The organism is Acinetobacter brisouii CIP 110357, assembly GCF_000488275.1.
In the GTDB taxonomy this organism is placed as follows: domain Bacteria; phylum Pseudomonadota; class Gammaproteobacteria; order Pseudomonadales; family Moraxellaceae; genus Acinetobacter; species Acinetobacter brisouii.
Window position 1 is genome coordinate 173,015 of record NZ_KI530763.1, and the last position, 115,343, is coordinate 288,357.

Annotated in this window: 100 protein-coding genes, 5 tRNA genes and 2 riboswitches (2 of these 107 running past the window's edge); of the genes, 33 read left to right on the plus strand and 72 right to left on the minus strand. The window is 42.9% G+C overall.

What is annotated here, in order from left to right:
- Together P255_RS11660 and P255_RS11665 are read left to right on the plus strand one after the other, a co-directional pair.
- Positions 1-164: the final stretch of an amino acid permease gene (locus P255_RS11660; protein WP_004902479.1), read on the plus strand. 1,210 nt of this gene lie to the left of the window's left edge; the window shows 164 of its 1,374 coding nt (coding positions 1,211-1,374); its start codon lies off the left edge, out of view; the stop codon is at positions 162-164.
- A 130-nt stretch (positions 165-294) separates the two neighbouring features.
- A complete protein-coding gene (locus P255_RS11665; protein ID WP_004902482.1) occupies positions 295-1,254 on the plus strand; it encodes a cation diffusion facilitator family transporter in 960 nt (319 codons plus the stop codon).
- Between the two features lie 66 nt (positions 1,255-1,320).
- Here P255_RS11665 and cysK read toward each other — a convergent pair whose 3' ends face one another.
- From cysK to P255_RS11810, 29 genes are all read right to left on the minus strand, one after another.
- Positions 1,321-2,322: a cysteine synthase A gene (cysK, locus tag P255_RS11670; RefSeq protein ID WP_004902484.1), complete on the minus strand. Its 1,002-nt coding sequence runs from the start codon at positions 2,320-2,322 to the stop codon at positions 1,321-1,323.
- Positions 2,323-2,950: 628 nt separating this feature from the next.
- Positions 2,951-7,144 (minus strand): DNA-directed RNA polymerase subunit beta', encoded by a 4,194-nt coding sequence (gene rpoC, locus P255_RS11675; RefSeq protein ID WP_004902487.1) that lies wholly within the window; start codon positions 7,142-7,144, stop codon positions 2,951-2,953.
- 150 nt (positions 7,145-7,294) lie between these two features.
- A complete protein-coding gene (gene rpoB / locus P255_RS11680; RefSeq protein WP_004902489.1) occupies positions 7,295-11,380 on the minus strand; it encodes a DNA-directed RNA polymerase subunit beta in 4,086 nt (1,361 codons plus the stop codon).
- A gap of 307 nt (positions 11,381-11,687) precedes the next feature.
- Entirely contained in the window at positions 11,688-12,056 is a 369-nt protein-coding gene (gene rplL / locus P255_RS11685; protein ID WP_004902491.1) for a 50S ribosomal protein L7/L12, read from the minus strand.
- Between the two features lie 48 nt (positions 12,057-12,104).
- Positions 12,105-12,611, minus strand: coding sequence for a 50S ribosomal protein L10 (gene rplJ, locus P255_RS11690; RefSeq protein ID WP_004902492.1), 507 nt, complete (start codon positions 12,609-12,611; stop codon positions 12,105-12,107).
- Between the two features lie 304 nt (positions 12,612-12,915).
- Positions 12,916-13,611 carry a 50S ribosomal protein L1 gene (gene rplA, locus P255_RS11695; protein ID WP_004902494.1) on the minus strand — a complete coding sequence of 232 codons (696 nt, stop codon included), beginning with the start codon at positions 13,609-13,611 and terminating at the stop codon, positions 12,916-12,918.
- A gap of 3 nt (positions 13,612-13,614) precedes the next feature.
- The gene (rplK, locus tag P255_RS11700) at positions 13,615-14,043 is read right to left on the minus strand and encodes a 50S ribosomal protein L11 (RefSeq protein WP_004637639.1); all 429 of its coding nucleotides are present in this window, start codon (positions 14,041-14,043) and stop codon (positions 13,615-13,617) included.
- A 110-nt stretch (positions 14,044-14,153) separates the two neighbouring features.
- Entirely contained in the window at positions 14,154-14,687 is a 534-nt protein-coding gene (gene nusG, locus P255_RS11705) for a transcription termination/antitermination protein NusG (RefSeq protein ID WP_004749886.1), read from the minus strand.
- A gap of 6 nt (positions 14,688-14,693) precedes the next feature.
- Positions 14,694-15,134 (minus strand): preprotein translocase subunit SecE, encoded by a 441-nt coding sequence (secE, locus tag P255_RS11710; RefSeq protein WP_004749887.1) that lies wholly within the window; start codon positions 15,132-15,134, stop codon positions 14,694-14,696.
- Positions 15,135-15,214: 80 nt separating this feature from the next.
- Positions 15,215-15,290: transfer RNA gene (locus P255_RS11715), tRNA-Trp, on the minus strand.
- A 50-nt stretch (positions 15,291-15,340) separates the two neighbouring features.
- On the minus strand, positions 15,341-16,531 hold the full coding sequence (gene tuf, locus P255_RS11720) for an elongation factor Tu (RefSeq protein ID WP_004901964.1): 1,191 nt from the start codon (positions 16,529-16,531) through the stop codon (positions 15,341-15,343).
- A 171-nt stretch (positions 16,532-16,702) separates the two neighbouring features.
- A tRNA-Thr gene (locus tag P255_RS11725) sits at positions 16,703-16,777 on the minus strand.
- Positions 16,778-16,789: 12 nt separating this feature from the next.
- A tRNA-Gly gene (locus P255_RS11730) sits at positions 16,790-16,865 on the minus strand.
- 37 nt (positions 16,866-16,902) lie between these two features.
- Positions 16,903-16,986, minus strand: a tRNA-Tyr gene (locus P255_RS11735).
- A 54-nt stretch (positions 16,987-17,040) separates the two neighbouring features.
- Positions 17,041-17,116, minus strand: a tRNA-Thr gene (locus P255_RS11740).
- 98 nt (positions 17,117-17,214) lie between these two features.
- A complete protein-coding gene (gene trpE / locus P255_RS11745) occupies positions 17,215-18,708 on the minus strand; it encodes an anthranilate synthase component I (RefSeq protein ID WP_004902498.1) in 1,494 nt (497 codons plus the stop codon).
- A 129-nt stretch (positions 18,709-18,837) separates the two neighbouring features.
- Complete coding sequence (locus P255_RS11750) at positions 18,838-19,509, minus strand: phosphoglycolate phosphatase (RefSeq protein ID WP_004902499.1); 672 nt, start codon at positions 19,507-19,509, stop codon at positions 18,838-18,840.
- 50 nt (positions 19,510-19,559) lie between these two features.
- Complete coding sequence (locus P255_RS11755) at positions 19,560-20,204, minus strand: FHA domain-containing protein (protein WP_004902501.1); 645 nt, start codon at positions 20,202-20,204, stop codon at positions 19,560-19,562.
- Positions 20,205-20,487: 283 nt separating this feature from the next.
- Positions 20,488-20,922, minus strand: a complete 435-nt coding sequence (locus tag P255_RS11760) for a RidA family protein (protein WP_004902504.1) — start codon at positions 20,920-20,922, stop codon at positions 20,488-20,490.
- 55 nt (positions 20,923-20,977) lie between these two features.
- Positions 20,978-22,477, minus strand: a complete 1,500-nt coding sequence (locus P255_RS11765; protein ID WP_004902506.1) for an efflux transporter outer membrane subunit — start codon at positions 22,475-22,477, stop codon at positions 20,978-20,980.
- Entirely contained in the window at positions 22,477-25,572 is a 3,096-nt protein-coding gene (locus P255_RS11770; RefSeq protein ID WP_004902507.1) for an efflux RND transporter permease subunit, read from the minus strand. The genes P255_RS11765 and P255_RS11770 overlap by 1 nt, the downstream gene beginning before the upstream one ends.
- Positions 25,565-26,740, minus strand: a complete 1,176-nt coding sequence (locus P255_RS11775; protein WP_004902510.1) for an efflux RND transporter periplasmic adaptor subunit — start codon at positions 26,738-26,740, stop codon at positions 25,565-25,567. Before P255_RS11775 ends, P255_RS11770 begins: the two co-directional genes overlap by 8 nt.
- A 526-nt stretch (positions 26,741-27,266) precedes the next feature.
- Positions 27,267-27,590, minus strand: coding sequence for an H-NS histone family protein (locus tag P255_RS11780; RefSeq protein WP_004902511.1), 324 nt, complete (start codon positions 27,588-27,590; stop codon positions 27,267-27,269).
- Positions 27,591-27,792: 202 nt separating this feature from the next.
- Positions 27,793-28,989 (minus strand): heme biosynthesis protein HemY, encoded by a 1,197-nt coding sequence (locus P255_RS11785; protein WP_004902512.1) that lies wholly within the window; start codon positions 28,987-28,989, stop codon positions 27,793-27,795.
- A 9-nt stretch (positions 28,990-28,998) separates the two neighbouring features.
- Positions 28,999-29,829 carry a hypothetical protein gene (locus P255_RS11790; protein WP_004902515.1) on the minus strand — a complete coding sequence of 277 codons (831 nt, stop codon included), beginning with the start codon at positions 29,827-29,829 and terminating at the stop codon, positions 28,999-29,001.
- Positions 29,826-30,590: a uroporphyrinogen-III synthase gene (locus P255_RS11795; RefSeq protein ID WP_004902517.1), complete on the minus strand. Its 765-nt coding sequence runs from the start codon at positions 30,588-30,590 to the stop codon at positions 29,826-29,828. Before P255_RS11795 ends, P255_RS11790 begins: the two co-directional genes overlap by 4 nt.
- Position 30,591: 1 nt before the next feature.
- Complete coding sequence (gene hemC, locus P255_RS11800; RefSeq protein WP_035365508.1) at positions 30,592-31,512, minus strand: hydroxymethylbilane synthase; 921 nt, start codon at positions 31,510-31,512, stop codon at positions 30,592-30,594.
- Between the two features lie 84 nt (positions 31,513-31,596).
- Positions 31,597-32,334 (minus strand): LytR/AlgR family response regulator transcription factor, encoded by a 738-nt coding sequence (locus P255_RS11805; protein ID WP_004902521.1) that lies wholly within the window; start codon positions 32,332-32,334, stop codon positions 31,597-31,599.
- 44 nt (positions 32,335-32,378) lie between these two features.
- Positions 32,379-33,521 (minus strand): sensor histidine kinase, encoded by a 1,143-nt coding sequence (locus P255_RS11810; protein WP_004902523.1) that lies wholly within the window; start codon positions 33,519-33,521, stop codon positions 32,379-32,381.
- Between P255_RS11810 and argH the strand changes: the two genes are divergently transcribed.
- Positions 33,512-34,945: an argininosuccinate lyase gene (argH, locus tag P255_RS11815; protein WP_035365511.1), complete on the plus strand. Its 1,434-nt coding sequence runs from the start codon at positions 33,512-33,514 to the stop codon at positions 34,943-34,945. The genes P255_RS11810 and argH overlap by 10 nt on opposite strands.
- A gap of 13 nt (positions 34,946-34,958) precedes the next feature.
- Positions 34,959-35,231 carry an oxidative damage protection protein gene (locus P255_RS11820; protein WP_004749906.1) on the plus strand — a complete coding sequence of 91 codons (273 nt, stop codon included), beginning with the start codon at positions 34,959-34,961 and terminating at the stop codon, positions 35,229-35,231.
- Between the two features lie 339 nt (positions 35,232-35,570).
- On the opposite strand, the gene phoU is transcribed toward P255_RS11820, so the two are convergent.
- Entirely contained in the window at positions 35,571-36,293 is a 723-nt protein-coding gene (phoU, locus tag P255_RS11825) for a phosphate signaling complex protein PhoU (RefSeq protein WP_004902529.1), read from the minus strand.
- Positions 36,294-36,600: 307 nt separating this feature from the next.
- On the opposite strand from phoU, the gene P255_RS11830 reads away from it, so the two are divergent.
- From P255_RS11830 to gluQRS, 7 genes are all read left to right on the plus strand, one after another.
- Entirely contained in the window at positions 36,601-37,695 is a 1,095-nt protein-coding gene (locus P255_RS11830) for a hypothetical protein (protein ID WP_004902531.1), read from the plus strand.
- Between the two features lie 76 nt (positions 37,696-37,771).
- Positions 37,772-38,647: a DMT family transporter gene (locus tag P255_RS11835; protein WP_004902533.1), complete on the plus strand. Its 876-nt coding sequence runs from the start codon at positions 37,772-37,774 to the stop codon at positions 38,645-38,647.
- 83 nt (positions 38,648-38,730) lie between these two features.
- Positions 38,731-38,851: riboswitch (TPP riboswitch) on the plus strand.
- Positions 38,852-38,944: 93 nt separating this feature from the next.
- Entirely contained in the window at positions 38,945-40,840 is a 1,896-nt protein-coding gene (thiC, locus tag P255_RS11840; protein ID WP_004902535.1) for a phosphomethylpyrimidine synthase ThiC, read from the plus strand.
- A gap of 76 nt (positions 40,841-40,916) precedes the next feature.
- A complete protein-coding gene (locus P255_RS11845; protein WP_035365513.1) occupies positions 40,917-41,525 on the plus strand; it encodes an NUDIX domain-containing protein in 609 nt (202 codons plus the stop codon).
- Positions 41,526-41,550: 25 nt separating this feature from the next.
- Positions 41,551-42,339: a metallophosphoesterase gene (locus P255_RS11850; protein ID WP_004902541.1), complete on the plus strand. Its 789-nt coding sequence runs from the start codon at positions 41,551-41,553 to the stop codon at positions 42,337-42,339.
- A gap of 206 nt (positions 42,340-42,545) precedes the next feature.
- Entirely contained in the window at positions 42,546-43,058 is a 513-nt protein-coding gene (gene dksA / locus P255_RS11855) for an RNA polymerase-binding protein DksA (protein WP_004902543.1), read from the plus strand.
- Positions 43,059-43,061: 3 nt separating this feature from the next.
- Positions 43,062-43,949, plus strand: a complete 888-nt coding sequence (gene gluQRS / locus P255_RS11860; protein ID WP_004902544.1) for a tRNA glutamyl-Q(34) synthetase GluQRS — start codon at positions 43,062-43,064, stop codon at positions 43,947-43,949.
- 28 nt (positions 43,950-43,977) lie between these two features.
- Here the strand turns inward: gluQRS and ftsW are convergent, their stop codons facing one another.
- The 5 genes from ftsW to P255_RS11885 all read right to left on the minus strand — a co-directional run bounded on the left by ftsW (position 43,978) and on the right by P255_RS11885 (position 49,078).
- Positions 43,978-45,171, minus strand: coding sequence for a putative lipid II flippase FtsW (ftsW, locus tag P255_RS11865; protein ID WP_004902546.1), 1,194 nt, complete (start codon positions 45,169-45,171; stop codon positions 43,978-43,980).
- 20 nt (positions 45,172-45,191) lie between these two features.
- Positions 45,192-46,541 carry a UDP-N-acetylmuramoyl-L-alanine--D-glutamate ligase gene (gene murD, locus P255_RS11870; RefSeq protein WP_004902549.1) on the minus strand — a complete coding sequence of 450 codons (1,350 nt, stop codon included), beginning with the start codon at positions 46,539-46,541 and terminating at the stop codon, positions 45,192-45,194.
- A 153-nt stretch (positions 46,542-46,694) separates the two neighbouring features.
- A complete protein-coding gene (locus tag P255_RS11875; RefSeq protein WP_004902550.1) occupies positions 46,695-46,949 on the minus strand; it encodes a DUF6587 family protein in 255 nt (84 codons plus the stop codon).
- Positions 46,950-46,967: 18 nt separating this feature from the next.
- The gene (gene feoB, locus P255_RS11880; RefSeq protein ID WP_004902553.1) at positions 46,968-48,821 is read right to left on the minus strand and encodes a ferrous iron transport protein B; all 1,854 of its coding nucleotides are present in this window, start codon (positions 48,819-48,821) and stop codon (positions 46,968-46,970) included.
- Positions 48,818-49,078, minus strand: a complete 261-nt coding sequence (locus tag P255_RS11885; RefSeq protein WP_004902555.1) for a FeoA family protein — start codon at positions 49,076-49,078, stop codon at positions 48,818-48,820. The genes feoB and P255_RS11885 overlap by 4 nt, the downstream gene beginning before the upstream one ends.
- Before the next feature lie 153 nt (positions 49,079-49,231).
- Between P255_RS11885 and xerD the strand changes: the two genes are divergently transcribed.
- The 4 genes from xerD to thrC all read left to right on the plus strand — a co-directional run bounded on the left by xerD (position 49,232) and on the right by thrC (position 53,675).
- The gene (gene xerD / locus P255_RS11890; RefSeq protein ID WP_004902557.1) at positions 49,232-50,149 is read left to right on the plus strand and encodes a site-specific tyrosine recombinase XerD; all 918 of its coding nucleotides are present in this window, start codon (positions 49,232-49,234) and stop codon (positions 50,147-50,149) included.
- A gap of 114 nt (positions 50,150-50,263) precedes the next feature.
- The gene (locus tag P255_RS11895; protein ID WP_004902558.1) at positions 50,264-51,079 is read left to right on the plus strand and encodes a DsbC family protein; all 816 of its coding nucleotides are present in this window, start codon (positions 50,264-50,266) and stop codon (positions 51,077-51,079) included.
- Positions 51,080-51,177: 98 nt separating this feature from the next.
- On the plus strand, positions 51,178-52,479 hold the full coding sequence (locus P255_RS11900) for a homoserine dehydrogenase (RefSeq protein ID WP_004902561.1): 1,302 nt from the start codon (positions 51,178-51,180) through the stop codon (positions 52,477-52,479).
- A 56-nt stretch (positions 52,480-52,535) separates the two neighbouring features.
- Positions 52,536-53,675 carry a threonine synthase gene (thrC, locus tag P255_RS11905; protein ID WP_004902562.1) on the plus strand — a complete coding sequence of 380 codons (1,140 nt, stop codon included), beginning with the start codon at positions 52,536-52,538 and terminating at the stop codon, positions 53,673-53,675.
- Between the two features lie 212 nt (positions 53,676-53,887).
- Here the strand turns inward: thrC and P255_RS11910 are convergent, their stop codons facing one another.
- Positions 53,888-54,892 (minus strand): D-alanyl-D-alanine carboxypeptidase family protein, encoded by a 1,005-nt coding sequence (locus tag P255_RS11910; RefSeq protein WP_167539624.1) that lies wholly within the window; start codon positions 54,890-54,892, stop codon positions 53,888-53,890.
- Between the two features lie 214 nt (positions 54,893-55,106).
- Here P255_RS11910 and gacA point away from each other — a divergent pair, with 214 nt between their 5' ends.
- From gacA to P255_RS11925, 3 genes are read left to right on the plus strand one after another with little or no spacing between them, the layout of a single operon-like run.
- Entirely contained in the window at positions 55,107-55,742 is a 636-nt protein-coding gene (gene gacA / locus P255_RS11915) for a response regulator transcription factor GacA (RefSeq protein ID WP_004902566.1), read from the plus strand.
- Between the two features lie 13 nt (positions 55,743-55,755).
- Complete coding sequence (locus P255_RS11920; RefSeq protein WP_004902569.1) at positions 55,756-57,330, plus strand: sensor histidine kinase; 1,575 nt, start codon at positions 55,756-55,758, stop codon at positions 57,328-57,330.
- An 18-nt stretch (positions 57,331-57,348) separates the two neighbouring features.
- Positions 57,349-58,806, plus strand: a complete 1,458-nt coding sequence (locus P255_RS11925) for a sigma-54-dependent transcriptional regulator (RefSeq protein ID WP_004902571.1) — start codon at positions 57,349-57,351, stop codon at positions 58,804-58,806.
- A gap of 34 nt (positions 58,807-58,840) precedes the next feature.
- Here the strand turns inward: P255_RS11925 and P255_RS11930 are convergent, their stop codons facing one another.
- The 4 genes from P255_RS11930 to lptF all read right to left on the minus strand — a co-directional run bounded on the left by P255_RS11930 (position 58,841) and on the right by lptF (position 63,871).
- Entirely contained in the window at positions 58,841-60,034 is a 1,194-nt protein-coding gene (locus tag P255_RS11930) for a S41 family peptidase (RefSeq protein ID WP_004902572.1), read from the minus strand.
- A 13-nt stretch (positions 60,035-60,047) separates the two neighbouring features.
- The gene (gene gpmI / locus P255_RS11935) at positions 60,048-61,595 is read right to left on the minus strand and encodes a 2,3-bisphosphoglycerate-independent phosphoglycerate mutase (RefSeq protein ID WP_004902575.1); all 1,548 of its coding nucleotides are present in this window, start codon (positions 61,593-61,595) and stop codon (positions 60,048-60,050) included.
- Between the two features lie 100 nt (positions 61,596-61,695).
- Entirely contained in the window at positions 61,696-62,769 is a 1,074-nt protein-coding gene (gene lptG, locus P255_RS11940; RefSeq protein WP_004902578.1) for an LPS export ABC transporter permease LptG, read from the minus strand.
- Between the two features lie 10 nt (positions 62,770-62,779).
- Positions 62,780-63,871, minus strand: a complete 1,092-nt coding sequence (gene lptF, locus P255_RS11945; protein ID WP_004902579.1) for an LPS export ABC transporter permease LptF — start codon at positions 63,869-63,871, stop codon at positions 62,780-62,782.
- A gap of 156 nt (positions 63,872-64,027) precedes the next feature.
- On the opposite strand from lptF, the gene P255_RS11950 reads away from it, so the two are divergent.
- From P255_RS11950 to P255_RS11960, 3 genes are read left to right on the plus strand one after another with little or no spacing between them, the layout of a single operon-like run.
- Entirely contained in the window at positions 64,028-65,461 is a 1,434-nt protein-coding gene (locus P255_RS11950; protein ID WP_004902582.1) for a leucyl aminopeptidase, read from the plus strand.
- Entirely contained in the window at positions 65,454-65,861 is a 408-nt protein-coding gene (locus P255_RS11955) for a DNA polymerase III subunit chi (protein WP_004902583.1), read from the plus strand. The genes P255_RS11950 and P255_RS11955 overlap by 8 nt, the downstream gene beginning before the upstream one ends.
- A gap of 33 nt (positions 65,862-65,894) precedes the next feature.
- The gene (locus P255_RS11960; protein WP_004902586.1) at positions 65,895-66,515 is read left to right on the plus strand and encodes a hypothetical protein; all 621 of its coding nucleotides are present in this window, start codon (positions 65,895-65,897) and stop codon (positions 66,513-66,515) included.
- Positions 66,516-66,544: 29 nt separating this feature from the next.
- Here P255_RS11960 and P255_RS11965 read toward each other — a convergent pair whose 3' ends face one another.
- The 6 genes from P255_RS11965 to glnK all read right to left on the minus strand — a co-directional run bounded on the left by P255_RS11965 (position 66,545) and on the right by glnK (position 71,995).
- A complete protein-coding gene (locus tag P255_RS11965; RefSeq protein ID WP_004749940.1) occupies positions 66,545-67,204 on the minus strand; it encodes a riboflavin synthase in 660 nt (219 codons plus the stop codon).
- A gap of 21 nt (positions 67,205-67,225) precedes the next feature.
- Positions 67,226-68,518, minus strand: a complete 1,293-nt coding sequence (locus tag P255_RS11970) for a DNA adenine methylase (RefSeq protein WP_004902589.1) — start codon at positions 68,516-68,518, stop codon at positions 67,226-67,228.
- Between the two features lie 2 nt (positions 68,519-68,520).
- Entirely contained in the window at positions 68,521-69,600 is a 1,080-nt protein-coding gene (gene ribD, locus P255_RS11975) for a bifunctional diaminohydroxyphosphoribosylaminopyrimidine deaminase/5-amino-6-(5-phosphoribosylamino)uracil reductase RibD (protein ID WP_035365578.1), read from the minus strand.
- A 6-nt stretch (positions 69,601-69,606) separates the two neighbouring features.
- On the minus strand, positions 69,607-70,065 hold the full coding sequence (nrdR, locus tag P255_RS11980) for a transcriptional regulator NrdR (RefSeq protein ID WP_004902592.1): 459 nt from the start codon (positions 70,063-70,065) through the stop codon (positions 69,607-69,609).
- Positions 70,066-70,188: 123 nt separating this feature from the next.
- Positions 70,189-71,595 carry an ammonium transporter gene (locus P255_RS11985; RefSeq protein WP_004902594.1) on the minus strand — a complete coding sequence of 469 codons (1,407 nt, stop codon included), beginning with the start codon at positions 71,593-71,595 and terminating at the stop codon, positions 70,189-70,191.
- A 61-nt stretch (positions 71,596-71,656) separates the two neighbouring features.
- Positions 71,657-71,995, minus strand: a complete 339-nt coding sequence (glnK, locus tag P255_RS11990) for a P-II family nitrogen regulator (RefSeq protein WP_004749947.1) — start codon at positions 71,993-71,995, stop codon at positions 71,657-71,659.
- Between the two features lie 244 nt (positions 71,996-72,239).
- Between glnK and P255_RS11995 the strand changes: the two genes are divergently transcribed.
- Together P255_RS11995 and P255_RS12000 are read left to right on the plus strand one after the other, a co-directional pair.
- Positions 72,240-72,467, plus strand: coding sequence for an accessory factor UbiK family protein (locus P255_RS11995; RefSeq protein WP_004902597.1), 228 nt, complete (start codon positions 72,240-72,242; stop codon positions 72,465-72,467).
- A gap of 68 nt (positions 72,468-72,535) precedes the next feature.
- Positions 72,536-74,026 carry a YifB family Mg chelatase-like AAA ATPase gene (locus P255_RS12000; RefSeq protein WP_004902600.1) on the plus strand — a complete coding sequence of 497 codons (1,491 nt, stop codon included), beginning with the start codon at positions 72,536-72,538 and terminating at the stop codon, positions 74,024-74,026.
- Positions 74,027-74,086: 60 nt separating this feature from the next.
- Here P255_RS12000 and P255_RS12005 read toward each other — a convergent pair whose 3' ends face one another.
- The gene (locus P255_RS12005; RefSeq protein WP_004902603.1) at positions 74,087-74,866 is read right to left on the minus strand and encodes a TorF family putative porin; all 780 of its coding nucleotides are present in this window, start codon (positions 74,864-74,866) and stop codon (positions 74,087-74,089) included.
- Between the two features lie 498 nt (positions 74,867-75,364).
- Between P255_RS12005 and P255_RS12010 the strand changes: the two genes are divergently transcribed.
- Positions 75,365-76,651, plus strand: a complete 1,287-nt coding sequence (locus P255_RS12010) for an OprD family outer membrane porin (RefSeq protein WP_004902605.1) — start codon at positions 75,365-75,367, stop codon at positions 76,649-76,651.
- 97 nt (positions 76,652-76,748) lie between these two features.
- On the opposite strand, the gene ppa is transcribed toward P255_RS12010, so the two are convergent.
- Positions 76,749-77,276, minus strand: a complete 528-nt coding sequence (gene ppa, locus P255_RS12015) for an inorganic diphosphatase (RefSeq protein WP_004902608.1) — start codon at positions 77,274-77,276, stop codon at positions 76,749-76,751.
- 114 nt (positions 77,277-77,390) lie between these two features.
- A complete protein-coding gene (locus P255_RS12020) occupies positions 77,391-77,789 on the minus strand; it encodes an MAPEG family protein (RefSeq protein WP_004902610.1) in 399 nt (132 codons plus the stop codon).
- A 108-nt stretch (positions 77,790-77,897) separates the two neighbouring features.
- Between P255_RS12020 and P255_RS12025 the strand changes: the two genes are divergently transcribed.
- Positions 77,898-78,284 carry a hypothetical protein gene (locus tag P255_RS12025; RefSeq protein WP_004902613.1) on the plus strand — a complete coding sequence of 129 codons (387 nt, stop codon included), beginning with the start codon at positions 77,898-77,900 and terminating at the stop codon, positions 78,282-78,284.
- Between the two features lie 37 nt (positions 78,285-78,321).
- Here P255_RS12025 and P255_RS12030 read toward each other — a convergent pair whose 3' ends face one another.
- Positions 78,322-80,001, minus strand: coding sequence for a long-chain-fatty-acid--CoA ligase (locus P255_RS12030; RefSeq protein ID WP_004902614.1), 1,680 nt, complete (start codon positions 79,999-80,001; stop codon positions 78,322-78,324).
- Between the two features lie 132 nt (positions 80,002-80,133).
- Complete coding sequence (gene parC / locus P255_RS12035) at positions 80,134-82,359, minus strand: DNA topoisomerase IV subunit A (RefSeq protein WP_004902616.1); 2,226 nt, start codon at positions 82,357-82,359, stop codon at positions 80,134-80,136.
- Positions 82,360-82,633: 274 nt separating this feature from the next.
- Here parC and P255_RS12040 point away from each other — a divergent pair, with 274 nt between their 5' ends.
- Genes P255_RS12040 through P255_RS12050 form a run of 3 tightly spaced genes read left to right on the plus strand, consistent with a single transcriptional unit; the run spans position 82,634 to position 84,345 of the window.
- Positions 82,634-83,299 carry a CsgG/HfaB family protein gene (locus tag P255_RS12040; RefSeq protein ID WP_370664282.1) on the plus strand — a complete coding sequence of 222 codons (666 nt, stop codon included), beginning with the start codon at positions 82,634-82,636 and terminating at the stop codon, positions 83,297-83,299.
- A gap of 18 nt (positions 83,300-83,317) precedes the next feature.
- Entirely contained in the window at positions 83,318-83,671 is a 354-nt protein-coding gene (locus P255_RS12045; RefSeq protein WP_004902618.1) for a DUF4810 domain-containing protein, read from the plus strand.
- An 11-nt stretch (positions 83,672-83,682) separates the two neighbouring features.
- Positions 83,683-84,345, plus strand: a complete 663-nt coding sequence (locus P255_RS12050) for a DUF799 domain-containing protein (protein WP_004902619.1) — start codon at positions 83,683-83,685, stop codon at positions 84,343-84,345.
- 44 nt (positions 84,346-84,389) lie between these two features.
- On the opposite strand, the gene niaP is transcribed toward P255_RS12050, so the two are convergent.
- The 4 genes from niaP to P255_RS12070 are packed head-to-tail and all read right to left on the minus strand — an operon-like array spanning position 84,390 to position 88,548.
- Positions 84,390-85,709 (minus strand): niacin transporter NiaP, encoded by a 1,320-nt coding sequence (gene niaP / locus P255_RS12055; protein ID WP_004902620.1) that lies wholly within the window; start codon positions 85,707-85,709, stop codon positions 84,390-84,392.
- Positions 85,710-85,769: 60 nt separating this feature from the next.
- Positions 85,770-86,411, minus strand: a complete 642-nt coding sequence (locus tag P255_RS12060) for a trimeric intracellular cation channel family protein (RefSeq protein ID WP_004902622.1) — start codon at positions 86,409-86,411, stop codon at positions 85,770-85,772.
- 41 nt (positions 86,412-86,452) lie between these two features.
- Positions 86,453-86,920: a YchJ family protein gene (locus tag P255_RS12065; protein ID WP_004902624.1), complete on the minus strand. Its 468-nt coding sequence runs from the start codon at positions 86,918-86,920 to the stop codon at positions 86,453-86,455.
- Between the two features lie 41 nt (positions 86,921-86,961).
- Positions 86,962-88,548: a TerC family protein gene (locus P255_RS12070; protein WP_004902626.1), complete on the minus strand. Its 1,587-nt coding sequence runs from the start codon at positions 88,546-88,548 to the stop codon at positions 86,962-86,964.
- A gap of 382 nt (positions 88,549-88,930) precedes the next feature.
- Between P255_RS12070 and P255_RS12075 the strand changes: the two genes are divergently transcribed.
- Complete coding sequence (locus P255_RS12075; protein ID WP_004902629.1) at positions 88,931-89,542, plus strand: LOG family protein; 612 nt, start codon at positions 88,931-88,933, stop codon at positions 89,540-89,542.
- Between the two features lie 101 nt (positions 89,543-89,643).
- Here the strand turns inward: P255_RS12075 and P255_RS12080 are convergent, their stop codons facing one another.
- The 4 genes from P255_RS12080 to P255_RS12095 form a co-directional block, all read right to left on the minus strand.
- A complete protein-coding gene (locus P255_RS12080; protein ID WP_004902631.1) occupies positions 89,644-90,576 on the minus strand; it encodes a restriction endonuclease in 933 nt (310 codons plus the stop codon).
- 92 nt (positions 90,577-90,668) lie between these two features.
- A complete protein-coding gene (gene guaA / locus P255_RS12085; protein ID WP_004902633.1) occupies positions 90,669-92,237 on the minus strand; it encodes a glutamine-hydrolyzing GMP synthase in 1,569 nt (522 codons plus the stop codon).
- Between the two features lie 139 nt (positions 92,238-92,376).
- Positions 92,377-94,092, minus strand: a complete 1,716-nt coding sequence (locus tag P255_RS12090; protein ID WP_004902634.1) for a cation acetate symporter — start codon at positions 94,090-94,092, stop codon at positions 92,377-92,379.
- A gap of 10 nt (positions 94,093-94,102) precedes the next feature.
- Positions 94,103-94,459, minus strand: coding sequence for a DUF485 domain-containing protein (locus P255_RS12095; protein ID WP_004749970.1), 357 nt, complete (start codon positions 94,457-94,459; stop codon positions 94,103-94,105).
- A 184-nt stretch (positions 94,460-94,643) separates the two neighbouring features.
- Between P255_RS12095 and P255_RS12100 the strand changes: the two genes are divergently transcribed.
- Positions 94,644-98,132, plus strand: coding sequence for a hybrid sensor histidine kinase/response regulator (locus P255_RS12100; RefSeq protein ID WP_004902636.1), 3,489 nt, complete (start codon positions 94,644-94,646; stop codon positions 98,130-98,132).
- A 59-nt stretch (positions 98,133-98,191) separates the two neighbouring features.
- Here the strand turns inward: P255_RS12100 and P255_RS12105 are convergent, their stop codons facing one another.
- Positions 98,192-98,842, minus strand: a complete 651-nt coding sequence (locus tag P255_RS12105) for a response regulator (protein ID WP_004749972.1) — start codon at positions 98,840-98,842, stop codon at positions 98,192-98,194.
- 361 nt (positions 98,843-99,203) lie between these two features.
- Positions 99,204-101,153, minus strand: coding sequence for an acetate--CoA ligase (gene acs / locus P255_RS12110; RefSeq protein ID WP_004902639.1), 1,950 nt, complete (start codon positions 101,151-101,153; stop codon positions 99,204-99,206).
- Between the two features lie 163 nt (positions 101,154-101,316).
- Here acs and P255_RS12115 point away from each other — a divergent pair, with 163 nt between their 5' ends.
- Both P255_RS12115 and P255_RS12120 read left to right on the plus strand, forming a co-directional pair.
- On the plus strand, positions 101,317-101,898 hold the full coding sequence (locus P255_RS12115; protein ID WP_004902641.1) for a DUF805 domain-containing protein: 582 nt from the start codon (positions 101,317-101,319) through the stop codon (positions 101,896-101,898).
- A gap of 102 nt (positions 101,899-102,000) precedes the next feature.
- Entirely contained in the window at positions 102,001-102,960 is a 960-nt protein-coding gene (locus tag P255_RS12120; RefSeq protein ID WP_370664281.1) for a mechanosensitive ion channel family protein, read from the plus strand.
- Here P255_RS12120 and P255_RS12125 read toward each other — a convergent pair.
- The 3 genes from P255_RS12125 to prfB all read right to left on the minus strand — a co-directional run bounded on the left by P255_RS12125 (position 102,949) and on the right by prfB (position 106,229).
- Entirely contained in the window at positions 102,949-103,653 is a 705-nt protein-coding gene (locus P255_RS12125) for a 16S rRNA (uracil(1498)-N(3))-methyltransferase (RefSeq protein ID WP_004902645.1), read from the minus strand. The two genes, P255_RS12120 and P255_RS12125, sit on opposite strands and share 12 nt — an antisense overlap.
- Positions 103,650-104,957, minus strand: coding sequence for a 3-deoxy-D-manno-octulosonic acid transferase (locus P255_RS12130; protein ID WP_004902649.1), 1,308 nt, complete (start codon positions 104,955-104,957; stop codon positions 103,650-103,652). Before P255_RS12130 ends, P255_RS12125 begins: the two co-directional genes overlap by 4 nt.
- A gap of 131 nt (positions 104,958-105,088) precedes the next feature.
- Positions 105,089-106,229, minus strand: a protein-coding gene (gene prfB, locus P255_RS12135) for a peptide chain release factor 2 (RefSeq protein ID WP_155756909.1) whose coding sequence is annotated in 2 segments (ribosomal slippage) — positions 105,089-106,111 and positions 106,113-106,229 — 1,140 coding nt in all. Because the reading frame shifts where the segments join, the coding sequence is not laid out codon by codon here.
- 323 nt (positions 106,230-106,552) lie between these two features.
- On the opposite strand from prfB, the gene P255_RS12140 reads away from it, so the two are divergent.
- Positions 106,553-107,329, plus strand: coding sequence for a putative porin (locus P255_RS12140; RefSeq protein WP_004902653.1), 777 nt, complete (start codon positions 106,553-106,555; stop codon positions 107,327-107,329).
- A 41-nt stretch (positions 107,330-107,370) separates the two neighbouring features.
- Here the strand turns inward: P255_RS12140 and recJ are convergent, their stop codons facing one another.
- From recJ to P255_RS12180, 8 genes are all read right to left on the minus strand, one after another.
- Complete coding sequence (recJ, locus tag P255_RS12145) at positions 107,371-109,074, minus strand: single-stranded-DNA-specific exonuclease RecJ (RefSeq protein WP_004902654.1); 1,704 nt, start codon at positions 109,072-109,074, stop codon at positions 107,371-107,373.
- Positions 109,075-109,731, minus strand: a complete 657-nt coding sequence (pdxH, locus tag P255_RS12150) for a pyridoxamine 5'-phosphate oxidase (protein WP_035365579.1) — start codon at positions 109,729-109,731, stop codon at positions 109,075-109,077.
- Positions 109,732-109,742: 11 nt separating this feature from the next.
- Entirely contained in the window at positions 109,743-111,071 is a 1,329-nt protein-coding gene (gene glmM / locus P255_RS12155; protein ID WP_004902656.1) for a phosphoglucosamine mutase, read from the minus strand.
- Between the two features lie 138 nt (positions 111,072-111,209).
- Positions 111,210-112,676, minus strand: coding sequence for an IMP dehydrogenase (gene guaB, locus P255_RS12160; RefSeq protein ID WP_004902658.1), 1,467 nt, complete (start codon positions 112,674-112,676; stop codon positions 111,210-111,212).
- A 124-nt stretch (positions 112,677-112,800) separates the two neighbouring features.
- Positions 112,801-113,595: an oxygen-binding di-iron domain-containing protein gene (locus P255_RS12165; RefSeq protein ID WP_004902660.1), complete on the minus strand. Its 795-nt coding sequence runs from the start codon at positions 113,593-113,595 to the stop codon at positions 112,801-112,803.
- Between the two features lie 151 nt (positions 113,596-113,746).
- On the minus strand, positions 113,747-114,331 hold the full coding sequence (locus tag P255_RS12170; protein WP_004902663.1) for a TMEM165/GDT1 family protein: 585 nt from the start codon (positions 114,329-114,331) through the stop codon (positions 113,747-113,749).
- 82 nt (positions 114,332-114,413) lie between these two features.
- Positions 114,414-114,558: riboswitch (yybP-ykoY riboswitch) on the minus strand.
- Positions 114,559-114,760: 202 nt separating this feature from the next.
- On the minus strand, positions 114,761-115,069 hold the full coding sequence (locus P255_RS12175) for a hypothetical protein (protein ID WP_044450407.1): 309 nt from the start codon (positions 115,067-115,069) through the stop codon (positions 114,761-114,763).
- Between the two features lie 143 nt (positions 115,070-115,212).
- Positions 115,213-115,343 carry the 3' portion of a 2-oxo acid dehydrogenase subunit E2 gene (locus P255_RS12180; protein ID WP_004902666.1) on the minus strand. 1,834 nt of this gene lie beyond the right edge of the window, so 131 of the gene's 1,965 nt are visible here — the last part of the coding sequence; the start codon falls outside the window, past its right edge — the gene reads right to left on this strand; its stop codon occupies positions 115,213-115,215.

Genomic DNA, 115,343 nt, shown 5'->3' on the forward strand with positions numbered 1-115,343 from the left:
CAGTTGCTCCAATCATTGCCACAGCATTTATGATTTTTGTGATTGCCATGATTGGGTATTTCCCAGACTCGCGCCCAGCACTATATGTCGGAGCAATTTGGCTTGTGTTCCTGGCAGTTGCGCATAAGTTTTTAGTTAAACCGAAAAACCGATCCAAACTCTAGAACTTATTTTGCATGGTTTGAAAGCCTTGCTGGTATACCCAGCAAGGCTTTTTTTATGATTATCAACTGGGCAAAGCGTACAATATTGATTAATCAAAACCAGATTCCCAGATTATTTTAAGGGCCATCTATGAAAAAAGCCTCCAGTAACCGCCGCGTCATTTATATTGCCTTAGTTGGCAATCTGATTATTGCAGTGGCTAAGTTTATTGCAGCTTTTCTCACTTCGAGTGCTGCCATGCTCAGTGAAGCAGTGCATTCGGTGGTCGATACACTCAATGAAATTTTGTTACTGCACGGTTTAAAAAAATCCCAGCAAGCGCCCGATGAAGAGCATCCGTTTGGTTATGGGCGTGAACTGTATTTCTGGTCATTTATTGTAGCGTTACTGGTTTTTGCACTGGGCGCAGTGGTGTCGATTTATCAGGGCCTTCATCATATTGCTGAACCTGAAGCCATTACTTCACCAATGATTAACTATGTCATTCTTATGATCGCGTTTGTGTGTGAAGGTTTTTCTTGGTTGCTGGCACTCAAGGGTTTTCGCAAATACAAAGGCAATATGGGATATTTTGAAGCCTTTCGCAAAAGCAAAGACCCCACCACTTTTACCGTTTTATTTGAAGATAGCGCGGCATTATTAGGTTTAATGATTGCCTTCTTGGGCGTATTTCTCTCGCATTATTACCATGCACCTGTGCTGGATGGCGTCGCCTCTATCCTGATTGGCTGTATTTTGGCGGTGGTGGCATTTTTTATGGCACGGGAAACCAAAGGTCTACTGATGGGGGAATCAGCTGATCCTGCGCTACCAAAGCATATTTTAGAACTGGTGCAGCAAGATTATGCTGTGCTACATGCCAATGGCGTACTCACCCAACAAATGGGTGCGCATCAGGTGATTGCCTCTCTTAGTTTAGAGTTTAAAGACAACCTGACTTCCGACGAGATTGAAGTTTGTGTTAACCGTCTAGAAATGCACGTCAAACACATGCACCCTGAAATTGTCGGGTTATTTATCAAACCACAAACCAAGCAGGTCTGGCTACAACGCTTGGCAGAACGTCGCCGCAGCGCACAGCAAAATTAAACCTGATAATAAAAAAGACAAGGCATTTACCTTGTCTTTTTACAGTTTCAGTTCGTAGGCTGGCGTTTATTCTTCAGTAAATAAACCTTCAAACAATACCGAAGACAAATAGCGCTCGCCGCTATCTGGCAAAATCACCACAATAGTTTTACCTGCATTTTCAGGACGCGCAGCCAGTTTCGCTGCTGCTGCCAATGCTGCACCACATGAAATACCCACCAAAATACCTTCTTGGGTTGCCGTTTTACGTGCCCATTCCAAAGCTTCTTCACTGGCAATTGGTAAAACTTCATCGACTAAACTCAGGTCTAAGTTTTTAGGAATGAAGTTTGCACCAATCCCCTGAATTTTATGTGGTGCTGGAGTAATATCTTCGCCACGTTGGTGTTGGCTAATGATTGGTGATTCCGCAGGTTCAACCGCAACTGAATATAACGGCTTGTTTTGCACTTGTTCAAAATAACGCGAAATCCCAGTGATTGTGCCGCCAGTTCCAACACCTGACACCAAAATATCGACCTGACCGCCAGTCGCCTGCCAAATTTCAGGGCCTGTTGTGTCTTGGTGGATTTGCGGGTTGGCAGGGTTTTCAAACTGCTGTGGCAGGAAGTACAGCTCAGGCTGTTCAGTAGCAAGGCGTACTGCTTCATCTACCGCACCTTTCATCCCTTTTGCAGGTTCAGTCAGTACCAAGTTTGCACCAAGCGCCTTCAGTACTTTACGACGTTCCAGACTCATGCTGGCAGGCATAGTCAAAGTAATCGGATAACCTTTTGCAGCCGCGACAAATGCCAAAGCAATACCCGTATTACCACTGGTTGGCTCAACAATATGCATGCCTGCTTTCAGCACACCACGTTTTTCAGCATCCGCGACCAATGCTGCACCCACGCGGCATTTCACTGAAAATGCAGGGTTACGGCTTTCAACTTTTGCCAGTACAGTTGCCCCACCTTGAATAATACGGTTAATGCGAACCAGTGGCGTGTTACCAATTGCTTCGGCGTTATTGGCATAAACCGCAATACCTAAATTGGCTGGCGTTGGAAATTGTGCATCTGTTGTCATAAGTCTTCCTGAATAGTTTTTTAAAGGCTATTTCAAGATCATAAACCGTTTTAATTCACAATCTCAAATAATCCAGAATCCTATTTATGAATTTTTATGCTAAACATATTCTTTAAATGGCTAAGCAAAACCTGTTCTGCTTGATTCAGTTCTAAAGGGATTATGTGAGCGTTTTACAATGAAAGTTTTATCTGCGGTTTGTCCCAAATACTGCAATGCACTTTCATGGTGTAATGCCCCAACCGATAAAAAGATTTTTTCCATCGCAGGTAAAACACTTTGATAATCCACATAAACCCGATTTATTTTTGGATCTAGATGAATTTTTTCATCATTCCACTGGGTGATATAAATGGCACGACACTCCTGCTCTTCTTTAAAAGCATAGTGTTTATGTGCATAAAAATCTTCACATTGAGCATCTTGTAAATCTATTTCAGAAGAAAGTTTTCAAATATTTTCCTAGCCTGATCAAATTTATGATTTTCATATAAGTTTATAGCTCGATCAAATTTCTGCGTTGCTTCTTCTAAATTCATTCTTCTAAATTTTCCAATTCATTATTTTCAAAGTATATAAACAAAAAAAGAGCCCCGAAAGGCTCTCTTTTTAGTCAGTCAATTCAAACTTAGAATTGGCTTTCATTTAATGCTTGGCTAAACGCTTGGTCAACATCGCTAAAGTCATTGTGAAGTTCAAACTCAGCAGCTTCAGCTTCTTGACGACGACGTTCCAAGTGATACGCAAGACCAGTACCTGCAGGAATCAAACGACCTACAACTACGTTCTCTTTCAGACCGCGTAAGTCATCTTCTTTACCTGTTACAGCCGCTTCAGTTAACACACGAGTTGTTTCCTGGAACGATGCAGCAGAAATGAACGAGTCAGTAGAAAGCGATGCTTTGGTAATACCCATCAATTGACGCTCAAATTTCGCTGGGAATTTGTTTTGCGCTGCAACTGCTTGGTTTTCTTGTACCATGCGGATGTAATCGACTTGCTCACCTTTGATGAAGCTTGTATCGCCACCATCAGTGATATCAACTTTACGCAACATTTGACGTACGATGACTTCAATGTGCTTATCGTTGATTTTTACACCTTGCAGACGGTAAACGTCCTGAACTTCGTTCACGATGTAGTTCGTCAATGCCACTTCGCCTTTCAAGCGTAAGATGTCATGCGGGTTTTGTGGACCATCAGAAATGGTTTCACCACGGTTCACATGCTCACCTTCGAACACGTTAATGGTACGCCATTTCGGAATAAGCTCTTCGTAAATCTCAGAACCATCATCTGGTGTAATCACTAAACGGTTCTTACCTTTAGTTTCTTTACCGAAGCTTACGATACCAGACACTTCTGCCAAGATCGCGTGTTCTTTCGGCTTACGTGCTTCGAACAAGTCGGCAACACGTGGCAAACCACCGGTAATGTCACGAGTACGTGAAGATTCTTGTGGGACACGACCAATAACGTCACCCACACCAATCGTTTCACCATCGCGTACAGTTACGATTGTGTTTTGCGGCAAGAAGTAGAACTGTTCAGTACCATCAGCCGTATCAAGCACAATCGCAGGACGCATATCTTTACCAGATACAGGACGTGCGGTTACAGGCAAGATTTCAACTGTGGTCATACCTGTTGCATCATCAGTTTTCGATGTTGCAGTTACACCATCCGCAATTTGTGAGAAGCGTACTTTACCAGCAACCTCTGTCACAAGTGGATGTGTATGTGGATCCCAAGTCGCAACGATACCACCAGCTTCAACCACTTCACCATCTTTCAGTACAATGCTTGCACCGTAAGGAAGTTTATAACGCTCGCGTTCACGACCTAAATCATCCGCAATACCGATTTCACCTGAACGTGAAACAGAAACCAAATGACCTTTGGTATGTTGTACAGTTTTCACATTGTGGAAACGTACTGTACCTTTGTTACGCACTTGTACGCTGTTTGCCGCAGAAGTTCGGCTCGCTGCACCACCTACGTGGAACGTACGCATGGTTAACTGTGTACCTGGTTCACCAATTGACTGTGCTGCCATTACACCAACAGACTCACCTGGGTTTACCAAGTGACCACGAGCCAAGTCACGACCATAACAACGTGCACATACACCAAATGTAGATTCACAGTTTACAACTGAACGAACTTTAACTTCGTCGACACCGGCTTCTTCAAGATAAGCTGCAATTTTCTCGTCAATTAAAGTACCACGAGGTAATACAACTTCATCATCAGATGCACGTTTTACGTCTTCTGCAGTTACACGACCCAATACGCGGTCACGTAACGGCTCAATCACGTCACCACCTTGAATGAGTGGAGTCATAACTAGACCACCTGCTGTACCACAGTCAGGCTCGGTGATCACCAAGTCTTGTGCAACGTCTACAAGACGACGTGTCAAGTAACCAGAGTTCGCAGTTTTTAATGCTGTATCCGCCAAACCTTTACGCGCACCGTGGGTTGAAATAAAGTACTGAAGTACTGTCAAACCTTCACGGAAGTTCGCTTTAATTGGCGTTTCAATGATCGAACCGTCCGGTTTCGCCATCAAACCACGCATACCTGCAAGCTGACGAATCTGTGCTGCACTACCACGCGCACCAGAGTCAGACATCATGTAGATACTGTTGAATGATTTCTGTTTCTCGTCTTCACCTTTCTTGTTTTTCACAAGCGTATAAGACAAGTTGTCCATCATCGCTTTAGCAACCTGATCGTTGGTACGCGCCCAGATATCGACCACTTTGTTATAGCGTTCACCCGCAGTTACGAAACCTTGTTCGAACTGTTGTTCGATTTCACGGACTTCAGCTTCTGCTTTGGCAATAATTGCTTGTTTTTGTGGTGGAATAAGCATGTCTTCCATACCCACAGATACACCAGAGCGAGTCGCTTGACGGAAGCCCAAGTACATCAATTGGTCAGCAAAGATAACGGTATCTTTAAGACCTAATTTACGATAGCAAGAGTTGATCAGTTTTGAGATGTTTTTCTTGGTCATCTCAAGGTTGATTGACTCGAAGCTTAGACCTTCAGGTACGATTTCCCAAAGTAAGCAGCGACCTGGTGTTGTATCAACAATAATGGTCTGTTTTTCACGTTCGCCATTTTCGTTAATTACAGTTTGGTGTACACGTGCTTTTACACGAGCGTGCATCGCCACTTGACCTGTTGCAAGCGCACGGTTTACTTCGTGAGTATCAGCAAACACCATGCCTTCACCATTGGCATTTACCGCATCACGTGTGATGTAGTAAAGACCCAAGACCACGTCCTGAGAAGGTACGATAATCGGCTCACCGTTGGCAGGTGACAAGATATTGTTGGTTGACATCATTAACGCACGAGCTTCGAGTTGAGCTTCAAGTGTTAATGGTACATGTACCGCCATTTGGTCACCGTCGAAGTCGGCGTTAAACGCTGTACATACGAGCGGGTGTAGACGGATCGCTTTACCTTCGATCAGGATCGGTTCAAATGCTTGAAGACCCAAACGGTGAAGTGTTGGCGCACGGTTCAACATCACAGGATGCTGACGAATCACTGATGCCAAAACGTCCCAAACTTCCGGAGTTTCGCGTTCAACCATTTTCTTCGCAGCTTTAATGGTTGTTGCCTGACCTGAAGCTTGTAGTTTCGCGAAAATAAACGGCTTGAATAGTTCAAGTGCCATTTTCTTCGGAAGACCACACTGGTGCAAACGTAAAGATGGACCTACGGTAATTACCGAACGGCCAGAATAGTCAACACGTTTACCCAACAAGTTTTGACGGAAACGACCTTGCTTACCTTTGATCATATCAGCCAAAGATTTAAGCGGACGCTTGTTCGAACCTGTAATCGCACGACCACGACGACCGTTGTCTAACAAGGCATCTACAGACTCTTGCAACATACGTTTTTCGTTACGTACGATGATGTCTGGCGCAGCCAAGTCAAGAAGACGTTTCAAACGGTTGTTACGGTTGATCACACGACGATAAAGATCGTTCAAGTCAGAAGTCGCAAAACGACCACCTTCAAGTGGTACAAGCGGACGCAAATCTGGTGGAAGTACAGGAAGTACGTTCATCACCATCCATTCTGGCTTGTTGTTTGACTCTTTGAATGCTTCCATCAATTTCAAGCGCTTAGACGCTTTTTTCAACTTCGTTTCAGAAGTTGTTTGAGGAATTTCTTCACGCAAACGTGTGATTTCAGCTTCAAGGTCGATGTCTTTCAACAAGTCTTGAACTGCTTCTGCACCCATTTTCGCAGTGAATTCATCACCGTGTTCTTCAAGTGCATTGAAGTATTCTTCGTCAGTAAGAAGCTGATATTTCTCGAACGGAGTCATACCAGGATCAGTCACAACGTATGATTCGAAATACAATACACGTTCGATATCACGTAATGTCATATCAAGAAGCAAGCCGATACGGCTTGGTAATGATTTCAAGAACCAGATGTGTGCAACTGGTGATGCAAGCTCGATGTGACCCATACGTTCACGACGAACTTTTGCAGTTGTTACTTCAACGCCACATTTTTCACAAATGACGCCTTTGTATTTCATACGCTTGTATTTACCACACAAGCATTCGTAATCTTTTACTGGACCAAAGATTTTGGCACAGAATAAACCATCACGTTCTGGTTTAAAGGTGCGGTAGTTGATTGTCTCTGGCTTTTTAACTTCACCGTGAGACCATGACTTAATCATTTCTGGTGACGCAAGACCAATACGGATGCGATCAAACTCTACTGGAGCATGACCGTCTGAGTCCGTCTTTTTGCGCATGATATCGAGCAAGTCTTTCAATTTTTTTCTCCGTGTGTTGTGGAGATTTTCACTTCACAACTGGGTCACAAATATTGTTTCTTAACTGATTTAATCCCCCTACTCCCCCTTTGAAAAGGGGAAAAGTCCCTCTTTCTCAAAGAGGGATTTAGGGAGATTTAATGGAGAGTCTTAGTCACCATTTTTCAGTTCAATGTTGATACCTAAAGAACGGATCTCTTTGGTCAATACGTTGAATGATTCAGGCATACCTGGATCCATATAATGGTTGCCATCTACAATGTTCTTATAGATGCGGGTACGACCTTCAACGTCATCCGACTTCACAGTGAGCATTTCTTGAAGTGTGTATGCTGCACCGTATGCTTCAAGTGCCCAGACTTCCATCTCACCGAAACGCTGACCACCGAACTGTGCTTTACCACCAAGCGGCTGTTGCGTTACAAGCGAGTAAGAACCTGTTGAACGCGCATGCATCTTGTCATCAACCAAGTGGTTCAATTTGAGCATGTACATGTAGCCTACAGTGACAGGACGATCAAATTTTTCACCTGTACGACCATCGTACAGCTCCATTTGACCAGTCTTCGAGTAGCCTGCAAGGTCAAGTAACTCTTTGATTTGGCTTTCTTCAGCACCATCAAATACAGGTGTTGCCAAAGGTACACCTTTACGCAAGTTACCTGAAAGTTTCAAGATTTCTTCATCAGTCAATGTATCAAGCTCTTCTTGCTCACCACCGACTTTGTTATAAATCTTGTCAAGGAAATCACGTAGTTCAGCCATTGTGCGTTGCTGTTTAAGCATCTTGTCGATTTGCTCGCCAAGACCTTTTGCAGCCAAACCTAAGTGAGTTTCAAGAATCTGACCCACGTTCATACGTGATGGTACGCCCAGCGGGTTCAATACCACGTCAACAGGAACACCATTGGCATCGTGTGGCATGTCTTCTACAGGCAAGATGTTTGATACAACACCTTTGTTACCGTGACGACCAGCCATTTTATCACCAGGCTGGATACGACGTTTCACTGCCAAGTAAACTTTTACAACTTTCAATACACCAGTTGTAAGTTCGTCACCTGTTGCAAGTTTGCGTTTTTTCTCAGCAAATTTCTCGTCAATTTCAGCGCTCTTCTCTTTCAAGAACACTTGAATTTGACTTAAACGTTCAGCGATTGCTTCATCAGTCGGTTGAATTTCAAGTAGATCAACCAGCTCAAGACCTGATAGAACAGATTCAGCAAGCTTGTCGCCACGTTTGGTTGTACCACCGCCATTAGATTCTTGATCTGTCAACAAGCGAATAATACGTTCACGTGCTGCTTCTTCAAAGATTTTGAATTCTTCTTTCAAATCTTTACGGTAAGCATCAAGTTGTGCTTTTTCAATTGCTTGTGCACGTTCATCTTTCTCTAGACCATCACGAGTAAAGACTTGAACGTCGATGACTGTACCTTTAGTGCCTGACGGAACACGTAAAGAAGAGTCTTTTACGTCAGCCGCTTTTTCACCAAAGATCGCACGAAGCAATTTTTCTTCTGGAGTTAACTGAGTTTCGCCTTTTGGTGTCACTTTACCAACAAGGATGTCCCCTGCTGTTACTTCAGCACCAATGTAAACGATACCAGACTCATCCAGTTTAGACAGTGCAGCTTCACCAACGTTAGGAATATCAGCTGTAATTTCTTCTGCACCCAATTTAGTATCACGTGCTACACATGACAATTCTTGGATATGAATCGAGGTTAAACGGTCTTCTTGAAGTACACGTTCAGAAAGCAAGATCGAGTCTTCGTAGTTGAAGCCGTTCCAAGTCATGAACGCAACACGCATGTTTTGACCAAGTGCCAACTCACCGCCATCGGTAGAAGGACCATCAGCCAATACATCACCACGACCCACTTTATCACCCAAGTTCACAAGAACTTTCTGGTTGATACAGGTATTTTGGTTTGAACGTGTATATTTGATCAAGTTATAGATGTCGACACCAGCTTCACCAGCAATCATCTCATCTTCATTGACACGAATTACAACACGTGAAGCATCAACAAACTCGATTACACCACCACGGTTGGCAATCACACATACACCTGAGTCGCGTGCTACGTTTGCTTCCATACCTGTACCAACAAGTGGCTTGTCAGCAAGCAAAGTCGGAACAGCCTGACGTTGCATGTTTGAACCCATCAATGCACGGTTCGCGTCATCGTGTTCAAGGAATGGAATCAATGATGCTGCAACAGATACAACCTGCTGTGCAGATACATCCATATGCGTCACTTTTTCAGGCGGCATACGTACAGTTTCACCTTGGTGACGAACTGTAACCATCTCATCGATCAAGTTACCTTCAGCATCAACTGCTGAGTCGGCTTGTGCAATAACTGTACCCACTTCTTCAATTGCAGACAGGTATTCAGTTTCTTCAGTGACACGACCATCAACAACTTTACGGTATGGAGTTTCCAAGAAACCAAAGTCATTAGCTTTTGCATACACAGAAAGCGAGTTGATCAAACCGATGTTTGGACCTTCAGGCGTTTCAATCGGACATACACGACCATAGTGTGTATGGTGTACGTCACGCACTTCGAAGCCTGCACGTTCACGAGTCAAACCACCAGGTCCAAGTGCTGATACACGACGTTTGTGTGTAATCTCAGACAACGGGTTGTTTTGATCCATAAACTGAGACAACTGGCTTGAACCAAAGAATTCTTTGATTGCTGCAGCAACAGGTTTAGCATTAATCAAATCTTGTGGAGACAAATTGTCTGTTTCTGCTTGGCTTAAACGCTCTTTCACAGCACGTTCAACACGAACCAAACCAACACGGAATTGGTTTTCGGTCATTTCACCAACAGAACGAACACGACGGTTACCCAAGTGGTCGATATCGTCGACTTCACCTTTACCGTTACGGATTTCGATCAAGATACGCATTACATCAATGATATCGTCATTCGACAAGATACCTTCAACTTCGCGAGATTTCTGATCTGTACCCACTTCGTATGGACGACCCAAACGACGGTTGAACTTCATGCGACCTACAGGTGACAAGTCATAACGTTCTGTAGAGAAGAACAAGTTATGGAACAAGTTTTCTGCTGCTTCTTTGGTTGGTGGCTCGCCTGGGCGCATCACTTTATAAATTTCAACCAATGCTTCATCACGGCTAGATGTTGTATCTGCACGTAAAGAGTCTGCAATGAATGAACCACGGTCAATATCATTGGTAAACAGGATGTTAAATTGCTTAACACCACCTTCAGCCAATTTCACCATAATATCGTGGCTGAGCAAGGTATTTGCAGGAATCACTTCACCATCACGTAAAGTCACGTTTTCTGCAATAATACGCTCATACAAGTATTCATCTGGAACAGGCAGTTTAGTCAGACCTGAAGCTTCCATTTGACGTACATGACGTGCGTTGATACGTTTACCTTGTTCAACAATTACTTTACCTGAGCTGTCTGTAATATCGAACTGTGCCATTTCACCACGCAGGCGATCTGGAACCAATTCAATCTGGTAACTGCCCATATCGACATACACAGGAACTTTTTCATAGAACAAGTTCAGGATTTGTTCATCTGTGTAATTCAACGCACGTAAAATAACTGTTGCCAATAATTTACGACGACGGTCAATACGTACGTAAACCAAATCTTTAATATCAAATTCGAAATCCAACCATGAACCACGGTAAGGAATAATACGAGCAGAATATAAAGTTTTGTTCGCGTGCGTTTTACCTTTGTCACTATCAAAGAACACGCCAGGAGAACGGTGTAACTGAGACACGATAACACGCTCAGTCCCGTTAATCACGAACGTACCGTTTTCGGTCATGAGTGGCATTTCACCCATATAGACTTCTTGTTCACGGACGTCTTTGATTGATTTCGTTTCGCGATCTTTAATGATCAAGCGAATTTTTACACGCATTGGTGCCGCATAAGTTGAGCCACGAAGAATACATTCGCGTACATCAAACTCTGGCTTACCAAGGCTATACTCAACAAATTCTAAAGCAGCATTGCCAGAATAGCTTTCGATTGGAAAAACTGAACGAAATGCGGCCTGAAGACCGATATCTTCTCGATTTTTTGGTGTTTTGCCATCTTGTAAGAATGTTCTGTACGAGTCGACTTGAATCGAAAGCAAGTACGGAACGTCCATCACTTTAGGCAAATTACCAAAATTCTTACGGATCCGTTTTTTTTCGGTATATGAGTATGCCATTTGGAGTCCTCGGAAAGTACAAAACTAAATCCGCCTGCAGTTCGGATTTAGATGGAATTACGCAGGCCGATATGGCCACCACTACTTACAAATGCTGCAATTTAGAGTGGTAATAAAACGCTTAACAATATTTTTTATTGAAAAATATTGGTAAGCGTTTGATATATTGCGTTATTTTATAAAATATTCGTTTTCATTCAATAAGAATAAAAATCGAGCCGATTATTGTAACGCAAAAAGGCTGATGACCCAAGAGCCATCAGCCATTTTTTCGGAGTCAATTAAAAACAATTGACTCCTTTGCAAATTACTTAAGTGTAACTGTAGCACCAGCTTCTTCAAGTTTTTTCTTAAGTTCTTCGCCTTCTTCTTTAGAAACAGCTTCTTTAACAACTGAAGGAGCGCTTTCAACAAGATCTTTAGCTTCTTTAAGACCAAGGCCAGTAGCTTCACGAACTGCTTTAATAACCGCAACTTTGTTAGCACCGAAAGAAGTCAACTCAACGTTGAATTCAGATTGTTCTTCAACAGCAGCAGCAGCGCCAGGAGCAGCAGCAACAGCTACAGCAGCAGCAGATACGTTGAATTTCTCTTCAAAAGCAGAGATAAGTTCAACAAGTTCAAGAACAGTTTTTTCAGCAACTGCGTTTAAAATTTCTTCGTTAGTTAAAGCCATGAGAATAACTCCAAATGGAAATTGAATGGTGTGTAAATAAATTTAAGCTTATGCAGCTTCTGACTCGTTTTTCTCTTTGAGCGCTGTAATGAGGCGACCCAATTTCGAAATAGGAGCTTGAAGAACATTGGCAAGCATAGTAAGCGCTTTTTCTTGGTTCGGAAGATTCGCAATTACGCTAACTTCAGCACCAACATAAACCTTGCCATCAAATGCAGCAGCTTTAAGTTCAAATGCTTTGTTAGTTTTCGCAAATTCTTCGAACAAGCGTGCAGCTGCACCCATGTCATCTTCAGAAGTTGAAAAACCAAGAATTGTTGGACCAACAAGGTTGTCGTTCAAGATATCAAACTGAGTACCTTCGAACGCACGTTTAGCCAAAGTGTTACGAACGATACGCGTATTAACACCTAGCTTACGAGCTTCAACACGTAATTGTGTCAATGCTTCTACAGTTAAACCTTGGTAGTCAGCAACAACAGCAGAAAACGCTTTAGAAGCAACTTCGTTTACTTCTGCAACGATCTGTTTTTTGTCTTCGATAAGAAGAGCCATCGTAAACCTCCTAACGGTGATCTATGTACTTTTACAAGTACACTCCCAATTCGTAAGCTCTTTCGAACTTACACGCGGAGGATGAGTAAATCACACCACCGCGTCTACTCGGACTGATTTTTTAAGAAAAAAGTTCAAAAAACTTTTTTCGCCCGAGGTCTTTGACGCTGATAAATTTACATTTATCAATTCAAAGTCCGCCTGATGAGCAAGCAATAAATTGCTTAAGTGTAAAAGAAAATCAATGACTTGCTATTTACACTTTTCCCTATCAGGGCTTTAAAATTCTTTTCTAAGTTAAAACTTAGTTAGAAACGTTGTTTACATCAACAGTAAGACCAGGACCCATAGTTGAGCTCAAAGTGATCTTTTTGATATAGACACCTTTAGAAGTTGCTGGTTTTAACTTTTTCAAGTCAGCAATCAAAGTTTCAACGTTTTGACGAACAGCTTCAGCAGAGAAACCTACTTGACCAATCGCAGCGTGGATAATACCCGCTTTGTCTACACGGTAACGTGCTTGACCAGATTTTGCATTTTTAACTGCATTTGCAACGTCTGGAGTAACAGTACCGACTTTCGGGTTTGGCATCAAACCACGTGGACCAAGGATCGTACCCAATTTACCTACAACGCGCATTGCGTCTGGAGCAGCAATCACTACATCAAAGTCAAGGTTGCCGCCTTGGATGCTCTCAGCAAGATCATCAAAACCAACAACATCTGCACCAGCAGCTTTAGCTGCTTCTGCATTCGCGCCTTGAGCAAATACTGCAACACGTACAGTTTTACCAGTACCTGCAGGAAGTGTAGTCGCACCACGAACAACCTGATCAGATTTACGAGGGTCAACACCCAAGTTTACCGCAACATCCAAAGACTCTTTGAATTTAGCAGCAGGTAGACTAGAAAGAACTTGTACTGCTTCTTCCAAAGTGTAAACTTTGTTTGCTTCAATAGCAGCAGCAATGGCTTTTTGACGTTTAGTTAACTTTGCCATGTCTTATAGCTCCACTTCCAAGCCCATAGAACGTGCAGAACCAGCGATGGTACGAACACGTGCGTCTAAATCAGCACCAGTTAAGTCTGGTTCTTTAGTAGTCGCAATTTCTTCTAACTGAGCACGAGTCAACTTACCAACTTTAGTTTTGTTAGGTACAGATGAACCCTTTTGGATACCAGCAGCTTTCTTAAGAAGAATAGATGCAGGTGGAGTTTTCATGATAAATGTGAACGACTTGTCGTTGTACACAGTGATCACGACTGGAATTGGCAAACCAACTTCAAGCTTTTGAGTCGCAGCATTGAATTCTTTACAGAATGCCATGATGTTAACACCACGTTGACCCAATGCAGGACCAATTGGTGGAGATGGATTTGCTTTACCAGCTGGAACTTGCAGCTTGATATAGCCGTCAATCTTCTTAGCCATTTTAAATTACCTCTGGGTACAAACGCCGCTAGGCTCCCCAACTATTCTCGCAACACAATTGTTACAATAACAATGCCCGAATAAATCGGGCGTTTTCCAACCAATTCAAATTAAATGGTTTTTTCGACTTGGCGAAATTCCAATTCAACTTGAGTTGGTCGATTAAATACATTAATCGTCAACGTTAAACGTGACTTTTCGTATTGAACTTCTTCCACCACACCTTTAAAGTCTGTGAATGGACCGTCAATAACCAATAATTCTTCACCTGGTTCAAACATCGTCTTGGGACGAGGTGCTTCACCTGTACTACGTACACGAGCAAGAATCGCATCTGCTTCGCGCTGAGTAATCGGTGCAGGTTTTTCTGGTGTACCACCAATAAAGCCCAATACTTTTGGACATTCTTTAACAATGTGCCAAGTATCGTCATTCATTTCCATTTCGACTAACACATAGCCAGGAAAGAATTTACGCTCAGACTTGCGTTTTTTACCGTCCTTCATTTCTACCACTTCTTCGGTAGGAACAAGAACATCACCAAAGCTATCGGCAACAGTACTACGCTGGATTCGGTCTTTGAGTGAGCGCATCACTTGTTTTTCATAACCTGAATAGGCATGAATAATATACCAACGTTTCATAGCTTCTTACCCGATAATCAACTTCACTAACCAGCCCAAAGCGTAGTCAAAACACCACAACACAATTGAAGCGATAACAACAACAAGCACCACTTGCCATGAGGTTGTTACGGTTTCTTGCTTGGTTGGCCAAGTTACTCGACGTAATTCTACGCGTGCGTCCTTCAGTAAATGGATAAACCCTTTACCTTGGTGGGTGGCGTATAATAAACCTAAAGCCACGATGATACAAGCTAAAATTGCACCTATACGCGTCCAAACATTATTGGCTGGTGCCCAGTATGCTGGCAGATACTGATTCACCAAAGTTGCACAAATAAATAAAATAATCGCAACAATCCACAGGACAACATCCAAAGGGGAGCCAGAACGAACAACTTCAGCAGAATTATTTCTTTGAGGGATTGGCGCGTCGCTTAATGCGTCACGCGATTTATCATTCGACATGGGTGTACTCGTCGTAGAATTCGCGACTTATTATAAGACAATTTAGCTCAGTCAGCATCAAGCTTTAACTTTGAAATAAATGGCAGGTTAGGAGGGACTCGAACCCCCAACATTCGGTTTTGGAGACCGACGCTCTACCAATTGAACTACTAACCTACAAAGTAAACCGAGAATCTAAATTCTCGGTTTAAATATCACAACAGATATTATGCAGTTACTTTCGCAACAACACCAGCACCTACAGTACGACCACCTTCACGGATCGCGAAGCGTAAACCAGCGTCCATTGCGATTGGGTGGATCAATTCTACTGACATTTCTACGTTGTCACCAGGCATAACCATTTCAACGCCTTCTTTAAGAGAGATAGCGCCAGTTACGTCAGTTGTACGGAAGTAGAACTGTGGACGGTAACCGTTTAGGAATGGAGTGTGACGACCACCTTCGTCTTTAGAAAGTACGTATACTTCTGCGTCGAATTTAGTGTGTGGCTTGATTGTACCTGGTTTAGCAAGTACTTGACCACGTTGTACGTCTTCACGTTTAGTACCACGTAGAAGAACACCACAGTTCTCGCCCGCACGACCTTCGTCTAGAAGTTTACGGAACATTTCTACGCCAGTTACAGTTGTTTTAACTGTATCTTTAATACCAACGATTTCTACTTCTTCGCCTACTTTAACGATACCAGACTCAACACGGCCTGTTACTACAGTACCACGACCAGAAATTGAGAATACGTCTTCGATTGGCATCAAGAATGCTTTGTCGATAGCACGTTCTGGTTCTGGAATGTAAGAGTCAAGTGCTGCAACTAGGTCAAGAACTGATTGCTCGCCGTAAGGACCAGCTTCACCGTTAAGAGCAGCAAGCGCTGAACCACGGATTACAGGAGTGTCATCACCAGGGAAGTTATAAGCAGAAAGAAGTTCACGAACTTCCATTTCTACCAATTCAAGTAATTCTTCGTCATCTACAAGGTCGCATTTGTTCAAGAATACGATGATGTAAGGTACACCTACCTGACGAGAAAGAAGGATGTGTTCACGAGTTTGTGGCATTGGACCATCAGTCGCTGCACATACAAGGATCGCACCGTCCATCTGAGCAGCACCAGTAATCATGTTTTTAACATAATCGGCGTGTCCTGGGCAGTCAACGTGCGCGTAGTGACGAATTGGAGAATCGTATTCTACGTGTGAAGTATTAATTGTAATACCACGTGCTTTTTCTTCTGGAGCTGAGTCGATTTGCGAGTAATCTTTCGCTTCGCCGCCGTAAGTTTTCGCACAGATCGTTGCGATTGCAGCAGTAAGAGTTGTTTTACCATGGTCAACGTGACCAATTGTGCCCACGTTTACGTGTGGCTTATTACGTTCAAACTTGGCTTTAGCCATGATGATCTTCCTCGTTTACGTCGAAAGCAAGCTACAAGAGGCTACAAAAGACACCGAAGCTACACAACACATCGACATATAGTCTAAAAAAACAGACGCCCAATACTTTAAAAGCAGACTAATAAGCCTGCTTCTTTAAAAATTTGTAGATATTTCTACTAAACTGTAATCTGGAGCTCTTATCGAGATTTGAACTCGAGACCTCTCCCTTACCAAGGGAGTGCTCTACCACTGAGCTATAAGAGCGATAAGCTTCGATGGAGCGGGAGACGAGGTTCGAACTCGCGACATGCAGCTTGGAAGGCTGCCGCTCTACCAACTGAGCTACTCCCGCGTGTTGGTATGTATACCACTTCATTCGAAGTTAAATATGGTGGTGAGAGAAGGATTCGAACCTTCGAAGCTTTCGCGACAGAGTTACAGTCTGTTCCCTTTGACCGCTCGGGAATCTCACCAAATCACACTTATTTCAGTGCTGTTCTTACTCAACCAAACTTCACACTTTTAAATGGTGCCGGCACACGGATTCGAACTGTGGACCTACTGATTACAAGTCAGTTGCTCTACCAACTGAGCTATGCCGGCGTTTCTTAGTGTTTCGTACGTTTCGTATCGGAACGGTGTGCAGTTTAGCAAAACTCAGAAATGATGCAAGCGGTTTTTTAAAAAAAACCGCGAAAAACTCATAAAATCAATCCATTTGATGATAATTCAACCGCTTTGATCACTGCGCGAGCTTTTATTTGGGTTTCATTCCATTCAGATTCAGGATTTGAGTCTGCAACTAGCCCCGCTCCAGCCTGTACATAGACTTTATGATCACGAATAACACAGGTACGAATCGCAATCGACATGTCCATTTCACCATGCCAACCCAAATATCCGACTGCACCACCAAAAATACCGCGTTTTACGGGTTCAACTTCGTCAATAATTTCCATTGCACGGATTTTAGGTGCACCAGATAGTGTTCCCGCTGGGAATGTAGCTTTAAAAACATCCAAAGCATCGACATCATCCCGTACTTCACCTTGTACATTCGAAACAATGTGCATCACATGTGAGTAACGTTCGATTACCATACGGTCAGTCACTTGCACTTTTCCAATTTTAGACACACGCCCAACATCATTGCGCCCTAGATCGATCAGCATGAGATGCTCAGCAATTTCTTTTTCATCAGAAAGCAGGTCTTTTTCCAGTGCCAAGTCTTCTTCTTTTGTTTTACCACGTGGACGCGTACCAGCAAGTGGACGCACAGTGGCGATTCCATTTTCTAAACGGGAAAGAATTTCAGGTGATGAACCCACAATATGGAATGGTTTTTGATCGGTTAAGGTGTGCCCTTGCACCAAAAATAGATAAGGTGATGGGTTGAGATGACGTAATGCACGATACACCTGCAAAGGTTCACCATCGAAGTCTGACACCATACGATGACCAGGCACCACCTGCATCACATCGCCCGCACGGATATACTCTTTGACTTTCTCAACCGATTGTAAAAATTTCTCTTTACCTGTAAGGGATTCAAAATGTGGTGCTGTATGTGGTTTGGCTTCTAGGCTAATTGGTGTATTGAGCTGTTTTTCAATCTCATCAAGTTGCTGCTGTGCTTTGTGGTAGGCATCAGCATCTTGTGTATCTGCATGCACAATAATAAATAAGGTATCTTTCAAGTTATCAAAAACAATCACGGTTTTTGACAGCATCATCCAGATATCGGGCAAGCCAACAGGGTCTTGATTTGGAATATGCTTCAGGCGTGGCTCAATATAACGTACAGCATCATAGCCAAAATAACCGACCAGTCCGCCTGTAAAACTCGGTAACTCAGGTATTTGTTGTTGTGTTGGGACTTTAAACTGAGCCTGGAAGTCACGAATATATTGAAATGGGTCACTACATGACTGTTGAGTAATCTGCCCATCAGGTTGTTGAACTGTGAGCTGACCTTCATTACAAGAAAAGATGGTGGATTCACCCAATCCAATAATTGAGTAACGCGCCCAGTTTTCGCCACCCTCTACTGACTCAAATAAATAAGCTTGTGCATGCTGTTTCAGGCGAGCAAACACCGACAACGGTGTATCCGTATCTGCCAAACGGCGACGGTAAACAGGAATGGTATTAAAACCTTGTTGCTGGAGCTGTTGGAATAATTCAGGAGTCATCATATATGGAATGCCTTTTATTTTAAAAATAGGGTTGATCAGTCAAAACTCGGTTAAGCGCGGTTATGAGCGACGCCATCGAAAAAAGGTGATCATATTCATTCCAAAATTCCTGTACTTATTAAACAAACATTAAACGATTAAGGTTTCGAGAGTATCAATCACTTGCTGCGGTTGGCAAGCAGAAATATCTTCACCATGATTATAGCCATAACTCATTACCACACAGTCAATCCCTGCACGACGTGCAGCCTCGACATCATTGCTTGAGTCACCAATCATGAGCGTCTTTTCAGGTTGTACCTGAAAGAAATCCATAGCATGCAACAGTGGCATCGGATCAGGTTTACGTTTAGGCAAACTATCCCCACCAACAACCAAACTAAAGAAGTTCCCGACTTCAAGTTTATTGAGCAGAATTTTTGCCAGATGCTCAGGTTTGTTGGTCACACACGCCATATTTAACTGCTGTGACTGGCAATACTGTAGAAAAGGCAAAACACCGTCAAACAACTGACTTTCTACACACAGTTCCAGTTCATAGACTGCCAAGTATTTTTCCAATAGCCGCCGATGTTGCTCAGGATCAATCTGTCCCTGTAAATGCATTAGCACCCGATCACAAAGCTTGGATGTCCCCTGCCCAACCCATTCACGGATTTGCGTTTCAGTGACAAGCGGATAGCCGAGCTGTTGCAGGGTCAGATTCATGGCGCGAAACATATCTGCTGCGGTATCGATTAAGGTGCCATCTAAATCAAATAAAATGACATTTCGCTGCTGTAATCGGCTGACCGATGACATGGGTTTCTCCTTTTAAGTATGAGGTTGTGTTGCAACCTCACCACTTCGTCTTATTTAAAGAATACAAATGCCAAAACAACCAAAATAATGATCGCAATGATGGTCATCAACCCAACTGATACATTTTTCTGTTGTTCGACTTCCTGCTCAACACGAGATGCAGGCAGCTCAATAGGTACTGGTGTAGGTTCAGCCTTAGCATGAGGGTCGATACCTTCAGGAATTGGTGCAGGTTTTGGTACAGAGACCTGTTGTGGCATGCCTTCACGGCTGAGTGTCGTTTCTGCTGCGCGCTCTGTTAAGCTTGGCATACCCTGCTCATTCATTTTTTGAGCATGATTATCTGATTCTGTTTGGCTCGCGGCTTTAGGTAATTCAAGATTTTCATCAATGACTAAGTCTGCGTTTTCAGCCAGTAGCGCAAATTTTAAGTTCGCAAATTGAACAATATCACCTTGTGCTAACAGCGTCTCTTGAGCAATACGCAAATCATTCACAAACGTACCATTCGATGAATTTAAATCGGTTAACCACAATTGATCATCACGAACGTTCAATGCTGCATGGCGGCGGGAAATCGCCGAAGATTGCAAAATAAGGTCACAGTCTTGATGACGTCCAACCAGCATATCTTGTTTTACTTCGATTTCCTGACCCTGTAATTCATCAGAAATCGCCTGTAGTGTCCAACTCATATTGATTTCCCATTTTCTCGTTTCATATAGAATAACATGTTTAGCCGATCATGCTGCCCTGTCAGCTCAATGATTCAATTCACTTTATCGTTAAACAGCGCTGTGTGACACGAGCCTATCTAGATGGTTTATTGAGCAATATCCCTAATCTGAATTGCATTTTCAGCGGCCTCATACGAAGTGTGATTCAATTTTTAAATACCTACCAACAAAATCACAAAGATTTAAGTTTTAAAAAAGCCTGCTATTGAGCAGGCTTGTCTATTTATCATCACATTCATTTTTAACGCTTATGCTCAGATTGATGTTTTAAACTCGCAGCCGTTAAACAATTTTCATCTTCAAGGACATGTTGTTCTGCAACTGCTTGAACTTCAATTTCAATTTTATATTCCGAGTCAATCAGTTTCACCCCTAAAGCAGCACGAGCAGGTGGACAGCCTTCTGGCACCCAATCCTCCCAAACCGCATTCATTTGTGCATAATCACCCACAGAAGCTAAATAAATTCGAGCGCAAACGATATCTTTTTTACTGGCGCCCGCATGTGCAAGCAAGCGATCTATAAATTTCAGAACTTCCTTGGTCTGGCCTTCAACATCTAAAATTGTATTTTCAGCCACCTGCCCTGAAATATAGATAAAATTTGCTGAACCTACATGAGCAATGGTCATTTCACTAAATCGTGGACCTATTTCATGCCGTGTAATCGTCACCATTTGAATTCTCCTTATTCTTTATTTCACAATATCTAATTACATGGCACAGATGTTGTCATTTTGTTATTTCTTGATTTTGCTGAGTCGACCACCATCCCCCACCTAAGGCTTGGAATAATGCAGCCGTATCTTGTAAGCGGTTGCCTTGAGCCTGTGCCAATGCCAATTGCATTTGTAAATCATTTTGCTCAAGTGGCAGTAAAGCTATACGGCTAATATCACCTAAACGGTATTGTTTGCGTGCCAAATTTAAACTTTTTGAACTGGCCTGTGTAGCCTGCAAGGCAGTGTTATAGGCATTTTGATCTGACTGGATCGATTGCATCACGTCACCAACATTTTGAAATGCAGCAATAATCGTGCTTTTATACTGTGCTACTGCACCATCATAAGCAGCACGTGCCAGTTTTTCTTTATGTTTTAATGCGCCACCATCAAAAATAGGTTGTGCGACATTCGCCCCAATCGTCCAGAAATTGGATGCCGAGGCAAACAAATTTGCAAGCCGATTAGAAGATGATCCCAGATCTGCATTTAAAGTAATATCTGGCAAGCGATTCGCGACTGCAACACCGATATTGGCGCTCGCAGCATGCAATATGGCTTCAGATAAGCGAATATCAGGACGGCGCTGCAATAAGCTTGAAGGTAATGCTGCTGGCAGTTCATATGGCAACTTAAACTGAGCTAAATTAAACTCGGCAGCCAAACGATCACTCGGGTATTCACCTGCCAAAGCCTTGATTAAATCACGTTGAATTGCCAGTTGCTTTTGTAAAGGAGGCAATGTCGCTTCCACCGCCAATTGCGCCGACTCCTGTGTCATCACATCTGCATCTGACACCTGTCCGAGTACTCTCGCTTTATGCATAATCGAGGTTAATTCGCGTTGTTTTTGAATTGCATTTTGGGTAATTCGAATTTGATCGCGAATAATCGCTTCTTGAATCGCCGCATTGACGACATTGCTAATCAGGGTGAGATAAGTCACTTCTACATTGTAGCGACTTGCATCTGCTTCAGCTTTTAGCATTTCAACCTGACGTCTATTTGCCCCCCATACATCCAGACTATAGGAGGCATTTAATTGTGCCGTATGCAAATTATAAACATAGCTATTTGATGCCAAGGGACTTGCCAATGACTTCGCAACACTTTGTCGAGTTGGGTTAAAGGTTGCAGATACCGAAGGGAAAAATGCCGCCTGCTGGATTTTCACATTTTCCAAAGCCTGATTTAAATTCGCTTGGGCAATTGCCACAGAAGGATTATTTTTCAGGCACTTTTCGATCAGTAAATTCAGCTCTTGTGAATGAAAGGCTTGCCACCATGCTGTAGGAATATCTTGTAAAACATATTTCTGTGCTGTTGAAGAAGCCTGAGATAATGCCAGATTGGGTTGCTCAACGAGCGCCTTAGGCAGATGAACATCGGGACGTTGATAATTGGGGCCGACCGTACAACCCGAGAGGATTGCCAGCAAACTTATGCCGCTCCAGAACGTACCTTTTCTTAAAACATTTACCGACAAAGTATATGGTCTCAAGTTTTTCATTAACGATGACTCCGACGTCCAGGCATATTCCATTTTTTATTTTCAGCAAATCTTTCAATCACATAATAAAATACTGGAACAATAAATAAGGTCAATAAAGTCGATACAATGAGACCACCCACCACAACCGTAGCCAAATTACGCTGAACATCTGTGCCGACTCCTGTTGCCAGTGCGGCTGGGAGCATCCCAATAGAAGCCACCGTAGCCGTCATTAACACAGGACGTAACCGTTCACTTGCTGCGGTAATGATACTTTGATCAAGATCAAGTCCATCCCCGCGCGCACGCCTGAAATTGGCGACCATAATAATCCCGTTCTGGACAGAGACACCGAACAGCGCAATAAAGCCGACTGCACTCGCGACATTTAAGGTATTGCCCGTCACATTCAACGCAATAAGCCCACCTAAAGTCGCCAGTGGCACAACACCTAAAATCAGAAATACCTGACGGAAGCGCCCAAACTGGAAAAATAACAAAGCGCCCATCATGCCGATCACCAAAATCATAATAAACCCTAGACGTTTTTCGGCACGATCTTGGCTTTGGAACTGTCCTGCCCACTCCATATGATATTGACTTGGATCGAGTTTGACTTGAGCATTAATTTTTTGCTGCGCCTCAGTCAAATACGATGTTAAATCGCGACCACGGTTATCAATACGAACGGTAATTTGTCGTTCGCCCTGCTCATGAGAAATCGTGCTTTCACCTGTTTTCAGTGAAATATCGGCCACTTGAGCCAATGGGATTTTTGCACCACTCGCGCTGTTTAATTGCAAAGCACCCAGTTCGGCAGGGCTATTCTTGGCATTCTTAGGGAAACTGACTGTAACGTTATATTGGCGGGCATCAACGTACACAGGAATAATCGGCGTGCTTCCGACACCCGTTTGGATCAGCGCAGAAATATCTGCAATGCTAATCCCGTATCTTGCTGCCGCTTCACGATTCACCTTGATGATAACTTGCGGGATAGGTGGTTCCTGAAATAATGAAGCTGAAGCCGTTCCTCGGATTCCTTTTAAAATATCGACCACTTGATCACCAATACGGCGACCTTCTTTTAAATCTGGCCCATAAATACGTAAAACCAACGGGCTGTGCGCACCACCTACCGCATCATTTACCCCATCAATAATCGGCTGACTAATTCCGATATCATAACCAGGCATCTGGCTAAATTCTTGCCCCAACTTTTTAATAAATTGAGCCTTGGTTTCGCCATTTGGCCACTCACTATAAGGTTTCAGCCCGACTGGCATTTCGATATGTGACGGTGTCCACGGGTCTGTGCCGTCATCACTACGCCCAACCTGACTCACCGCATAAGACACTTCAGGATGCTTGAGTAAAACACGGCGCAGATTTGTGGCCATTTCGCTGGATTTATCTAGCGAAATACCTGTTGGCAACTGTACTTGTAACCACAATGCACCTTCATCCAACTCAGGCAAGAATTCACGTCCTGTACGCGCACCAAGCAACACCACAGCCACTAAAGACAAAATCGTAATGCTATAAACAATCACTGGGCGCAGTAGTAAAGTAGTTAAAACCTTTCTATATTTTTCAGTGAGCCAGATTAAGGGTTTATTTTCAAAAACCTTTCTGGGCTTTTTCAAGGCGACGTAAGCTAGTCCCGGAATCAATGCAATCGCACAGACTAAAGCACCGAGTAATGCGTAGCTCACTGTAATCGCCATCGGTGTAAACAACTTACCTTCAGCGCGTTCAAAGGCAAATAATGGTAAATAGGCAGTAATAATAATCAGTGTTGCAAAGAAAATCGGACGACCCACATAACTCAAAGTTTCCAAGATATCTTGCTCGCCTAAAACCACATCGGGTTCTTCTTCTCGGCGCCTTAAGATGGCCTCCATGACCACAATTGCCCCATCGACAATAATCCCGAAGTCGATTGCCCCAAGCGAAAATAAATTGGCGGGCATATTGGTAAAATTCATGAGAATAAATACCGTCACCAACGCCGCAGGAATAGCAACCGCCGCAATAATGGCACTGCGCGGACTGCCTAAAAACAAGATCAGAACAATCAAGACAAGCCCGACGCCTTCCATCACTGTATGTGTTACTTTATCTACAGTGAGTTTGACCAAGCTATCTCGGTCGATATAAGGCACAATTTTGACACCTTGCGGCGCAAGTTGTTTATTCAGTTGATCAACTTTGGCATGTACACCATCTAAAACGGTTGAAGGGTTTTGATATTTTGTCATCAAAATAATCCCTTCTAGCGTGTCTGGGTTATAGTCTTTACCTACGATTCCCTCACGCTCTTGATGACCAATCACCAGCTTGCCTAAATCTTTTAAATAAATAGGCATGCCATTTTTTTGCGTTACAACAACTAAGGATAAATCTTCAAGAGAATGAACCTGCCCCACACCACGCACGACATAGCTTTGCTCACCTCGGGTAATACGTCCACCGCCTGCATCTGAACTGCTAGAGTTAATTGCTGTGGTGACATCATTAAGAACCACACCATATTGCTGCATTTTTGCAGGGTCTAATTCCATACGGAATTCTTTGGTTAAACCACCAAAGTTATTGACATCGGCAACCCCTGCAACCTGCTTAAATGCAGGCATCACAACCCAGCGCTGGATCTCTGAAAGCTGCATCAAATTTTTATTTTCAGATTCGAGGGTATAACGATAAATTTCGCCGCCTGAACCACTGAGTGGGCCTAAACTGGGTTGAGCTCCAGCTGGTAAGGTGACACTACTTAAACGCTCCATCACCCGTTGACGAGCAAAGTAATCATCTTTACTGTCAAAAACCAGTGTAATCAGGGACAGTGCAAAAGTACTACTGGAACGGATGGTCGTAACGCCTGGCGTACTATATAGACTGCGTTCTAAAGGTGTTGTAATTTGCTGCTCAACATCTTCAGCAGACAGCCCAGGAACTTGTGTAGTAACCTGTACGGTGACGTCATCAAGTTCTGGATACGCTTCTACTTTCATCACTTTCCATGAGTACATGCCATAAATTGCGAGAATAATGGCAATCGCCCAAACCAAGTGACGGCGACGAAAAAATAAGGCAATCAGGCGATTAATCATTGAGTAGCACTCCACCACTAACAATCACGCGATCCGATGGGTTTAAGCCAGAGACAATCTGCACATCAGTATCATTTTCACTGCCCAATTCCACCACTTTTCGTACATAGGTATGCGGCTTTGTTTCTACAAAAACGGTGATTTGTTCATTATTCATCAGCAATGCAGACTGTGGCACAGTAATTTTTTGCGGGTTATTATTTTTAATTTGCACCGTTGCAAACATATTTGGCTTCAATTTCATATTGCTGTTATCAAATAAAATACGAGCCTTGGTGCGGCGGGTGTCGCTATCTAAAACATTACTGATATTCCCAATACGTCCATGAAACACTTGGTTTGGATAGGCTGGGAAAGTCACATCAACCTCTAACCCTGTATGTACCTGATTCAGCTGTGCTTCTGGAATATTTGCAGTTACCCAGACCTGATCAAAATTTGCAATGGTCAAAATCGCATTGGTATTGTCATTGATAAACGAGCCAAGACCTACATTCAAAGCCGTGATATCACCATTGATTGGAGAAACGATCGGTAAAAAGGCTTCTGAGCCTGAAAGTTTTGCACCATGCCCTGCGAGGGTTTTTAAACGTTGCGTTGCACGTTCATATTCATCTTTGGCTTGAATTTGCATACTTTGAGCCGCTTCCAAATCTTTATTGGCATTCGCACCAATCGCATTGACTTCACGCGCACGTTTCAAGCTGGCATTGGCCAAACTCAAACTATCTTTGGCTTTACTCACATCTGCATATGCTTGAGCTAAATCTCCAGAGCTCATCACAGCCAGCACTTGCCCTTTATGCACATGATCGCCAATTTTTACATTGAGCTGAACAATACGACCTGTCAGTGGCGGCTCGATATTGGCAGAAGCCGCCGTATTTGCCTCAACCATTCCCGGGAAGCTGGTCACTTGAGCCGAACCGCCTGAACTCACAGGCATGACTTTGAGATGACTCATTAAAGGTGAATGATTCGGTACAATATATTCATCCCCTTGATGTTTAAACATTTCAGGCGGAGGACTCGGATTTTTAGCTTCAGCAGGTTCATTTTTATGAAATGCCACCATCCAGATGATGCCTATCAGCAAACATCCCCCGAGTGCAATAGCCAACTTTGAACCGACAGATAGTTTTGAAGCGTTATGATTGGTTGAAGGCATAGTCTGGCTACCTTAAATCGTATTGGATTCGTGATTCTTGAAAAATCGACCTGCTTAAAGCGTATGCATCATATAAATTAAAAATTAAACAAAAATTAAAAACAATCTTAAAAAAATAAATTAAATATTTGAAATATATTTAAAAATTAAACCAAATACTCCAGATTATAATTCTCTAAAATGACAAATTAATGATATAAAATTGTAATACTTATGATTATTTTGATCTGATTAAACATAGCCGCATTCTGCCAAACGACTCATGATGATTTATTCAACAATGCTATTCACAAATACGTAGCATTTAGCCCTCAAATCTACTAGATCGTGAATTTAACTCTAACAACTCCACCTTTTTTATTCATGTATTTTCTTCGCTCTATGAACTCAATATAAAGAGAATTGAAACAAGCATGAAAATAACCCAATTGTTAAAATGTAGTCAAACAATAAAACCCTGCAACAGTGCGCATAAAAAAAGCTGAATCTAAAATGAATTCAGCTTTTTTCATCTTATTAATCTGAATTAGATCAAGAAGTCTTCCAAGCTTGCGCCTTTTTCCAACTCAGTCACTAACCAGCGAGGTTGTTTACCACGACCAGTCCAGGTTTCTTCTGGGTTGTTTTTATTACGGTAGCGTGGCTCAACAGTTTTACGCGTTGGGCTTTTACGTTTTTGAGCACCATATTCAAGTAGTTGCTCAATTGTTAAATCAAGACCTGAAGCAATTTCAATCACTTGATTATAAGCATCTTGAATTGCTTGTTCTTTTTTAGAAGCAATTAAAACTTCTGCTTCACGTTGTAAGCGTTTTAGCTCTTCAACAGATAAAGTACTAATGTCTTGCACAGTTTTTCTCCAAATTCAGATCGGAATCTATTTAAAATAAACTTCCATGTCAAATATATTAATCTAATCACGATTATTAAGTATAGAGAAAAGCCAAAGAAATAACTTATTTTTACAACATCAATGGCTTTTTATTTTAAATCATAAAACCTCTAGTTTCATATTTAAAACACCCTAATATTCAAACTTCGAAATTATTCAGCTATAGATTTACTTTTAAAAAGTTTGTATTACTCTCAAACAGTAAATTAAGCTGCTGTACAAGAACTTCATTATCCTTTAACTGGTTTTTAATTCTTAAATAACTCATTAATATATTATCTGGATATAATTCTAATAATTTTTCTGCTTCAGAAAAACGACCAGTTTCCTGATAAACAAACCATCTTGCAAAACTAAATATAGGAATATTTGAGTATTTCGCTTCCCACATATTTAACTGTTGTTCAATTTTCTCATATGCAGGTGTTTGTTTTAACAATTGTTTTTCAAACCATAAATAAAAAACTTCCTGATCAAACAATTCATTCAGTAATGTTTCAGCCAGCACTTCATGCTCAAGACTCATCTCTGGTAAACGCGCTAAAACCTTCAACCACAACACTTTATTTTCACGGGTTGTGTCATGCAGCTTGGTATCCTTAAACTCGTCATAACGCTGCTGTAAATGAGTTAAATCTTCAGGGCTCGCCTGATCAAAAGCAATTAAAAGCTGCTGCAACCAACGGGTTTTATCAGGATCATTGAGCTGCCCAAACTGGCTACTTTGTACATACAGCCACGGAAACTGCACCGCAAACTGCCCCCAAAGCAATGTTAAACGCTGCATATACCCTTGCTGAATATCTTTGAGCCAAGGGGATAATTCATGCTGAGATAAAAATTCCAAATGGGTTAATGCATGATTGGGGTTTTGTTCAGATAAATAAATTTCAATTCGCTGCAATTCTGCCAATTCAAAAGCCATGGCAGGACTATGTTCAAGCATATTTAAGGCTGATTTTACATCTCCCTGTTTCCAGAGAAAAAATGCATGTATTACTTCATTTAATAAATTAGATTGTTTAAAAATCCCTTCAACCATGTCCCTTTTTTCTTGATTGGCATCTAATAACCACAATACCGCCAATTTTTCATAAGGGTGCAAATGTTCAAAATTAAATATTTTCTGTTTTCTTTGTTCAAGTCGGGAAAAATAGCGCTTAAATAACAACCATAATACTTGTCCAATCAGGCTCAGTATGACCAGAAAAATTAATAATACCCAAACATTACTCTGAATTTGCCAATGTCGAAAATAAACATAAACATAACCTGCGCCATATCCATAACTCAGGATACTCACAAGCGCGATTAAAAGCAGCAGCACAAATGTATAAGAATATAAAATCTGTTTCATGCCTGACCTCTAATTCAATATTGCCAGTGCAGTGAGTTTTGGCATCGTCACAGCAGGCAGCTGCTTGGCTTTTTCCAGTAATACACTTAAAGCATGGCGATTAAATGTCGGTGCTTGGCGCAATAATTGATTTACCTCTAACAATGTTTGCTGATATTCATCATATTGACCAGATTCAAGCAATTGTTTTGCGAGTACCAGACGTATTTGCATTTCTTTTAATACCAGCCGTTGATTCATTAATTCAGTTTGTGGCTGGTCTGTTGATTCAACTTTAAACCAGCGATTCCAAAAATGCTTTTGCTGCACAGGCTGATATTGCTGGGCCTGGCTCAATAATAATTGATTTAATTGTTGATCCATTTGGCGAAATATTAAATGTAACTGATCTAGCTGATTTTGATGGTTATCGTGATATTGCTGAATATTTTGTAAATCTTGAGTAATTGCCTGATATAAACTTTGTTGCAGGGCAGGTGATAAATCATAAGCTGCAATCTCCTGATTGAGCTTTTGCAATTGTTGAAATGCATAAACGTCCTGTTGCTGCTGTAAAGCAAACTGTACCAGTTGCAACTGCTGTTTTACCAAAATAATCGGATTAAGCGCATGTACAGCAGCACTTTCACTGCTGGCAACATCGGAAGCAGTAGCCTCATTGGGTGCAAGTTGGCGTTGTAATGCCACTAATTGGTCATTGGCATTGGCATTGGCTTGTTCGCTATGCAAAATCCGCGTTTGTAGCTCTTGTAATTGCTTTGAATTTTGCACCAGATCGTAATTGAGTTTTACCATCCAAGCGACAATCAAGAGACTTAAAGCCACAAATAACTTTCTCATGCTGTGCCTTTTTGTTTTAACAGAAAGTTGCGTATGCTCTCTGGGTCTAAACTTTCAAGCTGCTGCACAGCTGGAATTTGCTGCTGAAGCAACAATTGCGTTAAGCGTTGCCCTAAAGTGAGATACTGACATTTAGATAAAATTTCAGGGGTATTTTGACATAGTTTGACCCAGTTCAACCAACTGGCTTCACTACTTATACAAACAAAGATAGGCTGTGTCATGGTCAGCAAGCGTGGGGATAATTGCTGAAACTGGGTCATGGTCTGTGCGGGGCACTGGCGCTGATAAAGCACAAAATTCAAAATATTGACACCGCGCTGCTGTAAGGCATCCATCATGAACTGTCGTCCACCACGCCCCCGCCAAAACGCCACATGCTGCAGATGCAAATGCTGCAACACAGGAAGTTGCAACATACCTTCAGAATTCTCAATATCTGGAACCGTTGCGGTAATACCATAGCGCTGCAAACTGCGTGCCGTTGCCTGTCCCACAGCAATCCACTGCACCTGATTCAAAGCTGACAGTTCGATTTGGCTGGCCTGTAAATACCGCATCCCCACATCAACTGCCGTAGGGCTGACCACCACAATCACCTGAGCGTGCAGCAATTGCTGATAGAGTGCGGCAAGCTCTGCGGAATAGGGCATTGCCTTTAATTCCAGTAAAGGCAGCTCTATCACGTCAATCTGGTCATGCTCTAAGATTTGTGTCAGGGCTTGCGCACGCTCGATTGGGCGAGTATTTAGCAGAAGCATTTTAGTGGTGCAGTGCCTTGAGTAATTCACCTGCACCTTGAGCCAGCAATTGCTGTGCTAATTGCACACCCAACTGCTCAGCTTGCTCCACAGTCCCTTCAAGGGTGGCTTTGAGCAGAACAGTACCATCCACACTACCAACACGGCCTTCAATATGCAGATGCTCGCCATCCAAGGTAGCAAAACCTGCGATTGGCACTTGGCATCCACCTTCCAAATACGCATTAAATGCCCGTTCAGCACGTACACAATATTGGGTTTCAGCATGTGCCAAAGGTGCAATCAAATCCAGAACTGCCTGATCCTGATCACGACATTCCAAGCCCAACGCCCCTTGTCCAACCGCAGGTAAACTCATGTCTGAGGCAACATGATGACGAATACGCTGCTCCAAGCCCAAACGCTTTAATCCTGCACTGGCTAAAATAATCGCATCGTACTGACCTTCATCGAGTTTTCCAAGACGAGTACCCACATTGCCGCGGAGATCTTTAATCACCAAATCAGGACGTTGCTGCAAAATCTGGCACTTACGGCGCAGACTGGAAGTCCCCACCACTGCACCTTGTGGCAATTCATCAAAATGGGTGTAATGATTGGAAACAAAAGCATCGAACGGGTTTTCACGCTCACAAATCACCGCCAGCGTTAAGCCTTCAGGCAGTTGCATTGGAACATCTTTCATGGAATGAACGGCAAGATCGGCACGCCCATCGAGCAAGGCACTTTCTAGTTCTTTGACAAATAGACCTTTTCCACCAATTTTTGCTAATGGCGTATCAAGGATTTTGTCCCCTTGAGTGACAAAAGTCACCAATTCTACGGTTAACTGAGGATGAAGCTGCTCAAGGCGACTTTTTATATGCTCGGCTTGCCAGAGTGCAAGAGGGCTTTGGCGAGTCGCAATTTTCAAAATATTCATAATGGATGAAGCCTGAGCATCGAGATGATGCACTAAACTTAACCTGATCTAATAAAAATGCAAGTCCCCAGCCCAAAAAACTGTTTAGAGTTGCTGTATCGACTCGCGAAGCTGAGGCAAATGTCGTCGGCTAATCACCAACCGCTCAGCGATATCGCGTAACCGCACCTGATACTGTCCAGAACAAATACTTTCAATTCCATCTAAAAATTTGATGGATACCAAGGCATTGCGATGAATTCGAATAAACTGGTCAGCAAATTCCAGTTCCAGATCTTTTAATGTTTCATCAATCAAAACACTGCCCTTTTGATGGCGAATGGTGACATATTTCTGATCTGCCAGAAAATAATACACCTGTTCAATCGGAATAAGTTCGACTCCCCGATGGGACTTTGCGGTAATGTGCTGACGCTGTTTTTGGGACATTTGACTGGATGATTGTTGAAACTGGCTGACTTGCGCTTGATTGGGTTTACAAACCTGATCCAGCACTTCACGCAATTCATTTTTGGCAATCGGTTTGAGTAAATAAGCTTGCGCCTGTGACTGAAATGCCTGTAAAGCATGCTGATCATACGCTGTACAGAAAATGATGGCGGGCTTGATCTCAAGGTGTGCCAATTGACGGGCGCAACTTAATCCATCCATTTCAGGCATTTGAATATCGAGCAATACCACATCAGGTTCATACTCAAGAACCAAATCGTAGACTTGCCCACCATGTTCAGCAGTTGCCACTACCTGATGCCCCAAATCGCTGACTAAACGCACCAATCGCTCAACAGCTAACGGCTCATCATCACAAATTAAAATATCCATACGCGCTTTATATTCCCCGATCTGCTTTGTATGTCATCCGTTTGTTATTGATACGGATAGGTTAAGATTGTGGTAAAGATGCCCTGCCCTGCAAAACATTGAATATAGGCAGCATCGCCATAATAGGCACGTAGCCGTTGTTTAACATTTTCTAATGCAATGCCATTGCCTTGGCGTTGCCCTTGTTGTTCTTGTAAATATGGATTAGTAATCACAATATTGACTTGTCGGTTGAGAATCTCCACCAATAAACTGATCTTACACGGACTGCTTATTTTTTCAACACCATGAAAAATACTATTTTCAAGTAAAGGTTGCAAACTCAGGACTGGAATTTGAATATATTGGAGTGATTGAATGTCGGGTAAGCGCCAATCCATCTGCAAACGATCCCGCAGGCGAATCTGTTCAATCGCAATATATTGTCGGCAAATCTGTAGTTCTTCTGCCAAGCTAACCAGTTTGAGTTCCTGCAAACTCACCCGAAATAAACGTGATAGATTAATCAGCATCTCTTCTGCTTTATCGGGGTCAACTGCAATCAAGCTGACCACACTGTTTAAGCTATTAAACAAGAAATGCGGCTGAATCCGCGCCTGCATAGCCTGAATCCGTGCCTGCAATTCGCTGTGTTGCTGCTTGATCCACTGATCGCGGATGTACAAATAACGTAGAGAAAATGCCCCCATAAGTACGCCATAGCTGAGATGTAAGCCTGCATGATCAAATAACTGTTGCCAATCGCCAAGCTGTCGCCAGCCAAAATGCACCATCAACAGCAATGCATTTAAGAAAATCGTGGTCAGCAGTACTGTCCCCTGCAACAAAATAAATGCTAACGTGAATACAACAACATGATTTAAATGAGTGAGTTTCGGCTGTATTTTCTGAATCACAACAATAAAAACCAGAATCACCCAATAAATGTAGAGCAAATATTGCAGCACATGCCCCCAGTTCATGGCTTGCCATGTCCCTGCTTCTGCCAGCATTAACACCACCGCCAAAATGCTACTGGCTGCAAATAATTCGATTAAGTGTTGCCAACGCCCTATTTTCGTAAAAAAATAGGCTGACTGATTGTTCAGCGCATCGCTACTCTGGGCTGAATGATGATCTTGAGCATCGGCAAGTTGCTGAGCTTTTGTTATACTGCTTTTTATTTTACTGAGCCGCCATGACCACATCTTCTCATTCCTCTAATACTCCGCAAACCAATGAAACTTCAGGTATGTGGGGAGGTCGCTTTACCGAAGCTACTGATGCTTTTGTTGCTGAATTTACTGCATCTGTACAATTTGACCAACGTTTTTATCAACAAGATATCGCAGGTTCAATTGCACATGCCACCATGCTTGCCAAAGTCGGTGTTCTGACTGAAGCTGAACGTGATGATATTATTCAAGGCTTGACTGAAATTCGTCAGGAAATTGAAGCAGGTACGTTCGAATGGCGTATTGATCTTGAAGATGTTCATATGAACATCGAATCACGTCTGACCAACCGCATCGGCATTACAGGTAAAAAACTGCATACAGGTCGTAGCCGTAATGACCAAGTTGCAACTGACATCCGTTTATATGTACGTGACGAGATTGACGACATTCTCAAACTACTCGAACGCTTACAAAAAGGAATTTTGGGTTTAGCTGCCAAAAATACTGCCACTATTATGCCAGGCTTCACCCATTTACAAACTGCACAGCCTGTGACTTTTGGTCATCATCTGATGGCATGGTTTGAAATGCTGGTGCGTGACAGCGAACGTCTGATCGACTGCCGTAAGCGTGTTAACCGTATGCCACTTGGTTCTGCTGCACTTGCAGGCACAACTTACCCAATTGACCGTGCTTATACAGCCGAGTTGTTAGGTTTTGAAGCCGTTAGCGAAAACTCACTCGATGCAGTTTCTGACCGTGATTTCGGTATTGAATTCAATGCCGCTGCGTCTTTAATTATGATGCACTTGTCACGTATGTCTGAAGAAATGATTTTGTGGACATCGGCACAGTTCAAGTTTGTGAACATTCCTGACCGCTTCTGCACAGGGTCATCAATCATGCCACAAAAGAAAAACCCAGACGTTCCTGAGTTAATTCGTGGTAAAACAGGTCGCGTGTATGGTGACCTCATGAGCCTGTTAACCCTCATGAAAGGTCAACCGTTAGCTTATAATAAAGACAACCAAGAAGACAAAGAGCCATTGTTTGATGCGATTGATACCGTTCGTGGTTCACTCATGGCATTTGCCGACATGATTCCTGCACTGGTTCCAAACATCGAAGTGATGCGTGAAGCTGCACTACGTGGTTTCTCAACCGCAACGGACTTGGCGGATTATTTGGTGAAAAAAGGCGTGGCATTCCGTGACGCGCATGAAATTGTGGGTAAAGCAGTTGCTCTTGGCGTACAGGAATCGAAAGATTTGTCTGAACTCAGCCTTGAACAATTACAACAGTTCTCTGACCTGATCAGTGAAGATGTATTTGAAAAAGCATTAACCCTTGAGGCTTCTGTCAGCGCGCGTAACCACATCGGTGGTACTGCCCCTGTACAGGTTGCTGCAGCAATTGAGCGTGCGCATGCACGTTTAGCTAAACTTTACGCTTAAGGATCAATAAGATATGACTCGACAAGTCTTTTGCCGTAAATATCAGACCGAGATGGAAGGCTTGGACTTTGCACCATTTCCTGGTGCCAAAGGACAAGAACTGTTTGAAACAGTCTCGAAACAGGCATGGCAAGAATGGTTAAAACACCAAACCACTCTGATCAATGAAAAACGCTTAAATGTGTTTGAAGCAGAGGCGAAAAAGTTTCTGGAAGAACAGCGTGAAAAATTCTTGAGTAATGATGAAAGCGTAGAGAAAGCGGAAGGCTGGACTGCTGAGAAATAATGATTTTTTCTGTTGATAAAATCTAGCTTGGTATAAAACCGACTGTAAAAAAGCAACGGCTCATCCGTTGCTTTTTTTATTTCAACAAAACTTACATGCCGCTTACAAACAGGCATACAAAATAACAAGACCTCACAGGACTACACATGATTATTGCTTAGGCTCTGGTTATAATTGCCTCATTAAGACAGAGTTTGTTCTTGATTAATCCGACCGATACTCCTTTTATAAATCCCAGATCACCCCCAACTCTGGGATTTTTTTTGTCTTGAATTTGAATCATTCATAAAAAAAGGGCGAAATTACTTCGCCCTTTCAAAAATATAAGTGTCAGCTACATTAGCGACTGTGTACCCGTTGTTCAATTTCATCTACGCTGGTGTGACGAACATCTAGACCTTTAACAATATAAATCACCTGTTCAGCAATATTACGCGCATGGTCCCCTACCCGTTCCAAAGAACGTAGTACCCAGAGAACATTCAATACACGCGAAATATAGCGTGGATCTTCAATCATATACGTCATGAGCGTGCGTGTTGCAGACTGGTATTCACGGTCAATATCGACATCGGCACGCAGTACTTCTAAAGCTTGATCGGCATCAAGGCGTGCAAAAGCATCCAGTGCCTCATGGATCATGACACGGACTTGGTTACCAATATGACGGGTTTCCATAAAGCCACGTGGTGAACCACCTTCTTCACATAAAGTTTGTGCAATATTGGCAATTTTTAAGGCTTCATCCCCAATACGCTCCATATCCGTATTGGCTTTGCTCATCGCAATAACCATACGCAAATCAATTGCGGCAGGGTGACGACGCGCCAAAATCAAGGTTAAGCCTTCATCAATTTCCAGCTCAAGGCGATTTACATTTTTTTCTTGGTACTGAACATCAAGTGACATATTTACGTCAGTATCGAGCAGTGCATGAATAGCATTGGTCACTTGCTGTTCGACTATCCCTCCCATTGCCATAAATTTAGCATTCACTTCTTGTAAATCTTCATTAAATTGTGAAGAAATATGATGTGCTAAGACTGGATTTTTTAGGGTCAAGAGAGATCTCCAAAATCGAGAAATGAATTTTTTTATTTAAACATAATTCACATGACGGTTTGATGACAAAACCAACAATTTAATACGGTGGTGATTTTTTGATTTTCAATATCTTATTCTTGAAATTCTCAAAAATCATGGAATTTTACAGAGTATGGACATATTTCGTTTTTCTTTGACACTTCACTAAATTTGTTAACCAAAATTTGCAACATTACAACAGCTTTCTTTGCATGCTTACTTTAAAAATATCATCCATAAATTCGCAATGTTAGCAATTGACGATTTAAATTTTTGAGGTTGATTTATGCCAGTTAAACTAGGGCGTTCCATGCTAATGCTCGTACTCTTGATAGCAGGCTGCCATCAACCTCCCAATGAACAACATCAGGAAGAATCTCAACGACACGGAATACAAAAAACCGTCATTTCTTTGTGTAGCTTGCTGAGTCAGCAAATGCAGAACATCACCAATACCAGCTCAGTGCAAGATCTGCGGTATGTTAATCAACGATTGGAGCAATGTTTACCGCAGCTTTCAATGAGTGAGCGCCAACAGTTACTCTATGCATCAACGAGTATGTATCAGCGCTTTCTCGCCAGCGACCGCACGACAGAGCAACAGCGTGCTTTTGATCAATACGCGATGAGTGACAATACATACAACACCAGTTATTTATCTGAGTTTTCACCACGCGACCGCTATTTACTACAGCATCAGGGCAATGCAGCCTATTATGAGGTGTATGATTCTGGCGATACGGGAATTATGTATCGCCGTCAGCCCAAATATTTGCTGCATATTTTTGCGCCTTACCTCCCCAAAGCCGAGCAGATTTTTATTGAAACACTGGCAGCACAAAATGAATTTCCAGTCTTGTCTGGCAATGGTTTTAATATCTCATGGGCTGAAATTTCCAAACGCGCATTATTTTGGCAAAACTATGCCCAGACCTACCCTGACAGCACTTTGATTGATGATGCGCAACGCCTGAAATTCAGATACACCCAGTTTCTCTTTCACGGGGTAAGTAATATGCCCGTGTCTAGCAATTATGTCGGTGAGGACAGTATCTATCCAGAAGCGCTCGAAGAAATTAAGTATTTAGCGGCGAAAGATCGCTCTGAGCTAGGACAACAGGCAAAAAAATTCCTGCATTTTATTCAAATTTCCCCAAAAAACCGAGATGAGAGTATTCCGATTGAACTCAGCCCAAGTGAGCAGCGTTCACAGCGAAGTGAGACAATCAAAGCCATAAAACAGCTCGATCATTACATGGGGCTGTATGATCCGCTGGCGTTAGACAGCACCCATATTAATCGGGATTGTTTAAGTGATTCTATTTGTATTACCCATGCAGGTAAGGTGGCAAACAGCCTTGTGAGTAAACAGCAATTTTAAGACGATTGCCGTAAAAACAGCCTATTCATGCTATCTTAGGCGATTATTCTGGCTTTATTTTCTCACTATCCAAACCATGACTTCTAGCTCCTCCGATATATTGAAAGCAATTGGCTTTTTGATTATTTCTGCCTTTTTATTTTCGATTATGGGAGTTTGTATTCGCTATGCCTCACATACTGTAGACAACGCGACTATTGTGTTTTTCCGCAATTTTATCGGGTTATTTATTTTCATCCCGATGCTTTTACAAAAAGGGCCACAGTTTTTTAAAACTACAAAATTGTGGATGCATTTGTGGCGTAGCATTGTCGGATTATCTGCAATGTATGGCTTTTTCTACGCGATTGCCCATCTTAAGCTTTCCAATGCCATGGTGTTTACCTATTCTTCCCCGATTTTTATTCCCTTGATTGCATGGTTATTTTTAAAAGAACGCATTACCAAACCCATGCTGGTAGCGGCACTGATTGGTTTAACAGGCGTCCTGTGTGTTGCCAAACCCGACTCAGGTATGTTTAACAGTATTTCACTGATTGGACTAATCGCCAGTTTTCTGGCAGCGATGGCTTTTGTCACAGTACGGGCACTGACCAATACTGAACCTGCGGAGCGGATTGTGTTTTATTTTTGCGCTTTTGGTTCGCTGGTGTCTGCCATTCCAATGTTTTGGCTGATTCGCCCTTATCACTGGCATGAACTGGCATTTTTAATTAGTGCAGGTTTATTGGCCAATATCAGTCAGATTTTTATGTCCAAAGCCTACAGCTTGGCACCTGCGGGGCAAATTGGGCCTGTCAACTACATGGCGATTATTTTTGCAGGCGTTTGGGGATATATCTTTTGGCAAGAATTGCCTGACTCTGTCAGCTTAATTGGTTTTACCCTGATTTTTGCTTCAATTTTACTGTGCAATCCTGCGCTACTTGCCAAATTAAAACCTAAAAAATAATGATAAATCTGTCTGTTAACAATCAGAGCCTCGTAAAAATCTTGCAGGGTCTTTTTTCTACATAAAAACATGCTAAGCTGTTGCCATGCTTGACGGAGCGCGAGTAATCCCTCGCTGAGATTGTGTAAATGTCCGCATTTAAACACAAGTACCGTTGAACCTGATCAGGTTAAAACCTGCGTAGGAATCAAGCCATCTAAAAACTACAGCCTGAGATTTATCCTTTCTAACCTGATAAATCCGCCACGTTTTTTGGTCGTGCTTGATTCGTTGATGTCATTCATAAGGATCATGACCATGAACCAATTAACGAATCCGTCCCCTGCTGATATTTCAGCACAACATGAACAAGATGCAAAAGATCTGACCCGTATTTTGCCTGCATCACGTAAAGTCTATGTTCAAGGCTCTCGCCCAGACATTCAAGTTCCCTTCCGTGAAATCTCACTGACTGAAACACCTACAGGTTTGGGCGGTGAACATAATCCACCTGTCATGGTTTATGATACTTCAGGCGTTTATACTGACCCGAATACACAAATTGACCTCAATCAGGGTTTGCCATCCGTTCGTGGCACTTGGATTGAAGAACGTGCCGATACCGATGTACTCGGCACCTTAACCTCGAAGTTCGGTCAAGAACGCCTCAAAGACATCCGTACCGCAGAAATCCGTTTCGCGCATATTCAAAACCCGCGCCGTGCCAAGGCAGGCAAAAACGTTACGCAAATGCATTACGCCAAGCAAGGCATCATCACGCCTGAAATGGAATATATCGCAATTCGTGAAAACCAGCGTCAGCGTGAAGATGTCGATATGCGCCAGCACGCAGGGCAAAACTTTGGCGCGCAAAACCTGAAAGAAATCACCCCTGAATTTGTACGTCAGGAAGTGGCTGCGGGACGTGCGATTATCCCTGCTAACATTAACCACCCTGAACTTGAGCCAATGATTATCGGGCGCAATTTCTTGGTGAAAATCAATGCCAATATTGGTAACTCGGCGCTTGGTTCTTCGATTGATGAAGAAGTAGCAAAAATGACCTGGGCAACCCGTTGGGGCGCTGACACCATCATGGACTTGTCGACAGGTAAAAATATTCACGAAACCCGTGAATGGATTATCCGTAACTCGCCAGTGCCAATCGGAACTGTACCAATTTACCAAGCACTAGAAAAAGTCGATGGCGTTGCTGAAGACCTGACTTGGGAAATCTTTAAAGACACACTGATCGAACAGGCAGAACAAGGTGTGGATTACTTCACCATTCATGCAGGTGTATTGCTGCGTTATGTACCAATGACGGCAAACCGCCTCACAGGCATCGTGTCACGTGGTGGTTCGATCATGGCGCAGTGGTGTCTGGCACATCATGAAGAAAACTTCCTTTATACGCACTTCGATGAAATCTGTGAAATCATGAAAGCCTATGACGTATCATTCAGCTTAGGTGATGGTTTACGTCCAGGCTGTATTCAGGATGCCAATGATGAAGCACAATTTAGCGAACTAAAAACATTGGGTGAGTTGACTCATCGTGCTTGGGAACATGATGTTCAGGTGATGATCGAAGGTCCAGGTCACGTGCCAATGCACATGATTAAAGAGAACATGGACTTGCAGCTTGAAGTCTGTAAAGAAGCGCCATTCTATACACTTGGGCCGCTAACGACTGATATCGCACCGGGTTATGACCACATCACTTCAGCGATTGGTGCAGCCATGATTGGTTGGTACGGTACAGCGATGCTGTGCTATGTGACCCCGAAAGAACACTTGGGTCTGCCAAACAAGAAAGATGTGAAAGATGGCATTATTACCTACAAGATCGCTGCTCATGCTGCTGACCTTGCCAAAGGACATCCGGGTGCACAAGTCCGTGACAATGCGCTGTCAAAAGCGCGTTTTGAGTTCCGTTGGGATGATCAGTTCAACTTAAGTCTGGACCCAGATACGGCGCGTAGCATGCATGATGAAACCTTGCCGAAAGAAGCGCATAAATCAGCACACTTCTGCTCAATGTGCGGTCCTAAATTCTGCTCGATGAAAATCACGCAAAATGTAAGGGATTATGCAGAAAATCAAAAAAATGCAAATCAGGCAGATATTCAAAATCAAGAAGTTGAACAAGGTTTACAAAGCATGAAGGAAACCTACCAGCAGACAGGGCAAAAGTTATACCACAAGGTCTAATTTTCCAATAAAAAAGAGTTGCCTTAATTCATAGCTCAGTTAGGATGAAATGAAATATTTCATCCTAATTTTGCTTATGAATATCGTTGAGCATGCAAGCTATAACAAACAAGATGTTGAAGTGACTTCGCGCGAAACATTATTTAAAGGTTTCTTGCAAGTTGAAAAAGTCAGCTTACGTCATCGCCTATTTAAAAACATAGGCTATACCTCTGTTTTACAACGTGAATTAATTCACAGACCAGAAGCAGCAGGTGTACTCATTTACAATGATCAGCAACAACGCTTTGCCCTGATTGAGCAATTCCGTGTTGGCGCACTCGATGATCAGCAATCACCATGGCAACTGGAAATTATTGCAGGCGTCCTCGATGGGGATGAATCACCAGAAACCTGTATTTGCCGTGAAAGCCTAGAAGAGTCAGGTTGTCAGCTTGACCAACTCCAGCATTTATTCAGTTTTTACCCATCCGCAGGCGCATGTTCCGAGTTATTTCATCTGTATGCTGCACAAGCAGACTTGCCTGAACAGGGTGGAATTTTTGGGGTCGCCGACGAAGGCGAAAATATTCAATTACATCTTTTTGATTATGCTGACCTGTCCCGATTGCTGACGAGTGGACGACTTGCCAATGCGCCTGTAATTATGGCGTTGCAATGGTTACAGCAACATCTTCAAAAATAAATGGCACTCAAGTGTGATAGATGCGATGACACAACAGGCTCAAACTATTATTCAAATTAGCGATACCCACTTGATGGAGCATGCAGGTGCGACATTTGTGGAAATGTGTCCAGAACATAACTTTCATGGAATTATGCAACATATTGTTGCCACACATCCCCAGATTCAAGCCATTGTACACACGGGAGATGTCGCGCAAGACGCAACACCAGCAACGTATGCCCGCTATATGCAATATATGCAGAGCTTAGGCATTCCATTTTATCAGACACCTGGCAATCATGATGATCTGCGCTATTTTCCGTATTCACAACCTGCGCCCATCACAGTGATCGATTTGATGCCGTGGACGATCATTTTATTGACAACGACAGTCACGGGAAAAATTGATGGACATATTGATCAAGATCAATTAGATCAATTAGATCAATTGTTACAGCAATTGAATGACCGTTTTGTGCTGATTGGCTGTCATCATCATCCACTGCATATGCAATCAACCTGGATCGATCATCACCGTCTTAAAAATAGTGCTGACCTGTGCTCTGTACTTCGCAAATTTGCTCAAGTTAAAGCTGTGATTCACGGACATGTCCACCAAGAATTTTCACAGATTCAAGACAATATCGAATTTTTAGCTGTTCCATCGACCTGTGTTCAGTTTGAACCCCAAAGCCATGATTTCGCTCTAGGACATAGCGATGCACCCGGTTATCGTGTATTGGATTTGTATAATGATGGACGTATCGACAGCAGGGTTTATCGTGTCAATCACCTCATTCCAAAAATAAATAATGAGATTTCAGGTTATTAACTTTTCATTTGGTGCAATTTCGATTAAGTTAACCGTCTTGAAAAAGGATCGCTTGGGTAGAATTTAAGACTATTCAAGTATGCAAAAAGTCTTTATGATGACGACCCCTTGAGCATGAATTCACTTGAGGGTGAAATAACAAAAAACTTGCATATCACCATAGCGATTACGTCGATCTCGATGTATATGATGAGGAATGCCCTATTATGGCGAATGACAACCTAAACCAAGTCTTAGATGACCAAACAGATGCACCGAAACGTGCACGTAAGACCAAGCCTAAGGCTTCTGAAGGCAGCTCAACAGCAAGCTTATTCGGTATCGCTCCTTATGAACCGAAGAAAAATGAAGAGTATATGTCTGAAGGTCAGCTTAAGCACTTCCGTCAAATTCTTGAAGCTTGGAAAGCCGAGCTTATGTCTGAGGTTGATCGTACACTCAACACCATGCAAGACGAATCAACTGCATTGCCAGATGTAAATGACCGTGCAACCCAAGAAGAAGAGTTTGCCATTGAACTGCGTACCCGTGACCGTGAACGCAAACTGATTCGTAAGATTGAACAATCTCTTACTGCAATCAAAGATGAAGACTATGGCTTCTGTGAAACTTGTGGTATTGAAATTGGTTTACGCCGCCTAGAAGCTCGTCCAACAGCGACTTTATGTATCGACTGCAAGACTTTGGCAGAAATCAAAGAGAAGCAAAACAACGGTTAAACCATGAGTGAATTGCAGTCCATGCAGTCTGCTTACGTGGGTCGGTTTGCGCCATCGCCAACTGGCCCGTTACATTTTGGTTCACTACTCACTGCTGTTGCCAGCTATTGCGATGCAAAATCCCAAAATGGTACATGGCTGGTTCGGATTGAAGACACCGACATTCCCCGCATTTATCCTGGCAGTGAAACGCATATTCTGCAGTGCCTAGATGCCTTTGCCTTTGAACCTGATGCCGACATTATTTTTCAAAAAGACCGCCTCGATCTATATCAAGACGTGCTCAATCAACTCCAGCAACAAGATCTTGTCTACGCCTGTCAGTGCACCCGTAAAATGCTCGGCTCCAATGCCATTTATGCAGGGACTTGCCGCAAACTCAAATTACCATTTGACCATCAGGCCATTCGGGTCAAAGTCAGTGATCAACTCATCTGTTTTGATGATCGCCTGCAAGGTCAGCATTGTTCCAATCTCGCTCATGAGCTTGGTGATTTTGTCTTGAAACGCCGCGATGGCATTATTAACTATCAACTGGCTGTCGTGGTCGATGACTATTTACAAGGCATGACCCATGTCGTGCGTGGCGCAGACCTGCTGGATAATACTGAACGGCAAATCTGGCTGGGGCAGTTACTCGGCTATCCACGCCTCAGCTATATGCATTTGCCTCTTGCCATGAATGCTCAGGGGCAAAAACTCTCCAAGCAAAATCTGGCACAGGCACTTGACCCGACACAAGCACCACAGCTATTACAACAAGCGATTGCCGCCTTACATCAGTTGCCTGTTGAACTCGATTGCCCTGCCCGTATGCTGGCACAGGCAGTCGCGCAGTGGGATGTCTCGCGAATTCCGCGAACCACGCAACTTGCACAGATTTATCAATAAAAAACCACGCGATTGCGTGGTTTTGTGTTTAGAAGTTAGAGACTTCCTCATTGGGGTTGGTTTGTCTGGTCGATGAGTCAATTTTCAGTACAAAAGCAATCATCACCGCACACATCATCAGCGATGTCCCGCCATAACTAATAAATGGCAAGGTCAAACCTTTGGTTGGCAACATTCCCATGTTCATGCCTGCATTCACCAGAATCTGCATCAGGAAGATCATACTAATCCCGTAGGACAGATAACCTGCGCGCAAGTAGTTATTTTTTAAAGCACGCTGCCCAATCCGCACACAACATGCCAGCATCAGGAACTCAAGCCCTAACACTGTGGTAATGCCTATAAAACCAAACTCTTCACCCAAGATCGCCAGCATGAAGTCGGTATGTGCTTCGGGTAAATAGGACATTTTTTGCATACTGTGCCCTAGCCCGACACCAAACCATTCACCACGTCCAAAGGCCATCAAGGCATTTGACAGCTGATAACCTGAACCCAGTGGGTCTGCCCACGGGTTACTGAAAGACACCAGACGTTCATAACGATACGGTTCAAACACAATCAGGAACACTAAGGCGATCAGGATCGCGCCAATATAAAACAGGAACTGGATAATCGGAGCACCTGCCAAAAAGAACACCCCAAACATCATCATCACAATAACGACAGTTGCCCCAAGGTCAGGTTCAGCCAAAATCAAGCCAACCGTAATCGACATAATTCCACCTAACCGCACCAAGCCCATCCAGCTATTACGGACTTCATGGGCACGGCGCACCACATAATCTGCGGTAAAGATCGCCATCATCAATTTGGCAACTTCCGTTGGTTGCAAGGTAAAACCTGCAATACGAATCCAGCGTGTTGAACCATTGACCTCGGTTCCCACACCAAGTGCGACGACTAACAGACCAATCGTAACTAACCAGAACAAAAAGGTATTTTTAAACCAGTAATCCAGCGGAAATTTGGATGTGACAAATGCCGCGATGGCAGCAATCACAATCGAAATGGCATGCCGTTCCAGAAAATAAAATGGATCATGCTGCTTGGCATCGGCATAAGGCATGGATGCCGATCCCACCATCACCGTCCCGATCACCAGCAAACTGACCACACAGAAAATCAAAATATTACGTGCGGTGATTTCGCTCGGCAGTTTCGGGGCAATGCGAGTATAGAGACTTTGCAGTTTGCTCATACCTTGAGTAATTACAGCCATACGTGCTCCCTGATTCTTGCTTATGCAGACAAGGCTTGTACACAAGCCACAAACTGATGTCCTCGGTCAGCATAACCTTTGAACATGTCAAAACTTGCACAAGCAGGCGACAACAACACGACATCATGCGCTTGGGTGTGCTGTTGGCATAACGCAACTGCCTGCTGCAAACTATCGGCATGTAGCAATTTGGTTGTACCTGCGATTGCCTGCTCAATGATCGGAGCATCCTCACCAATCAACACGGCAACCTTGACATATTTTTGTAGCGACTCACGTAAGGCTTTGAAATCTTGCCCTTTGCCCTGACCACCCAAAATCACAGCTACTTTGCCTTGCTGCGCTTCAATTGCTGCACCCAAACCATCAATTGCCGCTAAAGTTGCACCAATGTTGGTTCCTTTAGAGTCATTGTAATAACGCACATCTTGTACAGTTGCCACGTATTCACAGCGATGTTCCAGACCTTTAAACTGCTTTAAAGTTTCCAGCATAGAATCCATTGGTAAACCAATCGCTTCACCGAGAGCCAGACATGCCAAAGCATTGGCAACATTGTGCGTTCCCTGAATATACATGTCGGAACTTTTCAACAAACGCTCACGTCCACGCGCCAGCCAAATTGTGCCATCCAGATCTTTTAAAATACCGTACTGCTGAATGTCAGGAGCATTTAAACCGAAGCTCTGCATCGGTGTGGTGTCAGGAACTAAAGGGCGGGTTAAATTATCATCGCGGTTAAACACCACTTTTTTCACACCTTGGAAAATGCGGTGTTTGGCTTGATGGTAACCCCACATATCGCCATGACGGTCAAGGTGGTCTTCACTCATGTTGAGCACCACCGCAACTTCGGCATTGAGATGCGAGGTAGTTTCAAGTTGAAAACTGGATAATTCCAAAACTAGCAATTCAGGATCATCTTTGAGCAAGTCCAGTGCTGGGCGCCCCAAGTTACCGCCTACAGCCACTTTTTTGCCTGCATCTTTTGCCATTAAGCCAACCAAAGTAGTGACGGTACTTTTGGCATTGGAACCTGTAATTGCCACAATCGGTGCATCGGTTGCACGGCGCAATAACTGCACATCACCCACAACAGGAATGCCTTGGGCAATCGCTTGCTGAATTTCAGGCAGTTGTGGCGCAAGTCCTGGACTTAAAATAATTTCTTCGGCTTGCAGGAGCAAATCAACATCCAGTTTACCAAAACTGGTCTGCACATGACTTGGAATCTGATCATGTCCAGGCGGTGTCGCACGCGAATCGGTCACCGCAACCTGATAACCCTGTTCCACCAAAAAATTGACAGCTGAAACACCAGAAATACCAAGCCCTGCAACGACTTTCAATCCACCGCGTTGTATTAACATATTTGCCCCATCGCATTTATTTTTAAACTTGGCAAATGTTAGCACTTTGCTTTTTGGAAAGCTTTTCCTGATCGTGGCTTATCGCATTTTTTTTGTATATTCACGTAAAAAAACCGCCAGTATTTGGCGGTTTTAAAGATCGGTTCAATGTGGTTATTTCCACTTCACCGCTTGGACTGTGACTTTATTTTTACTCTGCGCAGAACTGTCGGCACTACAACCACAGCCTCCCGAACAGCCTGCTGACATTGTCGGGCGTAGCCATTTTGCCAAAGTCATCCAGCCGCGCTGCTCACAACCACGTGCCAGAGCAGAAAACACACTATATGCCGATTGAGGGAAAATCTTTTTAAAGGTATAAATGGCACTCCAAAGCACCAATACCGCAATAATCAGATAACTCACCATACTCACCTCCGCTTGCATTTAGCCCAGATAGTGGGACGCAATTTGATAGGTTAAAAATGCTGCAAAATAAGCCAATGCAAATAGATAGCCTGTCATCCACGCCACCATTTTCCATGACCCTGTTTCACGGCGTACCGTTGCCAATGTCGATAAACAATGTGGTGCATAGATGTACCACACCAAAAGTGACAAACCTGTTGCCAGACTCCAGCCACTACCAGGCGCACTGATTAAATGACTTAAACCCTGCGCCATCGCATCATCGTTGGCAGCAGACAATGCATAGACTGTTCCAAGAGATGCCACCATCACTTCACGGGCAGCCATCCCAGGAATGAGGGCAATACAGATTTGCCAGTTAAAGCCAACTGGTGCAAAGAATGGCTGCATGAAATGCCCAATATACCCTGCAAAACTGTAATTAATTGGCGATAAAGCGGCATGTTCTGGTGCTTGTGGAAAACTACACAAAAACCAAAGCAAAATAGATAAGGCGAAAATAATCCCACCCACCCGCTTCAAGAAAATCTTGGTGCGGTCGAGCAAGCCAATCCCGATACTCTTCATATTCGGAAAGCGATAGCTTGGCAATTCCATCAGCAAAGCGTATTGGGATTTGTCTTTCTGGAAAAACTTCAGCACAAATGCCACGATTAACGCACTGATAATGCCTGCCATATACAACGCAAACAGCACTAGCCCCTGCAAATTGAAAATGCCCCACACCATTTTGCTGGGAATAAAGGCCGAGATCAGCAAGGCATACACGGGCAAGCGTGCCGAACAGGTCATGAGCGGTGCAACAAAAATTGTGGTTAAACGGTCACGCGGATCCTGAATGGTTCGGGTCGCCATAATCCCAGGCACGGCACAGGCAAAACTCGACAATAACGGAATAAATGCACGCCCACTTAAGCCTGCTTTATACATGAGTTTATCCAGCAAAAATGCTGCGCGTGGCAAGTAGCCCGTTTCTTCCAGAAGCAAAATAAAGAAGAATAAAATCAAAATCTGTGGCAAAAAGACTACAACACCGCCCGCACCCGCAATCACGCCATCAACCACCAAGCTATGTAACAGTGGTTGCGTCACTAAGGTGCCCATCTCGGTACCCAACCAAGTGAATGCTTTGGTAATGGCTTCCTGAAAAGGCGCTGCCCAAGTAAAGACCGCCTGAAACACCACAAACATCAGCAGGGTTAGAACCACAAACCCCAATACAGGATGTAAAAAAATGCTGTCTAAGAATTCGGTACGTTTATCTTCATGATCTGAAAAGACCACAACATCTGCCAAAATCTGTGCAACTTTCTGATGTTGGTCGCCCACCAAACCGTTCATTTCGGTCTGTGGCAAAGCAAATTTTTTCTGACTCAAAGCATCAATCAGATTGACAACCCCTGACGAGGTTTTAGCAACAGTTTCAACAACAGGAATACCAAGGCGTTCAGACAGTTTCTGCGAGTTAATCTGAATACCACGGCGACGTGCCTCGTCCATCATGTTCAAAACCAGCAGCACAGGTCGTCCAAGCTCAATGACTTCTAAAACCAAACCCAAATGCAAACGTAAGTTAGTGGCATCAACCACACACAAAAATGCATCCTGTTGGCTTTCATCTTTGATTTTGCCAAGACAGACATCACGAGTCACCGCTTCATCAGGGCTAGTCGCCTCGAGACTATAAGTCCCAGGCAAATCCAGTACCCGCACCTGATTGCCAGAAGGTAGCTGAAAAAAGCCGATTTTGCGTTCAACTGTGACACCTGCATAGTTACCGACTTTTTGGCGGGTTCCCGTCAGTTGGTTAAAAACTGAGGTTTTACCACAGTTTGGATTACCGACCAGAGCAACACGTAAAGTTTCGCTCATGTTACAGCTCCCTGTGCGGAAATTTCAATTTTCTGAGCTTCTGCTTTTCGCAAGGCAAAACGAGTAAAGCCAATCTGAATCAGCAGTGGATCACCACCAAAGATCCCTTTGGCAACAACTTTCACAGGTGTCCCTGGAATAAAGCCCAAGGTTTCCAATCGACTTGCTATTAAATCCGCCTTGCCATCATCAACAGTTTGACGGTTGACTTTGGTAATGACAGCGGTTTGTTTTACCTTTAAATCTGATAACCGCACAGCGTTCTACTCACAGACATTTGATTTATTATAAACATAAATGAGAATAATTTACATACACTACTTGCATCTGGCTTAGCTTTACAATTCGACTTTTACGGAAATTTATTCTAGAGTGAAACAGCATTTTCGATCCTCATATATATCCGCTAGATGATAAACAAAAAACCTCGTATTCCAACGGCGATTAATATTCCAAAAAATTTAGAATTTTTATTGGGTTACAGAGACTATCTCGTTGCTCAAACCGTCAGTCCGCACACACGAAATGCTTATTTGTCTGACTTGATCCAGTGTAGCCAGTATATGGAAAAACCGTTATTAGACTGGTCAAGCGAAGATATTACCGATGTATTGATCGCGTTAACACAACAAGGGAAAAGCCCACGCTCGATTGCCCGCCTTTTGTCTGCACTACGTTCTTTTTTCAAGTTTTTACGAGAACAGCAACTACGCACCGACAATCCGCTAAGTACCCATAAAACCCCAAAACTTGGGCGTGCCCTGCCTCAAGATTTATCTGAAAGCCAAGTAGATGCCCTGATTCAAGCACCCAATACCGAAACTGCGCTCGGTTTACGGGATAGAACCATGTTAGAAGTACTCTATGCTTGCGGCTTACGAGTTTCAGAGCTCATCACGCTGCGCCTAGAATTACTCAATCTTAAGCAAGGCTATGTACGAATTGTCGGAAAAGGCAATAAAGAGCGTCTGGTTCCATTGGGGCAAATTGCCTGTGAATGGCTAGAACGCTATCTCAGTGAATCACGTTCACAACTGTTAAAATCAAGCAGCGACTATGTGTTTTTAACCCAGCAAGGTGGCATTATGAGTCGACAAAATTTTTGGTATGCAATCAAACGCTATGCCCTACAAGCGGGCATCGAGTTTGAAATTTCCCCTCACACTTTACGACATGCTTTTGCGACACATTTACTCAATCACGGTGCCGACCTGCGCGTAGTACAAATGCTCTTGGGGCATAGTGATCTGTCCACCACGCAAATTTATACCCATGTCGCACAAATCCGCATGCAGCAACTACATCAGCAATACCACCCTCGCGCCTAACCTCGCGCTGTGTTATCGAAGAATTACACAGAATAATGAAAATTCACGAAGCACCACACATTTTTTGTTATGCTAACGGTGTTTTCTTTTTATTGACCAGTCAAAGGGTTATTTATGTCCTTGCACCGTTCCAAAATTTTCCTGGCATGTACACTTGCCGCTGCTGGTATGCTTAGTGCGTGCTCTAAAGATAAAAATACTGAACAAAAAACTGACTCTCTGACTGCAACGGCACCTGCAACAGGACAAGCTTCGCCAATTTTAGAACATAATGCCAAACAACGCTTGATCAATACTTTGCAAGAAAGTTTAAAAAAAGCAAACATCAACGTTAAAATTATTGATATTAAAACCACTGAAATTCCCAATATTTACTGGGTCAACCTAGATGGCATGCCATCAGTTTATGCTACGGCTGACGGTAAATACCTGATTCAGGGTGATGTGCTGCGTTTAGGTGACACGAAACTAAAAAATGTCAGCCAAGACTTACAGGCAGCTGAAAACAAAAAACTGTTTGCTGCGCTCAATCCAAAAGATTTAATCGTTTACCCTGCTCAAGGCGCAACAAAACATATTGTCTATGTGTTTACCGATGCCAACTGCCCATACTGCCATAAACTGCACGAACATTTGCCTGAGATCAATGCCAAGGGCATTGAAGTCCGCTATATTGCCTGGCCACGTGGCGAGCAGTTCTTCCCGACTATGGAAGCCATTTGGTGTAACAACGACCGTAAAGCAGCCTTTAATGCAGTAGTGCAAGGTCAGCAAATTCCCGCAGTACAGTGTAATAGCCCTGTAAAAGCCCAATATCAGCTCGGCATTAAAATTGGGGTCAACGGTACACCTGCAATTTACTCGCAAGATGGTTTATACCTTGGCGGCTACCTCAGCCCTGAAGAACTAGAGCAACATTTGGAAAAATAATCTGAAATAAGGTGAAGATATTGTGATCTCCACCCTAGAGTCTGTGCATTTTTTTAGCTATGATCAATCTCAATCGCAATAAATACTTGGAGTGTGACGTGAAACCAGTTCGCCTGGCTATATTAGGTCTTGGTACCGTAGGTGGTGGTGCCCTTAAATTATTACAAGAAAACGCCGCTGAAATTAAACGTCGCACAGGTCGAGAAATTCAAATTACCTACGTTGGTACCCGCCGCCCTCGTCCAGACCTCAATCTGGAAGGGATTAAACAAAGCGCTGACTTGTTCGAAATCGTTCGTCAACCCGATGTCGATGTTGTGGTTGAAGTCATGGGCGGTATTCATCCTGCTTATGAAATCATCAATGAAGCGATTAAACATGGCAAACATGTCGTCACTGCCAACAAAGCGTTACTGGCTGAACATGGCAATGAACTGTTTAAAGCGGCTGAAGATCACAAAGTTCAGATTGCTTATGAAGCTGCGGTTGCGGGTGGAATTCCAATTATTAAAGTCATTCGTGAAGGTTTGGCTGCCAATAAAATTGATTGGTTAGCAGGTATCATTAATGGTACAGGTAACTTCATTCTGACTGAAATGCGTGACAAAGGTCGTGCCTTTGCTGATGTATTAAAAGAAGCACAAGAGCTTGGTTATGCAGAAGCTGATCCAACTTTTGACGTTGAAGGCATTGATGCTGCGCACAAACTCACCATTTTAGCCTCTTGTGCATTTGGTATGCCTTTACAGTTTAGTAAAGTTTATACTGAAGGCATCAGCAAAATTACTGCGCAAGATGTGAAATACGCTGAAGAACTTGGCTTTCGTATCAAACACTTGGGAATCGCCCGCCGTACTGACAAAGGCATTGAACTGCGTGTTCACCCAACCTTGATTCCGTCTGAAGAACTGATTGCCAATGTCAACGGCGTAAAAAATGCCGTTCTCGTTCAAGCGAATGCTGTCGGCCCAACGCTTTATTACGGTGCAGGTGCAGGTGCAGGCCCAACTGCTTCAGCAGTAGTTGCCGACATTGTAGATATCGTGCGTGACATCTCTTATACCGAAGATGGTGCGGGCACAATTCCACAACTGGCTTTTGAAGCATTGACTGATACACCAATCTTGAGCCGCGAAGAAATGACTACAGGTTATTATATTCGCCTCAATGCTGAAGACCAAACGGGTGTGCTTGCTGATGTGACAACTATTCTCAGCCGTGCAGGGATTAGTATTGATGCCATCATGCAACAGTCCCGTTTAAAAGATCTTATTCCTATTGTGATTCTGACCGATCCGATCGTGGAATCCAAAATGGATGAAGCGCTTGCTCAAATTCAAGCGCTTCCTGCCATTCATGGCGAAATTGTGCGAATTCGTTTAGAATCGCTGGATAACTAATCAGGTCGAGGGGAACACTCCCCTCTTCATGCTTCTTCTTTCATTGGAACATCATCATGTCGAATGCCAATCGTTATACTGGTCTTGTAGATCGTTATCGTGATCGTTTACCTGTATCTGCAACTACACGTGCAATTTCTTTAGGTGAAGGTAACACCCCTCTCATTAAACTGGAGAATATTCCACGTATTATTGGCAAAGATGTTGAAATCTATGTGAAATATGAAGGCCTTAACCCAACAGGTTCATTTAAAGACCGTGGTATGACCATGGCCGTAACCAAAGCGGTTGAAGCGGGTTCAAAAGCGATTATCTGTGCGTCTACTGGTAACACTTCTGCTGCTGCAGCAGCTTATGCAGCACGTGCGGGCATTAAAGCTTTCGTTTTAATTCCAGAAGGCAAAATTGCCATGGGTAAAATGGCGCAAGCCATGATGTACGGTGCGATCACCATGCAAATCCGTGGTAACTTCGATGATGGTATGCGCCTTGTAAAAGAAGTTGCCGACCAAGCTCCTGTGACGATTGTAAATTCAATCAACCCTTACCGTTTACAAGGTCAAAAAACCATTGCCTACGAAATCGTAGAAGCTTTGGGTCGTGCACCAGATTATCACTGCTTGCCTGTTGGTAATGCAGGGAACATCACTGCACACTGGATGGGTTATACCGAAGCGGTTGCCAATCAGCCTGCTGACCAGTTTGAAGCTGTGATTTATGATGCTGAAACGGATCAATTTACAGGACCAAAACCTGAAGGCTTACCAACAATGGTCGGTTATCAGGCGGCGGGTGCTGCACCTTTCCTTCGTGGTGCGCCTGTTGCTAACCCTGAAACTGTTGCAACAGCAATCCGTATTGGTAATCCGCAAAGCTGGAACCATGCTAAAGCTGTAGTACGCGACTCTAAAGGCTGGTTCGACGAGCTACAAGATGCTGAAATCCTAGAAGCACAGCGTTTGCTTTCGATGTATGAAGGTGTCTTTGTTGAGCCTGCTTCAGCAGCGTCTATTGGCGGTGCTATCCGTGACATTAAAGCGGGTAAAATTGCTGAGGGTTCTGTGATCGTATGTACAGTGACAGGTAATGGTTTGAAAGACCCAGATACAGCAATCAAGCAATGTGCTGATGCTGTCATGTTGTCAATTGATGCCACCATGAGCCAAGTGAAAGATTCTATTCTTTCTAACATGTAAGTATTTCGCTTAAGTATAAAAAAACCAGTTGTTTGCAACTGGTTTTTTTATTTTCATCTTCTAGCATAGATGATCGAATAAAAGCCTAAAAGTATTTAGTTTTTAGACATTTTCCAGTTCAACTAACCATCTGTAAAATACCAACACACCCGATTTGTTAGACATAAAAAAAGCCTTTCATCTTAGAAAAGCTTTTTTTGAAAATCATTAGATTAGATCTGTTTTGGTAACTGATTCACCCAGCTCAACAAATTCGTTGCATCACTATTGCGTGACTGTGTTGTTGGTTCACCCAATAAGACCACAACAGTTGGGCGCGAATTAACAGTTGCATGCATAACCACACAACGTCCCGCTTCATTAATATAACCTGTTTTAGACAGATTAATATTCCAACCACCATTACGTACCAAAGCATTGGTATTATTTGATTTCAATACGCGATAACCTAAATCGAAATCATAATGCGGCGTTGATGAAAACTGACGAATTACGCCATAACGTGAAGCTTCTGCCACTAAAATGCCCAGATCACGTGCCGATGATACATTACGAGCATCTAAACCTGTTGATTCATAATAATGGGTCGAACTCATACCAAGCTGACGTGCTTTGGCATTCATTGCTGAAACAAAAGCAGGTTTTCCTCCCGGATAAGTACGTGCCAACGCTGCCGCTGCTGGGTTTTCTGACTTCATTAAAGCCACCAGCAAAACTTCTGCACGGTTCATCTTGTCACCAGGCTTTAAAGTAGAACTGGCGTGTTTTGGACCTTCAAAATCACTTTGCTGTAAGGTAATCTGCTCAGACATATTTAAATGCGCATCGGCAGTAACTACAGCTGTCATCAATTTAGTAATCGATGCGATCGGGCGTGACGCATTACTATTTTTACTATAGAGTACTTCACCAGTATGAGCATCCATAACCAGTGCCGAACCTGCTGACACAGCTGGGCTGCTAGTCGCAAAGCGAGTATCCGTGACATGCGGCGCACGGAATGTAGTGGTAGTGACACCTCTGCGTACAGAAGTTTCAGCATTATTTCGGTCTTGGCTCAGGAGCTGTTTTGCTTCATCGGTTGACCAGTTTAGTTTTGCTTGGGAAGCTGCCCCCGAGCCACTGTTCACGATGAGTTCAGCAAAACTATTGGCACTCAACCCTATTAGCATCGACATGCTTACAGCACGTACTAAAGATTTTTTTAAACTTTTCATCATATTACACTCAACTCAGGGGTGGTAAGATACATTTGTGTATAACCACAAAAATGCCTTACATTTACACAATAGACTCGCTCTTTTAAAGTTCAGTAATTGTGCATAACTTTTAGATTATATTTTAAGATAGCATTGCTAATTTTGTCGTTTCATTGCAAGCTTAATTTGCTTTATGTAACAAAAAAATCATTTAGATTGGGAGGTGTTGCTCGTGATTTCGGTTTTAGTTGTGGATGATCATGAATTAGTACGCACAGGGATTTGTCGTATGCTGGCAGACCATGCGGATGTTGAAGTCATTGGTCAAGCCGAATCAGGAGAAGAAGCCTTGACTCTCGCACGCCAGCATCACCCAAATGTGGTGTTACTCGATGTCAATATGCCTGGTATCGGTGGTGTAGAAACAACACGACGCTTATTGCAAATTGCACCTGAAACTAAAGTTATCGCTGTGAGCGGCTTGGCTGAAGAGCCTTATCCGTCTTTATTGCTCAAGGCGGGTGCGAAGGGTTATATCACCAAAGGTGCACCGATTCAGGAAATGCTTCGTGCCATCAACAAGGTGATGCAAGGTGGTAAATACTTTAGTGCTGACATTGCTGAACAGTTGGCAAGTTCGTATTTATCTGAAACGCAAAAATCTCCTTTTGACCAACTCTCCGAGCGTGAAATGCAAGTCGCCATGATGGTGGTCAACTGCCATAGCGCGCAAGCCATTGCAGATAAGTTATTTGTGAGCGTAAAAACCGTCAATACCTACCGCTACCGTATTTTTGAGAAACTGGACATTGACAGTGATGTGAAGTTGACCCATCTGGCAATTCGTTATGGTTTAATCAAACCTTAATCAGGTTCGGTATATGCATACGGCACTTCTGAGCTCCAATCCCAGTACATTATATCGCCTTGGGGTGTGGTACGGTGTTTATCGACTGATTATCTCCTTTAGCCTGATTATCATTTTTTTCTTAACTTTTCAACAATTTAAAAGCGACTATCAACATCTCGGGGTGTATCTGTTCACCCTGTTGGCTTATTCATTTTTAGGCACTTTACAGTTACTTGCACTGAAACTTTTTCCGATTGCACTACCTAGACAGCTGCTCTTGATCAGCCTGATCGATGTAGGATGTTTTTCTAGCCTGACTTTTGCAATGGGTGGCCCAACCTTACATATTGGCTTACTGTTTGTTATTACCATTTTCGTTACTAATCTACTCCTTAGCCGAAGTCAGGCATTCAGTATTACGCTACTTTCAGTGATCGCTGTACTCTACCTGCAACTTTTTGGTAGCTGGTTCATGACCTCTGACCTGAGTAAAATCGGGAATAGTACATTACTTGCCTTCTTATTTTTTGTGGTCTATTTGACTGGGCAATTTGCAGTACAACGTTTTCGGTTATTGGAAAACATCAGCATTTCACAGTCATTAGAATTATTACAACTACAAAATATTAATCGCTATATCCTCGAACAAATTGATATGGGTTATCTTGCCATTGATGAAAAAATGCAAGTGGTGCTGAGTAACCCTGCGGCTTATACGCTGCTTGGTATTCCAGCACTGATGGTTTTTCGCTCTGCTCCTTTACAAGAAATTCAGCCTGATTTGTATCAATATTTACAGCTAAACTCCGCCAAACAAGGCGAACGCTTTATTTTTGAAACAATGCAATCTCGCTATAGTAGCATTCATATTCGGGTACAAAAGCTGGAACTGCCACAGCAGACCCTAACCCTGTTTGTGATGCAGGACGCACAGAAAATCAACCAGCAAGTCCAACAACTTAAACTGGCTGCGCTTGGACAACTTTCTGCAAGTATTGCCCATGAAATTCGTAACCCGCTTGCCAGTATTGTACAAGCCAATAACCTGCTGATTGATGCAGATAGCGAGCAACACTCCATGCTGATCAATATGATCCAGAAACAAGCTCAACGTATTGATCATATTATTCAGTCAACCCTGAATATGGCGCATAATCAGGCGACATTGCCGATTGATATCCAGCTCAAACAATTTTTACCGCAACTGGTGCTTGAAGATCTATATGAAGTTCATCATAAAATTATGATTGAAGTTCGAGATGCTGTACTCATTTCATTTGACGAAGCACAACTTCGCCAAGTGCTCATTAACCTGATTCGTAACGCATTGCGTCACACTGCGCCAGAAAAACCTCAGATCTATGTGTATGCCTATCAACAAGATGGTTATGCTTTTATTGATGTGGTTGATTTTGGAGAAGGAATTACTGCAGACAAAGTACACAATCTATTTCACCCATTTTTTACTACACAAATTGATGGAACAGGTTTAGGGTTATACCTTTCACGTAGTTTTTGTGAAGCAAATCAGGCAAAATTAAGTTATGTCAAATTACAAGACGGTACTTGTTTCCGCATTGAATGCCCTGCCATTCAAATACAATAAATAAGTCATTGGAGCATTATGACAACCCAGCAACCCCGCGTGCTTCTGGTCGATGATGAAAAAGATTTATGCATGCTCATGCACATGAGTCTAAAGCGTATCGGGATTCAAGCCGAAGCAGCCTATAACATTACACAAGCCAAACAACAGTTAAAGGCTCAACACTTTGATGCCTGCTTAACCGATTTAAACCTCCCGGATGGTGATGGTATCCAACTGGTACGACATGTCACCGAATATTACCCAAATACACCCATTGCGGTGATTACGGCATATGGCAATATGGAAATTGCAATTGCAGCACTCAAAGCAGGCGCTTTTGACTTCGTGAGCAAGCCTGTACGCTCCGAAGATTTACAACAACTCTTAGAAAAAGCAATTATTCCAAACGAAGACAACAATAGTCACTTAACAGCCTCGTCTGCCATTGAAGAGCGCATGTTAATTGGCAGCTCTGAAGTGATTCAACAGCTCAAACATACCATTCGTAAAATTTCAAAAACTCAAGCGCCTGTCTTTATTACAGGTGAATCAGGCACAGGGAAAGAAGTCGTGGCTAACCTGATTCATTGCCTGAGCAACCGCAAAAATGGTCCCTTTGTCCCGATTAACTGCGGTGCAATTCCTGTTGAGCTGATGGAAAGTGAACTGTTTGGGCATAAAAAAGGCAGCTTTACCAATGCAAACCAAGACAAGCAAGGGCTGATTCAGGCTGCACATGGGGGCAGTCTATTTCTTGATGAAATTGCCGAGTTACCTATGAACATGCAGGTCAAACTGTTACGTGCTGTTCAGGAAAAGAAGATTCGCCCCATCGGTAGCGATGTCGAAATTGCTGTAGATTTTCGCATTATCAGTGCAACTCACCAAAATCTTGAAGCACTGATTCAACAAGGAAAATTCCGCCAAGACTTATTTTTCCGCTTACATGTGATGGACATTCGTCTGCCACCTTTGCGAGAGCGCGGACAAGATATTTTAGAACTTGCGCATTATTTTATTCAGAAAATCTGCCAAGAATGGCAAATTCCAAATAAGCAGCTTACGGTTACAGCGCAACAATTTTTACTTGAACAGAGATTTTCAGGCAATGTCCGTGAACTGCGCAATATTATTGAACGGGCATTAACACTCAGCGATTCCACTGTGCTTGATATTCAACATATCCGATATCATTCTGAGTCGAGGTTAAACTCACAAACGAGCAACCCAGTACCAGTCAAGGTGCCTGAACCTGAAACAAAACCTATCGCTTATCCAAATGAAATCCTGACTCCACGCCAGCGTTTCAAACTACCTGAAGAAGGATTAGAAGCCTATTTGGAAAATATTGAAAAAAATATTTTACTCAATGCTTTAGAAATGACTCACTGGAACCGCACCATGGCAGCCAAAAAACTACAAATGTCATTTCGTTCATTACGCTATCGCCTGAAAAAATTTGGGCTAGATGTCGAAGGCGAGGAAGACAGCTAATACTGTCTTTATTTTTCTTGATTATCGTAGTCTATTACCGATGCTTGAGTAAAATTTCGGCGGCATTCTCGATATACAAATCGTCACGCATATCGATTGGCAACGCATAAATCTGGTTGGGCTGAATCCCCTGCCCATCAATCATACTGCCTTTCGGCGTATAGTAATGAGAAACTGTCATTTGTAATGCTGCGCCACTTGGCAATGGAAATAACTTTTGCACGACCCCTTTTCCATAGCTTTTCTCACCAATCACCCAGGCACGTCCATGATCTTTTAAAGCCGCGCTAAAAACTTCTGCGGCTGATGCCGAGCGACCATTAATCAACAGTCCCAATTTAATATTGCTGAATTTATTACCAGGGAGCGCTTGAAAGGTCTGATCACCTTCTGAACGGCTTTTGGTCGTGACAATGATGCCATTATTTAAAAACAGGTCAGCCGTTTCAACCGCAGCAGACAGTAATCCACCGGGGTTATTTCTAAGGTCTATTAAAATTGCTTTTAAACGATTAGACGGATATTGCTCAATAATATTTTTGATTTCGCTCGCAGTTTCCTGTTGAAATACAGGAACTTTAATCACCAAAACTTGATTGTGTAAAAGTGTCGATGACACTGCAACATCTACTTTTTTATTACGAACAACCGTGACAGGCTGCCCAACAGGCGCTGTCTGCACAGTGAGAACTGTCCCGATTGAACCATATAACAAGTTTCGCACTTGCTCATGATTGAGATCTTTTAATTCCTGATTATCAATTTTATAGACTGTCATACCGTTATGCAGTCCCAGTTTGACGGAATCTGAACTTTCTTTCAGCCCTTGAATCAGCCACTGGCGGCGCAATTTATCAAAAATTAAATCAAAGTCAACAGAAGCAACATCACCCTCAGTATATTGCATTAATTGGCGATAATCTTCAGGAGAAAGGTAGCGAGAATAGCGATCTAACCCACCCACCAATCCCTTGATGGCTTGTTCAAATAACGCATCATCTGATTTCTCAGTAACGTAATTATCTTTAACGATACTGTAGATCTGCACAAATTTCTGAATCGAATCGACAGGAATCTCCTCATTAGAAGAGGATTCTGAGCCATCAGTGTCATAGTCAAGATTTGCATCAGCTTCTGTTGAAGCTGAATTTGCAGCATAAACAGGATGATTCAAATAGCAGAGTGTTAAACTGGTCGCTAAAAATACCTGCCTGATTTTTTGAATCATCCACTCACCTTTTTTATGCTTGTAATGTAATTAAATTGCGACCTTGCATTTCAGTAGGAACAGGAATATTCATTAAATGCAATAATGTCGGCGCAACATCTGCCAAAACACCGCCTTCTGCAATCACTGCTTGAGTTGAACCAACGTAGATAAATGGTACAAGCTCAGTGGTATGTTGAGTATGTACCTGACCACTTTCGTAGTCCTGCATTTGCTCAACATTCCCATGATCAGCAGTAATCAGCATGTGCCCGTGATTTGCCATGACCGCGTCATAAACACGACCTAGACAAGTATCTACAGCTTCAACAGCTTTCACTGCAGCGCTAAAAACACCCGTATGCCCAACCATATCACCATTGGCATAGTTCACGACCAACAGGTCATATTCACCTGAATTAATCGCTTTCACCAACTCATCAGTCACTTCATAAGCACTCATTTCTGGTTTCAGGTCATAGGTTGCAACATTTGGCGATGGAATCAAGATACGTTTTTCACCAGGATATTCATCTTCACGACCACCACTAAAGAAGAATGTTACATGGGCATATTTTTCAGTTTCTGCAATACGTAGCTGAGTTTTGCCCAAATTGGATAAGTATTCGCCAATTGAATTGTGCAAAGCTTCAGGCATATAGGCAACAGGTGCATCAATGCTGGCTTGGTAACGGGTCAGCATTACGTATTTTGCCAGTTGTGGCACAACTTTCCGTTGGAATCCTGTGAAGTCTTTTTCAACAAATGCACGGGTCAGCTCGCGCGCACGGTCAGCACGGAAGTTCATGAACACGACACTGTCGCCATCTTGAATAGCAGCCACATCGCCCACTCGGGTTGCTTTGACAAACTCGTCGCTTTCATCTGCCGCATAAGCTTGTGCAAGACCTTCAGTTGCTGTCGTAACAACACGGACTGCTTCACCTTCAGTCAGTAAACGATAGGCCTGTTCAACGCGATCCCAGCGATTGTCACGATCCATCGCAAAGTAACGGCCAATCAATGTCGCAATGCGGCCTTGATTTGGGTATTGGGCAAAGACTGCATCAAGTTTTTGTAAAGATGGTTCAGCACTGCGTGGTGGCGTATCACGACCATCTAAAAATGCATGTAGATAAACTTTTGCACCGCGTTTAAGTGCTAACTCACACATCGCAACGATATGGTCTTCATGAGAATGCACACCACCTTCTGATAACAGCCCCATAATATGGACTGCACCGCCTGTTGCTTTGGCTTTCTCAACAGCATCGACCAAAACTTCATGCTCAAAAAATGCCCCAGTGCGAATATCTTTGGTGATACGGGTAAAGTCCTGATACAACACACGACCTGCACCCAAATTCATATGCCCAACTTCAGAGTTACCCATTTGCCCGTCAGGTAAGCCGACATCTTCGCCAGAACCTGAAATTAAGCTATGCGGATGCTTTGCTTGCATTGCAGTCAAATTCGGCGTTTTTGCTGCTAAGAAAGCATTGTCTTCAATCGCTTCACGATGCCCCACACCATCCATAATCACCAAGACATGAGGAATCTTAGCTGCCTTCGCATCCGTCATTTTGAACTCTCTTTCAGTTGTCAATTGCGTGCGCGCATTTTACCTAATTTTTAAGCAATTCTCCATCGACTAAAAATTGATGATTATTCTCAGTTCAATATTATTTGGCGCGATTGAGTAAGTATCCCCCTGCGATAAAGATCAGGATAATCGGAATAAAGACAAACCATGCAGGCGACGGTGAATAAACCAGACTCGCATACCCCAAAAAGTCCTGCATATAATAAAAGCCCAGACCAATAAACAAGGCAATCACCAAGCGAAAACCCATCGACTGTTGGCGTAGTGGCCCAAAAATAAATGAACAGGCAATCACCACTAACGCAATCAAGGAGAATGGCATACCGACTTTTTTCCAGAATGCCAGTTGATACGTTTTTGGCACCTGACTATATACTGACAAATAATTGATAAATGAAACTAACTGGCTTGGTGCTAACTCTTCTGGGTCAATCGTCACCATATGCACATATTTAGGCTGTAACGCCAAAGTCAGTGGTAACTGCGCCGATTCAATTAAATGCGCATCACCATTGGGCTGAACCTGCATTTGCTGGCTTTGCTTCAAATTCCATTGTCTGCTACTGCTGCTATATTGCCCCTGCTCAGCATTCAGCACACTTTTTAAGCGATAATTAGCATCAAAATCCAGAACCTGAATATTGCGTAAAACACCTTGTGAATTGGCATAGTTAATATAAATAAAGCGCTGCCCTTCACGTGTCCAGTAGCCTTTCACTTCACCTAAGGCCGCAACTGATTGGTGTTTCTTAATGCTGTCCGCTTTTTCACTACTATAAGGAATCGCCCACTGGCTCAGTGCAAATGCCAAAATGACCAGTAGCATGGCTGAACGCACCACCCATCCCACAATCCGCCATAGGCTAATCCCAACAGAACGCATCACAATCAGCTCACTGTTTGATGCCAGTGTACCTAAACCAATCACTGAGCCAATCAGTGCAGAAATCGGTAAAATCTGATACAAGTAATAAGGTGTATTCCAAAAAACATATTGAACGGCCTGCCAAGCGTTATAATCACTTTTGAGTTCACTCAGCTCCGCCAGATAGGTAAACAGAAACTGTAACAAGGTCAATATAGCTGTAGCCCCTAGCATGGCTAAAGTAGAGGTTTTCGTCACATGTTTAGCGACTAGACGACGTGCGAACATTAGCTTAACCTCACTTGCTCAATTTAAGTTTTAACTTTGGCGCAAGGTTCGGTTTGCGCAAAAATAAGATTGTGACAAAAGCATATCCAAATATCACAGCGGGATACGCCCAGATACTCAACTGATCTTTGGTGATGCGGGTTTTGACTGCCATCAATGCCACAATCAAACTGGCAAAAATCAAAATAGCAGGTAATAAACGATAGTAACGCCCCTGACGCGGGTTTACTTCAGACAATGCCGTTGCCAAGAGTAATGCCACAACAATTGCAAATGGCACACACAAACGCCAACCGAGTTCACTTTGTACAACAGGGTTTTGGCGTTTCTCCCAAAGCTGTTGTAAACGCATTGACTCTGCTTTATCACCCGAAATGTCGGCTTCTTTATTATTTTCAATTCTTAAACGGTAACTTTTAAATTCGGCCTGCGTATAACGTGGCTGTCCCGGATAAATTTCATAACGGCGACCGTCAATCAAATCCACCACACTGGCCGTGTCATTGGGAATCTCTACGCGAGTTGCTTCACGCGCCAAAATGACCACATCAGGTTTACCTTCTTTGATCGCACGTTGATAAAACACAATATCACGCAAATTTTTACGGTCTTCTGACAAGTCACTGGCATAAATCGTATAAGCACCAGAAGACACAAACTCTTTGGGGCGTACCAGATCAAATCCTGTGCGTACAGCCTGCGTACTCGACAGCTGTTCAAATTTACGTAGTCCCCACGGTGACACCCACACCATCATGACAAGCTGCACGATCAGAAAAACTATCGTAAGCGGTGCAAGTAAGCGTGCCAATTGGTTGCGACTCACGCCACTGGCATTGAGCACGGCCATCTCATGATCAATATATAAACGCCCAAAAACCAGCATCAAGCCAATAAAAAAGCCCAATGGCATAATCAGGGTTAAAAATTCAGGTAATCGATAGCCAATAATGCTAAATAAGATATTGGCATCTATACGACCTTGAGCAGCAATACCAAAATATTTGATTAAGCGACCGCCCATCATGATTAATGTGAGTAAGGCGATGACGACCAAAGAGGTCTCCATGACCTGCTTAACAAGATAACGTCGAATAATCAAAGGAAGCTTCCGTAAAAAATGAAAACATGACTGATGAATAGTTTAACCCAATAGCCAGCAGAAAAAACCCATACTTGTATTGCACATTGCAACCTGATCCAGTGTAATGTTGCAATCGTTTAAATTCCGCAAACATCAATAGGCATCTAAAACCATATGAAACTGTCTTTAAAACGCACTCAAGACACTGGCTCTGCCCTGTTTGTCTTGGTGGATGCTGAACAAATCCAACATCCAACAGCGCAGCATATTAAAAACTACCAGCAACTGATTGCGACCACACAATTTAAAGCAAGCTTGAATGAAAGTGTAACCTTAATTACACAGCACGATCATTATCCATTTTGTAGCTTGCTTGGTCTAGGTAATGCAGCACAAATTCAAGCAGCACAGCTCGGCAAATTAGCACAAAGCATTATTAAAGAATCACAAAAAAAATATAGCCGCATTGATATTGACCTATCCGCGTTACCTGAACAGTTGCATACACTGTTTGTGATGAGCTTAACCCAAGCCAATTATGCCTTCGATGAATTCAAATCCAAGAAAAATGAATTTATCTTAGAAGAAATCCAGTTCATTGCAGAAAAATCACCACTGAATGCAGAACAGCTTCAGTTATTGCAAGCGATTAATGCTGGGCAAGATCTGGCACGTGATCTGGGCAATCGTCCTGGTAATATCTGTTTCCCTGAGTACCTTGCCGAGCAAGCACTCGCATTGGCAGCAGAATATCCTGACCTGCTTAAAGTCACTGTACTCGATGAACAGCAAATTGCTGATTTGGGAATGAATGCATTTCTGGCTGTGAGCAAAGGTTCTGCACGTGCAGGCCGTATCATCACCCTTGAATACAAAGCCGAATTAGAGCAAGCCCCGATTGTCCTTGTCGGTAAAGGTGTGACTTTTGACACAGGTGGTATTTCACTCAAACCAGGCTTAGGCATGGATGAAATGAAATTTGACATGTGTGGTGCAGCATCAGTTTTGGGAACCATGCGTGCGCTATGTGAAGCGAAATTACCAATTCATGTGGTGGGTGCTGTGGCGGCTGCGGAAAATATGCCATCTGACCATGCGACCCGTCCAGGGGATATTGTCACCACCATGAGTGGGCAAACCGTGGAAATTCTCAATACCGATGCGGAAGGTCGATTGGTACTCTGCGATACCTTAACGTATATCCAACGCTTTAACCCTGCGGTCGTGATTGATATTGCAACATTGACAGGCGCTTGTGTCGTGGCACTCGGTAAAGTGCTGAGTGGTTTATTCTCGCCAGATGACGCTTTGGCACAAGAGTTGACTCAAGCGGGTGAACAAAGCTTTGACCGTGTATGGCGCATGCCAGTGCTAGATGACTATCAAGAATTACTGGATTCACCATTTGCCGATATTGCCAATATTGGCGGGCCACACGGCGGTGCAATTACAGCGGCGTGCTTCTTGCAACGCTTTACCCGTGACTACCGCTGGGCACATTTAGATGTTGCAGGCACAGCATGGCTTTCTGGTAGCAATAAAGGTGCTACAGGTCGTCCTGTACCACTACTCATGCAATTTATTGCGAACCGTGTTCAACATGACTAAAGTCAGTTTTTATTTGTTTGAAAATAGCGTAGAACGGCAAGTCGGCAGTGCTTGCCGTTTATCGCGCAAACTGTTGCGTCAACCTGTTCGGATTTGGTGGTATTGCTGTCAAGCCGAACAGCAACAGTTACTTGATGAGGCTTTGTGGACTTTTGATCCACAAAGTTTTATTCCTCATGGTATTGATCAGCCGCAAGCCAGTGTCTGTATTTCAGCACAATTGCCTGATCAGGGTTCCTGGCTGATCTTTAACTTTGAACAGCAGGCACTCGAACCTCAAGACACGTTTGAACACATTATTGAAATTGTCGAAAATCAAGAATCGACTAAAATAATAGGACGCAACAAGTTTAGACAGTATCGCGATTGGGGCATAAGCCCACGTACTTTTAAATTATAATATAAACCAATGTGTTATTTTGAGGAGTGAAATGTGGCGTTAGATGTTGGAGCAGATTTTGAAAAGCGTTGGCTCAATGCACCACAAGCTGTTCGCCAAACTTATATCGATGATCTGACTCGTATTTGTGAATTATTTTCGAACGATGTGCGTTTAGAAGACTGGCTGTCTAAAAATAAACAAGCCCAGCTCCAGTCCTATGAAACCATCGAAAATGCCTACGCCGAACTCAAGGCACAGCTCCTTGAAGAAGCCCGTATTCGCCGTCAACATGCCTTGGAACAATCTTTGGCAAAAAAGCGCGCCCAGCAACAGGCGTATATTGATGACCTGCAACTGGATGAACGCCTGCAACATCAGGCACAAACTCAACAATTACAAGCATTGCAACAACAACTCAGTCAGGAAAGCCTGACATATAGTGAACGCTATACAACAACTCCAAAACTACGTTTTGAAGCGACCAGAAACAGTGTCATTAGCCCTGAAATTCAGCATGCACTGGATAACTTAAAAATTCGGTTAGAACTTGAAGCTGAAAGTTTAATTGAGCAGATTCAACACAGTGTCGCCAGTTTAAATCAGAAAATTCAGCAAGCCGCGGATGAAGAAATCCGCTACTTGCTGGAACAGCATTCCTCTTCGGAGACTTAAAAAAAATCTCGGCAAATGCCGAGATTTTTTTATTTTAGAAAGCCATTTTCCGCGAGAAATGACATGCTAATGTTGGACTGTGTCTTTTGTTCAGCAGCTTTATCACCCAGCAATAAGCGTTCGATATAACGTGCCAGCACATCAACTTCGAGATTGACTTTTGAGCCTTGTTTCCATGTGCCAATATTGGTACGTTCCGCAGTATGTGGAATCAGATTCAGACTTAAAATATTGCCTCGCAAATGGTTAATCGTCAGGCTAATACCATCTACCGTAACTGAACCTTTTTCAGCCAGATACTTTGCAAGCTCAGCAGGTGCTGTCACTTCAAAATACAGAGAACGGGCATCTTCACGTACCAAAGTAATTTCACCAATCCCATCGACATGTCCACTGACAATATGCCCGCCAAAACGGGTCGTTGGCAACATGGCTTTCTCGACATTGACCGCCTGCCCCACTTGCCAAGTCCCCAATGTGGTACGGTTGAGACTTTCACGGGAAACATCGGCAGCATACCAGTTGTCGCCCCATTCAATCACAGTCAGACAGATACCATTGGTGGCAATCGAATCACCCAAATGCACATCCGACATGTCTAAATCGGTCTGAATCCGTAACCGTACATCACCACCCACATTTTGCAGGCTGGACACTTTACCGAGGCTTTCAATAATTCCTGTGAACATAGTCTATTCTCTTTATTTTGCTTACCACAATGCAAGCTGGGTACTGGCACCAAAGGTATCTACCCCACCCAATTCAGCACAATGATAAAGTTGTCCCAATAACTGACGCAATGGCGGCCCAGACTTGGCATGGGTATCGGTAATCACGATAAATTCCAGTACACGCGCACGCTCAGACTGACGTTGTTTGCTCACGCGATAACGTGGCACATCTTGTGTTAATAAGGTCACTCGCCCGCGTTCCAAGTTGGCTTTCAGCAAATCTTTGGCGGCAATGTTGCCATCGGTTGAATAACTGGTCAGGATGTAACGTGCGTTGATCGTTGACAGCAAGGTTTCGTAAGCATCCTTAGCATGTTTCGATGAGTTATATGGGCTTGGACGCTCTTTGCGCCATGCACGGTCAATCCCGCTTTTAAAGCCTTTGGTGTCTGGCGAAGGTAAATCTGCCTGATCCCACAAGGTCAGTGAATTCAACACATGATAGTTACTGCTATAAGCATGCTGATTGTAAGGTGGATCCAAATAAGCAACATCAACCTCAAAACCACTCATTTGATTTGCCAAATGCTGAGCATCGACACACCACATTTCTGCCATCGGATTTTTAACATCACCGATTTCACAAAAACGACTTGGCGTTAACCACAATAATGACTCGATACGTTCCAGCGCAGTCTGGGTTTTACCACCCCAACCATGATGGAAGCTTTTGAATACACCACTGGTATTGCTGACAAAACTGGCGGAATACAGCAATGGTGCGAGCAAAGCGCTCATTTCAATATCGTCAATTGCGCCTTCTGCCTGCCAAGTAGCAATTTGCTGGCGAATAGCATCAATCCGCATGCCATTACGGCGCTTGAAGAACAAGCGGTCACGTGCAGGATCATATTCTTCATCTTTTCGTGGGCAAAGATTATGCGTGACCCAGCCTTTTACCAGTGGCAAGCGGTTAAGATAATCAATGGCTTTCTGATAACCACCCAGCTCTTTAAACTTTGGTGCATCAATACAAGACAACACCGCATGATTTAAAGCGTGGCTATATGGCTCCCAGTCATTTGCAATCACCCGATAACCATTCTGGCGCGCCAAACGGGATACCACACCACTACCTGCAAAAAAGTCTGCAAAAATAGGGGCACGCTTGCCTTTGTGATTCAGTGTTCCTGTTTCTTCCAGCGCTTCTAAAATCAGATGTAGCAGTCGACGCTTATTCCCCAGATATGGCACCAACTGATGAAACAAGTATTCATCAGTGGTACGGGCAGCATGACGGCGTTTATGATAAAGCGTTGTTTCTGAACTCATAATCACTCTTGCAATGGCGTTAAGTTAAGGCGGATATCTTCCCCAACTTGGGCAATTTCTTGAATATGCAAACGATATTGCTGGTTAAGACTCTGCAAATCGACTTGGAACATGGCACGAGCTGAATGCCCCAATAAAGTTGGCGCAATATAATGAATATATTCATCAACCAAGTGCTGCTGAATAAATGCTGAAGTCAAGGTTGCACCCGCCTCAACCAATACATCATAAATCTGATAATCACGTACCAATTGCTTGAGCAATTGATCTAAAGGCTGTACTGCTATCTGTACCACCCCTAAATCTGCCAGTTCCTGACGAAAAGGTCCCATGACCATCAGTGTTTCAGGCTGTTGCAAAATTTTGGCGGTTAATGGCAAGCGTCCCTGACGATCCAGCACCACACGTTTTGGCTGAACCACACCACTCAGATCAACATCGGCGAGTTCACGTACATTGAGCTGACAGTCATCGGCTAGAACTGTCCCGATTCCCGTAATCACAGCACTTGAAATGGCACGCCAGTGCTGTACATCTTGGCGTGCTACAGTGCTTGTAATCCATTTTGACTCGCCCGATGCCATTGCAGTTCGACCATCGAGGCTTGCCGCAATTTTTACACGGACATACGGCATTTGCGTTGCCATCGCTTTTAAAAAGCCTTTGTTTAATGCAGCAGCTTCAGCGTTACAAATGCCTGATTCAACCTCAATACCTGCGGCTTTTAAAATCCCGATACCTTTACCTGCCACTAACGGATTTGGATCTAAACAGGCAATCACCACTTTTTTCACTTGCGCTTTGACCAATGCTTCAGCACATGGCGGCGTACGACCATAATGCGCACAAGGTTCCAGCGTCACATAAGCCGTTGCACCTTGTGCTTGTTCAGCTGCCTGACGTAAGGCAAACACTTCAGCATGAGGCTGTCCTGCACGTGGGTGAAACCCTTGACCAATTACCTGACCATCTTTAACAATGACACAACCCACATTCGGGTTTGGCTTGGTACTGTAACAACCTTGCTTGGCAAGCCCAATTGCCTGCTGCATATAGCGTTCATCAACAGAATAATTCGACATCATGTGTTAGTGTTCTCGTTGTTGCATGAGTTCAATATGTTGGCGAAAAGCTTCTACATCCTGAAAATCCTGATAAACCGAAGCGAAACGAACATACGCCACATGATCTAAACCAAACAAAGCCTGCATCACAATTTCACCAATGGTACGCGAGCTGACATCACGCTCACCTAAACGACGAATCTTAATTTGAATATCACTGAGTACAGTTTCAATTTGTTCTTGTGTGACTGGACGTTTCTGCAAAGCATGCATCAGTGAGCGGCGTAATTTAGCTTCATCAAATGGTTCATTTTTACCATTTGATTTAATCACACGTGGCATAACCACTTCATAACTTTCAAATGTCGTAAAACGTTCGCCACAACTTGGACATTCACGACGACGACGAATCTGACTTCCTTCCGCAGCTAAACGTGAGTCAATCACTTTGCTATCGGCAACATTACAAAACGGACAATGCATTACACAATGAATCAAGCAAAACGGTAATTCTAGTGTATCAAAAATCTTCCAGATACTAAATGTTGTGTTTGAAATAAAAAACAGCCCCGATTGGAGCTGTTTTTTCAATCTAAAAGCGAGAACTTATTCGATACGTTCGCCATGTTGGCTAAGGTCAAGACCCATACGCTCGTCATCATTGCTCGCACGTAGACCAATGACCACATCGATCACTTTCAAGATCACGAAAGTCAAAATACCACTGTAGGCAATTGTTGCAAGTACACCTTCAACTTGCACCCAAACTTGGTGTGCGATATCTGTTGGCGCTTTGCTTCCCATGATGAATGAGCTTGCAAATACACCTGTCAAGATTGCACCCACAATACCACCTACGGCGTGTAGACCAAAAGCATCGAGTGAATCGTCGACTTTAAGTAAGCGTTTAAGACCTGTTGTACCCCAGAAGCATACCACGCCTCCGATCAAGCCCATGATTAAAGCACCACTTACAGTCACATAACCCGCTGCTGGTGTAATCACAACAAGCCCTGCAACCGCACCAGAAGCTACACCCAACACAGAACCTTTACCACGAATCATTTTTTCAACAAACAACCAAGAAATAGCGGCGGCGGCGGCGGCAACTTGTGTGGTGAGCACGGCATAACCTGCAGCGCCATTTGCACCTAAAGCTGAACCACCATTGAAACCGAACCAACCCACCCATAACATGCTTGCGCCGATAACCGTCAAGACAAGGTTATGTGGTGCCATAGATTCTTTACCAAGGCCAATACGTTTACCCAAGAGGTATGCAGCAACCAGACCTGCAACACCAGAGTTAATATGCACGACTGTACCACCAGCAAAGTCAAGCGCACCATCTGTGCCTAACCAGCCGCCACCCCAAACCCAGTGAGTAATTGGTGCATACACTGCAATCACCCAAATGGTAATAAATGCCACGAATGCGCCAAACTTCATACGTTCAGCAACAGAACCACTAATAATCGCGACTGTAATAATTGCAAAAGTCATTTGGAAGATAACGAAAAGAATTTCTGGAATCGTTCCCTGCAAAGTATCCGTATTAATACCAGCCAGCATGGTTTTACTAAAACCACCAATAAAAGCATTGCCTGTATCAAATGCCAAGGTGTAACCAATCACCACCCAGACAATACTCACAATCACGGCTGCCATAAAGCTATGCGCCATGGTTCCCAATACGTTCTTTTTACGAACCATACCGCCATAGAATAAAGCCAATCCCGGAATGGTCATCAGAAGGACTAATGCGGTAGAGATGAGAATCCATGCCGTATCACCAGTATCCAATTTTGGTTTGGCTGCTGGCGCAGGAGCAGGCGTTGTTGCTGCGGGTGCTAATGCTGGTGTTGCAGTGGTGGCAGATGCTGCCGTGGTTGTTGCGTCCGATGCAGCAACTACTGTTTGTTTAGGTGCAGAAGACGTTGCTTCTTCTGCCCAAGCAGCAGAACCACCAAATAATGCGCCAGATAAACTAAGCGCCATGATTATTTTTTTCATGTGTATCCCCCAACCTTAATCTTTTGCGAGCTAAACTCTACTGAGCAAACTTCGTGCCAAATTACACAGCATCTGGACCAGTTTCACCTGTACGAATACGGATAACTTGCTCAAGGTTGGTGACAAAAATTTTACCATCACCAATTTTACCTGTGCTTGCGACACGGGTAATAGATTCAATCACTGAATCCACCATTTCATCACTAATGGCAATTTCAATTTTAACTTTTGGTAGGAAATCAACGACATACTCAGCACCACGGTACAATTCCGTATGACCTTTTTGGCGACCGAAACCTTTAACTTCGGTTACGGTGATCCCTTGAACACCAATTTCAGAGAGTGCTTCACGCACATCATCCAATTTGAATGGTTTTACAATTGCAGTTACGAGCTTCATGTTTGTTTTCCTTCGGCTTGTTGTTCAGCTGTAAGGTTTTATGTTCAATTTTCATGCCAATATCCCTGCGGTTAGGGGAATACAGAAATATCTGACATGAATCCACTTTATACCCTATTTTAACGCTTTACGTGCATAGATCAGAAAAAAAAGAAGTTTTTTTTCAATTTATGATGCTCTAAACACATCATGCTAGAATGCTGCAGATTTTTAACATTTTCTGCACATTTATGAGGATCTTATAATGATTGAAACCTTATTAGAGGCGATATTAGAGCAAATTGATCAGCCCAAAAAGGACTTGGAGCACAATTTAAGGGCGCTCCTCAATGAAGCTGTGAGTCGCATGGATTTAGTCTCTCAAGAGGAAATTCAGCGCCAAAAAAATGCACTATTTATTGCAAATCAACGCCTAGCAATTTTAGATGAAAAAATTAAACAACTTGAAAACAGCCTGCAATCACAAAAATAAGCACCATAGTTGTGCAAAAAAATAGAATTTTGATTAAATAATAAGCACCAAAACGGAACTAAAATAACATGTCGTTTGCTAAAATTTATACACGGGGAGTATTGGGACTCCATGCTCCCCTTATTGAAGTTGAAGTCCATGTCAGTCAAGGATTACCTTCTTTAACAATTGTTGGCTTAGCTGAAGCTGCGGTACGCGAAAGTAAAGATCGAGTCCGTTCAGCAATCATTAATAGTGGTTTTCAGTTCCCGACCAAACGCCTCACGATCAATTTAGCCCCTGCAGACTTACCCAAAGATGGTTCACGGCTTGATTTGCCAATTGCCTTGGGAATTTTAATTGCTTCTGGGCAAATTCCTGACCAGAAAATTACAGACTACGAATTGATCGGTGAACTGGCTCTGGATGGGCAATTACGCGCTGTTTCGAGTACGCTAAGTATTGCGTTGGCTTGTCAGAAAGCCCAGCATAAACTGTTATTGCCAACAGACAATGCCAATGAAGCTGCCCAGTTACAACAGCTTGACGTCTATGCAGCCAGTTCACTTCAGCAAGTTTGCCAACATTTTTTAGAACAGCAACCGATTCAGGTCACGCTCCCCTTGCAAAACCTTGCCACCTCACCGCAGTTACTGGATCTGGCAGATATTAAAGGTCAGCTTCGACCGCGTCGTGCCTTAGAAATTGCGGCGGCTGGCGGACATTCTATTTTATTTCGTGGCCCGCCTGGCACAGGTAAAACCTTACTGGCATCACGGCTCCCTGGTATTCTTCCCGCACTCGATCAAGAAGATAGTCTCACCGTTGCCAGTATTTATTCGGTTGCCAATCAATCTTATCAATTTGGACAGCGCCCCTTTCGTGCACCACATCATACCGCGTCAGCAATTGCGCTGGTTGGAGGAGGCTCACAGCCAAAACCAGGTGAAATTACGCTTGCCCATTTAGGGGTGTTATTTTTAGATGAACTTCCCGAATTTGATCGTAAGGTTTTAGAAGTTCTGCGCCAACCTTTAGAAAATCAGGAAATTGTGATTTCGCGAGCAGCTCGGCAGATGACGTTCCCAGCACAGTTTCAACTGGTTGCAGCCATGAATCCCTGCCCTTGTGGTTATGCTTTTAATCAGGACAGCCGTTGCCAATGTTCTGCTGAAGCGATTAAACGCTATCAGAACCGAATTTCAGGGCCATTGCTGGATCGTATTGATTTACATATTGATGTGCCGCCACTCTCGGCACAAGACCTGCAAACCCAGCTCCCAAGTGAAACTTCTACAACAGTTCGTGCTCGGGTCTTGGCAGCTTATCAATTTCAGCTCTCCCGCCAAGGGTTTAGTAATCAGCAGTTATCCCCTCAGCAACTTGAACAATATGCTGTGCTGTCTAGCGACTCTCAAAAAATGCTGGCGCTTGCACAACAACGTCTCAACCTTTCTGCCCGAGCCTATCATCGGGTACTGCGAGTAGCACGCAGTATTGCTGATCTGGCACAAAGTGAGTCTATTTCCACAGCTCATCTTTCTGAAGCACTGTCCTATCGCAGCCCATTTCAAGGCTAATGTTGCGACATAAAAAAACCGCATGTTTTACATGCGGTTTTTTGGGTAGATCAGCTATTTTTAGAAGGTTTTAGTCAAAGTAAAGACCGCACCTGTACCAGTTTCGCGTTTGACGGCATTTGGCAAACCACTGGTATTGTAATTATTACCAATCGCATCCAGCTCGGCAGTTAAACCAGATACTGATTTAAAGCTATAGGTGACACCCGCTTTCCAGTCTGTAAAGTTGTCATGTTTTTTGTCACCATAACCAAAGATGTCTTTATCCGCTTTGGTATAGCCAGCACCCAAGACACCACCAAAACCTTTGGCGATTGGGAATGAGTAGCTCGCGTTGACATTCCAAGAATTACTGCCTGTATAGCCACCCCAGTCATTGGTGTAGTTCACATTGGTAAATAGACTGTCGCCATTGGTGATTAAGCTTGCAAATGTTAACTTGGCGTAAAATTCTGTCCAGTCCCAATCTTTGCTATGGCTTGGATAGTTATATTCCACAACCCCAACATCGAGCGTTGGCTTAATTTTGCTGGATAATGGCAAAGTGGTTGTAAAACCAATCGATGGGTCGAGCTCTAAATGTGGAACATTCTCACCATCAAAGTCAACATTTGAAGCAAAAGTAGAAAAATACAAACCGCTAGAATGTGCCAAAGTAAATGATCCCTGAATCGCAGGGTCATTTATAGTTTGACTGATACCACGGAAACGATAGTCTGAAGTCAATGCCACATTGCCACTAAATGTTAATCCATATTGTGCCAATGTATTGTTTTCTGCAGCCATTGCTCCTGTTGACAATGCCGATGCAAATAATGCTGTTGTGAGTAGTTTCTTCATTTTGTGATTTCTCCCCAAACCGTGAATTCGATTTTTTGGTTATTTCTTGCAACCCACCTAGTATTAGCAAGACTTATGCCAACTTTCCTTGCCAGCAAATGATTATTCGGCTCATCATTTTTATAAAATTGATCACTTTTAGTTCATTTTAGTGATTTATTTGTATAAAAAAAGTGCATATGCTTCAGCAAGGATTTGTTGAAGCCAAGCAAACTAAAATACATATAACATAGTATGTTTTATTTAGGAAATTATTATGAATGTTGCCAAAAAATGAAAATAAATCTCATTTATATCCAAAAAAAGTATAAATGATCTATTTCATCATCAGGTTTTAAATTTAAAAATATAGATATATTAAAACCATATGAAACTTTAGTGAAAAAATCATGAAATAATATTGATAGTTGCAATCTTTTTATTATAGATTAAACCACACTTTGTAACTTTCTGTATCAAACAGCGTTACGGGTTTTATTTTACTTTTAGGGGCAACCAATGCTAAAAGCACAGAAGCTAACCTTAGCAGTTTTAATTCAGGCTACTTTACTCTCTCCCGCGTTTGCAAGTGAACAAAGCGAATCTAAAGGCTTTGTTGAAGATGCAAGCGCATCAGTTTTATTACGTACAGGTTTTATTGACCGTGATAAAAAAAATGTTGCACCAGGTGTAGACACTCGCTCTACCGTTCAATCTGTTATGTTGAATGCTGAATCTGGTTTCACTCAAGGGACTGTCGGCGTTGCCGTCGGTGTCATTGGTGATTTCTCATTTAAACTCGGTGACAATAAGCACTCTGGCAACCAAATGATTCCTTGGAAAAATGACAATCGTAATGATCCATATGATCAATGGACTCGTGGCGGTGGTTATGTCAAAGTGCGCGCTTCAAATACAACTTTAACTTATGGTACACAAGTTCTTGATATTCCAGTTCTAGCGAGCAACACAGCACGTATGGTACCTGAATATTTCACAGGGACTTTACTTACTAGCCATGAAATTAAAAATTTAGAAGTGATCGCTGGTGAATTTACCAAAGATCAAATGTCTGACCAGATTGCTACAGACCAAAATCATTTAAAACGTGCTTATGTTTGGGGCACAAAATATAAATTTAATGACAAATTCAATGCGTCTTATTACGGTTTAGACAGCAAAGATGCGCTTACACGCCATTATGCTGATTTGAACTTTAAACAACCACTAAGTGATAAAAGTTCATTAACATATGACTTGAGTGGTTATCACACTGAGTGGGATAAAGGTGCAAGTGCATCTTCTTCTAAATTGACCGCTGATTCTTCTGATCGTTCAAATAACATTTGGGCTTTCTCTACAACTTATAACCATGGCCCTCATAGTGTAATGCTTGCTTACCAACAAAGCACAGGTAACACAGGTTATGCTTATAACGAAAATGCGGATGGTTTCCAAAGTATTTACCTGCCAAACTCTTACCTTTCAGACTTTAACGGTCGTGGTGAAAAATCTGCACAAGTTCAATACAGTGTTGATTTAGGTGCTTTCGGTGTTCCTGGCTTATCATTTACAACTGCGTATGTCTATGGTTGGGATATCAACACCAAAACAACGCAAAATGCGAAAGAAAGCGAATTCTTCAACCAGCTTAAATACACTGTTCAATCTGGCTTTGCAAAAGGCGTAAACGTGCGTCTACGTGAATCTATTTATCGTAATAGCCAAGCTTATGCAAACGACTACTACATGCCTGATACCAACGAAACACGTATCTTCCTAGATATCCCTATCAAATTCTTTTAATCATGACTGATTAATACGAATGAAAAAAACCTACACTGTAAAGTGTAGGTTTTTTTATATAAATACATTCTGCTCACAAGCATGAGCAAAAAATGACTTATTTTTTAGCAGCTTCAATTGCTTTAACAACTTCAGCTTTTGCAACATCAGCACCTTCCCAACCAGAGATTTTAACCCATTTGCCAGGTTCTAAATCTTTGTAGTGTGCGAAGAAATGTTCGATTTGGCTGATCAATAATTTTGGCAAATCTGTGTATTCCTGTACATCTTTGTACAATGGAGTCAATTTGTCATGCGGTACAGCAACCAATTTCGCATCGATACCACCGTCATCTTCCATGTTCAATTTACCAACAGGACGGCAACGAATCACAGAACCCGCAGCGATTGGATGTGGAGTCACAACCAACACGTCTAATGGGTCACCATCTTCAGACAAGGTATTTGGCACATAACCATAGTTTGCTGGGTAGAACATTGCTGTACCCATGAAACGGTCTACAAATAATGCATCTGAATCTTTATCAATTTCGTACTTAATTGGTGCAGCATTCGCAGGAATTTCAATGATCACATAGATATCATTTGGTGCATCTTTACCCGCAGGGATATTGTTGTAGCTCATGACAATACTCTTTAAATGGAAACAAATTGAAAAAATTGAGTTGAGAGACTCAAGTTTTATCATGTGCCCAATTATACATGGCACATGATTTGATTGGGAAAATATTCAGGCGCCTTAAACTAGGCGCAAGGTAAACACCAACAATAAAATCGGGCATGCCATCGAGAATACCCAAATGATTGAACGTAACGTTGCCCAGTTTACCAAGTAGCAAATCCCATACAAAATACGCAGCACAATATAAGCAATGCCGAGCGTCATAATCATGGCTTGATTCAAGACCATATACTCAGCCATCAGCACAGATGCTAAAAATAAAGGTAAACTTTCAAAACTATTTTGTTGCGCCGCATTGGCTCTGGCAGCCAGACCTGTAGTTTTCGCCAAGAATTCACGAGGATTCTGATTATCTTTGGCAGTATATCCACCTGCTATTTTAGCGATCACGGCAAATACATAAGGCAATAAACATGCAGTCAAAATCAGATAAATAATCCCGCTTATGCTTTGCATGAATGTTTTCTCTTATTGAAATTAGACAGGAGCTCATCATAACATGGCTTTTCTGTGATTTTTTTTGTTAAATATAGGGCTTTCTATTATGTATATGTGGATACCCGAATGATCGATCAAGATCAACAAACTTTGTTAAATGCCTTATCACAACAAATGCTTGCTCAAAAGCGCGTCGATCGTATCTTAAAAATTGTATTACCAATCTTAGCCCTACTGATTACCACCATTTGCGCCAATATGACATGGCAGTCAACTCTTGGCACATTCATCATGTTAACCGTTGCATTTTATGCTGTTGGCATTAAACGCTGGTCAATCTGGTTATGGCTGGTTCTGTGTGTCATATATGGTTTGGTCGACAACTACCTTACTTTTACAACATTACAAATTAAACCATTACGTTTACAAATGGTTGGCATGTTACCTTTTCTGATTATTATCTATATCGCACGCCCTTATTTAGACAAACTGATGCAACAACCCAAAAAATAAGACCGAAATTTCGATCTTATTTTGTCAGGCTGAAAACTTACTTGGCTTTATTACGTAAATCTTTACGCAAGATTTTACCGACATTGGATTTTGGTAATTCGTCCATAAATTCCACATAACGTGGGCGTTTATAACCTGTCAGATTATCTTTTGCATAAGCCAGCAGTTCTTCTGTGGTGAGGCTTGGGTCTTTTTTCACCACAAATAGTTTTGGCACTTCCCCCGATTTTTCATCAGGTACACCAATGGCTGCAACTTCCAGAACTTTTGGATGCTTCGCAACGACTTCTTCAATTTCGGCAGGATAAACATTAAAACCAGACACCAAAATCATGTCTTTTTTACGATCGACGATTTTAATAAAACCACGATCATTCATGACGCCAATATCCCCTGTACGGAAAAAGCCGTCTGCAGTCATACTTTTTGTAGTTTCATCTGGGCGGTTCCAGTAGCCTTTCATGACCTGAGGGCCACGAATCGAGATTTCTCCCTGCTCACCCAACGCCACTTCTTTACCATCGTCATCTAAAATGGCAACTTCAGTTGCAGGCAGTGGAATCCCAATCGAACCACTAAATTCAGAGGAAGCTGGCGGGTTAAACGTGGCAACTGGTGAGGTTTCTGACAAGCCATAACCTTCATGGATAATAATACCTGTCAGCTTTTTCCATGCTTCAGCAGTTGATGGTAAGACAGCCATACCACCGCCGAGTGCCAGCTTCATTTGGCTATGATCTAACTGACGGAAACCATCATTATTGACCAAGGCATTAAATAAGGTATTGACCGCAGGGAAAATTGTTGGCTTGAATTTAGCAAGTTCTTTGGTCAATGCAGTTAAATCACGCGGGTTAGGAATCAGTAAGTTACTGAAACCTTTATACATACCGTACAGTTCACATACCGTAAACGCAAAAATATGATACAGCGGCAAAGCACACACCAAGCGTTCGACTTCCTGTGAGTCTTGACCAAATTTGCTCTGGAACATGGTGTCACATTGCAGCATATTGGCAATCAGGTTACGATGCGTCAGTTCAGCACCCTTAGATACCCCTGTAGTTCCACCTGTATATTGCAATACTGCGGTATCACTCATGGTGACGATCGGGCGTTTATATTGGCTTGGGCTAACTTTATGCAATGCAGTATTGAAACGGATATGTCCTGGAATATCCCAGTCAGGAATCTGTTTACGTACTTTACGCAAGACAAAATTCACCAGATTGCCTTTCACAAAACCCAGCATATCGCCAACCGATGCAACCACCACATGCTTGACAGGCGTATGTCCAATAATTTTTTGGTACACTGAAGCAAAGTTTTCAATAATCACCAAAACTTCTGCACCTGCATCATTCAGCTGATGTTCAAGTTCGCGTGCAGTATAAAGCGGGTTCACATTGACCAAAATCAAACCCGCCCGAAAAATCCCCAAACTGACAATCGGATATTGAAATACGTTTGGCATCATTACTGCCACGCGTGAGCCTTTTGCTAAACCTAAACTCTGCAAATAACAGGCAAATTTCTTACTTTCGCGATCAACGTCAGCATAAGAAATGGTTTTATCCATGAAAATAAAAGCATCTCGAGAAGCATATTTTTGAAAATTGCGCTCAAAAATATCAATTAAGGAAGTATTTTCGGATGGCAGCTCGACTATTTCGGGAATACCTGTTTTTTTGTATTCATTAATCCAAATTTTTTCCATAATGCTTTTAATCTCCAATCTGTAATCCGATCCGATCGCGTTGTATGCTATGTACCTGATTGTTGAGTTTCTTATGCCCAACGCGCTTTTGTTTCCACAATAACATATATAACGTATTTCAAAATTGGCTTACTAGATCAATGTCTGAACTATGAGTTTATTTGCTTTTTGATAACCACGTGGTAAAAGTTGTCCTTTTGCTGCACGTTTTCCAAGGTATTTTTGTAAGTCATCGCCTTTTAATTTCAATTGTTGTTGCCCTGCAACCACCTGAATCACATCAGATAAATTCAATAATTGCATATCCACAACAATTTCATTGTCCTGAAGTTGTATCAATTTGTTGCCTTTACCTTTGTTTAAAACAGGTAATTCTTGCAAATCAACAACCAAGACACGCCCACTAGAGCTTAACAGTGCAACATGACTTTTTTGTTGAATTGGCATTAAAGGTAACGCTTGAGCCTGATCAGGTATGCTCAGGAAGGCCTTACCTGCTTTGGCATTGGTGTCGAGGGTATTGGCTTGGGTTTTAAAGCCATAACCCGCACTGCTCGCTGCCAGTAATTCTTGCTGATCGTCTTCAATCAGCACTTGAGTAAATGCTACGCCATTGGCAGGAGCAAGTTTCGAACTTAAAGGTTCACCCAAACCACGTGCTGACGGTAAGCTATTGATTGGCAATGCATAACTTCGCCCAGTCTGATCTATCACATAAACTCGTTGATTACTCTTACCAACGGCATGACTCAAATACTGATCGCCTGCGCGGTAATTTAAGTTCTCGGCATCGACCTCTGCACCTTTTGCGGCACGAATCCAGCCTGCTTCAGATAACACAACCGTTACAGCTTCGGCTGGCATCAAATCCTGCTCTTTAATCTGTACTGCTTCAGCGCGTTGTACAATCGCTGAACGGCGCTCATCGCCAAATTTTTTCGCATCTTCCTTGAGTTCATTAATCACGAGGTTTTTCAATGACTCAGGATTTGCCAATTGCTCACGGATAATCGCTGCTTTGGCTGAAAGCTCATCCTGCTCTTGGCGAATTTGCATTTCTTCGAGTTTTGCCAGTTGACGCAATTTCAGTTCCAGAATCGCTTCGGCCTGTATCTCATCGATCTGTAATTTTTCCATCAATGCCTGTTTCGGCTGATCTGATTCACGAATAATCTGAATAACAGTATCAATATCCAAATACGCAATTAACAAACCCGCCAAAATATGCAGGCGTTTTTCAATTTTATTTAAATGATATTGCAAACGACGGGTGACGGTTGCTTTACGAATTTCGATCCATTCCAGCAGGATTTTACGAATCGATTTAACCTGTGGGCGACCATCTGCCCCAATCATGTTTAAATTGACCCGATAGCTAGACTCTAAATCAGTGGTCGCAAACAAGTGGCTCATCACCTGCTCTGCATCAACACGGTTGGAACGCAGCACGATCACCAAGCGAGTTGGGTTTTGGTGATCCGATTCATCACGAATGTCAGAGACTAAAGGTAATTTCTTCGCCAGCATCTGATCTGCGATTTGCGTTACGACTTTTGAGCCAGACACCTGATATGGCAAATCACTGATCACAATTTCATTTTTTTCAACCGTATACACTGCACGCATACGGTAACTGCCACGCCCAGTCGTCTGGATTTTCAGGAGTTCATCTGGTGGCGTAATAATTTCAGCTTGGGTCGGTAAGTCAGGGCCTGGAATATATTCTGCGACTTTTTCATCGCTCAGATTCGGGTTACGAATCAGGGCTATCGTTCCTTTGATGACTTCACGTAGGTTATGGGGTGGAATGTCGGTTGCCATACCCACAGCAATACCTGTTGTACCGTTCAACAGGATATTTGGCACACGTGCAGGCAAGTTAATCGGTTCTTTCAACGAACCATCAAAGTTGTCCTGCCAGTCACACGTGCCTTGCCCAAGCTCAGACAGTAACAACTCACTAAACTGTGACAACTTGGCTTCGGTATAACGCATTGCCGCAAAAGACTTCGGATCATCGGGTGAACCCCAGTTGCCTTGCCCTTCAATAAACGGATAACGATAACTAAATGGCTGCGCCATGAGCACCATGGCTTCATAACATGCCGAGTCACCATGTGGGTGGTATTTACCCAGTACATCGCCCACTGTACGTGCTGACTTTTTCGGTTTGCCACTGTGCTTTAACCCTAGCTCACTCATGGCATAGACGATACGGCGCTGTACAGGTTTTAAACCATCACTAATATGGGGCAATGCACGATCCATAATCACGTACATGGCATAATTTAAGTAGGCTTGTTCGGTAAACTCTGCTACGGAGCGGTTTTCTGTCGCATGATGCGCAAGATTGGTCATAAAAGAATTGAACCTATCTGAATGCTAAGGGAAAGAAACAATGAATATGGCTATTTAACAAGATCGAGACTCAAACGTAAATTAAAACTCTATGATCTCGCTGATTTTTTCTACTTTCTTAAATTATTGCATACAATTCACACATTCCTTTGGGTTTTACACCCTGCTTCTTTATAATATAGGCTATGTAATGTGGTTGATTTATAATATTTATTAGATTACATAAGCTTGATTATAACCAGATTGGAAAAAATAATTTATGAAAATTCATTATATGGGCTGCTCTTTACTCGCACTCGGTGTTTTGGTCAGTGGCTGTGCGCCTGTTGAAAAATCAACGGTTTTGCAATCTCCTCAAGTGAATGCTGCACTGAGCGCAAATAAATACACAGGTACAAAAACCAGTATTTCTATTGGGAAATTTGATAACCGCTCAAGCTATATGCGTGGCATCTTCTCGGACAATGTTGATCGTTTAGGTGGACAAGCCAAAACCATTTTAGAAACCCATTTACAGCAAACAGGCTATTTTACCGTTTTAAACCGTGACAATTTATCTGAACTGAAACAGGAAACTGGTTTTAGTGGTTCAGCTCAGAAAATTCAGGGCGCTCGTTATGTCATTACAGGCGATGTTTCTGAATTTGGACGTAAAGAAGTGGGCGATGTGCAATTATTTGGCTTACTTGGACGTGGCAAAGCACAAGTGGCTTATGCCAAAGTCAATTTGAATGTTGTCGATGTACAAACCTCAGCAATCGTACATTCGGTGCAAGGCAGTGGTGAATACTCACTCAGCCAACGCGAAGTTTTAGGCTTTGGCAGTGATGCGTCTTATGACTCAACCTTAAATGGTAAAGTGCTGGATTTAGCCATTCGTGAAGCAGTCAATCATCTGGTCAACGATATTCAAAACAATCAGTGGAATATCCAGAAATAAGCCAGAGAATAACATCACATGAAAAAAATTTTACCATGGGTAAGTCTTGGACTTGCCATTGGCTTGACGGGTTGTGCTTCGCAACCCAATACGCTTTACCATTGGGGCAATTATCCTCAGCAGGTTTATTTAGGATTTAATCAACCTGAAAAAGCCTCTCCAGCCAAGCAAATCAGCGTATTAGAAGCTGATATTGAAAAAGCGCGCGCTAAAAATCAAGCCATTCCACCAGGTTTATATGCGCATTTAGGACTACTGTATAGTCATACTGACACTCAAAAAGCAGCTCAGTATTTTGAACTGGAAAAACAAAGCTACCCAGAAGCCAGCGTATTGATGAATCGCTTATTGGCTCAATTGAAAGCCAATTAAGGAACAATATCATGAAAAATATGACGTTATTGCTTCTGGCTTGCTTCGGCATCAGCTTAACAGGCTGTGCAACCCACCAAGCCATCAAACCTCAATACGATGCAACGGTATATAAACAACATATGCCGCATTCGATTTTGATTTTACCACCTGTCAATGACAGCCCTGAGCCGCGTGCAACTTACAGTTTTTGGTCAACCACCACTGTGCCTGTTGCAGAAGCAGGTTACTATGTTTTCCCCTTAAGCATTGTGGATCGCATGTTTAAAGAAAATGGTGTAACCAACGGGCATGATGCACAGTCAATTCCTGCAGCAAAACTCAAAGAGATTTTTGGCGCAGATGCTGGCTTATATATTCACTTAAAAGAATATGGCTCGAAGTATCAAGTCATTCAGACAACAACCACTGTCTCGGCAGATGCCAAACTGGTTGATTTGAACACAGGTACTGTTTTATGGACAGGTTCGAAACGCATCGTTCTGTCTAATAATGACAATAACAACAACTTGATCGCGATGCTGGTCATTTCTGTTGTGGATCAGGTGATCAATCAAAAGTCTGATTCGGGTTATAAAGCTGCTGCTATTGTCAGCTCTCAAATGCTCAACCCGACTCAACAGGGCGGTATTGGTCTACTTTATGGACCACGTTCGCCTAAATATCAGCCTTAATAAATTGGCGATCCTAGCGATTAGAAATCGTTAGGATCGTTTTCTTACAATCCAATCGACTCAAGCGTTTTGCCTTGAGTTTCCTCTCCAAGAATAAGAATGACCGCAGCAACCACTAAAAGCACCACCGTAAACATCATAAAGACATGATGAAAAGCCTCTGGATCAACGATTAAATGCGTGACCACAATCGGCGCGACAATGCCGCCAATCCGCCCAATCGCTGCCGCCCAACCTGAGCCAAATGCACGGATATTGGTTGGATATTGCTCTGGCGTATAAGTATATAAAACACCCCACGCCCCCAGATTAAAAAAGGACATTAAACAGCCCCACAGCATAATTTCACTGTCGCTGTTGGCTTGTCCAAAAAAGTACGCCGACACTGCACAAAAGCCGATAAAACCTGCGAGTGTCGCTTTACGCCCAAGTTTTTCCACTAACCAAGATGCCGCAACATAGCCAGGAAGCTGTGCCAAAATCATAAATAGGACATATTCAAAAGATTTAACAATATCATAGCCTTGCTTCACCAGAAGGCTCGGCAACCAGGTAAAAATACCATAATAAGAAAATACAATTCCAAACCAGATCAACCACAGCATGAGGGTTCTACGCACAAATGGTTTTTGCCATAACTGCTGAAAGGATACTTTCTGCTGATGTGCGACAGGCTGCACTTCAATCTCTTGAATAACCTCAACCCCTGCCTGCCGCTCCAGTTTTTGGATCAACATATGAGCTTCTTCAATTCGATTGCGGTTAATTAAATAAGGCACAGATTCGGGTACTTTGCTAAAAATCACCCAAACATAAAACAGGGGTAAACCACCGATTAAAAAGGCAATATGCCAGCCAAAATGCGGAATCAGAAAATAAGAAATCAGGGCGGCAACCAACCAGCCTAGCCCCCAGAAACTTTCCAGCAATACAATAAAACGTCCACGTACCTGTGCGGGCACATATTCACTGACCAGAGTCACCGCTACAGGCAACTGCCCACCCAAGCCCAATCCCACAATAAAACGACAGACCAGAAGCACAGTCAAATTTGGAGCAAACGCACATAATCCAGTCGCAATACTATAAATGACCAAAGTGCTGGCAAAGACATTCTTACGCCCAAAACGGTCAGCTAACGCACCTGAAAACACTGCACCAATTGCCATACCGACAAAACCGATACTCACAATCCAGCCACTTTCTACAGGAGTCAAACTCCAGTCATGCACCAGCTTGGTCATAATAAATGCGATGATGCCAGTATCCATCGCATCGAACATCCAGCCCAAACCAACCATCCACAACAGATTATAATGAAAGCGACCAATCGGTAAGCGTTGCACGCGGGATACAAGATCCATAAGCTGTTCTCAAATCAATAGGTTATTTAAAAGGCATTGAAACGTGTTCTACACAATGTCTTATTCATCAATCGATGATGCCGAATGTCCATCATCTTCTTTATAGATAAATTTCGGCATTTCCAGACCAAAATAAATCGCAATCACCCTTAAGATAAAACCAAACAACAAGGTAATAACGCTGGTGACTTCAAGTGTTAAATCGAGCATGCTGCACAGCCAGTAACAGATGACAGCAACAAAGGAAATGCTGGCATAGAGTTCACGGCGAAACACCAATGGAATATCGTTACACAAAATATCGCGCAAAATTCCGCCAGACACACCCGTCAATACGCCTGCCACCGCTGCCACCACAAAGCCATGCCCCATTTGAATCGCGACCTGACAACCAATAATGGTAAAGGCAATCAACCCCAAAGCATCGAGCAGCAAAAAGATAGAACGTAAATGCTTCATCCATTTGGCAATAAAAATTGTGACCAGCGCTGCAAAAGACGTCAGCATCAGATATTCAGGGTGTTTCACCCATCCCAAAGGATAATGTCCCAACAAAACATCACGTACCGACCCACCACCGAGCGCAGTGACACAGGCAATCAGAATCACACCGAACCAGTCCATGCTGCGTCGACCCGCAGACAAGGCACCTGTCATGGCTTCAGCGGTAATCGCCACAATATAAATGACCGTTAACAGCATTCCCTGAAACCTTTTTTAGGTAACTCAAAACAAACGTTATTCTAAAGAAAACTCGCACAACAATGTTTAAATTTTTTCCCCGAACCGCACAGGCAGGCTTGCTTCATACTGAATGTTTTTGGCAATGTCGGATCCAGAAAAAACCATTGATCGGCATAGTAAACAAAATAGGACTGTTCATGGTGAATTTGATTTTCCTGACCATCAAAATAGTAAGCTTTAAATTCCACCATGGCATGGGATTTATCCAGCTTGGGCAAACTGTTTAGAATCTCCAGTTTCTGCCATTGATTATGTCGGCTCCATGCATCGAGCGCAGCATGGTCTAATTGCTTCTGCTGCCCTAAAGCCGTAGTTTTAACAATATAATCAATCTCATGTTTGGCAAATGCGCTATAACGTGAACGCATGAGCTGTTCTGCACTTTGGGCGCTGGCTATGCCTTGATGTAAAGGTTGACAGCATGTAGCGTATTGCCCATGACCACATGGGCAGGTTTGTTCATTCATAAAAAAGCCCTATTTAAAGGGCTATTTTAGCAAAACCAGACTTAGGATGTTTGTTCAGGTTGTGCTTTGGGGACAATATGGACTTTCTCGATTTTATGCCCATCCATAGTGACAATTTCAAAGCGATAATCATCAACCTCAATCACATCACCACTTTCGGGTAAGCGTCCCAAATGCAACAGTAAATATCCTGACAGTGTTGAGTACTCTTCACTTTCATCAACCAAGTCACGTCCGAGCAACAAAGAGATATGACGAATATCGGTTGAACCATCAATCATGAGCGAACCATCTTCCAGACTTTCAGCAGCGGCCTGCATTTCATCTTCATCAGGGAACTCCCCTGCGATGGCTTCTAAAATATCAATTGGTGTGACAATCCCTTCGATTGAACCATACTCATTTAACACAATTGCCATTTGTAATGGTGCCTGACGTAGCTGCTCCATCACCATGAGTACCTGAGCATTTTCATGCACAATCATCGGTTCACGCAAATGACCCGTAAAGTTCAGCTTACCTGTTTCAATATACTCATTCAGGATTTTGTGCGTCAGGGCAATTCCCGCTAGATTATCCAGCTCACCATGGGCAAATATCAAACGTGAATGGGTCATCTGTGTCATATGCTCACGAATCTGCTCGGGATGATCATCCAGATCAATCCATTCCAGCTCAGGTCGTGGCGTCATGACCGATTTAACAGGACGTTCCGACAAGCCTAAAACACCTTGCACCATGACACTATGATATGCGCTATTTGCACCATCAAACATTTCTTCAGCAAAGGCATGTGTTGCCAAAACATCATGCTCAGAAGTAACGTCATTCGTATTGTTGTTCGACTTACCACCTAGCATACGCATAACTGCCGAAGCCGTCCGATAACGCAAATCAGTTGTGGTAATTGTACGTGCCTGATTACGACGAGTAACCTGATTAATCGCTTCAATCAAGACTGAGAAGCCAATCGCTGCATATAGGTAACCTTTTGGAATATGGAAATTAAAGCCTTCCACCACCAAAGAGAAACCAATCATCATCAAAAAGCCAAGGCACAAAATCACCACAGTTGGATGTTTGTTGACAAAATCCATCAGCGGTTTGGATGCCCAAAGCATAATACCGACAGCGATGACCACGGCAATCATCATCACAGGCAAGTGTTTCACCATCCCGACAGCAGTAATCACACTGTCGAGTGAGAATACCGCATCGAGGACGACAATTTGGGCAATCACCACCCAGAAAGCCGCATGGACTGGGTTTTCATCTTTTAAATGCAGGTTACCTTCAATACGTTCATGCAGCTCCATGGTGCCTTTAAATAACAGGAATACACCACCGAACAGCAAAATCAGATTATGCCCAGAAAAAGGATGTCCTAAAATATGAAATAAAGGCTGATCTAAAGTGACAATCCATGCTATGGATGCCAATAAAACCATACGCATACACAACGCTAGCAACAAGCCAACGATACGCGCTTTACCTCGTTGCTCTAATGGCAACTTTTCTGACAAAACCGCAATAAACACCAAGTTATCGATCCCGAGAACCACCTCAAGAATCACCAGTGTTGCCAAGCCTACCCATGCTGAGGGATCAGACATCCATTCGAAAATCATTGATCACACTCCCCGAGGAAAGCTTTAACTGGAAACTGGACTTGCGTCAAAAAGAAAGAATGAACCGAAATGCAGTTCAAAATTTGAGTTGTTGAAAAATCGTGCGAGCGCCTACAACCACTACCCATGTTGATCTATATGTTGTGAATCGAATTTTCAGTATAGGCAAGATTTTTTAGAAATTCACCATTTTTATCCTCTTTTCATGAGAGTTTTTCAAAAAATCGAGCTTTTTCGAGACAGTTCTTTCGAGCTGATTTAAGACCACCATACTGATGATAAAGTTTACAAAATACGTTAAAAATACAATAACTTTCGCATCAAATTGTCATATTTCTTGCTTAATCTAAAACAAGAAAACATGATAAGGTGAGAATAAAAGATGAATAGTGTTGTAAATATGAATAAAGATCACAAAGTAAAAACGACGCAAGCACTGATTGCATTATATTGTGGCTCCCGTGTAGGTAATAAAGCGATTTATTTGGAAAGTGCGATTCAATTGGCGCAAGGTTTGGCCGAACATGGATTTGGAATTGTTTATGGTGGTGCAAGTATTGGTTTGATGGGTCAGGTGGCAGATACCGTACTGGAACATGGCGGTGATGTCGTGGGCGTCATTCCTGAATTTATGCTGGACTATGAAGTTGCCAATGAACGGCTGACAGAGTTGCATATTGTCAAGAGTATGCATGAACGTAAAGCCATGATGGCTGAACGTGCCAGTGCTTTTATTGCTCTGCCAGGTGGTTTGGGTACATTTGAAGAAATTCTGGAAATTGCTACTTGGGGACAATTAGATCAGCATCAAAAACCTATGATGCTTTATAACGTCAATGGTTTTTATAACGCTTTAATTGCCCAACTTGACCATGCAGTTGCAGAAGGCTTTCTTCCACCACAACACCGCGCCAAATTAATTGTTTGTCAGAGTATTTCTGAAATTTACACAGCCATTAATAATCTAACGATGCCTGCAAGTTTTGTTATCTAAATTAAATTTCGACTATCCGCTGGCATGATTGCCAGCTTTTTTTATTTGAAAAATCAAAGAATAAAATATATACCTACATAAAAAAGTGCGCCAAAGCGCTATTAAAAATTATCTTCATCAAACCGATCTTGGTCTATTTTATAAATATGGAAGCTTCTTTCTACTTGTACACCCAAACCGAACTCAATCATTAACGATGTTAGTTTGTCACCATCAATTAGAACTATTCCTGATTTCTTCGCAGATTCAACTGCTTCCTTACTAAAATTGGACGTAGTAATAAATACACCTTTTTTAGCAACCTGATCTGCCAAAGCCCCTTTGAACTGTTGAATATCAGGTCGACCAACTGTACTTTCCCAACGCTTGGCTTGAATATAAATTTTATCTAGACCTAAACGGTCTTCACTGATGATTCCATCAATTCCACCATCATTTGTTCTACCAATCGCTTGTGCTGCATCTTGATGAGACCCTCCATAGCCCATTACCACCAGTAAATCAACGACTAGTTTTTCAAAGAATGCAGGAGAATTATCTTTAATCAACTGAAGTAATTCAGTCTTTAAACTCATATTTAACAATTCAGTTGTCGTCTGTATTATTTCTTCTGGTGTTTGACTCGCATCTTTTTCATTCGGAATAATACCAATTACACCATCCTTTAGCTGTTGATTCACAAATAAAGATTTTCCTAACTTAAAATCACTAAACCCATCAAACTGCATTAAAAATTCATTTGTTATTGAATCAAAATGACTTAAATCAAGACTTTTCCCTAAGTTACTAATTTCACAAAATGCTCTTTTGGGTTGTTGAACTAAACCTGCCTTAACTAAATAAGTTTTAGCCCAAGACACTCGATCTTTAAAAATATTTTTTCCACTGGGTAAAGTTTGATTTAACTCATCTTCAGATAAATTAGATTGACTAGCAAGTAAGTCTGCTGCTTGTGAAATTCTGATCGCTTCTTTTTGTTCAGCCAATAATTTCATTAATGGAAGCATTAATTGATCATATGTTGGCAAGGTCATTATTTTTCTCTGATTAAAATCTCAATTTTTATCTAAGTATAAATAAAAAAGGACACTTACGCGTCCTTTTCATTAACAACAATATAGAAAAATTATTCCCATTCAATTGTTGCTGGTGGCTTAGATGACACGTCATAGACTACACGTGATACATCTTTAATTTCATTCATGATACGAGTTGAGATTTTGTCAACCAACTCATACGGCAAGTGTGCAAAACGCGCTGTCATGAAGTCCACAGTTTCAACTGCACGAAGTGCAATTACCCATGCATAACGACGACCATCACCTACGACACCAACTGATTTCACAGGTTGGAACACAGCAAAGGCTTGAGCAGTTTTGTCATACCAACCGCTATCGCGTAATTCTTGCATGAAAATATCATCGGCAAGACGAAGAATATCTGCATATTCTTTTTTCACTTCACCCAAAATACGCACGCCCAAACCAGGACCTGGGAATGGATGACGGTAGATCATGCTGTGTGGCAAACCTAGAGTTGTACCCAATTTACGCACTTCATCTTTGAACAAGTCGCGTAATGGCTCAACCAAGTCAAAAGCTAAATCTTCTGGTAAACCACCCACGTTATGATGTGATTTAATTACGTGTGCTTTACCTTGTTTGCTTGCAGCAGATTCGATCACGTCAGGGTAAATTGTCCCTTGTGCCAAGAATTTCACGCCGTCAAGTTTACGTGCTTCTTCGGCAAATACTTCAATGAATTCACGACCGATGATTTTACGTTTTTTCTCAGGATCAACTTCACCTGCCAAAGCTGTCAAGAAGCGCTCTTCAGCATCAGCACGGATCACACGAATCCCCATGTTGTCTGCAAACATTTGCATGACTTGATCACCTTCATTTAAACGAAGCAAGCCATTGTCTACAAATACGCAAGTTAACTGATCGCCAATCGCTTTATGTAAAAGCGCAGCCACAACAGATGAATCTACACCACCTGACAAACCAAGAAGAACTTTTTCATCGCCAATTTGGGCACGAAGCTGTTCTACACGCAAGTCGATAATGTGTTCTGGTGTCCAAAGACCACGGCAACCACAGATTTTATGTACAAAGTTAGCAAGAAGTTCTGCACCTTTTGCAGTATGTGTTACTTCTGGGTGGAACTGTACGCCATAAAAACGGCGTTTTTCATCACTCACCGCAGCAAATGGACAGCTTGGTGTACTTGCAGTCACCACAAAACCTTCTGGAATCTGGCTGACTTTATCGCCATGACTCATCCAAACATGAAGTTGGTTTTCTTTGTCTTGCAGGTTACCAATCAATTGGTCACGTACCAAAATATCGACTTCTGCATAACCAAACTCATGCACAGTACCTGGTTCAACTTTACCACCAAGCTGTTCAGACATGGTTTGTAAACCATAGCAAATACCAAGAACAGGTACGCCAAGTTCGAACACAACTTGTGGTGCACGTGGACTACCTTCTTCATGCACACTTTCAGGACCACCTGACAAGATAATGCCGTTTGGTTTAAATGCACGAATGTCTTCCTCAGACATATCAAACGCATACATTTCAGAATATACGCCTGCTTCACGTACACGACGTGCAATCAATTGGCTATATTGCGAACCGAAATCCAGAATCAGGATACGATCTTCAGTAATTTGGGTATTGGTAGTCATGAGAAACAACTATAGATAGCTAAAGAAGATAGGCGCGTTATTCTAACAGTTTTTCTGTATGAAGCACATTGTCTAATATGTTTATTCATTAGGCATAAAAAAAAGCCCCTGACGGAGCTTTTTTTTATCGATTCAACGATTAGTGATCAGATGCACCTGATGCACCGATACCAGTCATTGAGCGAACATACTGAGCATCAAACGCTTTACGTTCTTTTTGTGCACGCGCTGAGTTATCAGTAATTGAGAAGAACCAGCAGCAGATGAACGACAATGGCATTGCAATGATTGCTGGACCATTCAATGGGTTAACTGGAGTCTCAGCGATTTTAAGCGTATCTACCCAAACTGCTTTAGACAATACAATCATAATCACTGCTGTTGCTAAGCCAACAACGCCACCAATTACCGCACCACGAGTGGTTAAACCTTTCCAGAACATTGACAATACGAGTACTGGGAAGTTTGCACAAGAAGCAACAGAGAATGCCAAACCTACCATGAATGCAACGTTTTGTTTTTCAAACAAGATACCCAAGATCATCGCAAAGATTGCAAGGCCAAGTGTTGCAATTTTTGACATACGAAGTTCAGATTCAGGTGTTGTTTGACCTTTTTTGAACACGTTTGCATACAAGTCATGAGAAATTGCAGATGCACCTGACAAGGTCAAGCCTGCAACAACCGCAAGAATTGTTGCGAATGCTACTGCTGAAATAAAGCCCATGAACATGTCGCCGCCTACAGCATCACTTAGATGCACAGCTGCCATGTTGTTACCGCCAATCAATTCCAATTTGCCAGTCATTGCCATTTTTGCAGCATCAAGGAATTGAGGATTGTTCGATACGAACAAGATCGCACCAAAACCGATAATGAAAGTTAATAGGTAGAAGTAACCAATAAAACCTGTTGCAACAACCACTGACTTACGTGCTTCTTTCGCATCTTTTACTGTGAAGAAACGCATCAAGATATGTGGCAGACCTGCTGTACCAAACATCAATGCCAAGCCAAGAGACAGTGCATCAATCGGGTTTGCTGCAAGTTTACCAGGCCCCATGATTTTAGATGCATCGCTGAAGCTGATATGACGTACGTCACCAAAGACTTGGATAGATTTAGTAAACATTTCGCTGAAGCTGAAACCAACAGAGTTCATTACCATGAACGCCATAAAGGTTGCACCGCTCAGTAACATGACCGCTTTAATGATCTGTACCCAAGTGGTTGCCAACATGCCACCGAAGATTACATAAGCCATCATCAGTAAGCCAACGACAATAACTGCAATGTTATAGTTCAAACCGAATAGAAGTTTGATCAACTGACCTGCACCTACCATTTGTGCAATCAGATAGAACGCCACAACAACCAACGAACTAAATGCAGCAAGTGTACGTACTGGTTTTTCTTCCAAGCGGAAAGATACTACGTCAGACAGGTTGTATTTACCCAAGTTACGTAGACGTTCAGCAACAAGGAACAATACGATTGGCCAGCCCACCATGAAACCAAGTGAGTACAGCAAACCGTCAAAACCTGAGCTAAACACCATTGCGGAAATACCGAGGAATGATGCAGCTGACATGTAGTCACCCGCAATGGCCAAGCCATTTTGGAAACCACTGATACCACCACCTGCGGTATAGAAGTCTTTGGTACTGGTAGTTTGTTTAGCCGCCCATTTGGTAATGAACAAAGTTAAACCAACAAAGATCACGAACATGATAATCGCGTGCCAGTTGGTTGCCTGTTGTTCAGTTGCACCAAGATCAGGGCTTGCCATCGCAACTGTTGAACAAAGTGCTGTTGATGCAAGCAGAGCTTTTGTTTTTAGAGAAGTCCAATTCATCCGCGTATCCTCATCCTTGATTTGCATTTGATTGAGAAGCAGAAGTTTTTTGATGCGTAATCGCTTCAACTTCTTTCATAGCTTCTGCACTCAACTGGTCAAATGTATTGTTGGCGATGTACGAATACACACCACATAAAACAAAAGACAAGACAATGATACCTAGACCGAGAGGAATTCCCCAAGTCGTGACGCCTCCACTAAAAGAACTCATTAAGAATTCTTTGTTGTAACCGACAAGAAGCATGAAGCTAACATAGATCACCAACATGATGATGGTTAATGTCCAACTTAACTTACTTTTGCGGCTAACCATTTCTTTGAATTTTGGATTTTGTAGAATTCTTTCTACTTGAACCTCATCCATAGCATTACTCCGTGTGTACAACCAGCCTTGGTCGCAATTTTTAATTGTTTTTTCTGTGTTCTAACGGTATCAATATTTAAGGCTTTTAGTCAGTTAGACTTTGGTCGCTAAATTTTTAAGCAGCATTTTTGTTCAGGCACGACCTTCAGGTATGATAACAACAGATTCTTAATAAGCCATCAATATGAATAACTGGGTAATCATTGGGGTATTAACCCTTTACATTCTGATTTTATTTGTCTGTGCTTTCTTTGGGGAGAAATATGCAAGCCGGCTAAATGCACGCGGTCGCATGTTACTCTTTAGTCTAACCCTCGGTGTTTATTGCTCTTCATGGACATTTTATGGGGCAACGGGCGCAGCTGTCCGTCAGGGTATCATCTTCCTACCAATTTATCTCGGCCCCCTGTTATTTATTTGGCTGGGTTATGATATTTGGCGCAGGATTGGACGAGTGCGCCAGCATCATGCGATTGCGTCAATTGCCGATTTTATCGCTGCGCGTTATGGCAAAAGTGGGACATTAGCCTCTTTAGTCACGGTACTGGCAGTTGTTGCGATTGTACCTTACTTGGCATTACAACTCCGTGCGATTGCTCTTAGTATTTCAGTAATATTACCAGAAAACAATGATTTACACTTAACAACAAATACCGTATTGGTGCTCACTGCCATTTTAGCCATGCTGTCGATGGTCTTTGGAACACGCCAAATGGCAAATACTGAGCAGCATGGTGGTTTAATGCTGGCAGTGGCTTTTGAATCATTTGTAAAACTGTTTGCGTTAGTTTGTGTTGCCATTTTCTTTATCGCCGATCAGCCAAGCAACATCTCACAAATCAGTCGTGATATCCAAGAACAATACCATGAAGTGCAAATGGCTGGCGTTCCTGATACTTTTTGGGTACAAACTTTACTCGCAGCACTTGCGATTATTTGCTTGCCGCGCCAATTTCATGTTGCTGTTGTTGAACTACGTGATGAAAAACATATTCGCGGTGCGCGCAAATGGTTTTCACTCTATTTGATTCTGACCACGCTGACTATTTTTCCAATTGCCAGCTGGGCACTGCATGCCAACCCCAATTTACTCAAAATTCCAGATTTAGCTGTACTGAGCCTGCCAATGAGCTATAACCATGAATGGTTAACTATTTTGGCCTTTCTTGGTGGCTTTTCTGCATCAACAGGTATGTTACTGGTTTCGTCGGTGGCTTTATCGATTATGCTGAGTAATGACCTGATTATGCCTGCATTATGGCGTTTCAATATGCTGTCACGTCATGACCGCCGTTTACCACTGGTTCTTAAAACCACGCGCCGTATTTGTATTGTAGCGGTCATGCTGATGGGTTTTTTATTCTTCCATTTCTTTAATGATATTAATCAGCTGTCTGTTTTTGGCTTACTGGCATTTAGTGCTGTTGCCCAGTTTGCACCTGCGTTAATCGGAGGCTTGTACTGGCGTGGAGGCAGTCAGCAAGGCGTGTATGCAGGCTTGCTGGTTGGCTTTTTAATGTGGGCTTACACACTGCTCTTTCCAACTATTTTACGCAGCCTGCCACGCGAATACGCCGAGCTCAGTTTTCAGGTTTTACACGGTGGTTTATTTGGTATTAATGGCTTGCGCCCTGAAGCATTGTTTGGATTTGAATCACTTGCACCTCTCACGCATGGCGTAATCTGGTCGTTAGGGTTGAATACGATTTTATATATCTGGATTTCCAAAGCCTACCGCCCAAGTGTTGCGGAACAGATTCAAGCTGAAAGTTTCTTTTACTATGAAACCAAGCCGTTACCTTCTCAAAACTCCAATCATGAAATGGGCTACTTCCATCCAGATAGCCCACGTTTAAAAGTCAGCGACCTTATGGCACTGGCAAAACGAATTACAGGCGAAGGGCCAACCATCCACGCTTTTCAACAATTTTGTGATCAGAATTATTTAGTACTCAATACCAATAGCGTTGCCAATGGCATGTGGTGGCGTTTTACCGAGCAGTATCTGGCAGGGACAATTGGTGCAGCCTCGGCGCGTACCCTTCTCACGACTGCACTTGCCAATAACGGTTTAGGTGTGGCACAGGTTGCCAATATTCTCGATCAGGCTTCGCAGTGGCAGCGCTTTAACCAAAACTTACTCATGACCATGATTGACCACATGACCCAAGGTGTAAGTGTGGTCGATGACAACATGTGTCTGGTCGCATGGAACAACCAATATCTAAAGCTTTTTGATTATCCAAAAGATTTGGTTTATGTGGGCTGCCCGATTTCCGACCTGATCCGTTACAATGCCGAACGAGGTGAATGTGGTCCAGGTTCGATTGAAGAACATGTCCGCAAGCGGATTCACTGGATGAAAGTGGGTAGCGCGCATGAATTTGAACGCATTCGTAAAGATGGACGAGTGATTCAGATGCGTGGTAATCCAATTGAAGGCGGTGGTTTTGTCACAACTTTTGCTGATATTACTGCTTTCCGTGAAAATGAAGCCGCACTTGAAGCACGTGTCAAAGAACGTACCCAACAATTAGCAAATGCTTTAGAAGAACAACAGCTCGCGCGTGAACAAGCCGATACCGCCAATATGTCAAAAAGCCGCTTTATTGCTGCTGCCAGCCATGACCTGCTGCAACCAATGCATGCAGCACGCCTGTTTAGTACTGCGCTTGAGCAAAGCATTCAATCAGATGAAGATCGCCAAACCTTGCAGCAACTAGATCGTGCCTTACATGGTGCGGAAAGTATGCTGTCTGCACTTTTGGATATTGCCCGTTTAGAAGGCGGTACTATTCAGCCAAAACGCCAAGCCTATCCATTACACGATTTGTTAAGTGATTTAAAATTACAGTTTAAATCCATCGCAGCACAGCGTGGAATTGAGTTTCATGTTCATGATGCTCAGTTCTGGATTGATACCGATCCACAGTGGATTCGTCGTATTATTCAGAATTTTGTTAGCAATGCCCTACGTTACACAGCAAAAGGGCGCATTGTAGTCGGCGTTTTACGCTCCGCATCACAACCGCAACATATCCGGATTGGTGTTTGGGATACAGGACCCGGGATTGCTGAAGAGCAACGTATTAAACTGTTCCAAGAGTTTGAGCGCTGCGGACATACCTCGCCATGGGGCGAACAGGGCTTAGGTTTAGGGCTTGCGATCGTACAGCGTATGACCAGTTTGCTGAACTATCCTGTACATGTGTATTCACATCTGCAACGCGGCTCATGCTTCATGATTGAAGCCCCTGTCGTCGCTGCACCGAAGATTACGGCTACGCCTGTTCAGATGATGCCGCTCAGAAACAATACCTACAGAATTTTGTGTCTAGACAATGATGAAAACATTTTGGAAGGGATGAATACCTTACTCAGCAAATGGGGACATCAGGTCTTTAAGGCACGCGAACCTGAGGAAGCAAAACGCCTGATTGAACAGGAAAATATCCAGATCTGGCTGATTGACCAACATTTAAATCAGGAACAACGTGGTTTAGACTTTATTTTGCAGTATCGTCAGGACAATACGCCTGTCGCGCTCATTACCGCAGACTCCGATCCAGAACTGCCAGAGCGTTTAAAACAACTCAACATTATGTTGCTGAAAAAACCGCTCAAACCTGCATCGATGCGCGCATGGTTATCGGGTTTAAAACTTCCGAGTTAGGCATAAAAAAACACCCTCAATTGAGGGTGTTTTTAATTCGGTGGAATCTGCTGTAAAAATTAGATTTTCTTTTCATCAATGTTCAATGCACTGATAGCTAAAACTGCTTGAGTACGGTTTTGTACCCCTAACTTTCTAAAAATCGCAGTGACATGCGCCTTAATCGTCGCTTCAGAAACATCAAGCTCATAGGCAATCTGTTTATTCAGCAAACCTTCAGCAACCATCATCAAGACACGGAACTGCTGTGGAGTTAATGACTGAATTCGCTCTGCCAATGCAGTTTCATCTGCCGCACGTGGGTCAAAACTGATGTTGGCGGGTAAATTGGGTGGTAACCAGATTTCACCCTCAAGCACTTGGCGAATTGCCTCACCAATATGGCTTGGATGAGCCGATTTTGGAATGTAGCCCATTGCGCCATGTGCAATTGCACGCTGAATAATACTGGCTTCTTCATGTGCTGAAACCACAATAATCGGAATGGATGGATATTGAGCACGAACGTGTACCAGTGCCGAAAAACCCGATGCGCCTGGCAAGTTCAAGTCCAACAGGACAAGATCTGGTTCAGTTCCATTTTCAAGGCGTGCGTAAAACTCGTTTACCGCTGCTGTTTCATGAATTTGAGCTTGCGGAAAGCTATAACGCACCGCTTGAATCAGTGCGTGACGAAACAGAGGATGATCATCAACGATTAGTATATTCATAAGCAATTTGGCTATATATTTGGCGTAGCCTAGCCTTCCACTCTATGCTACAACTTTATGTATGTATACAAATATTACCGAATTTTTACCAACTTTGTTGTGAGATTCGATAGGTTTCTGCATTTTTTACTATCTGCTCAAAAAAAATTAACAATATATGATGATCTAAAGATCAGGTTATTTTTCTTAAGCATAATCCTAACATACTGCATTTTTATAGATAAATCAAAAAGATGTTTACATAGTCTACACATCTTTTATTTATTTTCTATTCATCATGGCATGATAAATAAAAGCGTTCAATGCCACATCAAAGTGGCATTTATTTAAGCTATATTCGCTATTTCACCACAAAAATTGGCTACTTTTGCGGTTCCCCGATCACAGTTACAATTAATTGATCAACCACCTGCGGGTCTGCCAGTGTAGATGTATCTCCGAGACTATCGAGTTCCCCCATCACAATTTTACGCAAAATACGCCGCATGATTTTGCCTGAACGGGTTTTTGGCAACGCACTCGCCCAGTAAATGGCATCAGGCGTTGCAATCGGCCCCAAGACCTTACGTACCCATCGAACCAAGGCTTCCCGTAATTGCTCCGACTCGACATAATCAGCTTGTAAGGTAACAAAAGCACAAATTCCCTGACCTTTAACCTCGTGTGGCATTCCCACCACGGCAGCTTCTGCAACTGCTTCGTGTGCAACCAACGCACTCTCAATTTCGGCAGTTCCCAAACGATGCCCCGATACATTCAAAACATCATCTACCCGCCCCGTAATCCAGTAATAACCGTCTGCATCACGACGCGCACCATCTCCTGTAAAATAATAGCCTTTATAGGTCAGAAAATAGGTTTCTATAAAACGCTGCTGATTGCCCCAAATACTGCGCATTTGACCTGGCCATGAATCCTTAATAGCCAAATTACCTTCACCCACGCCCTGTATTTCATGACCTTCTGCATCCAGCAATGCAGGCTGAACCCCATAAAATGGACGGGTTGCCGAACCTGGTTTCAATGCGGTTGCCCCAGGCAAAGGAGTGATCATCATGCCGCCTGTTTCAGTTTGCCACCATGTGTCTAAAATTGGGCAGCGCCCCTCACCCACAACATCATAAAACCAGTGCCATGCTTCAGGGTTAATCGGTTCGCCTGCAGTTGCCAGCAAGCGTAAGGTGCTACGGTTACTTTCGCGCACATAGGCATCGCCTTCACGCATCATGGCGCGAATCGCAGTCGGTGCTGTATATAAAATCGTGACTTTATGTTTATCAATAATATGTCCGATGCGTGCCCATGTTGGATATTGCGGAATTCCCTCAAACATCAATGTCATTGTGCCTGTTGCCAGTGGTGCATAAACAGCGTAGGAATGCCCCGTAATCCAGCCAATATCGGCGGTACACCAGTAAACATCATCCTGTTTTAAATCAAAAACTTCTCGAAATGTCGTCACGGCATACACCAAGTATCCCCCTGTTGTATGCAGTACACCTTTAGGCTTGCCTGTCGAACCTGAGGTATACAAAATAAACAGTGGATCTTCAGCCTGCATCGGCTCAGGCGGGCAAATTTCATCGACCTCCATTTGCAGCATGTGATACCACAAGTCGCGTTCAGGATAAAAATTGATGGGATTGCCTGTACGATGTACCACAATCACATGCTCAACTGTTGCCGTGCCTGATTGTTCCAATGCCAGATCGACATTTTGTTTGAGTGGTAACAACTTGCCCCCACGCATACCCGCATCAGCCGTAATCACCATTTTGGCTTGACTATCTTCGATTCGGCTCGCGAGCGCGTCAGGAGAAAAACCACCAAATACCACGCAATGCACCGCGCCAATTCTCGCGCACGCCAACATGGCAATGGTGGCTTCACTGACCATCGGCATATACAAAATCACCCGATCGCCCTTAGAAATGCCATATTTTTTCAGGGCATTGGCAAAGCGGCAAACTTCGCTATACAACTCTTTATAAGAAATAATTTTATGTCGGGAAGGATGATCACCTTCCCAGATAATCGCAGGTTTATGCGGGTGTTCTTTTAAATGTCGGTCTAAACAATTGGCACAGACATTGAGCTGACCATCGGCAAACCACTCGATTTTAAAATGCTCAGGGTCATAACTGGTATTTTTGACTTGTGTAAATGGCTTGATCCAGTCGATATGCCGAGCCTGCTCTGCCCAAAAATGATCTGGATCATCAAGCGATTGTTGATAGCGCTGAAAGTATTCGTGTTCCAGCGTACGCGCAGTTTTTTTGAATTCTTCGGGAACGGGATAAATTTCTTGCATAGACTGACTTCCTTGAGTAGATGGCGCAGTTTCATCATGAAATGCGTGTTGTTTTTGTTTGTTATTTTTCCACCATAAAGATTATTTAAGTACAATATTTCAACACAAGGCACGCCAGTATCGTATAATTTTTGTAGATGACTTTATTCTAGGGAAAGACCATATGCCATCTCAAAATTCAGCGTCTTTTTTTGGTAAGGCTAATCCCGAGCATGCTCCCACACTTTTCTCTTGTGAAGGTCGGCTTGGTCGTCTGAGCTATATTGCCCGTTTTGGTTTTTTGCATTTTCTGTTTATTGTCATACTCTCCGTGACTGCACAAGGCATGCATTTGATCAACTGGAATACGATGATGCTCCGCACCGCTCATCTGCCAACGCCTTCATTTTTCATGTTGTCTGGCGGATCCATTTTATTCTTGTTGTATAGTTATCTCATCATTGTCTTTATGATTCGGCGCTTACATGACCTGAATCAAAGCGGATGGATGAGCCTGTTACTCCTCATTCCGATGCTCAATCTTCTGTTTAGCCTGTATCTGGTGTTGGCGCGAGGAACACCTCATGCAAACAATTACGGCGTAGTTCCTCATACTGCTTTTTGGGAGAAACTCTGTGCATGGCTGATGATCCTGCTATTTCTGATTAGCCTTGCTACAAGCAGTATGCGTATTTCCTACATGATGGGTACAGGTGAACTGGACAGCCCACATCAAATCATGAAGCATGGTATGCAATATTTCTAAGATTACTCTACGTTTCTTTACTCAACTTTATACTTTTTAAGGCAAAATATAGCGCTTTGAAGTTTGGAACAAATCGACGTGGCAGAGCATCAATCCTCAACCATACAAAATGTGGCACAAGATACCACTCAACTGCTACAAGAAGCGGGCAAAAAAACCACGCAAACAGTATTGGAACATAGCAGCAAGTACCATGATGCGTATACGACGATCGACAAGATCATGGACAGTTTCTGGGAACGTGTTCCTTATATCTGTATTGCCATTGTGGTCTTTATCATTTTCTGGTTATTGACCAAACTGTTTAAATTCTTTGTGCGTAAAACGCTGGAAAATCGCTCCTATACTCGCCAAAATCTGGTTTTAGTACTCAACCGCGTCGGTACATCTGCCATTTTATTCTTTGGTTTTCTGATTGCGCTCGTGATTTCGATCCCTGGCTTCACCCCTGGGCAACTGATGAGTGCTTTGGGAATCGGTTCTGTTGCCATCGGTTTTGCATTTAAAGATATTTTTCAGAACCTGCTATCAGGGCTGTTAATTTTGCTCAGCGAACCTTTCCGTATTGGCGATGACATTATCTGTAATGGTCTGGAAGGAACGGTTGAAGATATTCAGATTCGCGCCACTTTTTTACGTTCTTACGATGGTCGTCGCATCGTGATTCCAAATGCCACGGTTTATACCAGCGCGATTACGGTCAATACAGCCTATCAGCGTCGCCGCTGTGAGTTTGTGGTCGGGATTGGCTATGAAGACGATGTGAAAAAAGCCAAAGAAATTATTTTAAAAATTCTGGATGAAAACCGCAATGTGTTGAGCCAGCCTGCGTTCTCGGTCAATGTCACGGCTTTGGCAGATTTCTCGGTCAATCTGACGGTACGCTGGTGGGTAGATACAACTGAAACCACGATTGCTGCCTCAGCCAGTGAAATTCAGGAACATGTCATGCTGGCTTTTGAAGAACATCAGATTTCGATTCCATACCCAATTCGTGAAGTCAAAGTTCATCGTGCCGAGCCACATACCGATGAGATTGCTGTCAAAGCCTCAGGCAGTTAAACGCCCCAAAATATACGAGACCGCTGTTTCAGTTCTTAAAATCCGGTTGCCTAAGCTAAAACTTTGGCAACCGTTTTTTTCGAGCAAATCAATCTCATAAGGAATAAAGCCACCTTCAGGGCCAATCAATAACTGGCAATGCGTTGCCTGCAAGCCAGATATGCCCTGCTCTACATACGGATGTGCCACAAAACTCGGACACTCTGCCGTTGTCCACTCTGACAAGACATCTTCCACGAACGGTTTGAAACGGCGATACAGCTCAATTTTAGGCACAATCGTATCACCCGCTTGCTCCAGACCCAGTGTAACGTAATCATCTAGCTGCTGTAAAAATGGCGTTTGCCAGTAACTTTTATCGACCCGATAACTATGGATCAGTACTAGCTTTTCCACGCCCAAGGTCACACTGTCCATCACCAGACGACGCAACACTTTCGGGCGAGGCAAAGCCACAATGAGCGTTACGGGCAATTTTTCAGGAATCGCCAATTCCTGTACAGGTTTGACCAGTACTTGCTCTGCCGAAACGGCCAGTACTTCAGTCAGGTAGCGTTTGCCTTCCCGAATACCCACCTTAAGCTGATCACCCACTTTGAGATCCAGATGTTGCTGCAAATGTTGTAACTGACGGGGTTCGCGAATTGCCCAAACATCACTTTCGGGTGGCTGAGCCAACAAAACCAGATTCATACGCTTGCCAAGAACTGATCAATGAGTTGAATATGGCGCAGCACCGAACCTTGGTTGCTGTGCAAAATTGTGGTGGCATGTTGCAGCATATGCTGACGCTGGTCAGTATTTTCGAGCAGAGCAAGGAGTTGCTCCTGTGCTTGCACCGCATCCTGTACAATGTTGACCGCATCTTGTTTCACGAACTCATCCACGATCACTTGGAAATTAAAATAATTTTTACCCAATACCGTCGCAACACCCAGTGCTACAGGCTCTAGGATATTATGCCCGCCCCCTGGTTCATTGAGTGAACCACCAACATAGGCCACCTGACTCAAGGCATACCATAACCATAATTCACCCATGCTGTCTGCCAGATAGACTTGAGTATTGGCATCAATAGCCTGCTGCAAACTACGACGTTTGGTATTTAGGCCCAATTGCTGCGTAATCTGAAAAACTTCATCAAAACGCTCAGGATGGCGAGGAACAACAATACACAATAAATTTTGGTCTGCCTGTAATGCTGCTTTCAGTTCAGTTAACAGTTGCAGTTCTTCAGGAGCATGGGTACTGGCAAGTACCATAATTTTGCGGTGGCTTAACTGCCAATCTTGTTTGAGCTGTGCTGCTTTGGTCACGACCCAGTCAGGTGCGGTAATGTCAAATTTGACATTGCCCACCACACTCATCTCACTCACAGATTTCCCCAAATCGGCAAAACGCTGCAAGGTGGCCTGATCCTGTGCCGCAATCCAGTTTAACTGACTCAGCATCGGATACGTCAGGCGTTTCAATTTGGCATAGCCTTTGGCAGATTTTTCAGACAGGCGTGCATTGAGTAAAAGCTGTGGAATACCACGCTGTGCCACACATTGCAGCAGATTTGGCCACAGCTCAGTTTCCATGAGCAGTAAAATTTTTGGTTGGTAACAATCAATAAAAGCATCCAGTAATGGTTGCTGATCGACTGGTAAAAAGACTGCTTGAAACAGTTCAGGGTAACGCTGCGCAAACAAGGCTTTTGCCCGTGCCTGACCTGTGCGTGTGGTATTGGTGATCAGAACAGGCTGACCTTGCTGTAAATAATGCTCAACCAAAGGTTGTGCCGCATTGGTTTCACCCACAGAAACGGCATGAAACCAGATCACCTGACGGTTTTTAGCAGGTTGAAAAGGGCCAAAACGTTCCGTTAACTCATCTTGAAAATCAGCAAGATGCCCTGAGCGTTTGTTTAAACGCCAGCGATAAATTGGCTTAATACATGCCAAAAGCCAATTGTACCAAAAGGGAGTTTTGAAAAAAGGAACGGGCTGGATCATCCAAATCTGAAGTCACAAAAAATTTGTGCCTATTATGCGTAAATTTTCTCAAAAGAACAGATGCAATCTGCAACAAGAAAAAAGCCAATGTAAATTCCTACATTGGCTTTTTGGAGATCCGCAAGAAACAATTACAACCCTTGTTTCAAGCTCGCTTCAATAAATTTGTCCAGATCACCATCTAGAACAGCACCTGTGTTCGAGTTTTCAACACCTGTACGCAAATCTTTAATCCGAGAGTCATCAAGGACATAAGAACGAATCTGACTACCCCAGCCAATATCAGATTTTGAATCTTCAAGCGCTTGAGCAGCTTCATTACGCTTGCTCATTTCCAGTTCGTACAATTTGGCACGTAACTGTTTCCACGCGTGGTCACGGTTGGCGTGTTGTGAACGCTGGTTCTGACATGCCACCACAATTCCTGTTGGAATATGGGTTAAACGTACCGCAGAGTCAGTTTTGTTAATATGCTGACCACCTGCACCCGAAGCACGGTAAGTATCGGTACGTACATCGGATGGATTGATATCGATTTCAATATTGTCATCTACTTCAGGAGAGACAAATACCGCAGAGAACGATGTATGGCGACGGTTACCCGAGTCAAATGGTGACTTACGCACTAAACGATGTACACCCGATTCGGTACGCAACCAGCCATAGGCATACTCACCTTCCACACGAATGGTTGCAGATTTAATCCCCGCAACGTCGCCGTCCGATTCTTCCATCAGTTCAGCTTTAAAGCCATGACGTTCGATCCAGCGCATATACATACGTAATAGCATCGAAGCCCAGTCTTGTGCTTCTGTACCACCCGAACCTGCCTGAATTTCCACATAGCATGGATTTGGGTCCATTGGATTGCTAAACATACGGCGGAATTCAAGTTTTGCCAGTTCTTCTTCTGCCGAAGTGAGTTCAGCCTGTACATCTTCCAGCAGACCTTCATCATCGGCTTCCACAGCCAAATCCAGCATGGCTTGAGCATCTTCAAGTTGTGTTGCCAAACCATCAAGGACATTTAAAACGTTTTCCAGCTCACCTTTTTCTTTGGCCATCGCTTGTGCACGGCTTTGATCATTCCAGATCGCAGGGTCTTCAAGTTCACGTAGGACTTCTTCTAAACGTTCTTTTTTCAGATCGTAGTCAAAGATACCCCCGTAGTGTTTGACTACGATCAGTTAAATCTTTTAGTTGGTTTAGATACGGATTGATTTCCACGTGAAATTTCTCTCTACAGCCATAAAATTTTCGGCATTTTAACATAGAGTCTGATCTGACGATATGCTGGTATTTTTGAAAAAGAACATGATGATTCGGGGCTCAACGACCTGCTTGCAAAAACAGGTTACATACTCTGTAACAAAAAAATTGCTGTTTATTTGAGCTAAAAACACAAGACCACAACACTATTAATAAACGGCTACATTTTATTTTTTAAATAATTATCAATTATTTAATTTGATTTTTTTACATGTACTTACGTTTGTACTGTTCAATTACTTTCCGATAATTGACCCATGAGTATTTTTTACTAGACTTAAAGATGTAACAAAAAATGAAAATAGGCTTTCTAAGGAGAAAGTGATATGAAAAAAATACTGATTGCAACGACAGCACTTTTTGCAGGATTAAGTGTCACTAGCGTGGCAAATGCCTATCAAGCTGAAGTTGGCGGTTCTTATAACTACTTAGACCCAGATCATGCCAGCGGCGTCAGTCAGTTTGGTGTCAATGGTACTTATTATTTTAATCCTGTAGAAACCCGTAACGCGCCTTTGGCAGAAGCTGCATTTTTAGACCGTGCCAGTAACGTACACGCCAATGCCAGCTATGGTGACAACAGTGGTACAAAAAACACCACCTACAGCGGTGGTGTGGAATATTACATTCCAAACTCTGACTTTTACTTAGGTGGTAATGTTGGACGAAACGAATTCAAAGTCGATAATACAAATATTAATCTCAAAACAACATTGTATAACGCTGAAGTCGGCTACTTACCTGCACCAGGTTTACTGGTTGCAGTAGGTGCACAAGGCTATGATACCCAGCATGGTAGCAATGGAGTCGATCCAACCTTACGTGCCAAATATGTGACTCAAATCGGTCAACATGACATTAACCTCGAAGCCCGTGGTGTATTCGGTGACAAGGAAAATAAACAGTACTATGTGGCAGGTGATTACTACATCGATAAAACGTTAAGTATTGGTGCAGATTACAGTAAAGATAAATCCATTAATCAAGACCAATGGGGCTTAACTGCGAAAAAATACTTTAACAACAACGTCAGTGTCGATGGTCGTTTAGGCTTCGGTGATGACTACAATACCTATAGTGTAGGCGCATCTTACCGTTTCTAAAATCACACACATAAAAAAACCGCTCTATATGAGCGGTTTTTTTATTGTTCTAAATGAATGATATGCAACTGCAAATTGGTTGCGCCATTAAACGTATTTTTTTCTAGTCGATACACCAAACGAACCTGCATTTGCATCGGATCAAACTCAAAACGATCAATCGCATTAAAGGCAATCGCATCAAGGCTTTGCCCATTTTCCATCCCTAGGCGAAGCTTTAAATGCCGCTCTTTCAGCCAACGATAGTCTAAAACAGCAAAAGTCCCTTCAAAAGTCGGCAATGGAAATTTTTGTCCCCAAGGGCCAAGTTGCTCCAACACATCTAAAGTTTGTAGCTGCAAAGCATCACTTGGCAATTCACCATCTGTCCACAGTACTTCTTCAAATAACTGTGCATCCATCTCTGCAATCAGTGCATTAAAGACTTGCTGGAATTCAGCAAAATATTGTTTTTCAATGGTTAAGCCTGCCGCCGCCGCATGCCCACCAAAATAACGAACCAAGTGCGGATGACGCTCGGCAACCAGTTCAATTGCATCGCGGATATGAACACCATCAATCGAACGTGCTGAACCTTTGAGATGAATCCCATCTTCATCTGCCGCAAAAATAATACTGGGGCGATGAAACTGTTCTTTCAGGCGACCAGCAACAATTCCAATAACACCTTGATGCCAATGTGGCTCAAACATTACCAATGCCGCAGGTAAATGTTCCTGATCTAAACGAATCTGCTCTAAAGTTTGCAGGGCATCTTGTTTGATTTGTGATTCAACCTGACGGCGCTCTTGGTTCAGCTGATGCAGTTGCTGTGCCAGTTGGTACGCTTGCTGCGCGTCTTGTGCCAATAGACATTCAATGCCTATGTCCATGGTTTCCATACGCCCTGCAGCATTGATTCGGGGGCCAAGCACAAAACCCAAATCTTGTGCCTGTAGCTCTACAGGGTCACGCCCCGCAATATCCAGTAATGCCAATATGCCTAAACGACATTGCTGCTGACGCATGCGTTGTACACCCGCATCCACCAAAATACGGTTGTTATAGTCAAGACTTGCAACATCGGCATAAGTACCCAATGCCACCAAATCCAGATATTGGGTCAGTTGACTACTACGTTTCCCCTGCTGGCGGCGCAAACTGGCAAGATTCGCCAGTACATAAAAGGCAACACCTACACCTGCGAGTGACTTACTCGGAAAATCACAGCCAAGTTGATTCGGATTGACCACAGCATCAGCATTGGGTGTCGGCTTAGTCGTTAAGTGATGGTCAGTAATAATCACTTGCATACCATGTTGCTGAGCTTGCTCTACTCCTGCATGACTGGAAATGCCATTATCAACGGTAATCATCAGTTTTGGTTGATATTTTTCCTGTACCAAATCTGCAATTTTCGGGGTTAGGCCATAGCCATACTTAAAGCGATCGGGCACGACATAATCAACTTTTGCGCCCATGTCACGCAAGGCTAATAACATCAATGCGGTACTGGTTGCGCCATCGGCATCATAATCTCCGACAATCACAATTTGCTGCTGTTGATCAATCGCAGCATCGATGAGTTGAATCGCGGTTTGCAATCCTTTGAGCTTTGGCGGCAGTAAATGCTTAAGTTTAAGATCTAACTCTTGCACCGAAGCCACGCCACGACGCGCCAGAATTTGGGCGATAAAAGGTAACATGCCCTGAAAATCTTCAGGGCATGTTAGCAAAGGTCTTTGTTTAATTTGTATTTTTTTCATTTATGGCATTAAACGTTGCAGAATCCACTGTCCATCTTGCAATTCATAACGCAAACGGTCATGTAGACGGTTTGGACGACCTTGCCAAAATTCATAGCTTTCAGGCTGCAAACGATAACCACCCCAGAACTCAGGTTTTTTCAACTCGGTTTCTTCAGCCACAGCATCGTGCAAAGTTTCAAAACGTTGTTGTAACTCTTTACGCCCTGAAATAACTCCGCTTTGTGGGGTGCTGATATGTGCGGCAATTTGGCTATCGCGCGGACGTTTATGATAATAGTCAGTAGATTCTGCTTCAGCGATTTTACTCACTCGGCCATGAATACGTACCTGACGCTCTAGGCTTGGCCAGTAAAACAAAAACTCTGCATAAGGATTGGCAGCCAAGTCCAAACCTTTCTGACTGTCATAATTGGTATAAAAGTCATAGCCTGTTTCAGTTGCACCGCGCAATAACAGAGTACGCACATGTGGTCGCCCTTGAGCATCTGCAGTTGCCACAGACATCGCATAGGGTTCATGCAAATTGGCAGCCAAGGCAAAGTTAAACCAGTCTAAAAACTGTTGATGCGGATGAAGCTGCACTTGAGTTTCAAGTAGCTCGCCTTGCTCATAGCTTAAACGTAGTTCACTTAAATCTTTAATTACATCTTTCATCATTGCTTCCCCTAAGCATGTTGACGAATAAGATCTGCCAAGTGATTCGCCAGATCGGTCACTTCTTGTAATTGATCCCCTTCAACCATGACACGAATCAAAGGTTCAGTACCTGACTTACGGATCAGAATCCGTCCTCGTCCTTGCAATTGCTGCTCAGCTTTCTCGAATTCAGCCACCAAAGCAGGGATTGAAAACGGATCAATCATCTGTTCTAAACGGACATTGACCAGCACTTGCGGGAACAAGTGAAAACCTTCCACTAATTCATGTAGTGCTTTGTTTTGTTCAACCATCACGGTTAACACTTGCAGTGCAGAAATAATCGCATCGCCTGTAGTGCTTTTATCGAGGGTCAAAATATGCCCTGAAGGTTCACCACCAATCACCCATTGATTATCTTCAAGTGCTTGTAAAACATAGCGGTCACCGACTTTTGCACGGACAAATGGTACATTGGCTTTTTGTAATGCTAACTCCAGTGCCATATTACTCATCACAGTACCCACAATACCTTTGGGCTTCTGCGAGGCTTGAGTCGCCAGAATATACAGAATGTGATCGCCATCAATCAGGTTACCGAATTTATCAACCAAGATCACGCGGTCAGCATCACCATCAAAAGCAATCCCGATATCGGCTTCATGCTCAAGAACCGCTTTCTGCAAATTGCCTGGATGGGTTGAGCCACAATCTTCATTAATATTCAAACCGTTTGGCTCATTATAAATCGCAGTGACTTTAGCACCCAATTCTAAAAATACGGCAGGCCCAACGTTATAGCCAGCGCCATTGGCACAGTCCACCACAATCCGTAAATTACGTAAATTGAAATGATAAGGGAACGTTGATTTACAAAATTCGATATAACGTCCATTGGCATCTTTAACACGGACACTTTTTCCGAGCTGCGCGGTGTCAGCAATCACGATATCTTTTTGTAATTCTTGGTTAATCGCATTTTGTACGTCATCAGGCAGTTTTTTACCTTCGCCTGAGAAAAATTTAATTCCATTGTCATAATATGGATTATGTGAAGCTGAAATGACAATGCCTGCATCAGCATGCAAAGCGCGTGTCAGATGCGCAATTGCAGGCGTTGGCAGTGGCCCAAGCAAATGTACATAGACACCTGCTGCATTAAGGCCTGCTTGTAGTGCTGACTCTAAAATATAACCGGATAAACGGGTATCTTTCCCCATTACTACCACAGGTTTATGCGTTGGATCTTGTTTTTTAAGAACTTTTCCTGCTGCAAAACCCAGTTTCAATGCAAATTCTGGCGTAATTGGAAGCTGACCAAATTTTCCACGAATTCCGTCTGTGCCAAAATAACTCATGCTGTTCTCACTGGTGTTCTTAGGTTTGTTGAACAAACCCTGTTTCGTCATACATAATTTGTAATACTTTACACCATATCAAAAAAGCCGTCAGTTTATGACGGCTTTTTACATATTTTTTTTACTAAAAACGTCTTATTAACCTACACGGTAATTTGGCGCTTCTTTAGTAATGGTCACATCATGTACGTGAGACTCTTGCATACCTGCTGAGGTAATTTTTACAAATTTGGCGTTTTCACGTAAATCCTGAATGCTCGCAGAACCGGTATAACCCATTGAAGAACGTAAACCGCCCATCATTTGATGTACGATTGCACTCATTGGGCCTTTATAAGGCACACGACCTTCAATACCTTCTGGAACCAGTTTCTCAGCACCAGCTTTAGCATCTTGGAAATAACGATCCGCAGAACCTGAAGAACCTGCCATTGCACCCAAAGACCCCATACCACGGTAAGCTTTGTAGTAACGACCTTGGAAGAATTCAACTTCACCAGGTGCTTCTTCAGTACCTGCCATGAGTGAACCGACCATAATCGTACTTGCACCTGCAGCAATCGCTTTCGCCATATCACCAGAGAAACGGATACCACCATCAGCAATCAATGGAATCTGATCTTTCAACGCACTTGCTACATTGTCAATTGCAGAGATTTGTGGAACCCCGATACCTGCAACAATACGTGTCGTACAGATTGAGCCAGGACCAATCCCCACTTTCACTGCATCCGCCCCTGCATCAAGCAATGCCAAAGCAGCATCGCCAGTGGCAATGTTACCGCCGATGACTTGAACTTGTGGATAGTTTTGTTTAACCCAACGTACACGTTCAATCACACCTGCTGAATGACCATGTGCTGTATCTACAACAATCACGTCAGCACCTGCATCAACAAGAGCCTCAACACGTGCAGGCGTTTCAACACCTGTACCGACTGCTGCACCTACACGCAAGCGACCCAAATCATCTTTACAAGAGTTCGGGAAAGATTCCGCTTTGCGGAAATCCGTTACGGTGATTAAGCCTTTTAAAGCATGGCTATCATCGATAACCAAAACTTTTTCAATGCGATGCTTTTGTAGCAAGGCTTGAATTTCTTCTTTAGAGGCACCTTCTTTTACTGTTACCAAACGCTCTTGCGGCGTCATAATATTGCTAACAGGTTGCTCAAGATGGGTTTCAAAGCGTACATCACGACCTGTTACGATCCCGACAACTTTGCCATCCTGCACTACAGGCACACCACTGATGTTGTTTGCTTTGGTAATTTCGATCAATTCACGCACAGTTGTAGCTGGTGTAACCGTAATCGGGTCTTTCACCATACCTGCTTCGAATTTTTTCACACGGCGTACTTCAGCGGCTTGGGCTGCAATATCCATGTTTTTATGAAGAATACCAATACCACCATTTTGCGCCATAGCAATTGCCATACGTGACTCAGTCACTGTATCCATAGCAGCAGAAACGAGAGGAATATTGAGCTGAATGCCACGAGTTAGGCGTGACTTAAGAGAAACATCTTTTGGGAGGACAGTAGAATAGGCAGGGACTAATAAGACATCATCGAAGGTTAGCGCTTCTTGAACGATGGTCAGCATAACAAACTCACTGGTAAATTCCGTGAGCTATTATAAACAAATTTCTCTTAAAAATGCATGTTCGGAGAAATGAAAATCTGCAAAAAACCCAAATGCCTTGGGTTTTTTGCAATTTAGACACAACTTAAAGCGGTACGCTGAAAATTCGGTCATTCATCAGGTCAATACCGCATTGAAGATTTTCAATCCAGTCCAGGAACTGATTCACCTGCTCTTTACCTATAAATGCCGTACCATGTTGTGGCACGATCATCTCTAGATCCAACTGGCGAACCATCTTGACCCATAAACGAATGATTGAATTGCTTCCCATATAACGCTGGTGGAAACCCTTCATTTTTGGAATATGGTCACTAAAGTTTTCAATTGGCAGATTAGCGTCATCCACCATTGATGCGCCCATATCACCTGAAAACAAGATCTTAGCGACTGGATCATAAAACTGGAAATTCCCCACAGAATGCAGAAAATGCGCAGGAATCGCGACAAGAACACTATTACCCAATGGAATACGCTGACCTTGGTCAGGAAGCTCAATCAGACGTTCTTCCCAACTACCTTTCATACGGTCACTCATAAATGACGAATTCAAGTGGGGTAAAAAACGTGCCCAAAGTTTAGAAGCCACAATTTTTGCATCGGTATACACTAACCAGCGTGGCATAGAAGTAATAATGTCAGGATCCTGATGCGATGCCATGACATAGTCTAAGTTCTTCAGTTTGGTATATTTATTGAGTTCCATCGTCAGTGGGACGTAGGTTAAATCTCCACCTGGATCTAGGACTGCTGCGCGTTCATGGTCAATGATTAAAAACTGGTTGGCTTGTACACCTTCGCCTTTAACTAGACTTGTGAAGCTAATGCATTTATGTGTACCGTTATCAAACAGTACCTGCGATGTTGTACGTTCAAACATCTTTCCTAGGCCCCAAAAAAATGACTAAATTATTATCACGTATAAGTTATATGGATTTTGATTTACATACAATCACAGATGATTAAAAATCTTTAACAAAATTTGCTAAATAGTCAAAAAGACTCAAAAAAATTGAGTCTTTTTTATCAAATTAAAAAATTGCCGACCAATAGTGCTGTGCCAGTGTAACCACACCGACTGCAAGAAAAATAAATGCACCAAACTTATGAATCAGCGCAATTGGCAGTCTGTCCGCCAGTTTATTACCAATAAAGACAGCAGGACCATCGGCAAGCATCATCCCCACCGTAGTACCCAGCATTACCAGAATAACACTATGGAATTGTGCAGCCAAAGCAACCGTTGCAATTTGGGTTTTATCGCCGATTTCTGCCAAAAAGAACAGAATAAAGGTTGCACCAAAGACACCTAGATGTTGCCATTTAGCAATACCATCAGATTCTTCTTCAATTGAATCGGGAATCAGCATCCAGGCTGCCATCGCAATAAAGCCGAGTGCCAAAATCCAGATCATGACGTCCTGAGGAATAACTTGGGTAAGCCACTGACCTAAAACAGCAGACAAACCATGGTTCAGCGTGGTGGCTGCCAAAATTGCAATTAAAATAGGAATCGGTTTACGAAAACGTGCAGCAAGCAGAAGAGCGAGAAGTTGTGTTTTATCACCAATTTCTGAGATAAACACGGCTCCAAGAGAGAACAGGAAAGTTAGCATAAATTTTCTCTGGCTAGCAAAATTTGCCTATGACTTACCCCTCCTGCTAGCCATGATCAGATGATCTGATCGCAGAGTGATAAATCAAAGGTCTTGCCAACAAAAGAAAGCTTGGTGAAAAGCTCATTTGGTTCTTTGCTATGATGACCATGTTCGGTTCAGAACAAGTATGTTGACCATCATCTATTTACAAACGTAAATAGCGGCTACTCCCCAATGAAGTGTGTGGTTATTATATAAATCTAAATTTATTTTTCAAAACATTTCTTTTACGACCCAATAAAAAAATAAATTGAATCCCATCTGTTCAATCCAGTAACTTCATATCTATTTTTCCTTTCCCCTGCTTCTCTCCCAAAAAAGACATACAACGAGAAACTACTTATAAAGATAAAGCAACTGAACGATGCCAATGCTCTAAAAATCAAATCAGGAAAAAAATTTAAAATAACCCCAGACCATTAAACGTATGAGTCCCAATAAAAATGCAAAATATAAACTTAATCCCACGAAACCGAAGCTGGTCCAACCCGCAGCACCCTGTACTTTCATCCCGTCATATTCAATAAATAAGACAAAAATTGCAGCAACCGCCTCAATCCCCAACACGCTATAACTGACCCATGTCCAAGGAAAACTCAAAAGGCTCACCCACATAAACATCAGCAGTAAGACAAGCAGCACAAATGGCAGCATCATCTTTAAATATCCCCAAACATCAGGTAGTTTGTCTTTCATCTTAATGACCAAATTGCTTTTATTTTCAGCTATTTTATGTTTTTTTGAATCTTTGAGAAGACACCATTAGACGTATTTTTTAAATAATGTGCATAAAAAAAACCCCGCCATGGCGAGGTTTTAAATTTTAGTTTAGCTGAAAATTAGAGCAACAAACTACGAATGTCAGCCAATAGTTTGGTCAACTTATTGCTAAAGCGCGCAGCATCTGCACCATTAATCACGCGGTGGTCATAAGACAATGACAATGGCAACATCAAGCGTGGCTCAAACT

Excerpts from the sequence above, each read along its gene's own strand:
- P255_RS11665 (WP_004902482.1), top strand. The coding sequence starts at position 295 with ATGAAAAAAGCCTCCAGTAACCGCCGCGTCATTTATATTGCCTTAGTT.
- cysK (WP_004902484.1), bottom strand. The coding sequence starts at position 2,322 with ATGACAACAGATGCACAATTTCCAACGCCAGCCAATTTAGGTATTGCG.
- rpoB (WP_004902489.1), bottom strand. The coding sequence starts at position 11,380 with ATGGCATACTCATATACCGAAAAAAAACGGATCCGTAAGAATTTTGGT.
- rplL (WP_004902491.1), bottom strand. The coding sequence starts at position 12,056 with ATGGCTTTAACTAACGAAGAAATTTTAAACGCAGTTGCTGAAAAAACT.
- rplJ (WP_004902492.1), bottom strand. The coding sequence starts at position 12,611 with ATGGCTCTTCTTATCGAAGACAAAAAACAGATCGTTGCAGAAGTAAAC.
- rplA (WP_004902494.1), bottom strand. The coding sequence starts at position 13,611 with ATGGCAAAGTTAACTAAACGTCAAAAAGCCATTGCTGCTGCTATTGAA.
- rplK (WP_004637639.1), bottom strand. The coding sequence starts at position 14,043 with ATGGCTAAGAAGATTGACGGCTATATCAAGCTGCAAGTTCCAGCTGGT.
- nusG (WP_004749886.1), bottom strand. The coding sequence starts at position 14,687 with ATGAAACGTTGGTATATTATTCATGCCTATTCAGGTTATGAAAAACAA.
- secE (WP_004749887.1), bottom strand. The coding sequence starts at position 15,134 with ATGTCGAATGATAAATCGCGTGACGCATTAAGCGACGCGCCAATCCCT.
- tuf (WP_004901964.1), bottom strand. The coding sequence starts at position 16,531 with ATGGCTAAAGCCAAGTTTGAACGTAATAAGCCACACGTAAACGTGGGC.
- trpE (WP_004902498.1), bottom strand. The coding sequence starts at position 18,708 with ATGATGACTCCTGAATTATTCCAACAGCTCCAGCAACAAGGTTTTAAT.
- P255_RS11750 (WP_004902499.1), bottom strand. The coding sequence starts at position 19,509 with ATGTCATCGGTCAGCCGATTACAGCAGCGAAATGTCATTTTATTTGAT.
- P255_RS11755 (WP_004902501.1), bottom strand. The coding sequence starts at position 20,204 with ATGAGTTGGACACTACAGGCGATTTCTGATGAATTACAGGGTCAGGAA.
- P255_RS11760 (WP_004902504.1), bottom strand. The coding sequence starts at position 20,922 with ATGGTGACGATTACACGGCATGAAATAGGTCCACGATTTAGTGAAATG.
- P255_RS11765 (WP_004902506.1), bottom strand. The coding sequence starts at position 22,477 with ATGAAAAACTTGAGACCATATACTTTGTCGGTAAATGTTTTAAGAAAA.
- P255_RS11770 (WP_004902507.1), bottom strand. The coding sequence starts at position 25,572 with ATGATTAATCGCCTGATTGCCTTATTTTTTCGTCGCCGTCACTTGGTT.
- P255_RS11775 (WP_004902510.1), bottom strand. The coding sequence starts at position 26,740 with ATGCCTTCAACCAATCATAACGCTTCAAAACTATCTGTCGGTTCAAAG.
- P255_RS11785 (WP_004902512.1), bottom strand. The coding sequence starts at position 28,989 with ATGAAACAGATTTTATATTCTTATACATTTGTGCTGCTGCTTTTAATC.
- P255_RS11790 (WP_004902515.1), bottom strand. The coding sequence starts at position 29,829 with ATGAGAAAGTTATTTGTGGCTTTAAGTCTCTTGATTGTCGCTTGGATG.
- P255_RS11795 (WP_004902517.1), bottom strand. The coding sequence starts at position 30,590 with ATGCTTCTGCTAAATACTCGCCCAATCGAGCGTGCGCAAGCCCTGACA.
- hemC (WP_035365508.1), bottom strand. The coding sequence starts at position 31,512 with ATGAATATTTTGAAAATTGCGACTCGCCAAAGCCCTCTTGCACTCTGG.
- P255_RS11805 (WP_004902521.1), bottom strand. The coding sequence starts at position 32,334 with ATGGATATTTTAATTTGTGATGATGAGCCGTTAGCTGTTGAGCGATTG.
- argH (WP_035365511.1), top strand. The coding sequence starts at position 33,512 with ATGACCACATCTTCTCATTCCTCTAATACTCCGCAAACCAATGAAACT.
- P255_RS11810 (WP_004902523.1), bottom strand. The coding sequence starts at position 33,521 with ATGTGGTCATGGCGGCTCAGTAAAATAAAAAGCAGTATAACAAAAGCT.
- P255_RS11820 (WP_004749906.1), top strand. The coding sequence starts at position 34,959 with ATGACTCGACAAGTCTTTTGCCGTAAATATCAGACCGAGATGGAAGGC.
- P255_RS11830 (WP_004902531.1), top strand. The coding sequence starts at position 36,601 with ATGCCAGTTAAACTAGGGCGTTCCATGCTAATGCTCGTACTCTTGATA.
- P255_RS11835 (WP_004902533.1), top strand. The coding sequence starts at position 37,772 with ATGACTTCTAGCTCCTCCGATATATTGAAAGCAATTGGCTTTTTGATT.
- thiC (WP_004902535.1), top strand. The coding sequence starts at position 38,945 with ATGAACCAATTAACGAATCCGTCCCCTGCTGATATTTCAGCACAACAT.
- P255_RS11845 (WP_035365513.1), top strand. The coding sequence starts at position 40,917 with ATGAATATCGTTGAGCATGCAAGCTATAACAAACAAGATGTTGAAGTG.
- P255_RS11850 (WP_004902541.1), top strand. The coding sequence starts at position 41,551 with ATGACACAACAGGCTCAAACTATTATTCAAATTAGCGATACCCACTTG.
- dksA (WP_004902543.1), top strand. The coding sequence starts at position 42,546 with ATGGCGAATGACAACCTAAACCAAGTCTTAGATGACCAAACAGATGCA.
- gluQRS (WP_004902544.1), top strand. The coding sequence starts at position 43,062 with ATGAGTGAATTGCAGTCCATGCAGTCTGCTTACGTGGGTCGGTTTGCG.
- ftsW (WP_004902546.1), bottom strand. The coding sequence starts at position 45,171 with ATGGCTGTAATTACTCAAGGTATGAGCAAACTGCAAAGTCTCTATACT.
- murD (WP_004902549.1), bottom strand. The coding sequence starts at position 46,541 with ATGTTAATACAACGCGGTGGATTGAAAGTCGTTGCAGGGCTTGGTATT.
- P255_RS11875 (WP_004902550.1), bottom strand. The coding sequence starts at position 46,949 with ATGGTGAGTTATCTGATTATTGCGGTATTGGTGCTTTGGAGTGCCATT.
- feoB (WP_004902553.1), bottom strand. The coding sequence starts at position 48,821 with ATGAGCGAAACTTTACGTGTTGCTCTGGTCGGTAATCCAAACTGTGGT.
- xerD (WP_004902557.1), top strand. The coding sequence starts at position 49,232 with ATGATAAACAAAAAACCTCGTATTCCAACGGCGATTAATATTCCAAAA.
- P255_RS11895 (WP_004902558.1), top strand. The coding sequence starts at position 50,264 with ATGTCCTTGCACCGTTCCAAAATTTTCCTGGCATGTACACTTGCCGCT.
- thrC (WP_004902562.1), top strand. The coding sequence starts at position 52,536 with ATGTCGAATGCCAATCGTTATACTGGTCTTGTAGATCGTTATCGTGAT.
- P255_RS11910 (WP_167539624.1), bottom strand. The coding sequence starts at position 54,892 with ATGAAAAGTTTAAAAAAATCTTTAGTACGTGCTGTAAGCATGTCGATG.
- P255_RS11920 (WP_004902569.1), top strand. The coding sequence starts at position 55,756 with ATGCATACGGCACTTCTGAGCTCCAATCCCAGTACATTATATCGCCTT.
- P255_RS11925 (WP_004902571.1), top strand. The coding sequence starts at position 57,349 with ATGACAACCCAGCAACCCCGCGTGCTTCTGGTCGATGATGAAAAAGAT.
- P255_RS11930 (WP_004902572.1), bottom strand. The coding sequence starts at position 60,034 with ATGATTCAAAAAATCAGGCAGGTATTTTTAGCGACCAGTTTAACACTC.
- gpmI (WP_004902575.1), bottom strand. The coding sequence starts at position 61,595 with ATGACGGATGCGAAGGCAGCTAAGATTCCTCATGTCTTGGTGATTATG.
- lptG (WP_004902578.1), bottom strand. The coding sequence starts at position 62,769 with ATGTTCGCACGTCGTCTAGTCGCTAAACATGTGACGAAAACCTCTACT.
- P255_RS11950 (WP_004902582.1), top strand. The coding sequence starts at position 64,028 with ATGAAACTGTCTTTAAAACGCACTCAAGACACTGGCTCTGCCCTGTTT.
- P255_RS11955 (WP_004902583.1), top strand. The coding sequence starts at position 65,454 with ATGACTAAAGTCAGTTTTTATTTGTTTGAAAATAGCGTAGAACGGCAA.
- P255_RS11965 (WP_004749940.1), bottom strand. The coding sequence starts at position 67,204 with ATGTTCACAGGAATTATTGAAAGCCTCGGTAAAGTGTCCAGCCTGCAA.
- P255_RS11970 (WP_004902589.1), bottom strand. The coding sequence starts at position 68,518 with ATGAGTTCAGAAACAACGCTTTATCATAAACGCCGTCATGCTGCCCGT.
- ribD (WP_035365578.1), bottom strand. The coding sequence starts at position 69,600 with ATGTCGAATTATTCTGTTGATGAACGCTATATGCAGCAGGCAATTGGG.
- nrdR (WP_004902592.1), bottom strand. The coding sequence starts at position 70,065 with ATGCATTGTCCGTTTTGTAATGTTGCCGATAGCAAAGTGATTGACTCA.
- P255_RS11985 (WP_004902594.1), bottom strand. The coding sequence starts at position 71,595 with ATGAAAAAAATAATCATGGCGCTTAGTTTATCTGGCGCATTATTTGGT.
- glnK (WP_004749947.1), bottom strand. The coding sequence starts at position 71,995 with ATGAAGCTCGTAACTGCAATTGTAAAACCATTCAAATTGGATGATGTG.
- P255_RS11995 (WP_004902597.1), top strand. The coding sequence starts at position 72,240 with ATGATTGAAACCTTATTAGAGGCGATATTAGAGCAAATTGATCAGCCC.
- P255_RS12000 (WP_004902600.1), top strand. The coding sequence starts at position 72,536 with ATGTCGTTTGCTAAAATTTATACACGGGGAGTATTGGGACTCCATGCT.
- P255_RS12005 (WP_004902603.1), bottom strand. The coding sequence starts at position 74,866 with ATGAAGAAACTACTCACAACAGCATTATTTGCATCGGCATTGTCAACA.
- P255_RS12010 (WP_004902605.1), top strand. The coding sequence starts at position 75,365 with ATGCTAAAAGCACAGAAGCTAACCTTAGCAGTTTTAATTCAGGCTACT.
- ppa (WP_004902608.1), bottom strand. The coding sequence starts at position 77,276 with ATGAGCTACAACAATATCCCTGCGGGTAAAGATGCACCAAATGATATC.
- P255_RS12020 (WP_004902610.1), bottom strand. The coding sequence starts at position 77,789 with ATGCAAAGCATAAGCGGGATTATTTATCTGATTTTGACTGCATGTTTA.
- P255_RS12025 (WP_004902613.1), top strand. The coding sequence starts at position 77,898 with ATGATCGATCAAGATCAACAAACTTTGTTAAATGCCTTATCACAACAA.
- P255_RS12030 (WP_004902614.1), bottom strand. The coding sequence starts at position 80,001 with ATGGAAAAAATTTGGATTAATGAATACAAAAAAACAGGTATTCCCGAA.
- parC (WP_004902616.1), bottom strand. The coding sequence starts at position 82,359 with ATGACCAATCTTGCGCATCATGCGACAGAAAACCGCTCCGTAGCAGAG.
- P255_RS12040 (WP_370664282.1), top strand. The coding sequence starts at position 82,634 with ATGGGCTGCTCTTTACTCGCACTCGGTGTTTTGGTCAGTGGCTGTGCG.
- P255_RS12045 (WP_004902618.1), top strand. The coding sequence starts at position 83,318 with ATGAAAAAAATTTTACCATGGGTAAGTCTTGGACTTGCCATTGGCTTG.
- P255_RS12050 (WP_004902619.1), top strand. The coding sequence starts at position 83,683 with ATGAAAAATATGACGTTATTGCTTCTGGCTTGCTTCGGCATCAGCTTA.
- niaP (WP_004902620.1), bottom strand. The coding sequence starts at position 85,709 with ATGGATCTTGTATCCCGCGTGCAACGCTTACCGATTGGTCGCTTTCAT.
- P255_RS12060 (WP_004902622.1), bottom strand. The coding sequence starts at position 86,411 with ATGCTGTTAACGGTCATTTATATTGTGGCGATTACCGCTGAAGCCATG.
- P255_RS12065 (WP_004902624.1), bottom strand. The coding sequence starts at position 86,920 with ATGAATGAACAAACCTGCCCATGTGGTCATGGGCAATACGCTACATGC.
- P255_RS12070 (WP_004902626.1), bottom strand. The coding sequence starts at position 88,548 with ATGATTTTCGAATGGATGTCTGATCCCTCAGCATGGGTAGGCTTGGCA.
- P255_RS12075 (WP_004902629.1), top strand. The coding sequence starts at position 88,931 with ATGAATAGTGTTGTAAATATGAATAAAGATCACAAAGTAAAAACGACG.
- P255_RS12080 (WP_004902631.1), bottom strand. The coding sequence starts at position 90,576 with ATGACCTTGCCAACATATGATCAATTAATGCTTCCATTAATGAAATTA.
- guaA (WP_004902633.1), bottom strand. The coding sequence starts at position 92,237 with ATGACTACCAATACCCAAATTACTGAAGATCGTATCCTGATTCTGGAT.
- P255_RS12090 (WP_004902634.1), bottom strand. The coding sequence starts at position 94,092 with ATGAATTGGACTTCTCTAAAAACAAAAGCTCTGCTTGCATCAACAGCA.
- P255_RS12095 (WP_004749970.1), bottom strand. The coding sequence starts at position 94,459 with ATGGATGAGGTTCAAGTAGAAAGAATTCTACAAAATCCAAAATTCAAA.
- P255_RS12100 (WP_004902636.1), top strand. The coding sequence starts at position 94,644 with ATGAATAACTGGGTAATCATTGGGGTATTAACCCTTTACATTCTGATT.
- P255_RS12105 (WP_004749972.1), bottom strand. The coding sequence starts at position 98,842 with ATGAATATACTAATCGTTGATGATCATCCTCTGTTTCGTCACGCACTG.
- acs (WP_004902639.1), bottom strand. The coding sequence starts at position 101,153 with ATGCAAGAAATTTATCCCGTTCCCGAAGAATTCAAAAAAACTGCGCGT.
- P255_RS12115 (WP_004902641.1), top strand. The coding sequence starts at position 101,317 with ATGCCATCTCAAAATTCAGCGTCTTTTTTTGGTAAGGCTAATCCCGAG.
- P255_RS12125 (WP_004902645.1), bottom strand. The coding sequence starts at position 103,653 with ATGAATCTGGTTTTGTTGGCTCAGCCACCCGAAAGTGATGTTTGGGCA.
- P255_RS12130 (WP_004902649.1), bottom strand. The coding sequence starts at position 104,957 with ATGATCCAGCCCGTTCCTTTTTTCAAAACTCCCTTTTGGTACAATTGG.
- P255_RS12140 (WP_004902653.1), top strand. The coding sequence starts at position 106,553 with ATGAAAAAAATACTGATTGCAACGACAGCACTTTTTGCAGGATTAAGT.
- recJ (WP_004902654.1), bottom strand. The coding sequence starts at position 109,074 with ATGAAAAAAATACAAATTAAACAAAGACCTTTGCTAACATGCCCTGAA.
- pdxH (WP_035365579.1), bottom strand. The coding sequence starts at position 109,731 with ATGAAAGATGTAATTAAAGATTTAAGTGAACTACGTTTAAGCTATGAG.
- glmM (WP_004902656.1), bottom strand. The coding sequence starts at position 111,071 with ATGAGTTATTTTGGCACAGACGGAATTCGTGGAAAATTTGGTCAGCTT.
- guaB (WP_004902658.1), bottom strand. The coding sequence starts at position 112,676 with ATGCTGACCATCGTTCAAGAAGCGCTAACCTTCGATGATGTCTTATTA.
- P255_RS12165 (WP_004902660.1), bottom strand. The coding sequence starts at position 113,595 with ATGTTTGAACGTACAACATCGCAGGTACTGTTTGATAACGGTACACAT.
- P255_RS12170 (WP_004902663.1), bottom strand. The coding sequence starts at position 114,331 with ATGCTAACTTTCCTGTTCTCTCTTGGAGCCGTGTTTATCTCAGAAATT.
- P255_RS12175 (WP_044450407.1), bottom strand. The coding sequence starts at position 115,069 with ATGAAAGACAAACTACCTGATGTTTGGGGATATTTAAAGATGATGCTG.